We start from the raw sequence: 113,552 nt of genomic DNA, 5'->3' as shown, positions 1-113,552 counted from the left end.
GCACGCGGCATGAACGGCCCGGGCATCCTCGCCGGCCTCATCGGCCGTGGCATCCAGGCTTCGCGCACCCCGGCGCTGCACGAGCATGAAGGCGACGCCCAGGCGCTGCGCTACCTGTACCGGCTGATCGACGCCGACCAGCTGGGCCTGGACGACAGCGCCCTGCCCGCCCTGCTGGATGCCGCCGAACGCACCGGTTTCACCGGGCTCAACATCACCTTCCCGTTCAAGCAGGCGATCCTGCCGCTGCTTGACGAACTGTCGGACGAAGCCCGCGGCATTGGCGCGGTGAACACCGTGGTGCTGCGCGAGGGCCGACGGGTGGGCCACAACACCGACTGCCTGGGCTTCGCCGAAGGCTTGCGACGCGGCCTGCCCGGCGTCGCGCGGCGTCAGGTGGTACAGCTGGGCGCGGGCGGCGCGGGCGCGGCAGTGGCCCATGCGCTGCTGGCCGAAGGTGTCGAGCGCTTGCATTTGTTCGAAGTGGACCAGAGCCGCGCCCGGGCGCTGGTGGACAATCTCACCCAGCGTTTCGGCGCCGGTCGCGCCGTGCTCGGCGAGGACCTGGCCAGCGCGGTGGCCGACGCAGATGGCCTGGTCAACACCACGCCCGTGGGCATGGCCAAGCTGCCCGGTACCCCCTTGCCGCCCACGCTGCTGCACCCACGGCTGTGGGTGGCGGAGATCATCTACTTCCCCCTGGAGACCGAGCTGCTGCGCCATGCCCGGGCCCTGGGCTGCCGCACCCTGGACGGTGGCACCATGGCAGTGTTCCAGGCGGTCAAGGCATTCGAGCTGTTCAGCGGGCGCCCGGCCGATGCCGAGCGCATGCAGGCGCACTTCGCCAGCTTCTAGCAAGCCCGCGCTTGCGCAATCTGGGCTGCTGCGCAGCGAAGCGATGCAGCCCTCAGGTCCCCACCACCGCACCGATGAAGTTGGCCAGTTCCGCCGTGCGCGGCGCGGCGAACACTTCGCGTGGGTTGCCGGTCTCGTGCACCTTGCCCTGGTGCATGAACACCAGCTTGTCGCCCACCTCGCGGGCAAAGCGCATCTCGTGGGTGACCATGACCAGGGTCATGCCCTCCTTCGCCAGCTGGCGCACCACGCCCAGCACCTCGTTGACCAGTTCCGGGTCCAGCGCCGAGGTGATCTCGTCGCACAGCAGCACCTTGGGCGACATGGCCAGCGCCCGGGCGATGGCCACCCGCTGCTGCTGTCCGCCGGAAAGGCGGTCGGGGTAGGCGTCGATCTTGTCGCCCAGCCCTACCCGCTCCAGCATCCGCTCGGCCAGTTGGCGCGCCTCGGCCCTGCCGGCCTTCTTCACCACCTGGGGCGCCAGCATCACGTTCTCGCCCACGGTCAGGTGCGGGAACAGGTTGAACTGCTGGAACACCATGCCGACCTTCTGGCGCAGCGCGCGCAGGTCGGCACGGCCGGCGTCGAGGTACTCGCCATCCACCTCGATCACCCCGTCGCTGATCGACTCCAGGCCATTGAGGGTGCGCAGGAAGGTGCTCTTGCCCGAGCCACTGCGGCCGATGATGGCCACCACCTCGCCCTCCTCGATGCTCAGGTCGACCCCCTTGAGCACGTGGTTGTCGCCGTAGTATTTGTGCAGCGCGGACACTCTAAGCAGGGGCATGCAGCCTCCTTTCCAGGTAACGGGCGCTCAGCGAGAGCGGGTAGCAGAGGATGAAGTAGCCCACGGCCACCAGGCCGTAGATCAGGAATGGCTCGAAGGTGGCATTGGCCAGCATGCCGCCGGTCTTGGTCAGCTCGGTGAAACCGATGATCGAGGTGACCGCGGTGCCCTTGACCACCTGCACCGAGAAACCCACGGTCGGGGCGATGGCAATGCGCAGGGCCTGGGGCAGGATCACATGGCGCAACTGCTCCAGGCGGCTCATGGCCAGGCTGCCGGCGGCCTCCCACTGGCCCCGTGGGATCGCCTCCACGCAGCCACGCCAGATCTCGGCGAGAAAGGCGCTGGTGAACAAGGTCAGGGCGATGGCCGCGGCCATCCACGCCGACACGTCGATGCCGAACAGGGCGATGCCGAAGAACACCATGAACAGCTGCATCAGCAGCGGCGTGCCCTGGAACAGCTCGATGAACGCGCGCGCGGCTCCGCGCAGCAGTGGCCGGTCACTGATCCGCGCCACCAGCAAGATCAGCCCGGCGACGCTGCCGCAGGCGAACGCCACCAGCGACAGCAGCAAGGTCCACTGCAACCCGGTCATGAGGTTGCGCACGATATCCCACAAGGTGAAGTCCATTCAGCGTCTCCCCATCAGCATGCGCTGGCCGATCCAGGCCAGCAGCTGGCGCACGGCGATGGCCATCAACAGGTACAGCAATGTGGTCAACAGGTAGGTCTCGAAGGCGCGGAAATTGCGCGACTGGATGAAGTTGGCAGCAAACGACAGCTCTTCGGTGGCGATCTGCGAACACACTGCCGAACCGAGCATGACGATCACGATCTGGCTCGACAGCGCTGGCCACACCTTGGCCAGGGCCGGTTGCAACACCACGTGGCGAAACGCCTCGAAGCGGCTCAACGCCAGCGCGGCCGAGGCTTCGAGCTGGCCCTTGGGGATCGCCTGGATGCCGGCGCGGATGATCTCGGTCGAGTAGGCACCCAGGTTGATCACCATCGCCAGTACCGCCGCCTGCCATTCACTCAGGCGCACGCCCAGCGCCGGCAGGCCGAAGAAGATGAAGAACAGCTGGACGATGAACGGCGTGTTGCGGATCAGCTCGACGTACAGCCCGAACAGCGCGTCGAACGGCCGCAGGTGCCAGGCCCGGGTCACCGCGCCGAGCACGCCGATGGCGACCCCAAGCACGGTGCCGACCAGGGTCAGCTCCAGGGTGAACAGCATGCCCCGCAGCAACAGGTCGCCCTGCGCCAGCACCGGGGCGAAGTCGAATTGATAGGCCATCGCTCAAGTGCTCAGAGATCGGCCGGCAGCGGCTGCTTGAGCCACTTCTCGGCGTTGCGGTTCAGGCTGCCGTCAGTCCTGGCGGCGTCGAGGGTGGCGTTGACCTTCTGCAAAAGCGCCGGCTCGTTCTTGGCCAGGCCCACGTAGACCGGGGAGTCCTTGAGCTTGATCTTGAGCACCGGCACCTTGGCCGGGTTCTTTGCGGCGATGGCGGCCATCACCACGCTGCCGCTGGCGATCAGTTCGACCTGGCCGGACAGGTAGGCGGCGATGGTCGAGTTGTTGTCCTCGAAACGCTTGATGATCGCGCCCTTGGGCGCCACGGCACTGAGTTCCATGTCCTCGATGGCGCCGCGGGTGACGCTGATGGTCTTGCCGGCCAGGGCTTCGATCGCGTCGACCGGTGCCTCGGCCGGGCCGAACACCGCCAGGTAGAACGGCGCATAGGGGCGCGAGAAGTCGATCACCGCGGCGCGCTCGGGGTTCTTGCCCAGGCTCGAGATCACCAGGTCGACCTTGCCGGTGGTAAGGAACGGGATGCGGTTGGTGCTGTTGACTGGGGTCAGGGCCAGCTTGACGCCAAGCTTGTCGGCCAGCAGTTGCGCGGTGTCGATGTCCAGGCCGCGGGGCTTGAGGTCCGGGCCGACCGAGCCGAACGGCGGGAAGTCCTGGGGCACGGCAACCTTGAGCACGCCGCGGGCGGTGATGTCGGCCAGCGCGTCGGCCTGGGCCAGGGGCATTGCCAGAGGGGTGGCGCAGAACAGGGTGGCCAGGAACAGGGAGCGGAACGTCTTCATCGAAAGGCCTCGCAGGAGTCCGGAAAGGGGCTGCGATGCCAGTGCACGGGCCATGCCAGCCTAGGGCAAAACACCTGTGAGCGGCGTGGCGCAAGGCGCCGATCAGGTCTTACTGGTCTGAACAGTGGTGAGCTCGAAGCATCCTGCGCCCCGCTTTCGCGCAACGGCCGCAGGGCCTGCGCCAGGACGAGGCAAGGCTTGCCACGCCGTGCCGATTGCCCGTAAAAGGGAGGCCATCGCCCTCAGACCGGTCTGAACAGCATGCTCGCCACCGCCACGCGCCCCGTCCCGGAAATCGCCCTGCAGGCCATCCGCCAACTGATCGAGCGGGACGGCTACCAGCCCGGCGACGCCCTGCCTTCGCAGCGCGACCTGGCCGAACGCCTTGGCGTGAGCCGGGCGTCGCTGCGCGAGGCATTGTCGTCGCTCAGCGCCCTGGGACTGGTCAGCGTGCAACCGGGCAAGGGCGTGTTCGTCCAGGCTCCGGCCACCGGCCAGCCATCGCCGGGCGGCTTCGCCTGGCCCTATGCCGAACAGGTCTCGGCCGCCGACACCTTTCAGCTGCGCTACGCCCTGGAAGGCTTCGCCGCCGGCCAGGCGGCCTTGGCGTTGACCGCCGATGACCTAGACGCGTTGCAGGCCAACGTCGAGGCAATGGCCGTGGAGTTGCGCGCCGGGCGCTTCGAGGCCGCCGCACGCCTGGACTTCGCCTTTCACCAGCAACTGCTGCAGGCCAGCGGCAACCGCGCGATGCTGCAGGTGATCACCGCCAGCCAGGATATTTTCCTGGAAAGTCAGAAGCTGCCGTTCATCCGCCCCGAGCGGGCCATGGAAACCTGGCAGGAGCACCGCAAGATCCTCCGCGCCCTCGCCCGCCGCTCCCAGGCCGGCGCGCAACGGGCGATGCAGGAACACATCCGCAACGCTGCGGCGCGCACCGGGGTGGTGTTCGCCGGTTGAGCGGGGTCAGGCCTTGATGTAGCGCATCACCGCCTCGCAGATCACCTGCTTTTGACGCTGCTTGACCTGCTCGTCGGCCAGGTCGATCTGGAAGATGTCGCCGAAGGTGTGGCGGTTCGACACCCGGTAGAAGCAGAACGAGCTCATCAGCATGTGCAGGTCGATCACCTCGATCCCCGGGCGGAACACGCCCTGCTCCAAGCCACGGGCGAGGATCTTGCCCAGCGCGTCGAGCACCATGCTGCTCATCTCGCGAATCACCGGCGACTGCTTGACGTATTCGCCGTAGTGGATGTTCTCGGTACAGACGATGCGCACGAAGTCGACGTTGTCGGCGTGGTGGTCGAAGGTGAACTCCACCAGGCGCTGGATCGCTTGCTCGGGCGACAGCGAGTCGAGGTCCAGGCTGTGCTCGGTCTTGCGGATGTCGCCGTAGAGCTTGACCAGGCATTCGACGTAAAGCTGCTCCTTGCTGCCGAAGTAGTAGTAGATCATGCGCTTGGAGGTGGCGGTGCGCTCGGCGATGGCATCGACCCGGGCGCCGGCCAGGCCCTGCTGGACAAACTCGGTGATGGCGGCCTGGAGAATGTTCTCGCGGGTCTTTTCCGGGTTGTTCTTGCGCGATCTGCGCAGCCCTTCGACTTCAGGCTTGGCTACCGAATCACTCATACCGACTCACAGGCTCGTTATAGGAATCCGGGCGATTATCCGTGAGCCGGGCGGTGCAGGGAAGCGTGGTGTTGTGAGCGGCTGCCGCCCCCATCGCGGGGCAAGCCCGCTCCCACGCTTCGTGCGTGATTGTCCAGCCCTAGAGGCTGCGCAGTAGTGCAAAGAACAGAACAGCAAGCATCACCAGCGTGGGAGCGGGCTTGCCCCGCGATGGGCCACTGATTCACAACACCGCCGTGCGCCCCGCCCCGCTGCGCGCCTTGGCCATCGCCGCCAGGCGCACCGCCACGTTGGCCGCGCCATACCCGGCGTAACCGCCCTTGCGCTGCAGGATCTCGAAGAAGAAGCGCCCCTCGAACGGCTCGGTGTACACATGGAACAGCTCGCCGCCCTGGGCATCGCGGTCGTACAGCACGTTGTAGTACGCCAGCTCGCTGAGGTACTCGTCATCGAACTCGAAGCGCGCCGCCAGGTCGTCGTAGTAGTTCAGCGGGATCTCCAGCAACGGCACGCCGGCCTCCTTGGCCCGGGCCACCTCGCGGAAGATATCGTCGCAGTCGAAGGCGACATGGTGCACGCCCGAGCCGCGATAACTGTCCAGGGCATGGGCGATGGCGGTGTTGCGGTTCTCCGAGATGTTCAACGGCAGGCGCAGGCTGCCGCACTGACTGCGCAGGGCACGGCTCTTGACCAGGCCATAGGGGTCGGGCAGCACCACCTCGTCGTCGGCGGTGAAATCGAACAGGCTCTTGTAGAACAGCACCCAGCTGTCCAGCGCCTCGGCCGGCAGCGCCAAGGCCATGTGGTCGATGCGCTTGAGACCGCCGCTGGCCCGGGCGTTCGGGTCCAGGTGGAAATCGGTGTCGTAGAGGGTCGGACCGTCGGCGTCCGGCTCCACCAGGTACAGCAGACTGCCATCGGGGGCGCGCACCGCCGGGATCTCGCGTTCGTTGGGGCCGACCAGGCCACGGAACGGCTGGCCGCGGTAGGCGGTGGCGCGCCGCAACGCGGCCTGGCCATCGTTCACCCGCAGCGCCGTCGCGCACAACGACGGGCCATGGGCCTCGAAGAAGTTGTGGGCAAACGAGTAAGGCTCGGCATTGAGCACGATGTTGATATCGCCCTGGCGCAACAGCCGCACCGCCTTGCTGCGGTGTTCGCCGGCCTCGGCGAAGCCCAGGCGCTTGAGCCATACGCCCAGGCGCGCACCGACCGACTCGTCGACGGCGAACTCGAGGAACTCCACGCCGTCGTAGCGGCTTGCGGCAGGTGGTGCGAGCAGCACGCCAGGCTCGACGGCCCGCGCCTCGCACTCCAGCTGAAGGCGGGTCTTCTCCTCCAGGTACAGCAGTGAACGCAAGCCGTCGGCAGCGTTTTGCCGGGGCGGTGCCGCACGGAAGCCGTCGTTGAAGATCTCCAGCGACAGCGGACCGCGATAGCCGGTGGCGAGAATCGGCGCGAGGAAGCCCGCCAGGTCCATCTCGCCCTGTCCCGGGAAGCAGCGGAAATGTCGGCTCCACTCCAGCACGTCCATGGCCAGGATCGGGGCGTCGGCCATCTGCACGAAGAAGATCTTCTCGCCGGGAATATCGCGGATACCGTTGGGGTCGCCCTTGATCGACAAGGTGTGGAAGCTGTCGAGGATCACCCCCAGCGCCGGATGATCGGCCTGGCGCACCAGGTTCCACACCTGCTGCCAGGTATTGACGTGGCGGCCCCAGGCCAAGGCCTCGTAGCCAATGCGCAGGCCCCGGTCGCCGGCATGTTCGGCGAGCAGGCGCAGGTCGTCCACCAGCAGTTGCTCCTCCCCCAGGGCATCGGGCTGGACGTTGCTGCACAGCAGCACCAGGTCGGTGCCCAGCTCCTGCATCAAGTCGAACTTGCGTTCGGCGCGGTCGAGGTTCTTGTGCAGGCGGTCGCGGCGACAACCCTCGAAATCGCGAAACGGCTGAAACAGGGTGATCGCCAGCCCCAGGTCCGCGCACATTTGGCGGATCTCGCGAGGGCTGCCGGCGTAGTACAGCAGGTCGTTCTCGAAGATCTCGACGCCGTCGAAACCCGCGGCGGCGATGGCTTCGAGTTTTTCCGGCAGGGTGCCGCTCAAGGAAACGGTGGCGATCGAACGGTGCATGGCAGGTGTTCCTTGTTATTGAGGGAGGTCTGGGCAGGTCCGGCCCTATCGCGGGGCAAGCCCGCTCCCACAGGTGTTGCGTTGTCCCTTGTAGGAGCGGGCTTGCCCCGCGAAAGGGCCAGTCCCGACAGCATCTGTCTGGCACGATCGATTATTCGCAGGTAAAGTCGCCCCGGCAACGCACTTTGTACGAAACAGTTAGTTTTTGTTCGATTACCGAACAAAACCCGTTCCGGCGAATTGATTCACCCACCCCCGTGAACAACCATGAACGCCAGTCGCAGGCCCCGCCGGCCCTTCTCGCTGCCACGCCGGTCGTTCGGCGGGCCCTGCGCTGTAACGCCCAACGTCACCACATAATAAGTTCAAGAAAACGGGTACCGACCTATGCACACCTTGCTCGCCCTGCGATCCGCACCGCCGCGTTCGTCTTCTCTCCATAGCCCCGTTGCCGTGCCCTGCGCGCGCTGACCATCCGGCCCCTGACAAGAACAACGGAGACAACATGGCCCGCTCAAGCTCCCAAGCCAAGAAAGCCACCGCCAGCGGATGGATCGGCTCTGCCCTCGAGTACTACGACTTCTTCATCTACGCCCAGGCCGCAGCGCTGATCTTCCCGCAGATCTTCTTCCCCTCCAGCGACCCGAAGATGGCCATCATCGCCTCGCTGGCCACCTACGGCGTGGGCTACCTGGCGCGCCCGATCGGCGCCTGCGTGCTCGGCCACTGGGGCGACACCCGCGGGCGCAAGAACGTGCTGCTGCTGTGCATGTTCCTGATGGGCCTGTCGACCATGGCCGTGGGCCTGCTGCCCACCTACCACGACATCGGCCTGCTGGCCCCGGCACTGCTGGTGGTGCTGCGCCTGGTCCAGGGCTTCGCCGTGGCCGGCGAGATCTCCGGGGCCAGTTCGATGATCATGGAGCACGCGCCGTTCGGGCGTCGCGGCTACTACGCCAGCTACACCCTGCAAGGCGTGCAGGCCGGCCAGGTGATGGCGGCGGCGGTGTTCCTGCCGCTGGCCTACTTCATGCCCAGCGAGGCCTTCAACGAGTGGGGCTGGCGCATTCCGTTCCTGATGAGCGCGGTGGTGCTGATCGCCGGCTTCATCATCCGCAAGGAAGTGCACGAGACCCCGGCCTTCGTCCAGGAGGAGAAGCAGGACAAGGTCGCCAAGTCGCCGATCGGCGAAGCCTTCCGCCACAGCTGGAAGCACATGGTGCTGGTGATGTTCATGGCGTTGATGAACGTGATCCCGGTGGTCGCCACCATATTCGGCGCGGCCTACGCGGTGCAGCCGGCCTATGGCATCGGCTTCGACAAGAGCGTGTACCTGTGGATCCCGGTGGTGGGCAACATCGTCGCGGTGCTGGTGATCCCCTTCGTCGGCAACCTGTCCGACCGGATCGGCCGTCGCCCGACCATGATCGCCGGCTGCCTGGGCTCGGGCCTGCTGGCCTTCGCCTACCTGTACGCGATCAGCATCCAGAACGTGCCGCTGGCCTTCGCCGCCTCGATCCTCATGTGGGGCATGGTCTACCAGGGCTACAACGCGGTGTTCCCAAGCTTCTACCCCGAGCTGTTCCACACCCGCTACCGCGTGTCGGCCATGGCCATCGCGCAGAACATCGGCACCATGATCACCGCCATGCTGCCGGCGCTGTTCGCCGCCGTGGCGCCACCGGGTTCGGAGCATATCTGGCTGGTGGTCGGCGGGCTGGCGTTCCTGGTTACCTGCGTGTGCGCCTTCGCCGCGTATCTGGCGCCGGAGACCCATCGACTGGCCATGGAAGACCTGGGCACCCCGCAAGCGCGACCGATGGATCGCGACGCCTATGAAAAAGCTCGCACGGGCACCGCGAAAGTAATGAGCCACTGAGGCCCGACCAGTCACCTGACATTATTGCCAGGTGACTGGTATTTCACAAACTGCTCTGCTGTGGGCGAGGGTTAAACCACAGGAGCAATCCGATGAAAGTGCGCAACTGGAAAACAGCGTGGGCGGGGGTATTACTGGTGATGGTCACGGTAATGTCCGCGCAGGCGGCCACGCCACTGTTCACTGTAGAAGCCGGGCAGGATACCGCCCAGTTGAAAAAGATCGCGACAGGTTACCTGGCGAGATTGTTGGCTGAACCTGCCAACGTCGAGATCAATCTGGTCAAGGTGGATGCGCAGTTGGTCAATCCACAGACCCAGGCTATCGCTGTCACGACACCCGATGGCAAAACTGCCGCGTTCCATTTACGACCCTCCAAACCCCTGAAATCCGGATTCGACAGCTGGGTGGGCTACAAGGCCTCTGAGTGGAAGAAAAAATACGCCAGCAAATCGAAGAACGAAATCGATTACGACCCGCACTACTATCTTTCCCTTGTGCGCCATCAAGACAAAGTTGTCGGTAGGCTGGTGGTCGATGGGCAGGCCTATCGGCTCGACTATATAAGCCCTGGCCAGCACGCGCTGATCAAGGTGGATGAGTCGAAGTTACCTGCAGAAGCCAAGCCGTTACTGGCACCCGGCGCCAATGAAAAGACCACCCCCTCCGACAAGATCAAACGGCCTGACTACTATCAGGTAAGTGTTCTATTGGTATCGACCAAGCCAGTTCGCGAGAGCAAGCCAAATTACAGGGAGGAACTGATTGGTGCCTTGCAGGATGCCAACCAGTATTTCGCCAATAGCAAGATCAATGTCATCTATTACCTTGCCGACATCTACGACTCCAACTACGAAGGCGACGGTAGTGACCTGGAGGCGCTGAAAAGCAAGGACACCGAGCTGGGCAGGATGGTCTGGAAATACCGCAACGCGCTGAGCGCAGACCTGGTCTCGCTGCATGGCACCTTCACCGAGTCCTGTGGCGTCGCGTACAGCTGGTCGAACAAGGAGACGGCGTACAGCGCCATCAGTTGCCCTTCGTCACTGGCCCATGTACTTGGCCAGAACTATGGCGGTACCGTTGGCTGGGACCCCGCGCCTACCAATCCACTCAACCATGGCTACAAGCACGAGACCGCCCCTGAGTTCCATACCCAGATGGTCACCGCCCACGGCGCCCTGCCCAACTTCTCCAACCCCCGGGTGGAATATCAGGGCGAGCCCATGGGTGACGCGCTGCATGACATGGCGCAGTTCATTGAGGACAACAGGGCCGAGTATGTGAGCAGCTTCTACGGCCCGCTCAGTGCCATCACCCTGACACTATTTGAACAACCGGACTCCCAGGGAAAGGAATGCTATCTTTATATTCGTTCTGGGCAACCACTGAATGTTTCCAGCGCGTGCGATGAGCAACCTGTGCGGTCCTTGTGGCTGATCAATATTGGCATCGCACAGCGACTCTGCCTCTATGACGGACCAGGAGAACGCCACGTGTGCTACACGAGAACCGCCGAAGGTGCAGATAAGGTCAGGGTCAAGAATATTGACGATTCAAAAGATGTGCCCGCTGGCTACACGCGTAGCCAGAAAGGCGGAGCACTGAATGGCGCCGTTGTAGATGTCCTGCATGGCGATAATGCTGTCCTGCTGTTTGCAGAAAAGAATTTTAAAAGCCCTATGTGTGGCTTTAGCACTTCCTATGCCGAATACCTGATAACTGAAGAAGTTGGCTGCCCTCTCGACGCGGGCGGCAAGGCACTTTCAGCGCGGATCTTCTCCCATTCACCAGACGGTAGCACACCCACTCACTACTGGACATTCTATAACGAAGACCGTAGCCGGAAATTAAACTTCAAAGGCCCGCTCAAGGGTAAATTCGGGATAGCCGACTTCGATTCCCCCGATGGTATTCCAGCCACTATCGAGAGGACTCAGACAGGCGGTGCCATGAACGGTAACGTGTACCGCTTCAAGTTCGACAATCTCCCGCCCAATTAAACGGAGCTCGAACGCGCCAAGTCATCGAAGGCGGTGGGGTCGCTACGCGGCCCGCTGCCTTCAATCAGGCAACCGATACCGCTCGGCAAAGTACTGCCGAAAAAACTCCACCGCCACCCGCACCTTGGCCGAGCCGGCCAAGGGCGCGGTATACACCGCCCAGATGTCCGCCGCCTGCTGGTAATCCGGCAGCACCTGCACCAGCCGCCCCTCGGCGATGCTGTCGTGCACGTCCCACCACGAGCGCAGCAGGATGCCGCGCCCGTCCAGGCACCACTGGTGCGCCACCTCGCCATGGTTGCTCGACAGCCCACCGGTCACCCGCACGCTTTCCTCGCCCTGCGGCCCCTCCAGGTGCCATAGCCCGAACGGGTGGTCGCGCTCCTTGATCACCAGGCAGTCATGGCTGGCCAGGTCCGCCAGCACCCGCGGCGTGCCGTGCTCGGCCAGGTACGCAGGCGCCGCGCACAGCACCCGGCGGTTGCGCGCCAGGGGCTTGGCGATCAGGTGCGGGGCGATCACGTTGCCCACGCGGATGTCCAGGTCGACGCCTTCGGCGATCAGGTCCACCAGGCAATCGTGCACATCCAGGCGAATGTCCAGGCGCGGGTAGCGCGCCGCCAGTTCCGACAGCGCCGGCGCCACGAAGCGCCGGCCCAGGCCCAGGCTGCTGGCGATGCGCAACTGCCCGACCGGCTCGCGCTGGCCGGCGTTGAGGTCGTCGTCCATGCGTTGCAGGGTCTCGAAGATCTGCTGCGCCCACTGGTACACCCGCTCACCCTCCTCGCTCACCGTCACCCGCCGGGTGGTGCGGTGCAGCAGGCGCACGCCAAGGCTGTCCTCCAGCAGGCGGATGCGCTTGCTGACGAACGCCGCCGACATGCCGCGTTCGTCGGCCACCGCGGCAAAGCTGGCGCGGCGGGCCACCTGCAGGAAGATGTCGAGGTCGTCCAGGTTCGGCAGATTATTCACGATTCGTGCACCAAGAATTAATGGATTGCCGGATTATCTCCGAATCACAGCCTTATAGCATGGCCGCATCTTCCCTGAACACGAGAGCCGCACCATGACCAAGACCTTCAAGATCGCCGCCATTCCCGGTGACGGCATCGGTAACGAAGTCCTCCCCGAAGGCCTGCGCGTGGTCGAGGCCGCCGCCCGCAAGCACGGCCTGAACCTTGAGTTCGAGTTCTTCGAGTGGGCCAGCTGCGACTACTATCTGGCCCACGGCAAGATGATGCCCGACGACTGGTTCGACCAGCTCAAGGGCTTCGACGCCCTGTACTTCGGCGCCGTCGGCTGGCCGGACAAGGTCCCGGACCATATCTCGCTGTGGGGATCCTTGCTCAAGTTCCGCCGCGATTTCGACCAGTACGTGAACATCCGCCCGGTGCGCCTGTTCCCCGGCGTGCCCTGCCCGCTGGCGAACAAGCAGCCCGGCGACATCGACTTCGTGGTGATCCGCGAGAACACCGAGGGTGAATATTCGTCCTTGGGCGGGCGCATGTTCGAAGGCACCGACAACGAGTTCGTGCTGCAGGAGTCGGTGTTCACCCGCCGTGGCGTGGACCGCATCCTCAAGTACGCCTTCGACGTGGCGCAGACCCGCGAGCGCAAGCACGTCACCTCGGCGACCAAGTCCAACGGCATGGCCGTGAGCATGCCCTACTGGGACGAGCGCACCGCCGCCATGGCCGCCCACTACCCCGAGATCAGCTGGGACAAACAGCACATCGACATCCTCTGCGCCCGTTTCGTGCTGCAGCCGGAGCGCTTCGACGTGGTGGTGGCCTCCAACCTGTTCGGTGACATCCTCTCCGACCTCGGCCCGGCCTGCGCCGGCACCATCGGCATCGCGCCGTCGGCCAACCTCAACCCCGAACGCAAGTTCCCGTCGCTGTTCGAGCCGGTGCACGGTTCGGCGCCGGACATCTACGGCCAGAACATCGCCAACCCGATCGCGATGATCTGGTCCGGCGCGCTGATGCTCGAGTTCCTCGGCCAGGCCGGCAACGACGCCCGCTACCAGGCAGCCCACGACGACATTCTCAAGGCCATCGAGACAGTGATCGCCAACGGTGACACCACCCGCGACATGGGCGGCAGCCGCTCGACCCAGGAAGTGGGCAAGGCCATCGCCGAGCTGCTCGGGGCCTGAGTCGGCGTCAGGTCATCGCGGGGCAAGCCCGCTCCTACAAAGAAGCAATGCGTCTTTCCGTGCGTGGGAGCGGGCTTTCCCGCGATAGCGCCAGCCCGGACAACACCCAACCATCCGGATTGTCCGACGATCCTATTGCCACCCACTTCGATTCAATGCAGAATCTGTAAACCAAAAGATAATTGTTATCCAGCAGTTAACAGAAAGGACAACCTAGCCTCGATACGGACTTCCCCTACGCCTGACGCCTACTACAAAAAAAATGCTCCAGGAGACAATTGATGTCCCCCAATAACAAAAAGATCGACGTGTTCCTGATCGCCGTGAGCCTGTTGGCCGTGCTGCTCACCGTGATCGGCCTTGCTGCCTTCCCCGCCCAGGCCGAAAGCCTGGCCAACCAGCTGTTCGAGGTGGCCACCCGCACCTTCGGCACCAGCGTCCAGGTGCTGGTGTTCGGCAGCTCCCTGGCCGTGCTGTACCTGGCCTTCAGCAAGTACGGCAACATCCGCCTGGGCGCCGGCAAGCCGGAGTACTCCACCACCACCTGGGTGTTCATGTTCATCTGCGCCGGCATGGGTTCCTCGACCCTGTACTGGGGCGTGATGGAATGGGCCTACTACTACCAGACCCCGGGCCTGAACATCGCGCCGATGTCGGCCAAGGCCCTGGAGTACAGCGTCAGCTACTCGTTCTTCCACTGGGGCATCAGCGCCTGGTCGATCTACGCCCTGGCCTCCCTGGCCATGGCCTATCACTTCCACGTGCGCAAGAAGAGCGGCCTGAACCTGGCCTCGATCATCGAGGCGGTCACCGGTTTCAAGGCCACCGGCCCCGTCGGACGCGCCGTCGACCTGATCTTCCTGCTGACCATGATGGGCGCGCTGACCGTGTCGCTGGCGCTCACCGCCTCGACCCTGACCCGTGGTCTTGCCGACCTGGCCGGCACCCCCAACACCTTCACCGTGCAACTGCTGGTGATTGGCGCCGTGGCGCTGCTGTTCTCGCTGAGTTCGTACATCGGCATCGACGGTGGCCTGCAGCGCCTGTCGAAGATGGTCTGCATCGGTGCCCTGGTGTTCGCCGCCATCGTCCTGCTGGTCGGCCCGACCCAGTTCACCCTGAACAACACCGCCAATTCCATCGGCCTGATGCTGCAGCACTACGTGCAGATGAGCCTGTTCACCGACCCGGCCGGCGACGGCGCCTTCACCCGCAACTGGACGGTGTTCTACTGGCTATGGTGGGTGTCCTACGCGCCGGGCGTGGCCATGTTCGTCGCCCGCGTCTCGCGTGGCCGACTGATCAAGGAAGTGGTGTTCGCCCTGCTGCTGGGTGGCAGCTTCGGTTGCTGGTTCTTCTTCGGCGCGCTGGAAAGCTACAGCATGCACCAGTTCATCAACGGCCAGATCGACGTGCCCAAGCTGCTCGGCACCCTCGGTGGCGAAGCGGCGGTGACCGATCTCCTGCTGGCCCTGCCATGGGGCACGCTGTTCCTCGCCGCGTACCTGTTCATCATGGCGGTGTTCTGCGCCTCGCACATGGACGCCGCCGCCTACGCCGTGGCCGCCACCAGCACCCGCAACCTGCGCGAGGGCGAGGACCCGAGCCCGACCCTGCGCCTGTTCTGGTGCGTGGTGCTGACCCTGGTGCCGCTGGCCATGCTGTTCGCCAAGGCCTCGCTGTCGACCATGAAGACCGCCGTGGTGCTCACCGCGATCCCGTTCATGGTGATCCTGCTGGTGAAGATCTACGGCTTCTTCAAGTGGCTGGCGGCCGACTACGGCCAGGTGCCGGCGTACCGCATCGAGGAAGAGGCCACCCGCCTGGCCGGCGAGGAGCCCCAAGAGCAAGCGCCTCGCAGCGCGGCGGCGGTGCACTGAGTCTGGATTTGTCGTGGGAGCGGGCTTGCCCCGCGATATGGGCTGCCATCGCTATCGCGGGGCAAGCCCGCTCCCACGCCAGCAAAACCTGACACAAAATTTTTTGCCCAGCTTGTTAACCAACAGATACGTGTTAACCAATAAGAACCGAGATAGAGCCATGAACGATTTCAAACGCCTGCCCGCCGACTTCTGTGCCAACCCCGAAGAGGCCTTCACCCTCCCGGCAAAGTTCTACACCCAGGCCGCCGTCTTCGAGCACGAGAAGGAAGCGATCTTCGCCCGCAGCTGGATCTGCGTCGGCCACCGCAGCGAAGTCGCCGAAAAAAACGCCTACATCACCCGCCAGGTGATCGGTGAGAGCATCATCGTCGTGCGTGGCCGCGACGACGTGCTGCGCGCCTTCTACAACGTCTGCCCGCACCGCGGCCACCAGCTGCTCGAAGGCAGCGGCAAGGCCAAGAACGTCATCACCTGCCCGTACCACGCCTGGACCTTCAAGCTCGACGGCGAACTGGCCCACGCGCGCAACTGCGAGAACGTGGCCAACTTCGACAAGGACAACTCCACGCTTGTGCAGTTGCGCGTCGAAGAGTACGCCGGCTTCATCTTCATCAACATGGACAACGACGCCGGTTCCGTCGAAGACCAGCTGCCCGGCATGCAAAAACGCATGCGCGAGGCCTGCGCGGTGATCGACGACCTGCACCTGGCCGCGCGCTTCGTCAGCGACACCCCGGCCAACTGGAAGTCGATCGTCGACAACTACCTCGAGTGCTACCACTGCGCCCCGGCCCACCCCGGCTTCTCCGACTCGGTGGACGTCGGCCAGTACAGCCACAGCCTGCACGGCAACTGGACCCTGCAGTACGGCCTGGCCAAGCCGTCGGAGCAGTCGTTCAAGTTCGATGAAACGGTCAAGGATCCGTCCTTCGCCGGCTTCTGGGCCTGGCCGTGCACCATGTTCAACGTACCGCCAGGGGCCAACTTCATGACCGTGATCTACGAGTTCCCGGTCGATGCCGAGACCACCCTGCAGCACTACGACATCTACTTCCTCAACAAGGACCTCAGCGAGGAGCAGCACAAGCTGATCGACTGGTACCGCGAAGTGTTCCGCCCCGAGGACCTGCGCCTGGTCGAGAGCGTGCAGAAGGGCCTGAAGTCCCGCGGCTACCGCGGCCAGGGCCGGATCATGGTCGATTCGCAGCGCAGCGGCGTAAGCGAGCACGGCATCGCCCACTTCCACAACCTGATCGCCGTCGCCCACCTGGACGACTGAACACGCTCCCCGCCCCGCGCCAGGGCCTGGCGCGGGGCTTCGTTGTCGAGGTACGCCATGGCCAAGCAATACGAAATGTTCAAGGTGCGCGTGACCGACGTGGAACAGGCCACGCCGCAGATCAAGCGCTTCACCCTGGCCCGCGCCGACGGCGCCGCCCTGCCCGCCTTCAGCGGCGGCAGCCATGTCATCGTGCAGATGCAGTCGGCCTGCGGCAGCCAGTTCAGCAATGCCTACTCGCTGATGAGCGACCCGCGCCAGTTGCACAGCTACCAGATCGGCGTGCGCCTGGAGGAGCAGTCCAAGGGCGGTTCGGCGTTCATGCACCAGCAGGTCGAGGTGGGCAGCGAGCTGACCATTTCCACCCCCAACAACCTGTTCGCCCTCGACCCAAGCGCCGGGCGCCATGTGCTGATCGCCGGCGGCATCGGCATCACCCCGTTCCTGGCGCAACTGCACGAGCTCGAAGGCGGCAGCACCCCCTACGAGCTGCACTACGCCTTCCGCGCCCCCGAGCACGGCGCCTTCCAGGGCGACCTGGCGCAAGGCCCGCATGCCGGCAACACCCACTTCTATATCGACAGCCTGGAGCGCAAGCTCGACCTCGCCGCGCTGTGCGCGGGGCTGGCCGATGACGCCCATCTCTATGTGTGCGGGCCCAAGCCGCTGATCGACGCGGTGATCGCCAGCGCCGCCGCCGCCGGCATCGCCGAGTCCCGCGTGCATTGGGAACAGTTCGCCGCCGCCGCGCCGGCCACAGGCTCGGCGTTCACCGTGGTACTGGCGCGCTCCGGCACCGAACTGGCCGTCGAGGAAGGCATGACCATTCTCCAGGCCATCGAGAAATCCAAGGCCGCCAAGGTCGAGTGCCTGTGCCGCGAAGGCGTGTGCGGCACCTGCGAGACGGCGATCCTCGAAGGCGAGGCCGAGCATTTCGACCAGTACCTGAGCGACGAGGAGAAAGCCTCGCAACAGACCATGATGCTGTGCGTCTCGCGGGCGCGCTCGGCGCGGTTGGTGCTGGATCTCTGAGGCTCGGCGGCGGATCGCCTGCCCGCGCGGGTTCGCCGGTGAGATGTAACTGAATACTGCCAATAAGCGCTGAAAGGGAAAATCAGAGAAACGTCCTACGCGGATTTGGGAAGCCCTGTCGACCACCCACAATCCGTTCCTCGCTAGTGTTTCAGGTCTGCGTAACGTCGCCCGTGGCTGGCTGCAACAGCCACGGGCTCGGTACTAACACACCTGCATGAACAGCTTCGCTGAGGACATCGGATGTTCGACTTCAACAAATTGCTCGAAATCACTCGGCAGAACTGCGAGGCCCTGGAAGCCCCCTTCGCCAGCGGGCCCGCCGTCCATTGCACGCGCACCTTCACCATCCTGCCCCTGCGCTATGCGGCCGTTGGCGGCACTACCGGCCAGCGCCTGCGCTTGCCAACCCTGCCCGATCACCTGCGCCATCCCTACAGCGTTGCCACGCTCCAGCATGCCGACTATGCCATCCGGCCACTGCGCCAAGGCTTCCTGTACGTCATGGAGAAACGCAAGCGCAGCGGGCAGCACAGCCTGCACCCGCCCTATCGCATTGCGGCGAACGGTTCATTGTCGCTGGTTGCCCCCGGGCAGTCCGAGCCGGACGCCACAGACGCCCACACCCTGCGCGACATGATTCGCAACACGGCCTTGGCGTTCAACGTCCATGACCTCGAAGACCTGGCTGAGCTGCGCCTGTTCTACAGCCCCGACCCGTTGACCGAAGCGGCCCAGCAGCAACTGCTGCGTCGACGCGACAGGCTGCCGGCCGTGGATGTCGCCGCCTTCACCGGCCTTGGCTGCCCGACGCCCAGGCCTTATGTGCTGCGCCATGACCAACTGGACCTGGTCGCCGATTTCGCTGCGGAAACCGACAGCTCATTGCGCAAGCTGCTGGACAACCAGCTGTTCAGTGAAACCAGCGTCCATTCGCTGACGGCGGCCCGGTACATGCTGGGCCCGGTTGCGGGCAAACCCGAGGCCCGTGGTATCGCGGTGGTGGTGGAGGATGCCATCGGCATCACCCAGCAACTCAATGCCTGGCGCAACGCGGGCATGGAACACCTGAAGGATTGGCTGCAAGCCTCGGAGTCGGTCGCGGGAAAACCCGGCCCCAGCAACGAGCGCAAGGTGCTGGTCGCCCAGGCCTTCACCGAACTGCATCAGCAATTCAGTGAGCGCAAGGTCGCCGCGCTGGTCGACCGTCACAAAGAGGCCATGCGCGCCCACCTCGCCGGTGCCGATCAGGGCGCCAACCCGCAGATGGCCGCCTGGTGGGCGCAGGCCAAGGAAGGCATTCTCGACACCGCAGGCGCACTCAGGCGCCAGGACCTTGAGGCCCGGGCGAACAACGGCGAGTTCGCCCGGCAGTTCGAAGCGCGTTACCTGCCACACGTCGACCTCAAGGCCATGCATGACCAGCTTGCCTGGTTCGAATCCCACGGCCTCGAAGCGCAGCGCCTGGCCGACGTGCGGGCCGACGACCATCTCGTCTGGCTGCAATCTGAGCAACTGCTCGCGGCCCTGGCCTACTACGACGAGAACGACCTGCGCAGCGGCCTGTGCTTCGCTCACCAGACCGGGCTCAGCGTGGTCGGCATGGAGGGCGTGTCAGCCGGAGCGCGGCTGCTCGCCCAGTGGTGGCATGCCGACACGCTGACGCCCGACAACCTGGCCCTGCGCTCGTTCGTCTTCAACCAGCGCGCCATTGCCGAGGTACTGGAGCAGACACGCCAGGCACTGCAAGCACTGCCGCCGGAATACGATCACTGGCAGCAGGTGGACACTTCACTCAAGTACGCCAAGGAACTCGCCTCGCAGTTCAGCCGGGTGGACGGCCACCTCGACCAGCTGGCCCAGCACAGCGCCCTCAACACCGCCGGCGCCTTGGCCTGGCTGGGTCAACTGGGGCGCCAGAGCCTGCAGGCCGGTGCCCCCGGCAACATGGATCGCCTGCTGTACCGGCGCCTGGGCACTTACCTGATTGCCTCGCTGGGCGAGCAAGCCATCAACCTGCGCCTGAGTGAACACGCACTCGAGGGTGACACCCCCTCGCGAGGACGGGTGGCCGCCCCCATGGTCCGACGCCTTGATCGCGCCTACGTGGAGACGTTGCAGGGCGCTCACGCTCATTCGTTCTATCGGCTTCGGCTGGCCAGTGGACTGCTCCTGCTGGAGGCGGGGCTGCTCCTGTTGCAGGGGCAGCGGGATGACAAGGACCGGCGTTTCTGGAGCGAGGTGGTGGCCGCAGGATTGGCCAGTGCGGCGGCGGGGTTCGAGTTACTGGCAGTGGGGACGGAACAGACCCTGCTGGGCGTCGGGCGGAGCAGCGCGATTGCACGGGGAGCGGACATCAGCCTGGGGCGCTATCGGCTGTGGGGGGCGGGATTGGCGACGGTGGGCGGCGTTGTCAGTATTGCGTGGGACGTTTCAGATGCGAGAGAAGCCACCGCTCGATCTAAATCATTGCTGGCTACGACTTATTGGCTGCGAGCTGGATCTACGATCGCCCTCCTTTGGGGGCAGGGAGGAATAGCATTTTCGCAGGCAAGTGCGCTTTTCCAGTGGCTATCAATCAGCGCAACCAGTGAAAAAACCAGCAGATTACTTACTACTCTTTCCACACTTTCTGCAAAGCTGGCAGCCAACCGTACTGCCATGATGTTTCTGAGCCGCTTAAGCTGGATAGGCGGCGCTATCGTACTCGGCACCACTATAACCTTACTCATTATCGATGATGATGCATTGGAAAAGTGGTGTAGCAAATGCTGCTTCCGCCTTAAAGCATCAGACAAAGGATACATGAAGGACACTGAAGAGCTAGAAGCCTTATTCAGCGCCATGAGCGAGGTTATATAGTGTATTTTTTTGAATGGCTTTCATGGCTTGCTGCCATTGACCCAAAAGAAGAGCGCGAAGCCTTTGAGAAACAGAACAAGACTATAAAAAAGAGAATAATTTATGAAAGCGAAGAAGAAGAAGAAATTGCAGCCGCAAAAAAATCAGCATGCGACGCCCCAAAAAGTCGGGGGCCAGTCTACGTATTCAACGAGAACGTACTCGAAATGCGCAGCGGTATGTGGGAAGATAAGCGCGGACTAATCAGCATATTATCTCTCACAGTAATAATGATGATAATCAGCGGACTAGAAATTGCTTTCAACTCGATAAAAACCTTAATCGACCTTGCTTCTGATTATCAAGGAGAACCGTATGGTGAAAGGCTATATTTAGCACTTTTCTTTCTTAGCACAACCCTTTGTATCTTGTGGTTTTATCTGAAATATGGTTTGCGTTTCACACGTTTTGAAATGTTCACGTCACGCCACTTGTTGATACGTTTCAACCGCATCACCCAGCAGGTCTACCTCCACCGCCCTGCCTACTGTGGTGGAATCGTCACGCTCCCGTGGAACGGTGTATCGTCCAGCGGCGCGGATAAAAAATCTACCATAGCAAGTGGTGTGGGTCTCCCGTTGGCGCTCACATGGTCGTCCGCCTTCACCGGCACACTACGTACCGAACTGATCTGGGTAGGCAAGTCCGCGAACAATTTCGCGGAGCTTCAAGCCGAATGGGAGTTTATCCGTCGCTTCATGGATGAAGGTCCAGAAGGACTGCCACGCCCCCACATCACCTCGCACTTCCCCTGGCCTTGGCAAGCCTTCACGCCTCAGTTCGAAGGTCTGACCCACTACTTCCGCAGTTCCCCACGCGTCCTCAAATGCGGCCTGCTACTGCTCTCTCCTGCCTTCCTGATCATCGGAACAGGCCACTGGGTGAGTCTCCTACTGTGCTGGAAGCCTCGATGGCCCAGGGTCATCCGTGAAGCCGGCCTGCCGGGAAAACCCGTCCCGGCAGTGACCACCGTTGACGATTACCCACCCCATATCCAGGAGAGGCTGCGGGAAAACGCCTACCTCTGGGCCATACGCCCTGGCAAACGGCCGGAGAGAAAACCCCGTGCCTCTAAACGTCGGCCCAAGAGCCCAAGTCAAACTCCCGATATCGAGAAGGATACGCCCCATGGGGTCGACAGTATCGGTCAGCCCTAGAGCCAGGCTGACCTCGGCCAACATGGAGGGCGTCGCAGCCAGGACACGGCTGCTCACCTGATAGTTGCAGGGTACAGCCCTACCTACCATCAATCACAGAAAAGTAAACACCTCTGCCGCCGGCAACCGCGACTTGCTCAGCCCGGCATTGAAATCCTCCTCGCTGCGATAGCCCAGGCTCAGCAGCACCACGCTGGTGAAGCCCTGCTCGCGCAGGCCCAGTTCGGCGTCCAGGGCCTTGGCGTCGAAGCCTTCGATCGGCGTGGCGTCCAGGCCGTGGGCGGCGGCGCCCAGCAGTGCGGTGCCCAGGGCCAGGTAGACCTGCTTCTCCATCCAGTGCTGCAGGTCCTTGAAGTCATGGCGGTGCAGGTCGACGTAGCCGCGGCGGGTCTGGTCCTGGCCGTCACGGGCCTGTTCGGTGCGGAAGCGCCCGTCGGCGGCCTCCTGCGCCAGCACCGCCTGCAGGTGGGCCTCGGTCATGTTGGTCCGGGCGGCGAACACGATCACATGGGAGGCGTCGCGCAGCTTCGGGCTGTTGTAGGCGAAACGCTCGTCGGTGGCCTTGGCCAGGCGCGCCTTGCCTTCGGCGCTGTCGGCCACGACGAAGTGCCAGGGCTGCGAGTTGACCGAGGACGGGCTGTGGCGCAGCTGCTCGAGCAAGGCATCGATGGTGGCCTGGGGAATCCTGCGGCTGGCGTCGTAGGCTTTGGTGGTGTAACGGCGTTTGGCGAGGGCAACGGTATCCATCTACGGCAATTCCTCAAAGGGATCGTGAATGAGCTGCATCTTATCTTCCCGGCGGCAAAGAAAAACCAGCACAATGCAGCAACACTTTCATCCCTGGAGTGAAAATGCTGCGCATCAACGACCTCGAACTGTTCGCCCGTGCCAGCGCCCTGGGCAGCTTTACCGCGGCGGCCCACGAGGCCGACCTGCTGCCCGGCCAGGTGGCAGCGGCAATCAAGCGCCTGGAACGCGAACTGGATGTGCGCCTGTTCGCCCGCACCACCCGCAGCCTGCGCCTGACCGCCGAGGGCGAGCTGTACCTGCCCACCGCCCAGCGCGTGCTCGATGCCCTGCGCCAGGGCCGCGAGGACCTGCACGGCAGCCACAGCTGCCTGCGCGGTGTGCTGCAAGTAGCGGCACCGTCAGACATGGGGCGCAACCTGCTGCGGCCCTGGCTCAGCGCGTTTCGCCGCGAGCACCCGGGGCTCGGCCTGCGCTTCTTTCTCTCCGACCAGCTGGCCGACCTCTACCGCGACCCGGTGGATGTGGCCATCCGCTACGGCCAGAACGAGGACGCCAACTACATCGCCCTGCCCCTGGCGCCGTGGAACCGTCGGGTGCTGGTGGCCTCGCCCGACTACCTGGCCCGCCATGGCCGGCCGGGCAGCCCCGACGACCTGCAGCAGCACGACTGCCTGCTGTACCTGCAGCAGAGCCGGGTCTACGACAAATGGCGACTGGGCAACCGCACCGTGCAGGTGCGCGGGCCGCTGTTCAGCGACGACGCCGACGTGGTGCGGCGCTGGGCGCTGGAAGGCGAAGGCATCGTCTACAAGTCGTGGCTGGACGTCAGCGCCAATGTCGCCGCCGGCGAGCTGGAGGTCCTGCTGCCCGAACACCCCGGCGAGCTGACCCCGGTGACCCTGGTGTGCCCGCACCGCAAACAGCTCACCCCGGCGGTGGCCCAGCTGCACCTGTGGCTGCGCGAGCGCTTCGCCACGCTGCGCCCGGAGGGCATGTTGCAGCCGCTGTCGCCGGGCGTATAGTGCATCCACCCCCGACTGCAAGGAGCTGTCATTCATGCCGAGCCTGGAGTTTCTCGTTACCGCGCTGATCATCGTGCTGATTCCCGGCAGCGGGGTCATCCTCACCGTCTCCAGCGCCCTGGTGGCCGGGCGCCGCGCCTGCCTGTGGACCGCCACCGGCTGCACCCTGGGTATCGTCCCGCACCTGCTGGCCTCGGTGCTGGGCCTCTCGGCCTTGCTGCACACCAGCGCCCTGGCCTTCCAGGGCCTGAAGTTCGCCGGCGTCGCCTACCTGCTGTACCTGGCCTATGCCACCTGGCGCGACCGCGCGGCCTTCGCCGTGGACACCCAGGCCACCCCGGCCAGCGCCGGCCAGCTGGTGCTCAAGGCCTGCCTGCTGAACATCCTCAACCCCAAGCTGACGCTGTTCTTCCTCGCCTTCCTGCCGCAGTTCATCAGCCCCCAGGCCGGTTCCGCGACCGTGCAGATGCTCGGCCTGAGCGCGGTGTTCATGGCCATGACCTTCGTCGTCTTCGTGATCTACGGCCTGCTTGCCCACCTGTTCCGCCGCGCCGTCATCGACTCGCCCCAGGTGCAGGCCTGGCTACGGCGCAGCTTCGCCGCCTCGTTCGCCGGGCTTGGCATCAACCTGGCGTTCGCCCAGCGCTGACAGGGCTGCACAATCGTTCTAAACGCCCGGGCCGTTTCTGCGTTAAGGTCGTCTACCGACACCCGCACGGCCCACGCCCATGAGCAACTGGATCGACCTCAGACAGGACGCCGACACCGGCATCGAGTCGGTCCGCGCCCATTTCACCGGCCATGCCTACGACCCGCACTGGCACGACAGCTTTCTGGTCGGGGTGACCGAACAGGGCGTACAGCAGTTCAACTGCCGTCGCCAACGCCACAACAGCACCCCCGGCCAGGTGTTCGTGCTCGAGCCGGGCGACCTGCACGACGGCCATGCGCCTACCAGAGAGGGGTTCACCTACTCGACCCTGTACCTGGATGCCAACTGGCTGGAAACCGAGCTGCGCGCCCTGTTCGAACACGCGCCCTCGGGCGCCCTGCCCAGCTTCGGCACCCTGCTGCACCAGGATCCGCGTCTGGCCGTTGCCACCGCCCGGGCCTTCGAGACGGTGCATTACAACGACCTGCGCATCGTCCGCCAGACCGCCCTGGACGACCTGCTGGCCTGCCTCACCGGCCACCTGCACTGGCGCAAGCGCCTGGACCCCGATCCGCGCTTGCCGCTGTGCGCCCAGGTCGCCCGCGATTACCTGCACGCGCACCTGGACCAGGACATCGGCCTGGTCGAGCTGGCGCAGGTGTGCGGCGTCGACCGCTTCCGCCTGACCCGGGCGTTCAAGGCAGCTTTCGGCCTGGCGCCCCATGCCTACCTGATCCAGCTGCGCCTGGCCCGTGCACGGCGGCGGCTGGCCCTGGGTGAAACGCCGGCCAGCGTCGCCACCTCCCTGGGCTTTGCCGACCAGAGCCATCTGGGCCGCTGGTTCCGCCGCGCCTACCGGCTGACCCCGGCGGATTACCGCAAGCGTTGCTCAAACCTTCCAGACTGAACCCGCGCCCGGCGCGACCATGGCGCTTCGATCACTCGGAGCCTTGACCATGTCGCACACGCTGTTGCCCTTCATTCTCTTCGCCCTGGCCGCCAGCATCAGCCCCGGGCCGACCAACCTGCTGATCCTCGCCCACGGTGCTCAACGCGGCCTGCGTGCCAGCCTGGCGCCGATCGTGACGGCGTGCTGCGCGGCGGCAACAGTGGTGCTGCTGGTGGGCCTGGGGCTGGGCGAGTTGTTGCTGCGCTACCCGCTGGCGCAGCAGGTCATGAGTTGGGTGGGCGCCCTGTGGCTCAGCTGGCTGGCCTGGAAGATGCTGCGCAGCGCCGGTGCGCCGCTGCAGGCGGGCAGCGATAGCGGCCTGGGCCCGCTGAGCGCGGCGACCCTGCAGGTGGTCAACCCCAAGGTGTGGGTGACGGCGGTGGCAATGGTCGGCCTGTTCGCCGGCCCGGCACTGCCGATGTGGTGGCTGAGCCTGGTGTTCCTGCTGATCGCCCTGCCGAGCATGACCGCGTGGGCGTTGATGGGTATCGGCAGCGCCCGCTGGTTACGTTCGCCCCAGGCGCTGCGGGTGTTCAATCAGGGCCTGGCCGGACTGCTGCTGGTGTCGGCGTGGTCGGCCTTGCTGGTGTGACCCGGCGCGCATCGGCCTTCAGCGCGCGGTAGCCGCGCGCAGATGCAACCCCAGGCGCGGCCCGAACACATTGATCAGCAGCCCGAGCATCACCAGCAGCGCGCCCCAGCCCTGGGCCTCGCTCAGGCGCTCGCCCAGCAACAGGGCCGAGGAACTCAGGCCCACCACCGGCACCAGCAGCGAGAACGGCGCCACCTTGCCCGCCGGGTGGCGCGACAACAGGGTGCTCCACAGGCTGTAGCCGACCATGGTGGCGACGAAGGCCAGGTAGGCCAGGGCCAGCACCGAGCTCCAACCGATGTTGGCCAAGGCATGGCCGATGCGCTCGGGCCCTTCCAGCCACCAGGACAGCGCCAGGAACGGCAGCGGCGGGATCAGCCCGCCCCAGATCACCAGGGCGACCAGGTCGACCTTGCCGAAGCGCCGGGTGATGATGTTGCCCATGCCCCACATGGCGCCGCCGCACAGGGTCAGCAGCAGTGCGAGCAGCGGCACGTGGCCACTGTCCTCGCTGCCGATCACCGCCAGGCCGCCGGCGGCCACCAGCAATCCCAGCACACTGGCCAGGCGCAGCCGCTCGCCAAGGAACAGCGCGGCGAAGCCCAAGGTGAAGAACGCCTGGGACTGCAGCACCAACGAGGCCAGCCCCGGCGGCATGCCACTGGCCATGGCCTGGAACAGGAAGGCGAACTGGCCCAGGGAAATGGTCGCGCCGTAGGCGATCAACCAGCGCCAGGGCAGGTTCGGGCGCTTGATCAGGAACACCGCCGGAAAGGCCACCAGCAGAAAGCGCAATGCCCCCAGCAGCATCGGCGGCAGGCCGTCGAGGCCGACCTTGATGACCACGAAATTGACGCCCCAGGCGATGATCACCACCAGGGCGATCAGCAGGTCCTTGAGTGGCATGGCACGCATTCCTTCTTCAGGCTTGTTATAGACATATTTGGTTACAGCATAAGGGCATCGCGCAGCCGCGGACCAGCACAGTTGCGCGCCAGCCTTGCGCAACAGTCGGCTGTGATGGCTGCGCAGAACCCATGAAAACCCTGCGCAAGCTTCACTTGACCAGACTTGTATATACATGCTCATATCAGGTTTCGGCCATCCGCCCTGCGTCCCGCCGATAGCCGCCGCCTTTCACAAAAACAACGAAGCGGAGCCCTCCCCGATGTCCAGCAAACCCGTGATCGAGCGCCGCTCGATCGACTACATCCCCGAGTCTGAACGCCATGGACGCGTCTACAGCCAATTCACCCTGTGGCTGGGAGCCAACCTGCAGATCACCGCGATCGTCACCGGCGCCCTGGCCGTGGTGCTGGGCGGCGATGTGTTCTGGTCGTTGATCGGCCTGCTGCTCGGGCAACTGGTCGGCGGCGCGGTGATGGCCCTGCACGCCGCCCAGGGGCCGCGCCTGGGGCTGCCGCAGATGATCTCCAGCCGCGTGCAGTTCGGGGTATACGGCGCGGCCATCCCCATGGCCCTGGTGTGCCTGATGTACCTGGGCTTCACCGCCACCGGCACGGTGCTGTCCGGCCAGGCCATCGGCCAGTTGCTGAGCATCAGTGACAGCGCCGGCATCCTGATCTTCGCCGGGGTGATCGTGCTGGCGACCCTGGCCGGCTACCGGGTGATTCACTGGATCGGTCGCGTGGCCAGCGTGCTGGGGATCATCGCCTTCGTCTACCTGTTCAGCCGTATCCTGATGCTCGCCGACATCGGACAGCTGCTCGACAACCGCCACTTCAGCTGGGCCAGCTTCCTGCTGGCGGTGTCGCTGGCGGCGTCCTGGCAGATCGCCTTCGGCCCGTACGTGGCCGACTACTCGCGCTACCTGCCCAGCCATACCTCGCCGCTCAAGACCTTCCTCGCCGCCGGCCTGGGCTCGGTGATCGGCGCCCAGGCCTCGATGATCCTCGGCGTGTTCGCCGCGGCCATCGCCGGCGGCCAGTTCTCCGGGCGCGAGGTGGCCTACATCGTCGGCCTGGGCGGCGCCGGCACCACGGCGGCGCTGCTGTACTTCTGCATCGCCTTCGGCAAGGTGACCATCTCCACCCTCAACAGCTACGGCAGCTTCATGTGCATCGCCACGATCATCAGTGGTTTCCGTGGCCACCTGCAGATCAGCCGAATCCAGCGCCTGGTGTTCGTGCTCGGCATCGTCGGCGCCGCGACCCTGGTCGCCCTGCTCGGCCAGCATTCGTTCCTCAGCGCGTTCAAGTCGTTCATCCTGTTCCTGCTGACCTTCTTCGTGCCGTGGAGCGCGGTGAACCTGGTGGACTACTACTTCATCACCAAGGAGCGCTACGACATCCCGGCGCTGGCCGACCCTGACGGTCGCTACGGGCGCTGGAACTGGCCGGGTATCGGCGTGTACACCTTCGGCGTGCTGGTGCAGATGCCGTTCATCGACACCAAGCTGTACACCGGGCCCATGGTCGCGCACCTGGGCGGCGTGGACGTGTCGTGGCTGATCGGCCTGGTGGTGCCGAGCGTGCTGTACTACTGCGTGGCCCGCCGCCGGGCGGCCGAGGCGCCGGTCGGGATCATCGTGCCGGAGGGGCGCTGAGCCGGGTGCTGATTGAAATATGAATTCGTGGGAGCGGCGGTGCACCGATGCGACTTGCACCGCGATCACCGGCTATGCCGGTGCCATATATCGCTTCGCGGGGCAAGTCGCATCGGCGCACCGCCGCTCCCACGCAGTCCTGTCTAAATCCAAGCGTTATGTTTAGCCCGCTTCTGCCAGAGCGCTGTCATCTTTCGGTCAAGCAACTGTCGTAATCTGCGGCGCAACTCTATGCCACAGGTCTCCGGCATGCCTCGCCTGCTTCTGCTTCTGCTGTGCCTGCTCCCGGGCCTGGCCTGCGCCGGGCCCGCGCAACTGCGTATCCAGGGCTCCAACACCATCGGCGCGGCCCTTGGCCCGGCCCTGGTGCAGGGGCTGCTGCAGGCCCAGGGTGCAAGCGCCATCGAGCGCCGGCCCGGCGCCACGAGCAACGAGACCGAAGTCCACGCCGTCGGTCCAGACGGCCAGCCCGTGCGCATCGACATCGCCGCCCATGGCACCAGCACCGGCTTTGTCGCGCTGGCCCGGGGCGAGACCGACCTGGCCGCGGCCTCGCGGCCGATCAGCGACAGCGAGGCGCAACAGTTGCAGGCCCTGGGCAACCTGCGCGGCGCAGGCTCGGAACAGGTGATCGGCCTGGATGGCGTGGCGGTGATCGTCCACCCGGACAACCCGCTCACGCAACTGACCACCGAGCAACTGGCCCAGGTGTTCTCCGGCCAGCTGCAGCGCTGGGAACAGCTGGGCGTGCCCGGCGGGGCGATCCACCTGTATGCCCGCGATGATCGCTCCGGCACCTTCGAAACCTTCAAGGCGCTGGTGCTTGCCCCCCAGCAAGCGACACTGGCCCCCCAGGTGCGGCGCTTCGAATCCGCCGACGAGCTGGCCGCCCAGGTCATGGCCGACCGCCAGGCCATCGGCTTCAGCGGCCTTGGCACGGTCCACCGGGCCAAGCCGCTGGCCGTGGCCGAGGGTGACGCCCCGGCGCTTGCGCCCAGCCGCGCCCTGGTGGCCAGCGAGGACTACCCGCTGTCGCGGCGCCTGTTCTTCTACCTCCCCGCCCACCCCACGGCACAAGCCAGGGCCCTCGCCGAGTTCGCCCAGGGCCCCGCCGGCCAGGCCATCGTCGCCGAACAGGGCTTCGTCTCCCAGCAGATCAAGCCGCAGCAGGTCGCGGCCCAGGCCGACATGCCGCCGCGTTACCGGGCGCTGGCCGGCGAGGCGCAGCGCCTGAGCGTGAACTTCCGCTTCCAGGAGGGCAGCGCCGGCCTCGACAACAAGGCCCTGCGCGATGTGCAGCGGGTCGGCGACTACCTACGCCAGGCCGGCAAGCTGCAGGGCAAGGTAGTGCTGGTGGGCTTCGGCGACCCCAAGGAAACCCCGGGCCGCGCCGCGCTGCTGTCGCGCCTGCGGGCCATGGCGGTACGCCGGGAGCTGGCCCGGGCCGGGGTGCAGGTCAGGGATGTAGCGGGCATGGGCGACGAACTGCCGGTGGCCGGCAACGACCTGGAGCAAGGGCGCCTGCGCAACCGCCGGGTCGAGGTGTGGGTGTACTGACCCGCTCAGCCGCCATCGGGCAGTTCGACCCGCGCCACCAGCCCACCGCCCACGCGATTGCGCAAGGTCAGCTCGCCGCCCTGCTCGCGCACGCTGGCCCGGGCGGCCGAGAGGCCGAGGCCGACGCCGCCGGTGTCGCGGTTGCGCGACCCCTCAAGCCGGTAGAATGGCTCAAACACCTGCTGCAGTGCCTCCTCGGGAATCCCCGGACCACTGTCGCGCACTTCGATGACGATCAGGTGAGCCGTGCGGCGCAGGGTAACCTGCGGGTCGCGGGCATACTTCATGGCATTTTCCAGCAGGTTGACGATCACCCGCTTGGTCGCCAGCGGACGACCGTCGTGCACCAGATGCGCCGGCCCCTTGAAAGCGACGTCTATGTGCTGGTCACGATAGTCGTCGACCAGGGTCTGCAACAGCTCCGACAGGTCGTAGGCCGTGCGCTGCTCCAACTGCGTGCCTTCGCGGAAGAACGCCAGGGCCTCGTTGATCATCGTCTGCATTTCGTCGACATCGCGGATCAGCTTGCGCTGGTGGTCCAGGTCCTCCATGAACTCGCTGCGCAGACGCATGCGCGTCAATGGCGCGCGCAAGTCATGGGAGATGGCCGCGAGCATATGGGTGCGCTCGCGAAGAAAGTGCTGGATCTGCGCCTGCATGGTGTTGAAGGCGATGATTGCCTGGCGGATTTCCTCGGGACCTTCGATAGCGATGGGCGGCGCCTGCAGATCGCCGCCGAAGCGCCGCGCCGCGCTGGCAAAGCGTTGCAGCGGCGCGGCCAGCTGGCGGGTGGCGAGCCAGGCCACCAGCAATGTCGCCACCAGCCCCAGGCCGATGACCACCGCCAGGCGCGCCGTCGCGCTCATGCCCCAGCTGCGCTCCGGCGGCACGAACAGCAGCCAGCTGTCATCGGCCAGGGCGAGCAGCGCCACGTAATGCGCCTCGGTGCTGCCCGCAGGCCAGTCGTCCGGGTTGTACACCTCGATCAGTCGCGAGGGCCCCAATAGCTGCGCCATCGCCGGCACCTGCCCGGAGTTGAGCAATGTGCCCGGGCCCGGCAGGCCAAAGTCGTCACGCCGGGTACTCCAGGTCACCCGCAGCGTTGGCGTGCTCGCCGCCTCGGCCAACTGCCTGCGCAGCGTCGCCGGCGCGGTCTCGATCACCCGTGTGGTCACGGCGATCTGTTCGAGCAGGCCGGTGCGCTCGATGGGTGGGCGCGCCCAATTGCCAGCGACCTGGACGAACAGGGCGTTGAACGCCAACGACGCGAGCAGCGCGGTGAAAATGGTCAGGGCGATGCGCTTGCGCAGGGTATCGCGGCCCAGCAGGCGGCGGATCACGAACGGCTCACCTTGGCGCTGAACAGATAGCCGCCATTGCGCACCGTGCGGATCAGGTCCGGGCGCTTGCTGTCGGGCTCGATCTTGCGCCGCAGGCGGCTGACCTGCACATCGATGCTGCGGTCGAAGGCGTCATGCCCGTGCCCACGGGTCAGGTCGATCAATTGCTCGCGGGTGAGGATGCGCTGCGGGTGCTCGAGAAACACCACCAGCAAATCGAACTCGGCGCCGGACAGCGGCACCATCACCCGCTCGGGCGAGCGCAGTTCGCGGCAAGTGATGTCCAGCTGCCAACCGGCGAAGCCGATCACCGGACGCGCCGCCTCTCCGCGCGGCGGCTGTTCACCAACCCGGCGCTGCACGGCGCGCAGGCGGGCCAGCAGTTCGCGAGGGTCAAACGGTTTGGTCAGGTAGTCGTCGGCGCCCAGTTCCAGGCCGATGATACGGTCGCTCAGCTCGGCCATGGCGGTGAGCATGATGACCGGTACCCCGAGCTGCGCACGCAACTTCTGACACAATCCCAGGCCACTTTCGCCGGGCAGCATCAGGTCGAGGATGATCGCATCCGGGCGCTGCCGGGCGATGGCGGCCCACATCGCCTGCCCCTCGGCGGCCAGGTCCACCTCGTAACCGTGCTGGACGAAGAATTGCTTCAGCAAGGCGAGGATTTCGACGTCGTCATCGACGATCAACAGTCTGCTCACGGTGATACCGGTCCGGGAAAAGGGCGTATCTAAAACCATTGCGCCACGCGGGTCATTTATTTCAATCACGCAACATTTCGTCACGCACGACACAAAGTGGACATCACCCGGCAACGATGGCCCTTCACCCTGGCGGCCTTCCACTACCGAGGGCTCCCCATGAAGATAGTCGACAGCCGCAACAGCACCGATGGGCATGAGGGCTCCGCGTCCCTGATCCTCAGCCAGCGCAACACCCAGCGCGGACAATCGGGTTCGCTGATCGTGCAGCAGGAGTGCCTGGAGCTGGCAGACGAACAGGGCTACGTCACCCTGCGCCGGTATTTCGAACACTACGACCCGGCCTTTGGCGAATGGGTCGAGTACAGCCACACCGTTCCCGTCCGTGACCTCGTGCACTGGCTGATGGCACGCGGGCAGCTGCGCATCCAGACATCGCAGGACGTGCCCCACCTGCAAGCGGCCCTTCCGACCCGGCGCGAGGTTCGCCACCCATGAGTCGGCGTCACCTCCTGGCACTGGTGCTGACGTCCACCCTGGGCCTGTCCGCGTGCAGCAGCAACAAGCCGACACCGACCGGTTATCTCAAGGACTACGGATTACTCACCCCGCACCAGGCGCCTTCGGGCGCAACGGTGCTCAGCTGGGCCGACCCGAAATGGCCAAAGGGCCGTTACATCGAGGTCTACCTGGCACCCAGCCGGTTCTACCCGGCTCCCGAGCCGAGCACGCGCATCCCCCAGGCCACCCTTGCCAGCATCACCCACTACTATGACGCGGTACTGCGCAACGAACTGGGCAAGGTGATGACGGTGGTCGACAGGCCCGGCCCGAACACCCTGGTGGTCAGGCCGGCCATCACCCGCATCAGCGCCGACACCCAGGGCCTGCGCTTCTACGAGTGGCTGCCGATCACCCTGGTCGCGGCCGGGGTGAGCAGTGCCGCCGGCATTCGCGACCGGGACAGCGCGATCGCCAGCGAGCTGTCGTTCGAGGCGGGCGCGAGCGGCAAGGTGGTCGGCGAGGCGATGCTCGCGGGTACCGGCGTGCCGTTGGATAACGACCGCCAGGTGATGACCGCCGACAACGTCAAGGCCGTGCTCGACGGCTGGGCCGTGGACCTGCGCCAGGGCTACGCGGCGCCGCTCAGGTAGCGTGACGCTTCACAGGACAAGCCCAGTCCGCTTGGTCAGGCCTTGAGCGTGGCCATGTCGATGACGAAGCGGTACTTCACGTCGCCGGCGATCATCCGCTCATAGGCCTGGTTGATGTTGCGGATGTCGAGCATTTCGATATCGCAGCTGATCCCATGCTCGGCGCAGAAGTCGAGCACCTCCTGGGTTTCGGCGATACCGCCGATCAAGGAACCTGCCAGCACCCGGCGCTGCATCACCAGGTTGGCCGCATGCACCGGCGGGTCGACCGGCTCGATCAACCCGACCAGGATATGCACGCCACCGAACTTCAGGGTTTGCAGGTAGGGGTTGAGGTCGTGCTGCACCGGAATGGTGTCGAGCAGGAAATCGAAGCGGCCCGCCGCACTGCGCATCTGTTCGGCATCGGTGGAGACGATCACATGGTCGGCGCCCTGGCGACGGGCTTCCTCGGCCTTGGCCGCGGAGCGGGTGAACAGGGTCACTTGCGCGCCCAGGGCCTTGGCCAGCTTGATGCCCATATGGCCCAGGCCACCCATGCCCAGCACGCCCACCTTGTGCCCGGGGCCCACGCCGTGGTGCTTGAGGGGCGAATAGGTGGTGATGCCGGCACACAGGATCGGCGCCGCACTGGCCAGGTCCATGCCCTCGGGAATGCGCAGGACGAAATGCTCGCTGACCACGATGCTGCTGGAGTAGCCACCCATCGTGTTGCTGCCGTCGACCCGGTCGGGGGTGGCGTAGGTCATGGTCGGGCCTTCCAGGCAGTACTGCTCGACGTCCTGGCGACAGGCCTCGCAGTGACGGCAGGAATCGACCATGCAGCCGACGCCGACCAGATCGCCGACCTGGTAACGGCTGACCTGCGCGCCCACCGCGCTGACCCGGCCGACGATCTCGTGGCCCGGCATCAGCGGGTACACGGCGATGCCCCATTCGTTGCGGGCCTGGTGGATATCGGAATGGCACACGCCACAGTAGAGGATCTCGATGACCACATCGTCGGGCCGCGGGCTGCGGCGCTGGAAGGTCATGGGGGCCAGGGGGCTGGTGGGCGATTGGGCGGCGTAACCGATGGCGGTGTACATGGAGTACCTCGTGCAAGTGAAACGATTCAGTTTGCGCATTCTGGGCGCCGCTACCCGCCTCGCCCACCGCCGATTCTCCGGCATGCATGCCTGATTCTCCGGACCTTGCCGCCAGCCTCTGGCATGACCCCGTGAATCTGCGAAGATGCCAGTGTCCGATTCTCTGCCCGGGTTCATCATGCACCTGACTCGCCATGTGGATGCCAATGCCACGCTCTGCTCACTGATTCGCGCCCTCGCCACAGGCCCGGGGTTCGTGCCCACCCTCCTGCCCCAGGTTCAGGTCCTGACCTGGGACCACTACGTGGCCAGCAGCCCGCAAATCTACGAACCCAGCCTGATCATCCTCGCCCAGGGCAGCAAGCTGGCGCGCCTGGGCCCACGTACCCTGGAGTACGGTGCCGGGCATTACCTGGTGCAGGCGCTGTCGGTACCGTTCATGTGCGAGACCTTTGCCACGCCCCAGGCGCCGCTGCTGGGTGTGGCGGTGGACATCGACCGCGCCCTGATCGGCGAGTTGGTGCAAAGTATGGATCTGGGGCCGGATGCCGCGGTGCAGGCACAGACGCCACAGTCGATGACCTCGGCAGTGCTGGACACGGCCATGCGCGACAGCGTCGAACGCCTGCTGCAGTGCCTGCAGGACCCACTGGACGCCAAGGTGCTGGGGCCGGCGCGGGTGCGCGAGGTGCTCTACACCGCGTTGCGCGGGCCGAAGGCCGGCGTGCTCCGGGCGCTGGTCGAGCAACAGGGGCATTTCGCCCGGATCGGTGCGGCCCTGACTTACTTGCGCGAGCACTACGCCGAGCCGTTGGGGGTGGATGAGCTGGCCAGCCGGGCGAACATGAGCGTGTCGACCTTCCACGAGCACTTCAAGCGCTGCACCGACCTGGCGCCGATGCAGTACCTCAAGCGCCTGCGCCTGCTCAAGGCGCAGCAGATGCTGATCGGCGAGGGGCTGGGCGTGGCCCAGGTGGCGCACCGGGTGGGTTATCAGAGCACCTCGCAGTTCAGCCGCGAGTACAAGCGCCAGTTCGCCCGCAGCCCGGGGGAAGAACAGCCGTACCAGAGCCTGCCGGCCTGATCGGGGCCGTCGTGGCAGACTGCAAGAGCAGGATGCGTGGGAGCGGGCTTGCCCCGCGATCACCGGCGCAGCCGGTGCCATGCCCCCCATCGCGGGGCAAGCCCGCTCCCACGCAGGTCGCGCGATCCGCTACAAAAATCACTTGCACGATGATCGCCTACTGCCGCAGAACCATCGCCACAATGGTCGCCTGCAACTCGCGCTTGGCCGCTTCAGCCGTCAGCTCTGCGGCCGCCGCCGCCAGGGACAGCGCATCCGCCGCGCCCACCAGCACCCACAGCCCGGCCACGCCGATATCGCCACCCGGCGCGAACGGCAACAGCGCTTCGCGACACTTGTCCATGAACGGCCCGTCATAGCCGCGCTTGAGCGCCTCCAGCTCCGGCGAGCCGGCCAGCGCGGCGCTGACCCCGGGAATCTCCCGGCCCTGGGTGGCCACGCAGTCCACATAGGCCTCGGCAATCACCCAGGCCCGCTCCGCCAGGCCGGCCGGGCAGCCGGCCAGGGCCTTGTCGAGCATGGCGGTCTGGCGGGCGTCGTATTCCTGGTAAAGCGCCAGCAACAAGCCGTTGCGGGTCTCGAAATGGTCGTACACCACCGGCTTGGTCACCCCGGCCTGCTCGGCCAGGTATCCCAGACTCAAGGCATCGGTGCCCTCCTCGCGTACCAGCCGCCAGGCCACATCCAGCAACTGGCGCCGGCGCTCCTCGCGGGACAGGCGTTTGCGCGGCGCGGTCTTTTCCTCGCTTGACATCGCTTACCTACCAAAAGTAACTTACTAAGCGTAACTTACCTCGAGTATATAACGCTCCCGGTGTCCCTGCATCCTGATTCTGGAGATTCCACCATGCATGCCCTGATCGTCATCGGTCACCACGACCCCGACTCCCTCACCCACGCCCTCGCCCAGCAGATCGCCGAGGGCCTGCGCGCCGCCGGCCATACCAGCGAGTTCGCCGACCTGGCCAGCGAAGGCTTCGACCCACGCTTCGGCCTGGCCGACCACGCCGTGCACCGCCGCCTGGGCAAGCCACCGGCCGATGTACTGGCCGAACAGGCGCGCATCGAGCGGGCCGACACCGTGGTCATGGTCTACCCCATCTACTGGTGGTCGCTGCCGGCCCTGCTCAAGGGCTGGGTCGAGCGAGTGTTCAGCAACGGCTGGGCCTTCGACCAGGCCGCCGACGGCAGCACCACCAAGCTGCTGCACGGGATGACCGCGCACCTGGTCGGCGTGGCCGGCGCCGATGCCGGCACCTTCGAGCGCCATGGCTATGGCGAAGCCATGCGCGTGCAGATCGAGCACGGCATCTTCGACTACTGCGGTGCCCGGGTCCTGAGCTCGACGCTGCTGGAGGACAGTGAGGGACAGGATCCCACGCGGCATCTGCGCAGCGCGCGCGCACTGGGGGAACGCCTGTTCGTCAGCGAAAGGCAAGCAGTGCCGGTTGTCTAGCCTTCGCTACAGGAGCGGCCTGGCCTCGCTCCTATTGATCCAGCGCCCACCGCGCCAGCGGCCAATAGCGCTCCTTTCGCGATTCGTAGAGCACAAAATGACGGGGAGCGAGGAAGAACTCCGGTGCCTGGCGCGCTTCGGGCACCTGCGCCCGATAATCGCGGGACAGCGTCAGGTGCGGGCGATACTCCCTTGGTTTCCCCTCCAGCCCCAGCGGCAGGACAGCCTGCTGCAACGCGTACACTAACTGCCGCAGCCCGGCGGGTGGTTGCTCGGGCTCAAGCACCAGCCCCCCCGCGCGCGACCATGCCTGCAAACGGTTCAGCACCAGGCGCAACGGTGCATCGGGCAGTCTGAGCCGATCGACCGCCGCGCAGATTGCCGGCACCTGCTCGGCGTCCACGTCACCGAGAAACAGCAAGGTGACGTGGAAATTCTCCGCAGGCACTGGTTTGCCGCTGCGCAGGTTCAGCCCTCGACGCCACTGCGCCAGGGCACGGCATTGTTGGTCGCTGACCGGCAAGGCGAAGAACAGCCGTTTGAACGGCGCGCCACTGGGGCGCGGATCCTGGACCATGCGAGTCTCCCTGATAACGGTTCGCGCCATCGAGTGTAGCGCCCTGCCCATGCAAAACAGCGACATAAGCTGTTGAATCGTTTGCGCAACCTGTCAGCCATTGCACCTAAGTCGGTCAGACAAGACGTAACAATAAGTACAAACCCGCGCCACGATTGTTTATGCTGGCGGGCTTACGCCATGGCGCATGGCCATTTTTCGACAAGTAAACGTCCATGAAAATTGCACTCGTACTGATCTTCGTCCTCTCGATCGCCTATGTTCACCTGCGCGGTCGGGTTCGTCACAAGCTGACCCGCCAGCTGGGCGATCACTCCAGTTTCCTGGCCCCGGTCAACGCCTTCCTGTACCTGTTCTCCAAGCATCCGGCCAAGCCGTACCTGCCAGTCAGCGCCTTCCCCGAGCTGCAGGTGCTGCAGGACCACTGGCAGGAGATCCGCGAGGAAGGCCAGCAGCTGCTGCAGGCCGGCGAGATCAAGAAGTCCGACAACTACGACGACGTCGGTTTCAACTCGTTCTTCAAGACCGGCTGGAAGCGCTTCTACCTGAAGTGGTACGGCGAGAGCCACCCGTCGGCGATGTCCCTGTGCCCGCGCACCACCGAACTGCTCGCCGGCATTGGCACGGTCAAGGCGGCAATGTTCGCCACCCTGCCGCCGGGCGCCAAGCTGGTGCGCCACCGCGACCCGTACGCCGGCTCCTACCGCTACCACCTGGGCCTGGACACGCCCAACGACGATGGCTGCTACATCGACGTGGACGGCGAGAAGTACTCCTGGCGTGACGGCGAAGGCGTGGTGTTCGACGAGACCTACATCCACTACGCGGCCAACACCACCGAGCACAACCGCATCATCCTGTTCTGCGACGTCGAGCGCCCGCTCAAGTACCGCTGGGCCGAGGCGTTCAACCGCTGGTTCAGCCGCAACGTGATGGCCGCCGCCGCCGCGCCCAACGATGCCAGCGACAAGACCGGCGGCATCAACCGCCTGTTCACCCGCATCTACAAGATCCGCGAACGCGGCAAGGCGATGAAGAAACGCAACCGCACCCGCTACTACCTGGAGAAGTGGGCGGTGGTCGCGGCGCTGGTGCTGGTGTTCATCTACATCTGATCCGCCACCCTCGCAGGCCACACTGGCCGCTCTCATGGAACTGCACATAACGCATTGATTTAACAGGGTCCTGTGGGAGCGGCTTTAGCCGCGAAGAATCCAGCGCGGTGCCTGGCACCGGCTCCGCCGGTGTTCGCGGGTAAACCCGCTCCCACAGGGTGCGCGGACTACCTGCGAACTCAGTTCCCTCCCGCCAAACATCGACTAGCCTGATAGCTCCTGTTGCCAACCTGACAAGGTGAAGATGATGAGCATGATGGACTGGGACGCCTACCGTAAGCAGTTGATGGCCGGCATCGGCGATCTCAAGCAACTCTCTCCCGATACCGTGGCCGGCTACATGACCGCCAGCGGCGCCGGGGCCAAGACCAACCACCTGGATGCCAAGACCCGTGAGCTGATCTCGTTGGCCGTGGCCGTCACCACCCGCTGCGACGGCTGCATCGCCGTGCATTCGCAGCAGGCGGTCAAGCACGGCGCCACCCGCGAAGAGATTGCCGAAGCCCTCGGCGTGGCGGTGGCGATGAACGCCGGCGCCGCGCTGGTCTACTCGGCCAGGGCGCTGGACGCCGTGGGCAAGGCCGGCGCCTGACACTTCATGGCGCCGCCGCCCTTGCGCGACGGCGCCGCGACACCCAGACTTGACGGTTCAGCCCGTGCAGGAACCGCCATGATCCAGATCCGTCCCATGACCCCGGAAGACTTCGAGCGCTTCTGGCCGACCTTCCAGGCCATTGTCCAGGCCCGCCAGACCTACGCCTTCGACCCCGCCCTGGACCTCGACCAGGCACGCCGGCTGTGGCTGGAAACCCCGCTGCGCACACTGGTGGCCGAAGAGGACGGCGTGCTGCTCGGTTCCTACTTCCTCAAGGCCAATGCCGCCGGCCCCGGCGGACATGTCGGCAACTGCGGCTACATGGTCTGCGCGCACGCCCGTGGCCGGGGTGTAGCCAGGCTGATGTGCGAGCACTCGCAGAAGCTGGCGCGTCAGGAGGGCTTCCTGGCCCTGCAGTTCAATTCGGTGGTGGCCAGCAATGAGGTGGCCGTGGCGCTGTGGCACAAGCTCGGCTTCGAGACCGTCGGGCGCCTGCCCAAGGCGTATCGCCATGCCGAGCTGGGCCTGGTGGACTGCCTGGTGATGTACAAGTGGCTGGCCGACGAACCGGTGGTGGAAAAACCGGCGCTGCTGATCGGGCGCAAGAACATCGAGGCGCGGGTTTCGCGCCGACGCGGACGCTAGACAGCGTTGATGTCATCGCGGAACAGCCCGCTCCCACGCCATGCCCGTCCGTTTGGGTGAGTATGGCGTGAAAGAGGGTCTGTCCCGCGACGGATTCAACGCAGGCTCAACCGGTTAGAACGCCAACCCCAGCTTCACCCCAAACTCGTCGCGCTTGAGCTTGGTGTTGTCGGCCACCGGAGTGTCCTCGTCCAGCTTGTACTCGGTGTGGGTGTAGTACGCCCCCACCTGCACCGGCATGCCGCCCTGCTGGTTCATCAACAACGTGACCTCCGCATACGGATTGGTGCGGTCCTTCATGTCGACGCTGTCGCTGCCGAAATCATCGACTTTCAGCCGTGCGCGGCCATCAATGGTGTGGCGCGCCCCCACTTCCACGCGCAGGGTAGACGCGTCGAACTGGTGGTTGTAACCCAACGCGGCCTTGGCAAACGGCGACTTGTAGGTCAGCCGTGTATCGAGATCGTTGATCTCGGGCTCGAAGCGGGTCCAGCTGTAGCCGCCGCCCACCGTCAGGTCGACGAAGTTGCGCGCATCCAGCGCGGCGCGCCAGCCCAGGTCGAGATCGGCCTGGGCTTCCTTGAGCTTGTTGTCGTTCTTCTTGCCGTACTTGGCCTCGGCACCGATCTGGTAGATGAACCCGGATTCGGCGGTCATCTTGTTGCCGAACGTGGCGAACACACCGCCCTGCCCCATGTGTTCCTTGTCCGACTCGCTTCCTCCCTCGAACTTGAACTTGTCGTAGGAACCCAGCAAGCCGAGGCTGAACAGCGGGTCGGTGCTCGGTGCCGCCGTGGCGACCAGAGGGGCACCGAGCAGGGCAAGCAGGCAGGAGTGGCGCAGCAGGTTACGGGTAGACATTCGCAAAAGTCTCCATGACGTGAATGAAAGGCGAACGACCGGTTCGAGACAACGGGCTTGGCAAAAGTTCGAAAAATTTTGCCAAGCCGCTCTAAACCGCCATGTCCGTCACAGTTTCTCCACCCATTCGAACGATTGACTCCCTGCCCGTTCGATGGTCAGATGCGCGCCAGTTTCAGGTGTCCTGCGCCGCCGCGCGCAGGGTGAAACGGGAAGCCGGTGCGTCGTTGTCACGACAAGTCCGGCGCTGCCCCCGCAACGGTAAGCGAGCGAATCCTTCGACAGACCACTGTGCGCACGCATGGGAAGGTGAAGGCTTCACGCCCCTCGCAAGCCCGGAGACCGGCCTGAGGCTCTACTTGGCAACCCGCGGTGGGCGGGCGCAGGCCGGTATCCGCGTGCGCGCCTGCGTGCGCGCTTCACCGTTGCGTGTTTTCCACCGGGATCCATTTCTTCCTGCAGCAGTGGAACGACATGTCCCGATTCAACAAGCTTCACACCCTGGCGGCCTGCCTGGCCGTGTCCCTGCCGGCGCTGGCCGACGATCAGCAAGCGACGCCCGTCACCCTGCCCTCCACGGCCATCACCGATACCCGTGAGCCACAGGCCATCGACCTGGCCACGCCGACGCCGGCCGGTTCGCGCCTGAACCTCAGCGCCCTGGACACCCCGGCCAGCACCAGCAGCCTGACCGAGGCGCAGATCCAGCAGCGCAACAACCTCACCGTGCAGGACGCCGTGACCCGCTCGCCGGGCCTGACCTTCATCGGCACCCCGGGCGACGGCGGCACCGGCCTGTCGGCGCGGGGCTTCACCGGGCAGAACTCGGTGATGACCCTGTTCGACGGCTCGCGCCTGTATGCCGGCGCCGGCACCCTGACCTTTCCGGTCGACCCGTGGATGGTCGAGCGCATCGACGTGGTTCGCGGCCCCGCCTCGGTGCTGTACGGCGAAGGCGCCACCGGCGCGGTGGTCAACGTGGTGCCGAAGAAGCCGTTCGCCGGCGACATCCACAACCACCTGCGCCTGGGCTACGGCTCCTGGGACCGCCAGCAGCTGGGCCTGGACAGCGGCGGCAGCCTGAGCGAGCGCCTGAGCTACCGCGTGACCCTCAACCAGCAGGCCGGCAACGGCTGGGTCGACCGCACCGACTCGCGCAGCCTGGCCCTCAGCGCCGCCCTGCGCTTCGATGCCAGCGACGACCTGAGCTTCACCCTCGCCCACGAACGCGGCGACGCGCAACCGGCCAACTACTACGGCACCCCGCTGATCGACGGGCACCTGCGCAGCAGCGTGCGCCACAAGAACTACAACGTCGGCAACGACGAGCAGCGCTACCACGACGAGTGGACGCGCCTGACCAGCGACTGGACCCTCAGCGACAGCGTCAGCGCCAGCAACCAGCTGTACTACATCAAGAGCCGCCGCCAGTGGCGCAACGCCGAGTCCTACACCTGGGATGCCGCCAACGGGGTGATCCAGCGCGGCAACTTCTTCGAGATCCGCCATAACCAGGAGCAGCTCGGCGATCGCCAGAGCTTCACCTTCGACCATGGCCTGTTCGGCCTGGCCAGCAAGACCGTGGTCGGCGCCGAATACAACCGCATCCGCTTCAACGTCGACAGCAACTCGCCTTACCACGATGGCAGCAGCGACCCGCTCGACCCGTGGCATCCGGCGCCGGGCGGCTTCCACAGCCTCAGCCCGACCCACGCGCAGACGCTGTCCAAGGTCGATACCTTCGCCCTGTTCGCCGAGAACCGCACCCAGCTGACCGAGCGCCTGGCGCTGGTCACCGGTATCCGCCGCGACCAGAACCACATCGGCCGCGACGACCTGGTCAACAACGCCCGCAGCGACCGCAGCCTGCAAGGCGGCAACTGGCGCGCCGGGCTGGTGTTCGCCCTCAGCGACGACCTGTCGCTGTACGGGCAGTACTCCACCAGCGAGGATGGCGTCGGCGACCTGCTCACCCAGCGGCCGAACAAGCGCCTGGAGCTGACCGAAGCGAAACAGACCGAGATCGGCCTCAAGCAACGGTTCTGGGATGCACGTGGCGAGTGGACGCTGGCGGCCTATCACATCGTCAAGAAAAAGCTGCCGGTGTACAACCCGCTCACCCACGACAGCCAGCAGGCCGGCCAGCAGACTTCCGACGGCCTGGAAGCCAGCCTGGAACTGGCGCTGGGCAACCAGTGGCAACTCTCGGCCAACGCCGCGCTGGTGCGGGCCAAGTACGACGACTTCCTCGAGGAAGGCGACAACGGCACGGTCAACGACCGCGCCGGCAACCGCCCGCAGGACGTGCCACGGCGCACCGCCAACCTGTGGCTGGGCAAGGGCTTCGGCCAGACCGTGGATGCCGGCATCGGCCTGCGCTACGTCGACGAACGCTATTCCAGCGCCGCCAACGACCAGCGCGTGCCGGGCTACACGGTGGTCGATGCCAACCTGGGTTGGCAGGTGCTGCCCGACGTGCGCCTGGGCCTGCAGTTGAACAACCTGTTCGATCGCCAGTACGCCCAGTCCAGCTTCAGCGGCGAGCAATGGCTGCTGGGTGCGCCACGCTCGTACTTCGCCACGCTCGACTACAGCTTCTGAGGCCATTGCCGGCAGCGAGCATTTGCCAGCTGCCCGGCAACACCGCTTCAGGCTAGGATGACACCTCGCCCTCCAGGCCCAGCCACCGCCATGCCCAGACCGAGCAAAGTCACCGATCCGTCCTACGAGCTGATGGACGACCACGAAGGCGCCTCGCTGATCTACCGCCAGCACGGCTTCCCCAGCCCGCTGGTGCGCTGGCATTTCCACAAGGAATACGAGCTGCACCTGATCGTCGCCAGCGCCGGCAAGGTGTTCATCGGCGACTACATCGGCAACTTCGCCCCCGACACGCTGTTCCTCACCGGCCCCAACCTGCCGCACAACTGGATCAGCCAGGTCGGCCCCGAGGAGGTAGTGGGCAAGCGCGACATGCTGGTCAACTTCACCGACGAGGTGCTCGAGGACGGCGGCCAGGTGTTCTCCGAGCTCACCCAGCTTGCCCCGCTGCTGGCCCGGGCGCGTTATGGCATCGAGTTCCGCGATCCGGCGCTGATCCAGGAGAGCCGCCACCTGCTGCAGCGCATCGCCGACAGCCGCGGCATGACCCGCCTGGGATACTTTTTTATCCTCATGGAGCAGCTGGCCGCCTGTGACGACTACCAGCTGCTGTCCACCGTCACCTCCTCGCAGCTGGCCGACGAGCACAACGTCGAGCGCATCAACCGGGCGGTGGACTACATCTTCCAGCACTACGCCCAGGACCTGAGCCAGAACGAGGTGGCCGAGCACCTGGGGATGACGCCGACCTACTTCTCGCGGTTCTTCAAGCAGGCCGCCGGGCGTGGCTTCGTCGAGTTCGTCAACCGGCTGCGGGTGAGCAAGTCGTGCGAGCTGCTGGCCAAGGGCGAGCTGCCGGTGACCGAGGTGTGCTTCGAGTCGGGGTTCAGCAACCTGTCGAACTTCAACCGGCGCTTCTTGCAGCTCAAGGGCATGACCCCGTCCGACTACCGCAGCCTGGTGACCCAGCGGCTGACCGAGCAAAACCGGGGCTGAACGTCATACGCAACCTCCTGTAGGAGCGGCCTTGTGCCGCGAAAGGGCTGCGTAGCGGCCCCGGCGATTGATGCGTTAACGCCGAAACCCTGGGGCCGCTGCGCGCCCCTTTCGCGGCACAAGGCCGCTCCTACAGGGGGCGCGCATACAGCAAAAAAGTATCAGTCAAGGTGCAGGCGAGGCTTTGTCGGCGTCGTCACACAACGGTGTAATCGGCAGCGAGCGACACAAAAACAATAACGTCATCCCCGAGGGAGTTCACCGATGAACGACTCGATCAAGGCCTGCCTGGCCGCCGCCTGCCTCAGCCTGCCGCTGCACGTCCAGGCCGCCGAGACCCTGACCATCGCCACGGTCAACAACAACGACATGATCCGCATGCAGCGCCTGGCCAAGGTGTTCGAGCAGCAGCACCCGGACATCCAGCTCAAGTGGGTGGTGCTCGAAGAGAACGTGCTGCGCCAGCGCCTGACCACCGACATCGCCACCCAGGGCGGGCAGTTCGACGTGCTGACCATCGGCATGTACGAAGCCGCGCTGTGGGGCGCCAAGGGCTGGCTGGCACCGATGACCGACCTGCCCGCCGACTACAACCTCGACGACGTGTTCCCCTCGGTGCGCAACGGCCTGTCGGCCAACGGCACGCTGTACGCCCTGCCCTTCTACGCCGAAGCCTCGATCACCTATTACCGCAAGGACCTGTTCGAAAAAGCCGGGCTGAGCATGCCCGAGCAACCGACCTGGACCCAGCTCGGCGAGTTCGCCGCCAAGCTCAACCACCCCGACCAGGGCCAGTACGGCATCTGCCTGCGCGGCAAGGCCGGCTGGGGCGAGAATATGGCGCTGATCGGCACTGTGGCCAACGCCTTCGGCGCGCGCTGGTTCGATGAGCAATGGAAACCCGAATTCAGTGGCAGCGAGTGGAAGAACGCGCTGAATTTCTATGTGACCACCCTCAAGCAATACGGCCCGCCCGGCGCCTCCAGCAACGGCTTCAACGAAAACCTCGCGCTGTTCAACAGCGGCAAGTGCGCGATGTGGGTCGATGCCAGCGTCGCCGGCTCGTTCGTCACCGACAAGAGCCAGAGCAAGGTCGCCGACCAGGTCGGCTTCACCTTCGCCCCCAAGGAGGTCACCGACAAGGGCGCCACCTGGCTGTATTCCTGGGCGCTGGCGATCCCCACCAGCTCCAAGGCCAAGGAGGCCGCCAGGACCTTCGCCACCTGGGCCACCTCCGAGGCCTACGGCAAGCTGGTGGCCGAGCAGGAAGGCGTGGCCAACGTGCCACCGGGCACCCGTGCCTCGACCTACAGCGACGCGTACCTGGCCGCCGCGCCGTTCGCCAAGGTGACGCTGGAATCGCTCAAGCGCGTCGACCCCAACCACCCTACCCTCAAGCCCGTGCCCTACGTCGGCATCCAGCTGGTGACCATCCCCGAGTTCCAGGCCATCGGTACCCAGGTCGGCAAGCTATTTTCCGCTGCGCTCACCGGGCAGATGAAAGTGGACCAGGTCCTGGCCTCGGCCCAGCAGTCCACCGAACGCGAGATGAAGCGCGCCGGTTACCCCAAGTAGCCCATACCGCCGCCTACCGCGCCGAACCCCGGCGCGGTGACCGCCCCTTTCCGATGCACACGGAGTCGCCATGAACACATCGGCCCTCGACACCCCGAGCCTCGCCACCGCGCGCCCCGGCAAACGCCGCGTCGGCCCCGGCTGGTTCCTGGTCAGCCCTTCGGTGGCGCTGCTGCTGTTGTGGATGATCGTGCCCCTGGGCATGACCCTGTATTTCTCGCTGATCCGCTACAACCTGCTGTACCCCGGTGAAAACCAGTTCGTGGGCCTTGAGAACTTCAGCTTCTTCATCACCGACGCCGGCTTCATGCCCGGCGCCCTCAACACCCTGACCCTGGTCGGCAGCGTGCTGGCGATCAGCGTGGTGCTCGGCGTGCTGATCGCCGCGCTGCTGGAGGCCGGCGAATTCTGGGGCCGCGGCGTGGTGCGGGTGCTGCTGATCTCGCCGTTCTTCATCATGCCCACGGTCAGCGCGCTGCTGTGGAAGAACCTGATCTTCCACCCGGTGTCGGGGATTCTCGCCGCCGTGTGGCGCCTGTTCGGCGCGCAGCCGGTGGACTGGCTGGCGCACTACCCGCTGCTGTCGATCATCCTGATCGTGTCGTGGCAGTGGCTGCCGTTCGCCATCCTGATCCTGATGACCGCCATGCAGTCGCTGGACCAGGAGCAGAAGGAAGCCGCGCGCCTGGACGGTGCCGGCCCGCTGGCGATCTTCTGGCACCTGACCCTGCCGCACCTGGCCCGGCCAATCGCCGTGGTGGTGATGATCGAGACGATCTTTTTGCTGTCGGTGTTCGCCGAGATCTTCACCACCACCAGCGGCGGCCCGGGATACGAGTCCACCAACCTCGCCTACCTGATCTACAACCAGGCGCTGCTGCAGTTCGACGTCGGCATGGCCTCGGCCGGTGGCCTGATCGCCGTGCTGATCGCCAATATCGCCGCCATCGTGCTGGTCCGCATGATCGGCAAGAACCTCACCGCGCGCAGCTGAGGAGCCCGCCATGCTGACACTCAAGCAAACCCGCACCCTGAAGAACGCGCTGCTCGGCCTGCTGTGCTGGGCCATCGCCCTGGTGATCTTCTTCCCGATTTTCTGGATGCTGCTGACCAGCTTCAAGACCGAGCTGGACGCCTTCGCCACGCCGCCGCAGTTCATCTTCGCGCCGACGCTGGAGAACTACCTGCACATCAACGAGCGCAGCGACTACTTCGCCTACGCCTGGAACTCGGTGCTGATTTCGTTCTCGGCGACCCTGCTGTGCATGCTGATCGCGGTGCCGGCGGCCTACTCGATGGCCTTCTTCGAGACCCGCCACACCAAGCGCACGCTGTTGTGGATGCTATCGACCAAGATGCTGCCGCCGGTGGGCGTGTTGATGCCGATCTACCTGCTGGCCAAGCAGTTCGGCCTGCTGGATTCGCCCCTGGCGCTGATCATCGTCTACACCCTGATCAACCTGCCGATCGTGGTGTGGATGGTGTACACCTACTTCAAGGACATCCCCGTGGACATCCTCGAAGCCGCGCGGCTGGACGGCGCCGGCACCTGGCAGGAGATCGTCCGCGTGCTGCTGCCGATCGCCCGCGGCGGGCTGGCCTCGACCTTGCTGCTGTCGTTGATTTTGTGCTGGAACGAGGCGTTCTGGTCGCTGAACCTGACCTCGTCCGCCGCCGCGCCGTTGACTGCGTTGGTGGCGTCCTATTCGAGCCCTGAAGGGTTGTTCTGGGCCAAGCTCTCGGCCGTCTCGACCCTGGCCTGCGCGCCGATCCTGATCTTTGGCTGGATCAGCCAGAAGCAGCTGGTGCGCGGGCTTTCGTTTGGGGCCGTCAAATGATGCCGAGGCCCCTGATTTCGCGTTTGGCGTGGGAGCGGGCTTGCCCCGCGATCACCGGCTACGCCGGTGCCATCCACCGCGCCGCCTGCATCGCGGGGCAAGCCCGCTCCCACGCTACCCGCTCCCACGCCAGCCCCTTTCCACGCCCCCTTTCCACGCCTTGACGAGGACACCCCCCATGGCTGACCTGAAAATCCGCAACCTGCACAAAGGCTTCGATGGCCACGCCATCATCAAGGGCATCGACCTGGACGTGCGCGACCGCGAGTTCGTGGTGTTCGTCGGTCCCTCCGGCTGCGGCAAGTCCACCCTGCTGCGCCTGATCGCCGGCCTCGAGGAGGTCAGCAGCGGCAGCATCACCCTCGACGGCGCCGACATCACCGACACCGCCCCGGCCAAGCGCGACCTGGCCATGGTATTCCAGACTTACGCCCTGTACCCGCACATGACCGTGCGCAAGAACCTGTCGTTCGCTCTGGATCTGGCCGGCGTCGGCAAGCAGGAAGTCACCGCCAAGGTCGACAACGCCGCGCGCATCCTCGAGCTGCAACCGCTGCTCGAACGCAAGCCCCGCCAGCTCTCCGGCGGCCAGCGCCAGCGAGTGGCAATCGGCCGGGCGATCGTGCGCAATCCGAAGATCTTCCTGTTCGACGAGCCGCTGTCCAACCTCGACGCCGCCCTGCGCGTGCAGATGCGCCTGGAACTGGCGCGGCTGCACCAGGAGCTGGCCGCGACCATGATCTACGTGACCCATGACCAGGTCGAGGCGATGACCCTGGCTGACAAGGTGGTGGTGCTCAACGGCGGGCGCATCGAGCAGGTTGGCTCGCCGCTGGAGCTGTACCACCATCCGGCCAATCTGTTTGTCGCGGGGTTTCTGGGGACACCGAAGATGGGCTTTTTGCGTGGGCACCTGAGCCGTAACCAGGGCAGCCAGTGCGAGGTGGCGCTTGAGTGCGGCGCCCGTATCGCCCTGCCGTTGTGCGCGGGGGAGCTGCTTACCGGTAGCCAGGTGACGCTGGGGATTCGCCCTGAGCACCTGAACATCGACCGTGCCGGGCAAGGTACCCAAGGCTCGCTGCAGGTGACTGCCGATGTCAGCGAGCGACTGGGCAGCGACAGCTATTGCCATATGCGCGCCGCCTCCGGGGAAATGCTTACCGTGCGAGTGCGCGGGGACTTCGCACCAGCCTTTGGCGAGGCGCTGGAACTGACCTTCGATCCCGCCCACTGCCACCTGTTCGACAGCAACGGCCAGGCGATCGACAAGCGATTGCAGCAGGTGGCCTGAGGTGTTCACCGAGAGGGTTGTGGCGCCTATGAGATCGAGCGCCGCCCGCGCGGCGCATCGCGGCACAAGGCCGCTCCTACATCTGTTTCGGGCCAGTCAATCCTGTGCCATTGCCTGGTCCGCCTTGTTGGCCCGACGCGGTTTCAGCGTGGGCACCACTGCCGCCTCACCTGCCTCAAGACATGCACCAAGGCGGGCAACCATGGCCTGACAGGTTCGGTACGTTGCAACAAATGTAGGAGCGGCCTTGTGCCGCGATGCGCCGCGCGGGCGGCGCTCGATCTCAAGAACGCCACAAGGCTCCCGTCAAGCACCTCGCCGCCATCACGCGATCCAACATGACCTCGATAAGGAATGCCCCCAGCATGAAACTCAGCCACTCCAACCTCAACCACCTCCCCCCCACCGTAGCCCGCCCCAGCTACGACCCAACCCAGCTACGCCAGGGCATCGTCCACATCGGCGTCGGCGGCTTCCACCGCGCCCACCAGGCCGCCTACACCGACGCCTTGATGAACTGCGGCGAAGGCCTCGACTGGGCCATCTGCGGCATCGGCTTGCGCAGCGAAGACCGCGCCATGCGCGACGCCCTGGCCGGCCAGGACCATCTCTACACCCTGTTCGAACTGGGCGACCAGCCCGACACCAAGGTACGCGTGATCGCCGCCATCAACGGCATGCTGCTGGCCGAGGACGGCGCCGAACCGCTGTTGGCCAAACTGACCGAACCCGGCATCCGCATCGTCTCGCTGACCATCACCGAAGGCGGCTACTGCATCGACGACAGCACCGGCGAGTTCCGCGCCGACCTGCCGCAAATCCAGCACGACCTGGCCAACCCGCAATCCCCGCAAAGCGTGTTCGGCTACCTCTGCGAAGCCCTGCGCCGCCGCCGCGAAGTCGGCACCGGCCCGTTCACCGTGATGTCCTGCGACAACCTCCCGCACAACGGCGACGTCGCCCGCAAGGCCCTGCTGGCCTTCGCCCAGCGCCTCGACCCCGACCTGGCCGACTGGATCGCCAGCCACGTCAGCTTCCCCAACGCCATGGTCGACCGCATCACCCCGATGACCAGCTCCGCCCACCGCCAGCAACTGCGCGAGCGCCACGGCGTCGACGATGCCTGGCCGGTGGTGTGCGAGCCGTTCTTGCAATGGGTGGTGGAAGATAATTTCGTCGCCGGTCGCCCGGCCTGGGAAAAGGTCGGCGTGCAGTTCACCAACGACGTCACCCCCTATGAAGAAATGAAGATCAAGCTGCTCAACGGCAGCCACCTGGCCCTCACCTACCTGGGCTATTTGCAAGGCTACCGCTTCGTCCACGAAACCCTCGCCGACCCGCTGCTGCGCCGCTACATGCGCACCTTCATGGACCAGGACGTGACCCCGCAACTGGCCCCGGTGCCCGGCATCGATCTTGAGCGCTACAAGCAAAGCCTCGGCGAACGCTTCGCCAACCGCGCCATCGCCGACCAGCTGGAGCGCGTGTGCTCCGACGGCTCGTCGAAGTTCCCCAAGTTCATCGTGCCCACCGCCAACCGCCTGATCGCCGACGGCAAGCCGCTGGAGCGCGTGGCCCTGGTGGTGGCCGCCTGGGCCCTGTACCTGCGCGGCGAAGACGAGCACGGCAACCGCTACGGCATCCCCGACCCCCGCGCCGCCGATTGCCAGGCCCGGGTGGTGCAGCGCGACGGCCTGGCCGCCCGGGTGCTGGGCGACGAGGCGATCTTCGGCAGCGCCATCCCCGCGTCCAAGGCTTTCGTCAGCGCCTTCGAGCGCCTGTACGACAGCTTGCGTGAAGTCGGCGTGAGTGAAACCCTGCGCCAGGTCCTCGGCGACTAACACGGAGTGTTTCGAAATGGACGGATTGTTCCTCGGCATCGACTGCGGCACCCAGGGCACCAAGGCCCTGGTGCTGGACGCCGGCAGCGGCCAGGTGCTTGGCCTGGGCAGCGCCGCCCACGCGCCGCCCCAGGGCCGTGACGGCCGGCGCGAGCAGGATCCCGCCGACTGGCTGGATGCCTTGCGTGCGGCGGTGGCCGCTGCCTTGCGTGAAGCCGGTGTGGATGGCCACGCGATCCGCGCGCTGGCGGTATCCGGCCAGCAACACGGCCTGGTGATGCTCGACGCCCAGGGCCAGGTGCTGCGCCCGGCCAAGCTCTGGTGCGACACCGAGAGCGCGCCCGAGAACCAGGCACTGCTCGATGCCCTCGGTGGCGCCCAAGGCTCGCTCGAACGCCTCGGGCTGGTGATCGCGCCAGGCTATACCCTGTCCAAGTTGCTATGGACCAAGCGCCAACATCCCGAGCTGTTCGCCCGCCTCGCCCATATCCTGCAGCCCCACGACTACCTGAATTACTGGCTGACCGGTCGCGTCTGTACGGAGCCCGGCGACGCCTCCGGCACCGGTTACTACGATGTGCGCCGACGGACCTGGGCGCCCGATGTCCTTCAGCACATCGAGCCGGGCGAGCGTCTTTTGGCTGCGCTACCTGAGTTGGTCGAATCCGGCGATGGCATCGGCACCCTGCGCGAACAGACCGCCACTGCCCTCGGCCTGAGCCCGCAGACCTGGGTGACCACGGGCGGCGGCGACAACATGCTCGGCGCCATCGGCACCGGCAATATCGCCCCCGGCATGATCACCCTGAGCCTCGGCACCTCCGGCACCCTGGCCGCCCACGCCGACCAACCCCACGTCAGCGCCCAGGGCGAAGTGGCGACCTTCTGCGCTTCCAGCGGCGGCTGGTTGCCCTTGATCTGCACCATGAACCTCACCAGCGCCTGCGCCCTGGTGCGCGACCTGCTGGCGCTCGACCTCGAGCGTTTCACTGCCCTCGCCGCCCAAGCCCCGATCGGCGCCGACGGCCTGCTGATGCTGCCCTTCTTCGACGGCGAGCGCGTGCCCGCGCTGCCCGAAGCCACGGCCAGCCTGCACGGCATGACCAGCGCCAACCTGACCCGCGCCAACCTCTGCCGCGCCGTGCTCGAAGGCACCTGCTTCAGCCTGCGTTACGGCCTCGACCTGCTACGTACCAGCGGCCTCCAAGGCAGCGAAATCCGCCTGGTCGGCGGCGCGGCAAAAAGCCCGCTGTGGCGCCAGACACTGGCCGACCTGCTCGGCCTGCCAGTGGTATGCCCCCAACAGACCGAAGCCGCCGCCCTGGGCGCCGCGATCCAGGCCGCCTGGAGCCTCGGTCGCCAGCTGGGCCAGGGCGACAGCCTCGAAACCCTGTGCAAACGCTGCGTCGCCCTCGACGAAAGCACCCGAACCCTGCCCCGTCCGGCGCAACAGGCCGAGTACGAGGTCGCCTATCAACGCTACCGGGAGCAACTGCCTGCGCGCTGAGTGCGGGTATCCTTCCCTAATCTTTCGTTCTGGAGAACTGCATGTACCTGGTGTGTGGCGAGGCCCTGTTCGATGTCTTCAGCGTGGAAAACAGCAACCGCAGCAGCGAGCTGGGGTTTACCGCGATTGCCGGCGGATCGCCGTTCAACGTGGCCGTCGGCCTGCGCCGGCTGGGCGTGGAATCAGCGTTGTTCGGCGGGTTGTCCAGCGACTACCTCGGTGCCCGGCTGCGCCGGGTGCTGGAAGAGGAACGGGTGGACTGCCGCTATGTGGTAACCAGCGGTGCACCGACCACCTTGGCCATGGTCGGGCTGGATGCCAATGGCTCGGCGCAGTATCAGTTTCGCGGTGAAGGCTGTGCGGATCGGCAGGTGACGCTGGCGCATCTGCCGGAGTTGGATGAGCATGTGCGGGGGATCCATGTGGGCTCGTACACCCTGGTGGTGCAGCCCGTGGCCGATACGCTGATGACACTGGTGGAGCACGAGCGGGACCGGCGGCTGATCAGCCTTGATCCGAATGTGCGGCTTAATCCGCAGCCGGATGTGGCGCTGTGGCGGCGGCGGGTGGAAGCGTTTGCCGGGCATGCGCATGTGATCAAGGCCAGTGAGGAAGATATCGCCCTGCTCTATCCAGGCCGGGAGACGCGTGATGTGGCGCGAGGCTGGCTGAACGATCGCTGCCGACTCGTTTTCATCACCCATGGAGCAGACGGAGCCAGCGTGCATTGCGCACATGGTTCATGGCAGCGCCCGGCGGATACGTCGTTGCCGGTAAGCGACACCGTCGGCGCCGGTGACACCTTCCAAGCCGCCGTGCTCGCCTACCTCGCACGCCTAGGTGCAGACAGCCCGGCCGGTGTGGCGAAGCTCCCTCATGAAACCATCGATGCAATCCTCGCCTACGCAATCCATGCCGCAGCGATCACCTGCTCACGAACAGGCCCGAACCTGCCCTTCGAGCATGAGCTGCCACCTATAGCCTAACCCAACCCAAACGCCGCCCCCTGTAGGAGCGGCCTTGCGCCGCGAAAGGACCGCAAAGCGGTCCCGGCGATTTCAGCCCAAACCACCATCACGACCTCAACTACTCCAACCACTCAAGCACTGCCCCTAGAAGGCATTGCCCCACAATGCAGAAGCACCCCAACCAACGCCGCCCACCCGACAATGATGTTTTCCCTGACAAACTCCGGCTGATACCCAAAAAACAAAAACCGGTCAAACTCCAGGACTCTCATGTAATAGGTAATAAAGAAAAGATTATAAATCAGACAAATACAAAACAACCCATAGCCGAGACGCGGTCCTGAACACTTGGCGCGCAAGACAAATGCCGAGCACACGCCAAGCACCACGCACACGACAAACAGCCAAGCCATTATCTATCCCTCAACTCGACGATAACCTGCTCTCCTGTCAGCATATCGATTCCCACCTCGAAGACTATCGAATGAGCACTCATGGTTTTTATTGCGCGGGCTTTGTCGGCCTCTATGTAACGGAACAACCGCCAGGTGCCCGGCCTCAACACCAAACGGCCCAGACTATACGCCGACAGTCCCAGATCCAGGACGCCGTAGGCCACGTTACCGTGGGCATTCACCCCGCCTGCTGCTACCGCCAGATCCTGATAAACCCTGCGCACAGGCCCAACTGTACCGCCACGTCCGTTTACAATGTTAAGACCGTTTTCATAGATATTGTTCGCGCCGTGCAAGATCAATGGCAAACCTCCAATCATGCAACCAGCGCCCAGTGACAGCTCGCAGACAGCCACGCCTGTACTAATTTGCAAAACACCTGCGGTCACCCCCGCAACCAGCCTTGAGTACTCCCAGACCTGCGCGAGCAGTTCGCGATACGCTTGTTCAAGGGCATCGCGCCCCTCCTCCGCCGAGAGGTTACCCGTACGCACCTCATCGACAACCGCTTGCCCAAGGTAGGCAATTTCCTGGGTGAACTGAGCTCTGAGAACGCCATCGTCCAAATGCCGCGCACCTACTTCGCAGGCATACTGGGTCAGGCGAGCCGCCAGGCTGCTTAGCTCCCAAAGGTCATGGTCCATGCTAGAGCTGCGATCGTCGTCCCTCATCGACTTTCGCCCCACTTTGCATGACCGCTGGTGTTGGCAATCAGATGATGCCACTCGATTGATCCATAGCGAATAGCGAGATATTCCTGAGGTTCCTGTGCATTGAGCAAAACCGAGTGAGGCACTTCCAGGCGCTGATCCACAACAATCGCGTCTGACAGCTCAACCTTGAAATAACACTCTTGCTTACCCGCAGCGTTGATACGGTACAAATTGAGGCGACACTCCATTGTTTCCCGGCTGGCCAATGCCTCCGCCAACAACGGTGTCGCTTTGTCTATGTATTTGGTTATCAGAATTGGGCGATGCGTCGCGCGCTCGGTATTGCCCATATTGGAAAAATTATGGCTAAACGAAAGCACCATGATTTCGTCCACATGAGCGATTTGGCATCGACCGCCAATTGAGTCGGTTGTTGAGCAACCTGCGGAGATCAGGCCTTGACGCCGCCCTTTAATAGACATGTAACCGTGATGAGCCATTTCGCCAACTCCCTGTAGGTGAAGGCTCGAAGGCTATGAATTTAGAACCTACCTGTATGTAGGACCCTTCTGAAACACATGTACCGAATATTTTAAAAATATTTCCAATGTAACGCCTTGATCAAAATAATTCGCCCGCATTGTTATCTCTAACCAGCCAAGATATACGCCGCCCCCCTCTGTAGGAGCGGCCTTGCGCCGCGAAAGGACCGCAAAGCGGTCCCGGCGATTTCAGCCCCAAAAGCGTGCGGCCAAGTCACCGTCCAAACGCCCGCATTGAAGCGATGCCTGGTGCTATCCTCTTTCACCGGATTTTTCGCATTCCGAATCAAGTACTGCACCAGGTAGATACAGAGCCAAGTTGCTGCCAAGGCCGACCTCAGCGCGGGCATCACCAGGCGACTTGACCCAGGGCACCCGTGCCACAATCGCATCAAAGAGATCCAGGATGTCCCTTAGCACCCTCTCCCCCCATTCGCTGCCTGATCATTGCAAGGCTGTTCTCTATGCGCTGGTAACCTCGGTTCCTGGCAAAGGTAAGACCTCGCTGCTCAAACTGCTGCGGGCCATGGAGATCAGTGACGATGACGGCAAGCTGCTTGACGCGCAGACCCTGCCCGCCTTGCTGGAGTGGCTACAAAGCCAGGGCTGGATCGAAGTCGAGCAACGCAACGAAGGGCAATATTTCTGCGTGTCGGCACAGTGTCGTAACAGCGTGCTCCTCAGCCTGCTGGGCACAGCCGAGGGGAACCTGTGCTTGAATCAGATCAACGCCAGGTTGCCTGCACTTGGGCAATGGCAAATGCCTGGCAGACCCCGAGTACTGCAAGAACTCTGGCTACACCTGCTGAGCGGCGACAGTCAGCGACTGCCGGACTCGCTGTACCTGTCGTACAGGGTGCTCCCCGTGAGCGAGTGGCATGCCCAGCACCCTATGCGCCTGCTGCAACGCGATCCGGCCGGGCGGGAAGTGATCGGCAAACTGCACGAGACGGTACGTGGGCTGCTGATCGAGGATCACCTGCGCCTGAACAACGACCTGCTGGGGCCGGCAGACGAGAGCTATGCATTGGCCAAGCAGGAGATGGCACTCAAGCCGTCCCTCGCATTGCGCCTGCAACTGGTTCAACAGGCGCTTTGGCGTGGCGATTGGGGGGCGCTGCAACACTATGGCGAGCAAGAGCTGCCGCTGACAACACAGTGCCTGCAGTCGCTGCTGCGCGGCCAGCCTAACGAAACCCTGCGCTTGCTGCGGGCCTGGCTCACCGATCAGCGCAAACAGACCAAGAAGCGCAAAATCGACCTGCCACCGTTGCTCAATGCACTGTACTGCCTGGCGCTGATCGCTGAAAACGACAGCCAGCACTATGCTGCGCTCAAACAGGCACTGGTTCTGGGCACAAAGGAAAACTACGGCAGTGCTTATCCGGCGCTCTATCAGGTGTTCGAGCGCTTGCAAGGCAACACGCCGGACTTGTCCTACCTGCGTTCAACCACGCTCAACGGCCTGGATGGGCTGATGCTCTCCCTGGCACTGTACTGGCTGGATGCCCCGCTCGCGCGTGGGCCCGATTGGCGCGCAAAGCTGGAAGGTTACCGAGGCGAACTCGATCAACAGGGTTACAACTGGCTGGCGGCAGAATTCGACGCCCTGATCGCCATGCAATTCGGCGTGCCCCGGCAGCTTCACGACCTGCATCACGATGCAGGTCTCAAACCACTGACTGCGCTGCTTCAGCGCCAGGAAGCCTGGCAGCATGCCCTTAGCGCACTGAGTCAGCTGAAACCGGCCAATGCACCGGTCGCCGCGGCTGGCAAGAAGAGCACCCGCCTGGCGTGGTTATTAAGTCTTCATCGCTATGGCAACCAGCTTGAGCCACGCGAGCAGAAACTGGGGGCCAAGGGACAATGGAGCAAGGGCCGCCCCGTGGCACTCAAACGCCTGATGGACGAGGGCGACAGCCTGGACTTTCTCTGCGAGCAAGACCGCCAGGTGATCAGCGCGATTCAAGTCAGCCAGTCCTACTACCACACCGAGTACGAATTGCCGCTTGGCACGGCCCTGCCCAGGTTGGTCGGTCATCCGGCGTTGTTCTGGCAAGATGCCCCTGACACACGCATCGATCTCCAGGCAGGCGAAGCCAGCCTGCACCTTCAGGCCGAGGACGGACAGATCCATCTGCGTCTCGAGCCTCCGGGCGTCGTCACCGCCGAGACCTTCTACATTGATCAGCAGACACCGACCCGCTTGCAGCTCTATCCGGTCAACAGCGATCTGCGCCAGATCGCCAGGATCATCGGCGACGGCCTGCGCGTACCGCAATCGGGCAAGGCGCAACTGATCGAAGCCATCAGTGCCATCGCACCGCTGCTACCCATCCATTCGGACCTGCCCGAGCTCTCGGTGAACCTTGAACAGGAACCTGCCGATACGCGCCTGTACGCGCATTTGCTGCCACTTGCCGAAGGTTTGCGCTTACAACTGCTGGTGCGCCCTTTGGCCGAGAGCAGCTGGTTTCGCCCGGGCCAGGGCGCGCAGAACCTGCTTGGCGAGCGCGACGGCAAACCCTTGCAGGTCTGCCGCGACCTGGCAGGCGAACGCCAGACACTGCAACAGGTACTGCATGCCTGCCCCGGCCTGGCCAACGCCAATAGCGATGGCCAGGAATGGCAGCTGGACCAGCCTCAGGATGCCTTGCAGGTACTCGGCGAACTGCATGCATTGGACGGCAGCTTGCTGCACTGCGTCTGGCCAGAGGGCGAGCGCCTGCGCATAAAGGGCCGCGTGAACCTCGACGCGCTCAAGCTCGGCCTGCGCAAACAGGGTGACTGGTTCATCCTGCAAGGGGAGGTCGCACTCGATGACGGCAAAGTGCTGCAACTGCGCCAGCTTCTGGAACTGCTCAAGGCCAGCCCCGGACGCTTCCTCAAGCTCGACGAGCGTGACTGGCTGGCGCTTGACAAGCGCTTGCGCAAACACCTGGAGGAACTGGCGTATCTGGCTGATCGGGTCACGGACCAGGGCCTTCGCCTCAGCCCGCTGACGACCCCGTTGCTGGCCGGGCTGGCCGCCGAGGTGAGCGAGTTCAAGGCCGATAAAAGCTGGCAGGCGCACCTCGAAAAACTGCAGTCGATGCGCGACCACCAACCTCAGCTCCCTCGCACCCTGCAGGCCGACCTGCGCGCCTATCAGCATGAGGGTTTCACCTGGTTGGCACGCCTGGCTCAATGGGGTGTCGGCGCATGCCTGGCCGACGACATGGGCCTGGGCAAGACGGTACAGCTTCTGGCCGTTCTGCTGCAGCGGGCCGCCGGTGGCCCGCAACTGGTCGTGGCACCGACGTCGGTAACCCTCAACTGGCAGGCTGAGAGCCGGCGTTTCGCGCCACAACTGAAACTGCATCTGTATCAGCAAGCGCGCAGCCTGGCAGATCTCGGCCCCGGCGACCTGGTGATCACCAGCTACGGGTTGCTGCAGCAGGACAGCGCAGCCTTCGCCGCCTGCCACTGGCACAGCGTCGTGCTGGACGAGGCCCAGGCCATCAAGAATGCCCAGACCAAACGCTCTCAAGCGGTAATGGCCTTGCAGGCCGATTTCCGCGTGGTCGCCACTGGCACCCCGCTGGAAAACCACTTGGGCGAGTTGTGGAACCTGTTCCGATTCATCAACCCAGGGCTGCTCGGCAGCCAGGAACACTTCAACAGCCGCTTCGCTACCCCCATCGAGCAGGGCGATGCAGCAGCCCGACGGGCTCTGAAAGCGCTTATCCAGCCCTTTATCCTGCGCCGCCTGAAAAGCCAGGTGCTCGACGAATTACCCGCGCGCACAGAGATCACCTACAAAGTACCGCTGTCCGATGAAGAGGCTCACCTCTATGAGGCCCTTCGCCAGCAAGCGGTGAGCAATGTCTCTGATCTGGCGCCCGGAGCAGGTAGATCATTCCAGATACTGACGGAGATCACCCGCCTGCGCCGGTTCTGCTGCCACCCAGCCCTGGTAACTCCGGGCTCGACCCTGCCTGGCAGCAAGTTCCAGGCTGTCACCGCGATCGTCGAAGAGCTTTTGGACAATGGCCACAAGGCCTTGATCTTCAGCCAGTACGTCGATCACCTGAGTATCGTCCGTGCCTGGTTCGATGAAAAACGCATCGCCTACCAGTACCTCGATGGCAGCGTGCCCGCCAAGGAACGGGAAAGCCGAATCAATGCCTTCCAGGCTGGCGCGGGTGAAGTCTTCCTCATCAGCCTGAAAGCTGGCGGCAGCGGCCTTAACCTTACCGCCGCCGACTATGTGATCCACCTCGACCCCTGGTGGAACCCGGCGGTGGAGGATCAGGCCAGTGACCGTGCCTATCGCATCGGCCAGCAGCGTCCGGTGACGATTTACCGGCTGGTAGCCGAGAACACCATCGAGGAGCAGATCGTCGCCCTGCATGCTCGCAAACGAGACCTGGCCGACAGCCTGCTGGAGGGTGGGGAAGTGAGTGCCAAGCTGGATGCTGATGCACTGTTGGCGGTGCTTGCGGGTTCGCTGCAATGATTGGTTGGGCGTAGGGCTAGCGTGGCCAGTACTCAGGGTTGTTGGGAAGGCAAGGCACGCCGCAGGCCTCACCCGGCAACCCAAAGCGGTATCACCTTTTGCCCAGCAATTCAGACTCGCAAAGCTGCTCGATCATCGCCGCGTTATTCGTCACACGCCCGATAAAGCTTGGCCACGTGCCTGGAACGGACATGGACGTCGAGGATCATGGTCAAGCAACCCCAGACCGTTGTTCCTCAAGGATGTCCTCGACCGTACGTGCGTGACCAGCCTTCACCAGCTTCAGGTCATAGCCTGCGGCTTCCAGGAGACGGACAAGCGCCAAGACACTCATGTCCCCCTTGGCCAGGGTCTCCATCCTCGCCACTGTGGAACGGGAAACACCCGCGCGGCTGGCCAATGCATCTTGGCTTAGCTTTGCTTCACTTCGGACCGTTTTAAGCATTTCAGCGACATCATAGAGAGAGGACATTTGTAGCTCTCGGGCATCAAAAAGAAGGGTTTCTCTGAATTATGTAGCCCTTGGGCCACACAGCGACAACCTCTCACCCAGATAGCTTTGTGTCAGATAGGCTACAAAATTTGTAGAAAACCTCACTTTAGTAGCTCAGGAGCCACAGTATTAGGGAGACGCTCGAGATTAGCTTGCGCCCGGGCCCGAAGATGAGCCGTCCGACTCAGCAACGATGCCGGGATGGGCTGGATACGTTCCGGGTGCTCGGTAATGTCAGCGTGCACAAGCTCGAGAAAGGCATTTTTAGCCTCCTGCGCTTCGTGCTCGGCTAGAAGAGCCACTTTCACCCTTGATTTGGACATGGTTTGCTCCTTAATCCGGCCCCTGCGACAACTGCCGCCTGTGCGGTCTGCCCAAGGGAATGTACAGCAGAATCACTTGAGGGAAATGAGGCACAAGCCCACCGTTACATGTTTCAGAACGAGACTACATACCCATTGCCGATCGATCGGCACAGGCGCTTGCTCTAAACCGCACCTGAACGCCGCCGGCCTTTAGCCATTAGCACAACCGCCCTAATCGACCCTACTCACCCAGCGCTCGTATAGTCCCTTCTGGATTACAAAAACCAGGAAAGGACTCCATGGGTCACAAACTTCCACCCCTCTGCCAATGGCTGGCCATCCTGGCCCTCACCTGCAGCACCCCGGCCCTGGCCGCACCCGCCTCGGGCGACTACTGGATCATCTACGGCAAAGGCGAACGCCTGCACAACGAGGTCTACGTCGCCGATGCCGCCGGCATCCTGCAAAAGCCCGGTGGCGTGCAATCGGCCCAGGTCATGCAGCTGTTCGAAGACCCGGCCTTCCCGACCCTCGCCGCCTACGAGGTGCAGGTCAAATGCAAACAGCGCCAGATCCGCCTGGACAGCGCCCGGGCGATACGTCGCTTCGACGGCGCCGTGCGCGATGTGAAAACCAACGCCAAAGACTGGGCCGCACCAAAGGACTACTGGCTGCAGCGCACCTTCGCCTTCGTCTGCGCCCCCGACAACCGCGCACGCAACCAGATGCTGTCGATCGGCAAGATGCCAGCGGCGCAAATGGTCGCCACCATCCAGGCCATGTTCATCCAGTTGATCGGCGTCCAGGCCAACAGCCAGGCGGTGCAGGAGCTGGACGACATGCTGGCGAACACCCCACGATGAGCACGCGCCCACTGCTGGTCCTCGGCCTGTTGCTCCCTGTGCTGGCCGGTTGCATCCCGACCCTGCCGGAGCTGATGGCGGGCAACCAATGGCAAGGGCGCGACGCCAAGCAAGCCATCGACTTCTTCGGCCCGCCCATGCGCATGGAGCCGTTGCCCAACGGCACTGGGGTGCAGTTGGGCTGGTACCGCGATACCACCTACGTGCAAAAGGAGGTGGTCGGCAGCACCGCCGAGATGCAAGGCAACGTGATGGTCCATACCAATTACTGGGACGACGTGGCCCATCCTGGCGGCTGTACGATCCTGATGTCGGTGAACAAGGCGCGGCAGATCAACGACTTCTCCACCAAGGGGCGCTGTAACGGCGTGAATCTGGCGCCATAACGGCTATCCGAAACGCGGGAGCAGGCCTGTGGGACCGGGTTCGAGGAATCGGGCTCGCAGGCGCGGACTCGTGGGAGCGGGCTTGCCCCGCGATAGCGCCCGCCCAGACAACCAAGCCACCAGCCAGATACCCTCCCCCTACTCAGCCCCCCGCCCAACCATCAACCCATGATTCACATCCTGGGCCAACGCCTTGGCCATGCCACTGAGGTAATGCACCGCCGTCAGCAGCGTAGGCAGATGATCAGTCTCCACCATCGCCAGATCACTGATCTTGTGCACTGCACACATCAACACGGTCGCCTGCTCCACCGCATGGTTCAGCGGATGCCCCGCCACCACGCGGAACAGCGGGTCTTGCACTCCTATCTCCCCGCGCCAAACTTAGTACAGACAGTCCGGCCGGCGTGGCGATGCTCAACCAATAAACCATTGATGCTTACCTACACAATCCATGCGGCAATTATCATCTTTTCGCGGTTAGGCATAGATCTGCCATTCGCGCACGAACGCTGTAATACGCCTCACCCCGCTTTTGTAATATCGGGTGCCACAGGTCAAGGCTATCGAATTGTCGGCTTACGCAGAGCCCCAAAGGTTAGTGAGTGGACTTGAGGATGCAGTTCGTTACAGGTAAGCAGCGTCGAAGGTATTGAGTTATGAAAAAATCAGATTTAGCCCCTTCCTTGTAGTCCATTTCCCAAAGATACTCTCTCCGCTGATTTTCCGTTGCACGCGCCAAAAGTGAGCTCTAGTCTCGGCATGTCGTTGCTATTCAACGACCGGGTTTAGCCGCCCGACATCGTCAGACACCACAGCCGTGCAATGCCGAGTAATCGACATCTGCGCCTTTATGGCGGCTGTACGTGGGGCACCTTCGGGTGCGCCGGGTGCCTGACGTCCCGGTCGGCTAACCCGCGTACAGCTGCCACCTATTCGTTTAGCCGCGTTTGGTGGTTGCTCCATCACGACAGGAGCCACACCATGCTTAAGATCGTCCCCGATCCTCCTCACAATATGCTCACCCTTGAAGACACCCTAATCCAGGCCACTGATTATGCACTGTGTGCGGAAACAATTGTACAACAGGCGTTGTTGTTACAGCCCAAGTCGCCGGTATCGATTCTGATGATGGCCTCGATGCATGAGATAGAGGCGCTGAGGGCTTTGCTTGAATCTGCGCTGATCCAGTTACAGATGCCCACTGAGCCTAGGGATACTTATTAAAATTCAGGCTATATAATACTTAGGCTGGGCCTACTCACAAAAACCTCTGCAGTACTTCGCACATAGCAATCAACTTTTGGGAGTTAACCAGCCTGAGCAGTAAATTTTCAGGGAGATTGAACAATGGCTTCAGACGACACAAAATTTACTGTTGGTAAGACCATATTCTACCAGGGTGAAAAGCAGACCTATCCCTTATTCCGCATCGAAGCTGGCATACCTTGCCAGCACGCACGTGAACAAGCTTCTGAACTAATGGGCTGTGCACGTGACTTGACTATTGACGGTCTGATGGAGGATAAGCCCCAACTAATCTGGGCCTCCCATTACCTCTGCGCTTTGGCTAAGGCATTAATGGATGACGCCGAATTAGGCATGAGGCACTAAAGTAACACTCTACGCTCCCGGAGCGCTTTCGGAGACCAAACTAGTCGCCCAACTCTGAAGGCGCCCACCGGGGAAAATTCAGATAGGGACAGTTACATGTCAAGCTCAATACACAAGACCAAATTTACTTGACAACCTGGCGCATCGACTCAACCGCCGTGAGAACCGTCCGTGTCTCTTCCGGTGCAGGCAAAAAGCGCATAAGAAGCAACGGACCTCGCACTTGGACGAAGCTGGGGTGGGTTGACCACAAAAATTCACATAGTCAGTGACGCTCGTGGTATCCCACTCCACTTCACACTCTCAGTGTGATAACTAGCCCTCACTAGCAACGACCTTTCAACTGCCAACTCAGACCATTACGCTAGTTACAAGCTCCGCCCTGTAGGCTGCGGCACACCTCTGCTCGTATATACGGAGCTTACCTCGGTATAGGTCAGTCACCTTGCAAGACCATGCCTATTCGTCAAATGGCCTGGCATGTAGGTACGCATCCTTTCCGAATGAGAATGCGCCGCGCGGCAGTTAAGATCTTGCGGAAATGGTGAATAGAATGCCCCTGACATCATGGAGATACAGTCAACTGAGGTACGGTGGGGTATAAATCAGCTGGACTAAAACTTTCGCCCATAAATAATCCAGCCACCGCTAAGTGACCGGATTCTTTGGAGTATTTTGGTCGGGACGGAGTGATTCGAACACCCGCCCCCTTGCACCCCATGCCAGTGGTCGACCTCATAACTCACTGATTTTTCTAGCATCACCTAGGGCGCTCGCTGCAACCGATGTCCTACGCCAGCTGACGGCTTTCAACGATTTCCCGCAAAAGTCCCTGACTAGATGCCTACGAGGTCGACTGATAGCAGCTATAAACTGTGGTCGATGAAGTCGCGGACTCAAGACTTACTTGCTGGGTAGACAGCAGGCATTGCGCGGCAAGAGCCTTGTCGTCACCGCCCGGCGACTCAAGGCAAGGCAATTCATCCTCAGGAGCCGAGACCGTTCCGATTTAACGCCCCCTTTCGCCCCCGCGGCACAGCGGCAAGCCGCCCCAGCACAGCCGCAATCTACAAACTGACTACATCGCCGCCCTCAAGCTCTCAAGCTACGCCTGCTCTTCGACTCGCGCGAGAATCTGGCCCGCCACATCCTCTTTAAGCAGAGCCTGACTCTGCTGTCGGGCGATACCCTGGTTGAGGATCTTGTCCAGTTCGACGAGCGAAGTGGCCGTAGCGATGGCCCGCATCTGCGAATTGACTTGATCCATTTCGTTTTCCCCGCGGGCGTTCATCTCTGCCTCACACTCCCTTCCAACACATTGCGACATAGCACAGCCGGAAACTCGGTGATAATCGGCTATTACTACACAATGCCTCAAACCTGCATGGGTTGGGGATGTAGGGACCTCAATTTCGCACGCTCGATACGTCACTTAACCCGCGTCTGATGAGGCACTTGCCTTTCGCTTTGCCGCCCGTCCAGCTCCTTTCCGCCCCCCTGATTCATCAAACGTCACAAGCTCGAGCTTCTGAGCCGCGTCCACCAACATCTTTCGTCCAAGGTCAACATCAAGGTCAAGTCCAAGCTCCAGAGTAAGCCCAACCACGCCAGGAGACTCTCCTATGCTGGCTATAACTGGATAAGTTACACCGCTCAGAATCTTCTCAAGCAACTGACGCTGAATCGCTCCCTTTCTGACTTGCCGAGTACGGTACGTCAATCTAACCACATCATCTGAAGGCACTCGAAATACCGACGGCCCAACATAGACGATCAGCTTCGATGCCTCTCCCCTCACATCGAAAGAAACATTGATGCAACCGTCGCTAGGGTTGATCTCGGTTTCATAGCCTTTCTCTCTGAGCCGACCTAATACCTCCGTTAAAGATCGAGATGCGGGTTTGACGATATCCGCGACGGCGAAGTCAGAGACTACAAGCTGCTCATATTCTTCTGCCAACGGCCCCCATTTACGATGCACGTGAACAGGAACAACTCCACCAACGGCAATGCTCCGCCCCACCACAGTTGCGCCAAGGAATGCCTGCCTGCTTATCGCCTTGGCGCTAGCAGGAATGCCGCCCAGGCCGTAGTAAAGTCCGGACAGCATAAACGCCAATATCGAAACAGACTGTCCGACATCAGGTCTTGCACTAATCCATCGCATCATCTGCTCAGGACCTGATGTCAAGAGAAATATCATTAGTGCCCGCTGTGCAATTCGCCCGCTATCGTCTATCTTCGAGCTAGTCAGTTCGATACGGTTATCCAAGACTTTCCGGATAGTCTCAGCAAATATCTTTATTTCTGGTGAGCTATCAAGCTCCACTACTAGACGCCCTGAGACCTCACTAATAAAATCATCAACGTCAAATCCTTTCCGCGGGTCCAGCTCACCCAGCATAGATGCAGCCGCAACAAATATCCGAAAATCCTCGGAACTGACCTCTTGAGGTCTCAGCACCGAATAAATCTGGCTAGCAAACCTCACCACCCCGTTTTCCGGCCCGACAGGAACATCTAATAGTTGTCTCAGTAGCTCGAGCGAACATCCGATTCGAATTATCTGCCAAGAGAGCAGCGAGACAGCACCAGACAACTTATCCAGAGACGATATCTCTACGTACTGCCCCTCGCCTTCAACTCTGACAGCAAGCTCTTCTCCATCTACAGCCTTAACTTCCTCGGAGAACAAAGAAAGTGCCTTTTCTGCATCAGAGTCTCCTGCGCCATCATTTCCTGGGAATAGGGCAGGATCCACTTTCAATTCCAGAGCATTTGCCACCGTATCATCAAAAGCCTCAAGTCTAGCCTCAAGCTCCACCACTGCATCTCGCGAACGCAACCAACATGCCAAACAATCGCTAAGAAGTATTGGCTGTAATAAATTGGCTCGCCCTCCCTCATGAGCATGACCTTGAACTTCAACTTCAATCAAAACCACCTCTCCCCAGCTCAAACCCTCCCGTGCATTAGTCAGCGCTTGACGACTAACTCTACATTCGGCGACGAATACTTCATGGGATTTATCAGTAGCCAAGAAGCCTCTTGCAAAAGCTTCCATAAGGCGGTCCTGATGGACTGAAACGAACCACCGCCTGATGGTCTTATTCTGTGATTTGCTCATAAAGTTTTTTATCCGGAAGTCGTTCAGCCAAGTTATGAGGCTGATTCATAACCAGTAACTCCAAGTAATCCCTTGCCCGAGACGCCATGACATAGAGTTGCATACTTGTATGTTGATCGCCTGCGCCACCCTGGTCAGAGAATGGGTCTACAAGGAAAACCGTATCAAATTCCAAGCCTTTGGCGCTCTGAAAATTGAGAACCGTAACGCATCCACCCTTGTCAAAGATCAAACGCTCCGCAGGATGCCTATTTTTATCACCATTTGAATAGGTCTGAACAACAATTCCCTTCCCGTTAAGTCGCGATGAGAGGCTATTGAAAACCTGCCTCCTAACTACATCACTCGAACATAAAACCCCGACTTCCAACCCAGGATTATTCGCCACATAGATAGCGATTCTACGACGTATAACCTCAAAGTTAGATGCAACAACAACGCGCGGTTTCGACCTGCCAATCCGCTCAGGGAGGTCTGGAACGCCAGAGGGGAGCCCTACAAAATAGTGCCTTGCAAACCCTGCAATCTGCCTAGAATTACGATAATTCTTACGCAAACAATATAAGCGCTCATCATTAATTGATAATGCACTCTTAATATCATCGACGGTAGAGTTCTTGTCAGTCGAAAGACGTTGATTCTCATCTGCAAAAACAGTAACCGCAGGAGGAACGGCAGAAACCTCTCGCTTTAACAAGTTCGACATCATGCCGAGGGCCGAATACATATCCTTAGGAAAATCCTGCCCCTCGTCAATTATCAAGTGCCCCCAATGCCCTCCTCTGCCCTTCCAACTTTTCTCTTTCGCAACCTGGACTAACATATCTGTCCAATCGTACCTCCAGCGATCCTGAGGTAAGAATGGTGGGTTCCGTCGAAAAATTCCTCGCCACCATTCGTAAACCCAAGCATGCATAGTGGATGTATCAACACCACCGGCGACACTTTCCCTTGCACATGTGTAACTTGAAAGAACCTTGTTATACATGATCACACGAGGAAGCAAACCTTTATCATTTTTTTTATTTGCAAGAATCTGAAGAAACGCAGCACGGTGGAAAGCCATCACTGTCTTTCCCGTCCCAGGCGGACCGACAACCAGAATTGAGTCTGTCGGCGGAGCACCATGATAGATCTCTCTTTGTTCCTTATCGAGATCTGTTAACTTTGGGAATCTCATGAGACTACCCCTCAGTCTCTTCCATAAAATCATCGAGCCTAAAGAATGGTTCAACTCCTCCCAGATCGACCAATGTCCTCCTGTCTAGCAAGCAATTATTAAATGCACAACTTGTTTCCGAAATAAGCATACAAGCATGGCAAGATGCAGCACTCATCCCACCCAGCCCTTGATGTTCGCTTTCTTTGCAAACGGGATCAGCCGAGCACCATGCAATATCCAGAAGCGCAGCTTGCAGGAGAACTCCAAGCCTCTCAGGCTCCCCCATTCGGACTAATCCGCCGAGCGACCCTTCAGAGTCACCATCGGCGGTATACAGCAGAACCCCACAGGCCGTCGAGCCGGGTGGGCCCGCATATATCCGCTCTCGTATCGAAGATGCAGAGTATCCTGCATCAAATGAAAGCCTTCGCAAGACTGCATGGGCAAACGAATGCAACAGCAAGAAACGAGGACTAGCCATTTCCGCTTGCCACCCGAAGCCCGCGGCCTTTTCTGCCAGCACCTTTAAGCGCTGCGAATGGGTCTTGGCAACTCGCTGCTCCCAGGACCTTACCGCGTCTGCATCCAGCTGAATAAAGACCCCCTCCCCCCATGCCTCCACTCCTGGATACCATCCGGCGGCGCGTTGACCAAGATCTACCGGTATCATAGAGCTTTCTTCGTCCGGAGATATTCTCCTAAATCCCAATATCGCACGGACTTCGCGCAGACGCCTGACCAACGATACAGACCGTATTGTCCTCAACAGTTCATTGGGCCACTCTGACGGTATTCTTGTACGCTTAATTATCAAGGAGTCCGTCTCCACATCATGGATTCCCGATAAAGTTTGCCATTCTTCGTCAAGAATTTCGGCCTGTACATCAGCAAGATTTTCATCTTCAACTGCTGCTTCAAGCTCATCAACAGCTAGAGCCGCAACCAAGGCTTCTCGAACTACCGCCAAATCACAACCATACCTTTCAGCAATCGAGGTAACGATAGACTCAGCACTCTGCAGTATCAAGGGAAGTGAAACCCCAGCAGACGACAATGCCTTGAGCCCAGACCAGCTTACGTTTGTTCTCCAGACCTCCTTCAGCGCAAGATCTCTTTCAGTACTATTAGCATGCAGCAAGTCCAAAGCTGATATTGTGCGAGGGAAGTGAAGATTACTTGCTGCACGCCTATTTACCCACAACGGCTGATTGCATTGCGGAGGATTGAATTGCCAGGGCTGTCCCCCTCCACATCGCATACCATGTGGAGCCTCCACCTGAACCAGACCGGTAAAGTCTCTTTTTGCCCCACACCCACATCGCACAGAAACAGCAGACCAGTCTCCTCCGGCCTGCCCAGTTGTTTCAAACCACATGCGCGCACCTTGTCGACTGCATTTCCCATCATCTGCAGATCTAGATGAATGAGCCCACCAATGCCAGTCTACTTCCGACATGTGTCCATGCTTGCACGCTGCCACGAACCCCATCGGTGTTAACTCACCACTACACTTTCGATCTGCGCAAGTAGGGGTTTTGTAGTCATTACCAACATCATCTGCCCCCGTAACAAAACGCATCAAGCGGCATCGAGGGCAAAAATACCAACGAGGGAATCGATGAATAGCAACCGACCTCACGCCGTCTTTTGCGATAGGAGTCTTTATTGGTCTCTTAAGCTTTATTTCTAAATTACTGTCCGCAATCTGGCGCACTCCATCCGGATACCAACGGCTGATATCAGCCATCACAAAAGACTCCGAACCGATGTCGATAATAGCGCCCACCCCAAATGGGCTAATAAGCTGCCCCTGACGAACGACTCGTCTATTTGCCATGGTTACTGCCTCCCGACAGGGGTAAGTTCAACATCTGGATCCACGTTACGAACAGATCTCATAGCTTCGTACATTCCGAACGCAGGTGGCTCACCAAAATCCCGTATAAGGGAAGCAGAGATTGACACGAACTGTGGACCAGGACACGTATAATATACCGACCGTCCAGACTCACCCTGCTCCTTCCACCTTGCAATAATTTCATCAATTTCAAGATCGACCCTACTCGCTTCACTAGGGTCAGCCATTCTCACATGCGCTCGAAAGTTCTCTAGAAGCCTAATTACTTCAACCTCATCAAATCTAACACTTCCCGCCTGATTATTGGCGGCATAGCTTGTTGCATGCCTAATCATTGCGATAACTGCGGCATGTAAGGTTCGCTTTCTTGCCGGAGGCGCATACGGCGTAACACTAGTCGGCTCGACGAACCGATAGAAAGACTCATGATATGAGAGAAAGTCTTCGTAATGCGATCGATCGCGCGGCTTAGCAGGGGAATAGAGAGTAACCACGACGCCCGGCGCCGATCTAGATCGACCTACCCTACTCGAAGCCTGAATATACTCCGAGTTAAGTTTTGGCTGACCGTTTATTAGCATCAACCCAAGTCGATCCACATCGACACCGACTGAGATAATACTTGTGCATGGAACCAAGTCCACAGCCGGCTTCGACTTGTCGCCCCTTCGCTCTAAATTACGAATCGCCTCCCCCATATCGGTGGACATTTGCGAGCTAAGTTCCATGACATTTTCCACCGCACGCACACGGTCCTCTGCGCTAGCGATGGCTTTCATCCGATCAGGTATTTCCTGTGAAGCAGCAGTCATCGTCCTGCCGAGCTCACGCCGACTGTTGACATATGCCAACACCGTCCAATAAGCATCGCGGAGTGCACCTGTAAGTCGGAGTTCCGCACTCGCCTGCAATAGTGCTGCGGTTACCCACACCATTGAGACGACGGGAGTAGTCGCCCCTTGCCCCATAGCCCCGACATATAGGCGACCCGGAACCTTAGATGGATCTTCTAAACGGAAAAAGAACGCATCATCCCAATTCCTGATTGGAGAAGGGAACACAGTGGAATTCCTGCCATAAATACCTTTAATTTGCTCACGCGAGTTTCTTATTGTCGCTGTCGATGCAATAATCTTTGCGCCTCTACCTCTCCCTCGCGCCCGTATAATTGAATCAATTGCCAGCTCATAGGGACCGCATATGGAACCCAGCGGACCTGAGATTAAATGCAACTCATCCTGAATTATAAGCGAAGGAGGAGGTGCATTATCATTTATGCCACCAAAGAAAACTCTCGGCCGCTCATCCCAACTCAACCCCGCAAACTTATCTAGAGTACCGAGCAGAATGGAGGGTGGCTCTCTATACAAAGCCTCATCTACAATCTGCATTGGAATATTTTCGTAAAAATCACACTTCGGGCTCAAACACTTGAACAGAAAGTGTGCCGGCCCACAATCCACCCCAACTTCCTTTGTAGCCATATTTACAATAGGAGTTGCACATGCAGGGCAACGATCCAAAAGAAATGGATTTTTCATTCCTTCGGGAGCCGGACTCCACTCATCAAAAAGCTCCATTGCCTTCTGGAATTTGTTTGGAGTAAGACTTTTCCCCACCCAAAGCCCAACAGAGAATGGGCGGCTAGATAGGAACTCAGGCATATCTCGACGCAATAGTTCCAAAGCACAGACGAGCATTCCGGCTCGCTGGAACTGCTGAGTAGTCAGCATCCTTAGCGTATAGCGACTTAACACAGCCGAAGCCGTATCCAACTCTTTGTATACAATACGGCGACGGATAAGCTCAAAGGCAGCTACAAGCAAGTACGCTTCTGTTTTCCCTCCCCCTGTAGGGAACCAGATAACGTCCACAACCTCACGTTCGTCTTGGTCGCCATCCAGAAGTGACGGAATCACTCCGAGGAAGTAAGCAATCTGGAACGGACGCCATTTGTAGCCCCTCCCTCGCTCCAACTGAGGAACTGAAGCCGCCTCCGATGCACCAGCACCGCCCCGCGCCTGTTCCGCCATCAGCATCTGCCAGTACATTGCCCGATTTGCTAGTGTAAATGCCGCGAAGGTTTCTGGATTAGATAGCGATTCGATTCCTGCCTTAATTCGCTTTTGCCAGAGTCGGCATTTTTCAGCCAGGCCTGAGCCGGCATCCTCTTCGAATTGCCGGCAAAGAATGTCCTCGGACTCTAGCCACTCTTCAAATGCTTCGCTAAGTCCGGTCAGGACATTTTGCACCTCTCGTACATTATCACTGAATGCAAGGAACTCAATGTCCCGAAACCTCTCATCAAGTGAATCGCTCGCCCCAATTTCGAATGTTGCCGCGCGGACCTCTGCCGTTGGCAAGAACTCCACCCAAACATGGGAACACTTGACTTCCGACCGCGCATCCCACATTGCCGAAGCGCCATGTCCACGAGCATATATGGGGGAGTTTCTGTAGAGGTAGCGAACTTCTGATTCCTCTTGGTCACTTACCGCAGCTGAGCGTGGCCTTGGATAAGGCAGGAACTCGCCGTCCACCACGTCGACAGACAAAGCGACCTGAAAGAGAACTTTCTCTGGGTCAAACCCTTGCCCCCCCTTTTCCATCGTGTTGACTAGCGTCACAGTCAATAAATTGGCACCATCAAGCCAAGGCCTGGACTTAATGTGCACCTCGGCCCGTCCGCCCAGCACCGGAAACGGCCTGAAATTTTGTTCCAGATTGATGTCCACTGTCTCCGTACCGGCAGAAGGAACGGGAATCCGTCGCCACTTCATTTCACCACGCCTTCGGGAGCGTGAACCTCGCTCGTTTTCTAGCCGCTCATATGTAGATGCGGAAACATTGCACTTAAGAGCTCCCCCTTGCGCGACGAGAAAACTCAACCCAACAGATGAAGGCATTGCACGATGACTTGCACCAACAGTCTGGTCGGACTCGTCGTCTGTAGAAAGACCAACATCTTCAGTACCATCTGCTGCCAAATCTAACTCCCCCTCACGAGGGAACAGCATTCCCATCATATATCGTAAGAGAGGGGAACCATCGAACTCTTCGTACGTGCCTTCTGCCGGACCAATAAGTCTCGACCGCATATAGTTAACAAGCCCTGCGCGAGCCCCCCTTGTAGTTTCAACGCCCATCAACCACCTCCTTAAAATGCCGGCTTGCATTATCAGCCATACGCAGGCGAACTCTATCCAGAGTCATTGATTCGGCAAAGATCGACAAGCCATAGTTCCCCCGAGTCATACTCAGATATAGTACTCGATCAAGATCATCATCACTTAAATCCAGCCCGAATATACAAATGATAACGAAGCCAGACTCAAGACCTCTAAATGACTCAATGGATGAAACCGCTAACACCCCACTAACGTGGCCTCCAGACGACCAATCAGCCGCTGGAGCACCAGCACTAACCGAAAGAAACTTAATTAACTCACTCTGATTAGAATCATTAGTAAGCAACGTCATACTTTGAAGTGGAATATCTTCTCGCAACCAAGTACGCACTTGCCTTGCGGCAGCAGCTATAATCTCCTCCCGACTAGATACCCCCTGCATCGTCGGGCTTAGACCGCGGCCTTTTACCACCGCATGGCCTAGAGGGATTCCAGCTGCAAGTTCAGTAGCAAGAATGATCTCCGGTGTATTTCTGCAATTCTTCGTAAGTCGTGGACGAACGGAGGCTGCATCTTGGAAAAGCTGAAGCGAAGAGGAAAACTGATTCTCCCCAGTAGCCTGTTGGAAGCTAGGATCACCGAACCAGCCCCACTGGCCATGTGCGATTCCGCCGATAACCAGCTTATCCGTCAGCGCAACTCGTTCGGAGGACAGCATTAGCTGACCTTCATCTATCAGCAGCACTTCTACTTGCGGCCTCATCGAGGCTTCATATTTCTCAAGCTCTTCGATAGAACAGATATAGGAGTCAAGACCCGTCTTTAAACGCAAAGCGGAAGCCAGGGTTTGGCTTCCTACAAGTAATAAAGGCTTTTTTCTATTCGCTACTGCTCGACGAAGCATTTCCACCGCAAGAAGTGTCTTGCCACAACCCGCCGGTGAAGAACAAAAAACCCTCTCGGCTCCGTCCCAAAGATCTATTAGATTGTACTGCTCCTCCGTAAGCGAAAGCAGTTGCTCTTCAATTTCCTGCCGAGCTAGCTGCAATGGACGCACCAGCTCAAACTCTGGCCGGAATAGCCCAATCAGGTTTGATACCTCATCAGCACTAAGTCCACGCCGAGACTTGTTCTTGAGCCGCCAGTAGTCTGCTACTCCTTCGAGAAACCTCTGCAAGCTCGCAGGATTGGCTAGATCATCCCTCGTCCCAATCAAAGCCAAAGGAAATTCAGGCCCTCCAAGGATCGCCCCAAGATCCTTCCGGGCCATTCCCGCAAGAATCACGCAGAACCCAGCAGGCACCTCTAACGCAAAACCGCTCCCCAACCGCCTCTCGACGTAATTCTTCACTAGAGAGAAATAGGCATCCTTGGCTTGAACCAAGGGAGACTTCCCCCGGGTTACCACTCGACCAAGGCGGTCCTCGTACATCCACTTACCTCTAGCACAGGTGACATTCCCACCCTTTACCTCGATGGCAATTAACCCACGCTTACCCACAAGTAGGAAATCGATCTCGCCCCAGCGCTGATAGACATGTTCTGATAGATTTAACGAACTCAATGCTCTTGCCGAACTGTCACCCCATTCGACACGACCTAACAATGAGAGGACCTTGCGCTCGGATCCCGTGGACTCAGGCAAAGGCGTACTTGGAAGGATCAACATTCTCAGAACCGCTCCCTCGGAATCTCAGCTTTACAGCTAGGAGTTGCGGCTCCGATCTTGACGCCGGCCTCCTAACGACTGCTGCAGATATGCCATCAATTCGCCACAAGTACAATCCGACCTTTGGAGCTCGCGCCCCGTCAAGCACTGAGCCGTCAAGAAAGGCGGTCAGCGGGCCCACAGCGCGATTCAGGGTGTTCAGCGCTACAGAAGCCCCCCAAAACCTAGCTGAAACAATAAGAAAAGCTGGTAAAATCATTGGCTTGTACGGAAAACCAAGCTGCCCAACGCGACAGCCCATCAAGTCATTGCCATTGTGCTTGCGGCACTCCATGCTTGATGCCACGAGGCACCAACCCTGTACCATGCCCCTTTGGACTGTTGACTTTTCCAAGGCCATATTGAGTAGGTCTGTATGGATACGGAAGCTCCCCACGATGAGCGCTTCTCTGCAAACAACCAGAATGCACCGTGCCAGAGACTCCTTCCCCTGAGCACAGACGACCCCGGACAGGAGCCCATGAAGAAAATCGAGCACTTCCCACTTCCCCCCGATCTCTCCCAGCCCTTGTGCTTTGCCGACCTGTTTGCGGGATGCGGTGGTCTTTCACTGGGCCTTTCTCTCGCCGGGCTTAACGGGGTATTCGCTGTAGAGCGTGACCAGATGGCCTTCAAGACGTTGTCTACGAACTTGATTGATCGGAAAGATGTCCCCATCACCCCATTTGCCTGGCCCTCGTGGCTCGAGAAGCAAGCCTGGGGTATCGATGACATCATTGACAAGCACGGCACCGAGCTTGCCTCTCTTCGAGGGAAGGTACAGGTGCTTGCGGGCGGCCCCCCCTGCCAAGGGTTTAGCTTCGCGGGGAAACGACAGGAAGCTGATCCGCGCAACAAACTGTTCGAAAAGTACGTGGAGATGGTGAGAGCCATCCAACCGGCGGCGCTCGTTCTGGAAAATGTTCCAGGAATGAAGGTGGCCCATACCACTAAGGGGCGAAAGCTAATAGAGGAAATCTCGAAAGGGCGAGGGCTTCAGCTCAAACCACAGTCCTATTACGACAAGCTGGTCGAAAGTCTGAATCAGATCGGATATGAGGTTCTGGGTAGAATTGTCGACTCATCTCGTTTTGGGGTTCCGCAAAAGCGCCCACGCCTGATCGTGATCGGTCTGCGTAGGGATCTTGCCCATCATCTTCAGGGAGGTATGCCTAGAGCTTTTGACCTCCTCGAGGAAGCTCGTCTCAAACAGTTGCAAGAGCTCGATCTTCCCGATCAAGTCGCTGCCGTGGATGCCATTTCAGATCTAGAAATGAAAGGTCGTGGTACAAGGCCCTGCAGTGACGAGGACTCGCCAAAAGGTTTTGATGAAATCCGCTATACCGGCCCCAAAACTCATTTCCAACACTTGATGCACCAGAACTGTTTCGGCGACGTTGACAGCTTGCGACTGGCAAGACACAGGGCGGAAATCAAGGATAGGTTCCAAGCAATTATCGATGACACCGAATGCGCCAAGGGTGTTCGGATGAATGTTGCTCAAAGGGAAAAGTACGGTCTCAAGAAGCACCGCATCTATCCGATGCAGGCAAGCGCACCGGCGCCCACCATTACCACCCTGCCGGATGACGTTCTCCACTATAGCGAGCCGAGGATCTTGACAGTCCGGGAGTCTGCGCGACTGCAGTCGTTCCCTGATTGGTTCAGGTTCCGTGGCAAGTTCACAACTGGGGGCAGCCAGCGCACAAAGGAGTGCCCACGCTATACGCAGGTGGGCAACGCTGTGCCCCCCTATCTTGCCAGGGCCATTGGCATGGCGATCCAGACAATGCTGCAGGAGACTGTGCTCTTAGCTAAGGCGCACACGGATCTCAAGCAAGAAGAAAAAATGATGGCCATCGCTTGAATTGATAGGAGTCTAGGGAATGGATAGCTCCCAACTGGAAGGGGCGCAATACCCGGCCGCGCTTGTCGACTGGGCCGGCCATCACTCAGGAGGCGTAAAAAGGCTGCTGGATAAGAATAGCGGCCAGCCTAACAAGCAGCTGCTACGGACGAACCTTTTGTCCCGTCTCCAGGCCTGGGCTGACAGGCTTCCCACCGAGACCTCAGCTGCCCCCAGGATTGTCCTGCTTGTGGGTGGTCCCGGAAATGGGAAGACAGAGGCAATCGAGTGCACCATCCGCTGGCTCGACGAGAGCCTCGGGTGCGATGGCCGGTTGGTCGAGGAACTCTCGAAAGCCTTCCATCCCTCAACCGGCTCCGCAGTCCCCCGGCTGGCCAGGGTAGATGCCGGCAGCCTTGCCAAGCTAGATAACAGACTGAGCCTCGACATTGTCCAGGATGCCTCTGCTACCGCCGGACATGAGGGAAGCACCGCCCCCGTCCTTCTTATAGAGGAACTTGCCAGGCTACTGGATGGACCTCCAACCCAAGCCTATCTCTGCTGTGTCAATCGTGGTGTCCTCGATGATGCCCTGATCCACGCAATAGACAACAATCTGGAACAAGCACGAACTCTTCTCGAGGCGGTTACCCGGGCTGTAAGCCTGGCGTACAACGCGCCCTCATGCTGGCCCCTCGATGGTTTCCCATCCATTGCAGTCTGGCCGATGGATGCCGAGTCGCTCTTGGTAAAGCCGGACGACGAGCCCGTAGCCCCTGCCGAGATACTCCTTGGCCAAGCCACTGCTCCCGATATGTGGCCAGCGAAAGGGGAATGCCCAGCAGGCGACAAATGCCCTTTCTGCGCCAGCCAGGCCATCCTCGCGCGGGATGAGAACAGGGCATCCTTGCTGAAGATATTGCGCTGGTATGAGCTCGCCAGTGGCAAGCGCTGGAGTTTCCGGGACCTGTTCTCCCTCACCTCGTACTTGCTAGCAGGCCACCATCCTGTAGTCCACGATCCCTCTGGGACTCCCCACCAGTCCACTCCTTGCCAATGGGCTGCGAACCTTGTCGACCTCGACCAAAAGGCCCTAACGGCGAAAAGGCATGACAAGCAGTCGCTAACTGCCATTTTCCACCTGTCGACTTCGAGCTACCAACATGCGCTTTTCCATCGTTGGGACAAGGACGCAGCTACCTCGCTCCGGCGCGACCTCAAGGATCTTGGTCTCGAGAAGGAACTCGAGATGGAGGAAGGGCGAACCCTAATGGGGCTTGTCTATTTCCTTTCGGAGCGCAAAAGCCACTATCTCCCAGCGACCATCGCCCCTCTGCTGGAGGGTCTGGTCGAAACGCTAGATCCAGCCTTCGCAAGCCCAGACGGCGAAGTTGCAGTCAGCAGTCGAAACACAATAGTCCTCAGCGACTTGGACATGCGTTTCAGTCGGTCCCTGGCCGGAGGTATTGAGTTCGTTCGTAAGTATCAGGTGCTATCGCCAAACGAGCTCGATTTACTCCGGCGCCTATCCGCATCAGACGCCATGCTTTCGTTACCGAGCATACGGCGTAAGAGGCCAGTGGCCGCCAGCCGAATCCAGCACGTCCTCCGTGATTTCGCATGTCGCCTAGTACGTAGAAGCATATGCACCCGGACGGCCATCGTGGCGGACGCTCCCATTCTCGAAGCATTCCAGCAGGTCGTCGAGGACAGCGACAAGCACCATCACCTCTTCAAGGTGGTAAGGCAAGTAAAGGAATTGCTGAACACTGGGAAGGAGTTCGAGGTGTCACTAACCACTACCTTTGGCCAACCACTCCCCCCTCGACAACGCCAGGCAACGCTGGTCGTCCCGCAGAGCCCGGTCCGGATGTCCCCCCAGAACAACAAGGGACGCCCTCACCCACCGATTTGCTATCTCCATGTCGGCCAAGGGCAATCAGTCCAGCCAGTCCCACTGACCTACGACCTTTTCAAAGCTGTGAAGGAACTGGAAAGAGGGCTCTCACCTGCATCCCTTCCACGCACAGTCGTTGCACTGCTGGACACGACTAAGGCCCGGCTTTCCGGCCCGATTGTCCGCGACCATGAACTACTCGATGATGCCCGGATCCGCATCGGCACAGATGGCACGGTGGTCGGCCGCTCGTGGAATGGTTTTGCTGAAAGCCGGGAGGACAACGTATGAGCCTTGCGGATTTCAAGCAGACCCCGTGGAGCAAATCACATCCGAACTACCAGAAGTCGGCCCTGGCAATCAGCCCTGCCCCTGAGTATGCGAGCTCGGAAGTCCTGCTTGCCTCGCTCTACCGAACCATAGGCTTCGCAACAGCCAGCGAGGGCAGCGTGCCGCAGGCCGGGCGAGATCTGGATAAGCGTATCCAGAAACTCCGCGAGAAACGCCAATCCCCACCAACAGGAGCGGTAGTCGGTGTAGAGGCTTGGAATACTGTGCTTCACGGGATTCTGGAGAGCCCGAAGCTTCCCAACCAGTCATCCAAGCGTTTCCTTCAGGTAACTCCCATCGTACCCGGGGCTGCACTCTTTTCCGGGTCTGCCCGTCTGAGCAGCAACTCGTGGCCCGCAGGCAGCTTGATTCGCCGCATGGTCTGCCTGGGATCAATGGATGGGGAGACGGCGCAACGACTTTGGCAACGCCTCTTCGCTGCATTGAGCGTGGACGACGAGGACGATGTCTTCGCACGCTGGCTTGACCAAGAGACATCGGCGTGGAACCCAGGAGCAAGCAACTGGGCACTCTCGCCAATACCCGCGGACGAGATGGTCACGTTGGAGACGGCAGATTTCCTGGGGATCCCCTTCCTCCCCGCCCGGCGATTTACCAAGGACCTACAGGCCATCATGCAGGCCAAGGGTTCAATGACCCGCCGGCAGTGGACTAGCCTTCTCGAGGCATTGCTTCGCCTGGCAGCCGCATCCCACGTGACGTGGCTGTGCGACGTCCACGCCAGGACTTGGAGCTGCCTGTGGGCCGCACTAACGGATGGCATTGCTCCTTCCAGTGAACTGGAAGCAAGACGGGCGCTGTTCCCGGAAGCCCCACAGTACATGACGTACGGGGGAAAAGCCCTCCAAGGCATCAAGGACAAGGTGTCTAGCTACCTAAATGCCCGGCTGGGAATCAATGCCCTCCTCTGGTCTTTGGCGCAGATAGGAGCTCCCTATTCTGGCAACCTCTCCTCGAGCGCCGGAATTGCTGCACTTTGCCAGCATATTCGTCAGCACAAGGCCGAGCTTACTCGCCTAGGCACGCTTGAGACGATTGCCGATGTGCGCGAGCAAGAAGCCCGTGCGCTTCTTTGCAAGAAAGGCATCGGCTCTAACCTGCTGGAGTTTGCGCGGCACGTCCTCGGGCAACGCCAGGCTGCAGTCCCATTGCTGAGGGGGTACGATCAGGGATACATACTGAAGAAGAAAGGCAGCAGCCCGTCCAGCCCATGGATTGTCTCCCTCGGCCCCGTCGCCGTGCTTGCCTTGGTCCACTGCGCCCTTGCAGGAATGGGCGGCCCCCGCTCGGTCCACCGGCTTGGACAGCACCTAGAGGCTTATGGCATGGCCGTGGACAAGCATGACATTGGCAGAAACGACCTGGGCCACCAGTTGCGAATGCTCGGCCTAGTGCTAGATAGCCCCGATGCCGAAAGTGGCATGCTGCTACTCCCCCCGTTCCCCATAAACCAAGCCAGCCAGGGCCCGGAACATGAATAGACTTGCACACTGGCTTGCCGCCACTGTCCACGAGAAAGTTAGGGGCTCGACACAAGGGTTCGGAGGTACCAGCCTAGAATATCGGCTTATCTTCCGCGGCCCTCCCCTCGAGCTACTCGAGCCGGCCTACGACGAGCTGGTCCGCAACGGGGGTATTCAAGTGCCAAGCGGGGCAGACGGAGGATTGGTGACTCTGCCGGTACTGCTCCAGTATCCAGCCGGCCAGCTGCAGGGACCCAGGCCACGCATCGGAGCATCCGGTAAATGTGACAACGACCACTTGCTTGATGTACGCAACGACCCTGCCAACCCTAGCTTTATTGCCCTGGTCCCGCCGGGACTGCACAACAACCTCTCGATCGAGTCAACCACCGACGAATTCGGATTGGGGGCAGCTACCAGCACCGGGCATGCATCCTTCGAACAATGGTGGGAGGATGGCTTTGTCCAGCAAGCAGTCAACGAGGCGTTGCTCGCCGCCGGCATAACGGACGCCCAGAGGGATGATGCCAGGGGCCTGGTCCGCGCAACCGCAGCCTCGGTCGACGAAGTGGATCCAGACAAGGGAGGTCATCGCGCGGCCTGGCGCCTACTCTCGCGCATCTATTCGATAGCAAACGCGAATCAAGGGTTGCCTGCAGGAACAGCGCTATCACTGGCATGTGGTCTTCCCCCAATGAAGGAGGGAGGAATTTCCGCCAAGACTCAGCTTTCGGTCCTGGGAAAAATCGCCGACGAGCTTGCGGACGGTTTCAAGACTGGCATCGAGCGCCTGGCACAAGGCGTCCAACAAGGGGTTGCGCAAGCGCTGCGCGAACTGCTTTCCCATCTCCAATCGAATTGCGACGTACCTACGGCCTTCGAGCGTGCCACAGCGGCTTTCTACTTGCCCAGTGCCGATATTGAACAGGCGCCTCCTCCATCCTGGTGGACCACGCTCACCACCGAGCAGTGGACGGAACTACTTGCCGACGAGCCTGACGAGGTCGTCGGCGAGCTAACGATCCGGTGTACCAATAGTTTGATCCCTATGGGGAAAGGCTTGCCAGCCGTAGTACGGGACAAAGTCGAGCTATTGATTTCCACAAGCGAAGAGAGCCAACCAAAGGAGCTCCTGTTGACAGGCGGATCCCACGGCAAGGTTCCGACGTCATTGCCAGCGAGCCCTAATGGGACTACCAGCCACGTTGACCTATTTCCCTCCTCCCACAAAGCGCCAATTAGCTACAAGGTTTCCGCGGACGGCTGCAAGCCTGCGAGCGTCCGGGTCATCTCCCTCGCGAGCTGGAAGCCCGGAATACTCGTTACCTGCAGGCTTGCGACAAAGCTCTCGCCACCGAGGAAGCCCCGCAAGAACTCAGCTGCGATGGACTGGGAAACATCCCTGTCGCTGCCTGGCTCCGGTCGTTATGAGCTCCAGCTCCACCTTGCTCCGGGGGCGAGCATTGGAAAGGTAGAAGGCTTGCCGGACGATGCCACCGAATTCGAGGAGCGGCGGGAGACAATCGAACCACGGCAAGTTGGGGAAGACGAGTACCTAATAGAGGTCGAGGCCGATGGCAAGTACCAGCTGGACATCGCCTTTACTGAAGCCGGCGAGCAAGTTCCGAAGGCCTGCCGGGTATACCTGACCTGCGAAGAGGCAAAGGAGGAAGGTTGCAGGAGCGAATTCGAGCGGCTCATCAAGCTCAACCGACGGCATCTCGAGAAGTTCGATACCAAGGCTGTTGTCCATCTCGACCGGAATGCACGCTCCTCCAGCCTGCAGTCGTGGGTACTGGAGGATCAGAACGTATCCAACTCCTTCAGGCCACTGGTGATCGCGGACGACTATGCGTCCCGGTGGGCCCCTCCTGACTGGGACGCCCCGCACGGCCCTGTACTCTCAAACGGGCGTTTCCTGCATGACCCCCGCCCCGAGGCCACGAGCTTCCAACCTCCCAAGGGCTTCATCGAGGCCCGGCAGGGGATCGCCCATTACATACGTGGTAGCGACGACCAATCGGGGCTCCTTGAGTCAGCGCCGCTTGGTGCCTGGCTATCCGAAGACCCTGGGTTCCGCTCCCTTGTCGAGGACTATCTTGGAGCGTTCATGTCTTGGCTGGACGCCGACCCAGGTATCGCCTGCTGGATCGACACCATTGCCGTCTGCTCCCTGGAGCCGGATGGTCGTACCCTGGGAAGGATACCAGACGCCATCATCCTTTCCCCCCTGCACCCATTGCGCCTCGCATGGCACTGTTTCGCCCAGAAAATACTCCGTGAGGAGGCCGAGGGCGAAGCCCCGTGCCCGGCAGCAAGCATCCTCGATCCGGACTGCGTCCCCGATCTACTGACCATCTCGCTGCAGGCACCTGAAGGAGTGGATCAGGTCGACTTCCTTTCCGTCGAATGCAGCTCCGACTACTGGTCCGTGCTTTGGAACGGCTCCCGGCTGGGTCAAATACCCGATCGCGCTCGCCGGGCCCCGTTCGACAGTAGCTTCGGGCTCGCAGTTGGAGGGATATCGAGCGGGTTCAGCCCCGCCCAGGTCTCACGAGCACTCGACGACGTCACCGACCTCCTGGCAGCCAAGCCTATCGTCAGCCTGGTAGTGTCTAGCGCAGGTGGCACCACGGATGCATGCAACGAAGGGTTGGCCACCTGGTGCACCAAGCGTTTCGGCAACGGGGACCATGACACCCCGCGGCACGGTGTCGGGCCAAGGATTGTGGAGGTATTCGATACCAGGCAGGCTGGCCGGCCCGACCAGGCGACAATCGCCAACCTCTCCGAGGACACAGGCAACCACGTCCGCTGGTATGACAAGCAACCAGCTGGGTCCAAGCCAGATCTGGGCATCATTGCCCAACTAGATTCGGCCCAACCCGAGTCCAAGGAAGTCGGAATGCTCTCGCCGATGGGAACCGGCGGACTGATCAGGCACCGCGTCAGGCGCCAACTCCAGGCCTCCTTCCTGAGTGAATCCCGGCAGGGCCTGCAGATGCCACCCTCCGGCGAACCGTTCGCCGACAAGGTTTCCGCATGCATGCTCATGCTGGAAAGGCTCCGGGACGGCAAGGTCGGCCTGCAGTTCTCCCCGAATGTCCATGCAGTGTCCAGCATGCTCGAGGAAAACAGCGCTGGGTTCGTCGCTGTCTCGTCGTCGGCGATCGACCCCGCCTGCTTCCTCGGTGGCTGGATACAAGGAACGTATCTATGGGACTACGACCTCCCCTCGTACTCGCATCGCGCAGGCGACACAAGCGGCTACTACCTTTTATCGCAGGTCAAGCAGGCTGACCGCGATGCGCTGCGGCGAGTCTTGAAGCCCTTTCCTGGGTGCGAAGATCTGGACGACGATCAGGTCGAGCAAATCCTCCTCGAGGTTGCGCGCAGGGGGATTCCTACGGTGCGCGGCCTCTCCGGGGACGATACGGGGGCGACGGGCGACCTTGGCCTGTTCCTCGCTGTCCGGCTGCTGCAGGACCAGTTCCGTGTGACAGGCAACAAGGAAAGCCTGTTGCCGGTGCTTGCCGGATCACCGGAGGACTCGACGATAGCAATAATCATCCCCGTCGACCCCTTCCGGGGTTACCTTTCCGATCTTGCCCGCTCCCTTGGCAAGGAGCGCAAGGATACCTCCCTGTCGCGTCCGGATCTGCTGGTAGTGGGCGTGCGAGCATGCAGCGACAATATCCATCTGCACCTTACGCCCATAGAGGTCAAGTGCAGGCAGGGAGTCGTCTTCGGTGCAGGCGAATCAACCGAGGCACTCTCCCAAGCCAAGGCCCTGTCGTCATTGCTTCGTGCCATCGAGGAACGTGCAGGTCGTTCTCTGGCATGGCGCCTTGCCTTCCAGCACCTGCTGCTCTCAATGGTCGGCTTCGGCCTGCGAGTCTACAGCCAGCATCAGGCAGTAGGTGGGCATGCCGGCCGCTGGGCTAGCTACCATGAGCGTATCGCTGCAGCCATACTCAGCCCAACCCCGCCGATCAGCATCGATGAGAAGGGGCGGCTGATCGTGGTGGACGCGTCGCTCCATAGCAGCCCGCATGATCGCGATGGCGACAAGTACACAGAGACCATTGTCATTGCCAGCCGAGATGCCGGTCGTATCATCGTTGGGAATGACGCACAGTCCTTCTATGATGGCGTACGTGCAAAGGTCGGCGACTGGGGGCTGCTACCCTGCCAGGCAAGTGCGGTCGGCACCCCAATCGTGCAGCCCGACATCACTCCCCCGGACGATGCCCAGGCGGGCTACACCATAGTAGTCCCAGCAGAAGATATCCCCGAGGCATCCACCAGTCTGGTCGATCAGACGTCTATCAGCGTAGCGGAACCAGGGGCAAGCCCTACCCCCCCAACTGACGAGCCAGGGACAGGGATCATCCTGTCCGTTGGCAAGACTGTGGATGGTTTCGAGCCTCGATCCCTCTGCCTGAACATATCCGACACCCGGCTCAACCAGTTGAACATTGGTGTCGTTGGCGACCTCGGGACAGGCAAGACCCAGTTCCTCAAATCGTTAATCCTGCAGATATCCAGGGCCCGCGAGGCCAACCGCGGAATCACGCCAAGGTTCCTGATCTTCGACTACAAGCGAGACTACAGCAGCCAGGACTTTGTCGAGGCCACGGGCGCCAAGGTGGTGAAACCCTATCGCCTGCCCCTGAATCTCTTCGACACCACAGGGATGGGGGAGTCCTCCGCACCTTGGCTGGACAGGTTTCGCTTCTTCGCCGACGTACTCGACAAGGTGTATTCCGGCATCGGCCCCGTGCAGCGGGACAAACTTAAGGGTGCGGTCCGCAGCGCCTACGAGGTGGCTGGTGGGCAAGGCCGTCAGCCAACGATCTACGATATCCATGCCGAGTACCGAGAGCTACTCGCAGGGAAGTCGGACTCGCCGATGGCTATCATCGACGACCTAGTGGATATGGAAGTCTTCGCGCGCTCAGGGGAAACGAAGCCGTTCGACGAGTTCTTCGATGGAGTCGTAGTGATATCCCTCGACTCCATGGGGCAGGACGACAGGAGCAAGAACCTGCTCGTCGCCATCATGCTGAACATGTTCTATGAGAACATGCTACGCACGCCGAAGCGCCCCTTCCTTGGCACGTCCCCACAGCTCCGGGCCATCGATTCGTACCTATTGGTGGACGAGGCGGACAACATCATGCGCTATGAGTTTGACGTGCTCCGCAAGTTGCTACTGCAGGGCCGCGAGTTCGGGACGGGCGTCATCCTTGCCTCGCAGTACCTGCGACATTTCAAGGCAGGGGCAACCGACTACCGGGAACCATTACTGACCTGGTTCATCCACAAGGTACCCAACGCAACACCCGCGGAGCTTGGAGTACTCGGCTTCACATCGGACCTGGCAGAGCTATCAGAGCGAGTGAAGACCCTTCCTAACCACCACTGTCTCTACAAGTCATTCGACGTGGCTGGAGAGGTCATACGGGGAATGCCTTTCTTCGAACTCACCGCCCAAGCCTGACCACGGCCCGGCCTGCGAACGCGGGCCGGGCAAGGAGGCTCCTAATGACAGACTTCCTTTCTCCCGCAGAGCGCTCGGACAGAATGTCACGCATCCGGGGCAAGGATACGCAGCCCGAGCTAGCGCTACGTAAGGTCCTCCATCGGCTCGGACTCCGATACCGATTGCATGGCGCAGGGCTACTCGGCAAGCCAGATCTCGTGTTCCCGCGATACAGGACCGTGGTATTCGTGCATGGGTGCTTCTGGCATAGGCACAAGGGATGCAATATCGCCACGACTCCTAAGAGCAACACAGCCTTCTGGCTGGAGAAATTCAAAAAGAATGTCGTACGTGACGCGCGAGTAGCAACAGATTTGCAGGCCTTGGGATGGATGGTACTTGTCGTATGGGAGTGTGAACTGACATCTGCCAAAAAAGCCCAGAAGACTGGCGAACGCCTATATGAGGTTATCCGTAGTCGTGGCCACGGAAAGTATCGGTAATTGACTGAAGCAGCCCTGCGGCCCGGACTTTAGGGCCATCGCGTTTACTTGCTTATTCCATCGGACTATGTCCTTTGCCCTGAAGCGATTCGCTCCTCTAGAAGAGCAACATGCTCTCGAAGAGCGCAACCAAACTCCATCCGGTCAATGGAGTAATGGGCACGGCGATGGCAGTTCGGGCAAAGAGCCGCGACGTTAGCAGGCAGGTCAGGACCATCGTCGGCGAGTCGGGTCATGTGATGGACTTCCAGAAAGGCCCGGCCATCAGGGCGAGAGAACGGAGCATGCAGGCCACAGCCCTCGCATCGGCCATCGGCTCGGAGCGTCGCGTAGAGGTGCACCGCGGCACTACGACGACGATACTCCTGCAAGCTAATACCACCTCCAGATCCGAGGGATTCCACGTATAAGCTTCGTTGCAGCTCCTGCAGGTCGCTATGGCTTTCCGCATTAGTATTTTCGCTCCCCCTCCAGTGGTCGCCACTATCCCCTACCGGAACCAAGCGGAACCGCCATAGCCTGTCCCCTTTTCGATTGCCATCGCTCGGTACGAACGGTTCGAAACCAACGACATTGAAGTCCCCACGAAATGCAAACAGCTTTCCGTATCCACCTCGGGCTGCGACTTCTCGTGCGGTGGGCTCCCGTGTCGTGAAGAACAGCACAGACAGCTTCCCTGATGTGAGCTTTGAATTGGCTGCGTTTGACAGGGACTGGTCTCCAACCAACCCTTGCGCAAAGTACCACCAGCTACCGTCGGCTAACATCTCATCCGAATATCCAGCCCTTTTTCCCCCTCTCCCGCCGGAGGTACAAATCAGACATCCCAACTCTTTGCTTCCCCAAAGGACACCAGACTGCATTTGGCGACTACCAACGAAGTCAAGAAGGCGGGAACGCTCATATTCCAGCCCAACGATAAATGGATGCATCTATTTTCCTTAATTTTGCATATTCTAAAGGCTAGCCTTTCAAAAGCTCATGGGCTACCGCTTAACAAGCTTTTCTCGAGATTGCTATATGAACCCAAGTCATGGATACCGAACTGACGCAGAACTTGCTATTGACCAACAGCTGCGTACATTCCAGAAGAAAGCTGCCAAGATGTGGTATGGCTATGAAAAAGAAGCAGTCATCGCCTTGATCCGTGCCCTTGATACATCAGCAGTAATTCGCCTACAGGCCCTAGAGACCAGAAAGGGCGGTAACCTGCCTCATCGCGTCATGGCCTTGGGCGCAGCGGCAGCATTACGCCCGTTTCTCGCCAAGCTTGGTGAGCAACCCAGTGGGGTGCCCTGGGGCCCCATGAGAGCAGATGTCGCCAATTTCGCATACTCATACCTCAGTTGCTGCGGCCAACTCACCCACTTGTCAAGAATGGCAGCATTGGAGCGTCAGGGGCTCGCTACGACATCATTTGTGAGCACCGGCCATATACTTATTCAAATTCCCAACAGCACTCCTGAGGTAGCCTTGCAACATGCAAGCAGGGCTGCGAGTGAACGTGCGCTGCTAGATAATTCGGACGACACACAAGAAGAACTTGGGTGGATGCGCCTACGCAAACGCATGAAATCCTTCGTCGATGTGCATGGTGGATGGTTCATTCGCTACGACAACGATCAGGAAATCGTATCCACCTATCTAGCACGAGCCAAACGCTATGGAACTGCCTACCTAGAGGCAGAAGCTCTCCCTGGAGATGTCAGGATCGGTGATAGAACCTTCGGCGAATGGATCCACGCCTGCAATCAGGCTTTAGGGCGCATTCTATGCCATATAGATTTCGTGGGCCTTCTGCAGGAAAAAAGGCCTCAGGTCGATGCAAGTAATTTACTGACACTATTCGCAAGAAAAGGCGACATCAACAAGGTTTGGCAGGAAGCAGGGCTGACTGCGGCTCGCGTCCCTGCGACCATGCAAGCACTCACCCTGGGAAGCGAGAATCTGGAAGACTGGGAAAAGGCTTATGAGGTGCCTTGCACACAATACGTCGACTTTGGAAAAGATCACGTACTGCTTCCTTGCTTCGGTACGCTGACCAATCCGTACTTCGCACTGTTTCGCCATCTACGCAGCACCTATAAGAGTGATTGGGACCGTGGTGTAGATCGAAGGGAGGCAGTCTTCCGTTCCGATCTAGCGAAGGCATTCCCAAATCAGGACTTTCTGGTACCTCTACACGGCTTCCAGTTAAGACGCGCCGATGGCTCGAAGATAACGGATGTGGACGCAATAATTCTCGATAAGCGCCATGGCACCTTGGTGCTGGTGCAACTGAAATGGCACGATATTTTCGGATTTTCCCTGTCGGAGCGTGAAAGCCGCAGGCGAAATATAACGAAAGCCAACGAATGGACAGAACGAGTAACTTCTTGGGTCGACGGGCGTACCTCCGCCCAGCTTGTCAGGGCGCTAGGACTGAATGCCAAGGCCTCTGACGGCCCTCCTCTACTCTATGTCGTAGCCCGGTATGCAGCTCGATTTACAGGGGAAACAAACCAAGACACCCGGGCGTCCTGGCTCGGCTGGCCAGAAATACTGCATATAATTCAGGGCAACCTCTGCGGAGACATCCTCTCCCAAATACCTCGACTAGCTCTAGAACATCAAGCTCGTTTCACGCGCCAAGAAGAACGACGTTTCGAGTATCGCTTTCCTGATCTATCAGTAGATCTACACGTTCTTCCAGAATCTTGATCATCTGCTATCATTTTACCTAAACGCTCAAGATATAGCGTTTCGAGTGGCAGATCGACAAAACGGTCTGTTTTGTATCGTTGGTTGGATGACAAATCAGCCAACGCATACGTCCACCTACCCAGAGAGCACTACAATTTTCATCTGGGTGAAGAGGCACACTTTTCGAGTAGAGGCATAAGTAGCGAGTACTTTTCTTATACCCACAATTTTCGACTCCCCATAAAAAAATCCAGTCACCGCTAAGTGACTGGATTCTTTGGAGTATTTTGGTCGGGACGGAGTGATTCGAACACTCGACCCCTTGCACCCCATGCAAGTGCGCTACCGGGCTGCGCTACGCCCCGACATCATTCTCGATACCGCTGAGAACGTTGAAGAATTTAACCTAACCTTTTGAATAATGGAAGCTTTTTTTCAAAAATTTCCACTCGTCGCCAACCAGGTCACTTCTTCAGAACCACCAACACATCCTCCAACTCCGCAATCATCTGCCGAATCAGCTGCTTGTACTGGCTGGACTCATCCTTGACCTCATCACTGGAGAGCCGTAACCGCGCCCCGCCAATGGTAAAGCCCTGGTCATACAGCAAAGCGCGGATCTGGCGGATCATCAGCACGTCCTGGCGCTGATAATACCGCCGGTTGCCACGGCGCTTCACCGGGTTGAGCTGCGGAAATTCCTGCTCCCAGTAGCGCAGCACGTGCGGTTTTACCGCACAGAGCTCGCTGACTTCACCGATGGTGAAGTAGCGTTTGCCCGGGATGGGGGGCAGCTCGTCGTTATGGCTTGGTTCCAGCATAGGCCTCTACCCGGGCTTTCAGCTTCTGCCCTGGACGAAAGGTGACGACGCGGCGCGCGGTGATCGGGATCTCTTCCCCTGTTTTAGGGTTGCGGCCCGGCCGCTGGCGTTTGTCGCGAAGGTCGAAGTTACCGAAACCGGACAACTTGACCTGCTCGTTGTCTTCAAGCGCGTGCCGAATTTCTTCGAAAAACAGCTCGACCAGCTCCTTGGCCTCACGCTTGTTAAGCCCCAGCTCCTCGTACAGCCTTTCGGCCATCTCAGCTTTCGTCAGAGCACCCATGCCGTTATTTCCTTAACGTGGTGTTCAACCTTTGTTCAAGCGAGGTGAGGATGGTTTGCAGGGTTTCATTCACCTCATCGTCGTTAAGAGTGCGCGATGGATGTTGCCAGGTCAAGCCGACGGCCAGGCTTTTTCTATCAGGATCAATGCCTTTACCCTGGTAGACGTCAAACAGCCTGAGGTCTGTGAGCCATTCGCCTGCATTGTCACGAATTACTTCAAGCACCGAGCTAGAAGCCACATCACGACCTGCGATCAAGGCCAGGTCACGGCGGGTTTCCGGGAACTTGGACAGCTCGCTGAACTTCGGCAGGCGCCCTTCCACGACATCCCCAAGCACCAGCTCGAAGACGAACACCGGGCGGTCGAGGCCGAGGGTCTTGGCCAGCTCCGGGTGGATGGCGCCGAGGTAGCCGACTTCCTTGCCGTCGCGCTCGATGCGGGCGGTCTGGCCTGGGTGCAGGGCTGGGTGCTTGCCGGCGACGAAGCTGAAGTCGCTCAGGGCACCGGAGTAGCCCAGCAGGGCTTCCACGTCGGCTTTGACGTCGAAGAAGTCGATGCCGTCGCGACCGTTGGCCCAGCCTTCTGGCTGGCGGCTGCCGGTGACGACGCCGGCGATCATCGGCTGCTGCTTGAGGTCACCGAGCTGGCCGACGAAGCGCAGGCCGCTTTCGAACAGGCGCACGCGGTCTTGCTGGCGGTTGAGGTTGTGCTGCATCGCCTTGACCAGGCCCGGCCACAGCGAGGCGCGCATGGCGGCCATGTCGCTGGAGATGGGGTTGGCCAGCAGCAGCGGCTCGACGCCTGGGGTGAACAGCTCGAACAGTTTCGGGTCGATGAAGCTGTAGGTGATGGCTTCCTGGTAGCCGCGGGCAACCAGCAGGCGGCGCAGGTTCGGCAGCTCGCCGCGGGTTTCCGGGCGGGCTTGCGGGGCCAGGCGGGCCTGCGGGTAGCGGACCGGCAGGTTGTTGTAGCCGTACAGGCGGGCCAGCTCTTCGATCAGGTCGACTTCCAGGCTGACGTCGAAGCGGTGGCTTGGGACGGTGACAGTCCACTCCCCCGCCCCATTGGCACTGGTTTTCAGCTCCAGGGCGTTGAGCAGTTGCTCGACCTGGGCGGCGTCCATCTGCATGCCGAGCATCTGGGTGATGCGTTCGGCGCGCAGGGTGATCGGCGCGATATTCGGCAGGTGCTGCTCGCTCACGGTCTCGACTACGGGGCCTGCTTCGCCGCCAACGATCTCGAGGATCAGGGCGGTGGCGCGCTCCATGGCTTCACGGGCCAGTTGCGAGTCCACGCCGCGCTCGTAGCGGTGCGAGGCGTCGGTGTGCAGGCCGTAGGAACGGGCCTTGCCGGCGACGGAGATCGGCTCGAAGAAGGCACTCTCGAGGAACAGGTCGCGGGTCTTCTCGGTGTTGACGCCGCTGTGCTCGCCACCCATTACGCCGGCAATGGCCAGGGCGCGGGTGTGGTCGGCGATCACCAGGGTGTCGGCGCGCAGGGCGACTTCCTGGCCGTCCAGCAGGACCAGCTTCTCGCCCTCCTCGGCCATGCGTACGCGGATGCCGCCGTTGATTTCGGCGAGATCGAAGGCGTGCATCGGCTGGCCGAGTTCGAGCATCACGTAGTTGGTGATGTCGACGGCGGCGTCGATGCTGCGCACGTCGCTGCGGCGCAGGCGCTCGACCATCCACAGCGGGGTCGGCTTGCTCAGGTCAACGTTGCGGATCACGCGGCCCAGGTAGCGTGGGCAGGCGGCCGGGGCGCTGACTTCGACCGGGCGCACTTCGTCGTGGGCGGCCGGTACGGCTGGCACCACCGGGCGGGTGACCGGCACGTCGTACAGGGCGCTGACGTCACGGGCAAGGCCCGCCAGGGACAGGCAGTCGCCGCGGTTCGGGGTCAGGCCGATCTCGATGCTGGCGTCGTCGAGGTTCAGGTACTTGCGAATGTCTTCGCCAACCGGGGCGTCAGCCGCCAGTTCCAGCAGGCCGTCGTTCTCTTCGCTGATCTGCAGCTCGGAAGCCGAGCAGAGCATGCCGAACGACTCGACGCCGCGCAGCTTGGCTTTCTTGATCTTGAAGTCGCCCGGCAGTTCGGCGCCGATCATGGCGAACGGGATCTTGATGCCTGGGCGGGCATTCGGGGCGCCGCAGACCACCTGGAAGGTCTCTGCGCCGTTGCTCACCTGGCACACGCGCAGCTTGTCGGCGTCCGGGTGTTGTTCGGTGGTGAGGATCTCGCCCACCACGATGCCGCTGAACTGGCCGGCAGCGGGGGTCACGCTGTCGACTTCGAGGCCGGCCATGGACAGGCGGGCAACCAGTTCGTCACGGGAGACTTGCGGGTTTACCCAACCGCGCAGCCACTGTTCACTGAATTTCATGCTGTTCTCCTGAAAGTTGCGTCGATTGGGCCTAGCGGAATTGAGCCAAGAACCGCAGGTCGTTGTCGAAGAACAGACGCAAATCGTTGACGCCATAGCGCAGCATGGCCAGGCGCTCGGCGCCCATGCCGAAGGCGAAGCCCTGGAACTCTTCCGGGTCGATGCCGGACATGCGCAGCACGTTCGGGTGGACCATGCCGCAGCCCATCACTTCCAGCCAGCCGGTCTGCTTGCACACGCGGCAGCCCTTGCCGGAACACATCACGCACTGGATGTCGACTTCGGCGGACGGCTCGGTGAAGGGGAAGAACGACGGGCGGAAGCGCACGGCCAGTTCTTTCTCGAAGAACACCCGCAGGAACTCTTCGATGGTGCCCTTGAGGTCGGCGAAGTTGATGCCGCGGTCGATCAGCAGGCCTTCGACCTGGTGGAACATCGGCGAGTGGGTGATATCCGAGTCGCAACGGTACACACGGCCTGGGCAGACGATGCGGATCGGCGGCTGGGTGCTTTCCATGGTGCGGACCTGTACCGGCGAGGTGTGGGTGCGCAGCAGCATGTTGGCGTTGAAATAGAAGGTGTCATGCATCGCCCGGGCCGGGTGGTGGCCGGGGATGTTGAGCGCTTCGAAGTTGTGGTAGTCGTCTTCGACCTCGGGGCCTTCGGCGATGCCGTAGCCGATGTGGGTGAAGAACTGCTCGATGCGCTCGAGGGTACGGGTGATCGGGTGCAGCCCGCCGGTGGTCTGGCCACGGCCTGGCAGGGTGACGTCGATGCATTCGGCGGCCAGGCGAGCGTTGAGCTCAGCCTCTTCAAAACCGGCCTTGCGTGCGTTGAGCACGTCGGTGACGCGTTCCTTGGCGTCGTTGATCAGCGCGCCAACCTTGGGGCGCTCTTCGGCTGGCAGGTTGCCCAGGGTCTTCATCACCTGGGTCAGCTCGCCTTTCTTGCCGAGGAATTGAACCCGGATCTGTTCCAGGGTAGTGATGTCTTCAGCGCGTTCCACGGCCTCGAGGGCTTGGGCGACCAGCGCGTCCAGGTTTTCCATGTACAGACTCCAGATACGAAAATAGGGGAAGAGCTTTTGAAGGCTCTTCCCCTATCCGATGACGTTTTACACCCGACGGCGCAGGCGCCGCCGGATGATTGTCGTGGGTACTTAAGCCAGTACGGCTTTAGCCTTCTCGACAATCGCAGCAAACGCCGCTTTTTCGTTCACTGCCAGATCGGCCAGAACCTTACGGTCGATTTCGATCGACGCCTTTTTCAGGCCAGCAATCAGACGGCTGTACGACAGACCGTTGGTGCGGGCACCGGCGTTGATACGAGCGATCCACAGTGCGCGGAACTGACGCTTCTTCTGGCGACGGTCGCGGTAGGCGTATTGGCCTGCCTTGATGACCGCTTGCTTGGCTACACGGAATACGCGCGAACGTGCACCGTAGTAACCTTTAGCCAGTTTCAGAATTTTTTTGTGACGCTTACGAGCGATAACGCCGCGCTTAACACGAGCCATGAGTAACTTCCTCTATCTTAACCAGAATTAACGAACGCGCAGCATGCGCTCGACTTTTGCCACGTCAGACGGGTGCAGCAGGCTGGCACCGCGCAGTTGACGCTTACGCTTGGTCGACATTTTGGTCAGGATGTGGCTCTTGAAAGCGTGCTTGTGCTTGAAGCCGGAAGCCGTCTTCAGGAAGCGCTTCGCAGCACCGCTCTTGGTTTTCATCTTTGGCATGTTGGAACTCCGCATTCGAATAAAAATTACACAATAATCATCAGGCCTGCCGTGCCCGGGAGATTACTTCTTCTTTTTGGGGGCGATGACCATCATAAGCTGGCGTCCTTCCATCTTCGGATGCTGCTCAACGGTGCCGTATTCGGCGAGGTCGGTTTCGACCCGCTTCAACAGCTCCATGCCCAGCTCCTGGTGGGCCATCTCACGGCCGCGGAATCTCAGAGAGATCTTGGCCTTGTCCCCATCGCTAAGGAAACGTACCAGGTTGCGTAGTTTTACCTGGTAATCCCCTTCTTCCGTCCCTGGACGAAACTTGATTTCTTTGATCTGGATCTGCTTCTGGTTCTTCTTGGCTTCGTTGGCCTGCTTCTTCTTCTCGAAGAGGTGCTTGCCGTAGTCCATCACCTTGCAGACGGGCGGTACCGCGTCTGCAGAGATTTCCACCAGATCCAGCTTCGCTTCATCAGCGATACGCAGCGCTTCATCAATCGAGACGATGCCAATCTGCTCGCCGTCAGCACCAATTAACCGAACCTCGCGTGCCGAGATATTCTCGTTGATCGGGGCTTTCGGTGCAGTTCGTTTATCGTTTCTCATTTCACGCTTAATAGTCATTACTCCGATTCTTGGCGACCACGCCGGGAAACCGCTTGCGACAGCAGCTCAGCGAACTGCGCGACGGGCATCGAGCCCAGGTCAGCGCCTTCGCGGGTGCGCACAGCGACGGTTTGCGTTTCGACTTCGCGATCCCCTATAACCAAAAGATAAGGGACCCGCAGCAACGTATGCTCGCGGATTTTAAAGCCGATCTTCTCATTTCTCAAGTCCGACTTGGCACGGAATCCGCTACCGTTCAGGGCTTTTTCCACCTCGAGGGCGAAATCGGCCTGCTTGTCGGTGATGTTCATGATCACGGCTTGGGTCGGGGCGAGCCAGGCCGGGAACACGCCGGCGTAGTGCTCGATGAGCATGCCGATGAAGCGCTCGAACGAACCGAGGATGGCGCGGTGCAGCATCACCGGGCGCACGCGGCTGTTGTCTTCGGCGATGTAGCTGGCGTCCAGGCGCTCGGGCAGGTTCGGGTCGTACTGCAGGGTGCCGCACTGCCAGTTACGGCCGAGGCAGTCGCGCAGGGTGAACTCGATCTTCGGACCGTAGAACGCGCCCTCGCCCGGCTGGTATTCCCACTCCAGGCCCGATTCGTTCAGGGCGTCGGCCAGCGCGCCTTCGGCGCGGTCCCACAGCTCTTCGGAGCCCACGCGCTTGGCCGGGCGGGTCGAGAGCTTCATGGCGACGTCGGTGAAACCGAAGTCCTTGTACACATCCAGGGTCAGCTTGATGAAGTCGGCGGCTTCTTTCTTCACCTGGTCTTCGGTGCAGAAGATGTGCGCGTCGTCTTGCACGAAGCCACGCACGCGCATGATGCCGTGCAGGGCACCGGACGGCTCGTTGCGGTGGCAGGCACCGAACTCGGCCAGGCGCAGCGGCAGGTCGCGGTAGGATTTGAGGCCCTGGTTGAACACCTGCACGTGGCACGGGCAGTTCATCGGTTTTACCGCGTAGTCGCGGTTTTCCGACGAAGTGGTGAACATGTTCTCGGCGTAGTTGGACCAGTGGCCGGAACGCTCCCAGAGGATGCGATCGACGACCTGCGGGGTCTTGATTTCCTGGTAGCCGTTTTCACGCTGGACCTGGCGCATGTACTGCTCAAGCACCTGGTACACGGTCCAGCCGTTGGCGTGCCAGAACACCATGCCCGGGGCTTCTTCCTGCAGGTGGAACAGGTCGAGCTGCTTGCCGATCTTGCGGTGGTCGCGTTTTTCGGCTTCTTCGATGCGCTGGATGTAGGCGGCCAGCTGCTTCTTGTCGGCCCAGGCGGTGCCGTACACGCGTTGCAGCTGCTCGTTCTTGGCATCGCCGCGCCAGTAGGCGCCGCTCAGCTTGGTCAGCTTGAACGCTTTCAGGAAGCGGGTGTTCGGCACGTGCGGGCCACGGCACATGTCGACGTATTCTTCGTGGTAGTACAGGCCCATGGCCTGTTCATCCGGCATGTCCTCGACCAGGCGCAGCTTGTAGTCTTCGCCACGCTGGGTGAACACGTCGATGACTTCGGCGCGCGGGGTCATCTTCTTGACGACGTCGTAATCCGTGTCGATCAGCTGCTGCATGCGCTTTTCGATGGCGGCGAGGTCGTCCGGGGTGAAGGGACGCTCGTAGGCGATGTCGTAATAGAAGCCTTCGTCGATCACCGGGCCGATCACCATGCGGGCGGTCGGGTACAGCTGCTTCACCGCGTGGCCGATCAGGTGGGCGCACGAGTGACGGATGATCTCCAGTCCCTCTTCATCTTTAGGGGTGATGATCTGCAGAGTGGCGTCGTGGTCGATCTTGTCGCAGGCATCGACGAGCTTGCCGTCGACCTTGCCGGCCAGGGTGGCCTTGGCCAGGCCCGCACCAATGGATGCGGCGACTTCGGCTACGGATACCGGCTGGTCGAACGTGCGTTGACTGCCATCGGGAAGAGTAATAACGGGCATGGCGCCTCCTCTCCTAGTGGTGACCCCTACCAAAGGTCACGTGGGTTGGGATGAGCCAGTACAAGATCCGCCCTGCCTTTCCCGCGGGAAAGCCTGCCTCACAGTGGCAGAGACCTTTCGGCCTGCCAGGGTCGAACCAGAGTGACTGGAAGGTAAAAGTTGCAGGCTGCCAGTGGCGAGCCGCAAGCCGAGCATGCTAGCACGCGGGTTGCACCGGGTCGCAGAAATATTTGGAAATTACGTTGCCGGGGTGAACTTGTACGGAAAATTTCCTATCAGACCTTCTGAAGCAACCTACTCTTGATGAGACCTTTACCCAAGGAGTGTTCGGTTATGCGACTTCAGTCCCTTCTGGCTGCCTGCGCCGCAAGCGCCCTGCTGCTGCCGCTGGCTGCCAACGCAGGCAATTTCCCCGCCGGTAAGGAAGCGCACTACATGACCCAGTGCCAACAGGTGGCGAGCGGCCAGGGCGTGGACGCGGCGACGGCGAAGAAACACTGCGAGTGTGGCGCCCAAGCCATCAAGAAGAATTTCAACGACAAGGAGATCGAGGACCTCGACAGCCAGGACGGCGTTGACGCCAAACTGATGCAGAAGGCCCAGCAGGTGGTTCAGGCCACCTGCAAGCCGAAATAACCAGGGTTAGCGGGCCATTGCACGCATCTTTTGCGCTGGATCAACATCCTGCGAAGGTAAAAGGCGCTAGATACGCAGAAATGGACTATAGTGTCGTCGGTGCTACTGAAGCCACGGCGACATCGCACCCCGATAAAAAATCATGTTTCTGGAGATTCACCCCATGTCCAATCGCCAAACCGGCACCGTCAAGTGGTTCAACGATGAGAAAGGCTTCGGCTTCATCACTCCTCAAGGCGGCGGCGACGACCTGTTCGTACACTTCAAGGCTATCGAAACCGACGGTTTCAAAAGCCTGAAAGAAGGCCAAACTGTTTCCTTCGTCGCCGAAAAAGGCCAGAAGGGCATGCAGGCTGCGCAGGTTCGTCCGGAGTAATTTTCGGATAGCTGCAAAAAAACCCGCCACTTGTGGCGGGTTTTTTATTGCCTGCCAGGACAACACGGCCCCGCTGCCGGCCTCGCGGCTGAAGCCGCTCCTGCAGACGAGCGCGTACCCCGCCCCTGCTTTCTCTCCTCCCGTGCACCGCCCCGTCGAACCCTGACTATCGTTCAGCACTGCTGTCGATTTTCGCCAACCCCGTTCGACTACCCAGCACACCCACCCGAGGAGATTCATCCCATGCGCAAGCTCATCGTCGCCGCCTTCATCACCCTCGACGGCGTCATGCAGGCCCCCGGCGGTCCGCAGGAGGACACCAGCGGCGGCTTCACCCGTGGCGGCTGGATCCCGCCGTTGGCCGACGAGGCCTTCGGCCAGGCCATGCAGACCTTGTTCAGCCAACCGTTCGAACTGCTGCTGGGGCGGCGCACCTACGACATCTTCGCCGGGTTCTGGCCAGAAGTCGGGCCCGAGGCGCCGGATCGTCCGTTGGCCGACTTGTTCAATGGCGTGGCCAAGCATGTCGCCACCCACCGCCCCGAATCCATCGACTGGCAAAACAGCCACCCGTTGGGCGCCGATGTGACAGGCGCGGTGCGCGCGCTCAAGCAACAGGAGGGCCCGGCGCTGCTGACCCAGGGCAGCGGTGAACTGGTACGCCAGCTGCTGGCGGCCGGGCTGGTGGACGAGCTGCGCCTGCTGATCCATCCCCTGCTGCTGGGGCGCGGCAAGCGCCTGTTCGGTGACGATGCACGGGCCGCAGCCTTCAAGCTGGTGGAATCGAGCAGCACGCCCAACGGGGTGCTGCTGGCCCATTACGTGCGCAGCGGCGAGGTGCAGACAGGATCGTTCTGAGCCCGGTCAGTCGAGCAGGCGGGCGATGGCGTTGGCGAAGCCTTGCGGGTCTTCGAGCATCATCAGGTGCCCCACACGCGGCAGCACGGTAAAACTGGCCGCCTGCTCCTCGGCCCAGCCCGGTACATCCCAGCCAGCCCGCGAATGTTCGCCGGCGACCAGATGCACCGGTTTCGTGGCGAACAACGTGCGCAGCTCCGTCAGGTAGCCTGGTACGCCGGTCACCGCGACCACCGAGCGCGCCATGGCCTGCAGCGTGCCCGCGCCCTGGTGGGCCAGCCACTGGTCCGCCAGGACCAGGCGCCCAGGATCGGCCATGATGCCGGAGCGCGCCAGCCAGGCAGAGGCATCGTCACGATAACCTTGCAGCAATGCCTCGGCCTCGTTTGGGACCATACGCGCCACCGACGCCGACCAGAACGCATCCTTCAAGGTGAAATTGCCCTCGACACTGATCACGCTCGCCACACTGGCCGGATAGCGCCGGGCAAACAGCATCGCCACCACCCCGCCCACGGAGTGGCCGAGCAGGTGCACATAGGGCAGGTTGCGCGCCAGCAGGATCCGCCGCAGGTGTTCGACCTGGGCGTCGATGTCGACCAGCGTCGACGGCGTGTCGTCCAGGCTGCCGTAGCCGAGCAGGTCCGGGGCAAACACCTTCCTGGGTCGCAGGGTGCGCTGAAACGTCGGGTGATCCAGGCAGCCGATCAGGCCATTGACCATTACCACGGGCGTATCCATTGCCATTGCCTGCCTCGACACTGTGCTTGCGGGAAGCCCGCAGCATGCGACCTGCCATGGTGATTTAACAGCACAATCCCCTTGCGTCGCGCCAATCAGTGTTTTCCCGGACGCCCTTGTTACGATTGCCGCCACCGGCATGCTCGACCTGCACAGCGGCGAGCTGGGCGCGCTGTTCGTGCTGCCGTCGTTCATGGGCCGGGGCATCGCCCGCAGGATGGTCGAACACCTCGAAGGCATCGCCCGGGCCGAGGGCCTGGAAACGACCCATCTGGATGCCACCCTCAACGCCGCCGCGTTCTATCGCAACTGCGGCTACGTCGGCGACGCGTTATCGACCTACCAGTCGCCCTTTGGCCTCGAACTGTCCTGCATCCCCATGCGCAAGGCCATGGCCCGGGTATAAGATCAGAGCCCCCTGCCCCGGAGACCCGTCCCATGCTGCCCACCGCCGCCTCCCAGCACAGTGTCCGCCGCGTTCGCTTGCAGGCCCTGCGCGGGCGGGTCGGCCTGGGGCTGGTGGCCGGGCTGTCGGTGCTGGCCGGCATGACCGATGCCATCGGCCTGCTGGCGCTGGGCGACTTCGTCTCGTTCATGAGTGGCAACACCACGCGCCTGGCGGTGGCCATCAGCCAGGCGGACCTAGCGCTGATCCTGCGCCTGGCCCTGGCGATCCTCGGTTTCGTGCTGGGCAACACCCTGGGCGTCCTGCTGGCCCGGCGCCTGAACCGGCGCGCCGCGCCCTTGCTGCTGATCGTCGCCACCCTGCTGGCCTTCGCCGCGGCCTGGCCGGCATCGATCACCTTCCCCGCGCTGATCGCGGCCACCCTGGCCATGGGCATGCTCAACGCCGTGGTCGAGCAGGTGAACGGCCTGCCGATTGGCCTGACCTACGTCACCGGCGCGCTGTCGCGCTTCGGTCGTGGCCTGGGACGCTGGTTGCTGGGTGAGCGGCGCGATGGCTGGCGGGTGCAGTTGGTGCCCTGGAGCGGCATGCTGCTGGGCGCCGCGCTCGGCGCCTGGCTGCAGCAGCGGCTTGGCTTGCAGGCGCTGGCGGCCAGTTGCGGCCTGGCTTGTCTGCTGGCACTGGTGACGGTGTTCATTCCGCGGGCCTGGCAACTGGGCTACATGCCGCGTTGAGCGCATCGCCGAACCGACACTCACGTGGATACCTGCGACAACAGAAAATATTTTTCTGAATATGTCGCCTTTACACTTGCTTTGCATTTGCGAACCATTACCATTCGCGACCTCACAACAACAAATGAGTCGCATTCGATGGCCAAGAAGTCCGTTGCCCCAGTGTCCCTGTCGATGCTGGGCCTGCTGGTCACCCCTGCCCTTCATGCTGAAAACAAAGACCCGCTCGCCCTGCCGGCGACTTCGGTGACCGGCGCCTACGAACAGCAGAGCTACAAGGCCAGCGAGAGCAAGAGCGCGCTGAAGATCGACGCCCCGCTGCGTGACATCCCGCAGACCGTCAACGTGGTGCCCGAGAGCGTGATCAAGGACCAGGGCGCCCAATCCATGGAAGACGTGCTCAAGAACGTGCCCGGGGTCGGCCTGTCCAACGGCGATGGCCAGCGCGACCAGGTGACCATCCGCGGTTTCAGCGCCATTGGCGACATGTACATCGACGGCGTGCGCGACGACGCCCTGTACTTTCGCGACCTCTCCAACATCGAGCGGGTCGAGGTCATCAAGGGGCCGGCCGCCGTGCTCTATGGCCGTGGTTCGTCGGGCGGCCTGATCAACAGCATCAGCAAGAAACCCGGCTTCGCCCCCAAGCAGGAAGTCGGCGTGAGCTTCGACAGCGAGGGCAAGCGCCGCACCCAGTTCGACAGCGGCTGGGCCGACCCGCAAGGCAACCAGGCGTATCGTATCACCGGCGCCTTCGAAGACAGCGACACCTTCCGCGATGACGGCTACATCGATCGCAAGGCCATTGCGCCGTCGGCCTACTTCAAACTGTCCGACGACCTGGAACTGAACCTCGGCGCAACCTACCTGTACGACAAGCGCCTGATCGACTTCGGCATCCCCGCGCTGGGCAACCGTCCGGTAGACGTCAGCCGCGACAAGCGTTTCGGTTCGGGCAACGCGTCCCAGGACTATGCGCGCAGCGAAGTGTTCTCGTTTACCGCCAGCCTGGACTACCGCATCAACGACGCGCTCACCCTGACCAACACCAGCCGCTACTACCGCTACGACCTGGACCGCAACAACACCCTGGCCGACAGCAGCCCGACACGCTTCGTCACCGCGCCCGACGGTGAACTGCTGGTCAAGCTCAATCGCGGCAACGTGGCCCGCGACGAGTCCGGCGTGTTCAACCAGACCGAGCTCAAGCAGCAGGCGCAACTGGCCGGCATGCAGCACAACCTGCTGTATGGCGTGGAGGTGGGTTTCCAGGACAAATACCAGCGTGTCTACAGCCAGAACAACGTCGCCCGCGTGCCGGTGTACCGCGACGCCCTGGTGGCAGTGCCGGAACACGCCGCCAACCTGTCCTCCGAAGGTACCAACTACCAGCAGACCAGCGGCTTCTACGTGCAGGACCTGATCGAACTGACCTCGCAGTGGAAGGCGCTGCTGGGCGTGCGCTACGACATCTTCGGCCAGGAGTACAACGACGCCCGGGTGCAGAACGTCGACCTCGACCGCACCGACAAGACCTGGAGCCCACGCGCCGGCCTGGTCTACCAGCCTGACCAGGTGCAGTCCTACTACGTGTCGGTCAGCCGCAGCTACCAGCCTTCAGGCGAGGTGTTCGCGGTATCGCCGACCAATGCAGGCCTGGAACCCGAGGAGACCACCAACTACGAGGTGGGCGCCAAGTGGGACCTGCTCGACAGTCGCCTGTCGCTGACCGCCGCGGTGTTCCGCCTCGAACGCACCAACATGAAGACCGCCGACCCGAGCAATCCCAACCTCACCATCCTGGCCGGTGAACAACGCACCGACGGCTTCGAGGCCACCCTCAGCGGCCAGTTGAGCGACAAGTGGCAGATCTATGCCGGCTACGCCTATCTGGATGCCGAGATCACCAAGTCCAACAGCAAGACCAACGGCGTCGCCAACGAAGGCCAGGTGCCCACCCTGACACCACGCAACAGCGCCAACGTCTGGCTGGTGCGCACCCTCACCCCCGAATGGCGCGTGGCCGCCGGCGCCAACTACGTCGACGAGCGCTACACCGCGCTGGACAACAACGTGGTGATGCCCGGCTACACCACCTTCGATGCCGCGTTGTTGTACAGCGTGCAGCACTGGGATGCGGCCTTGCGCCTGAAGAACGCCTTCGACCGCGACTACTACGCCTCGGCCCATGGTTCGGTGGACCTGATCACCCCGGGTGCGCCACGAACCCTTGAGGCCAGTGTCAATTACCGGTTCTGACCTGCCGACTGTAGGAACGGGTTTGTTCTGCGAACACCAGCCTTTACTGGGTTGGCCTCATCGCGGGTCAAGCCCGCTCTCATGGAACAAAACATAATTCTTTGATTTGACTGGGGCAGCGTGGGAGCGGGCTTGCCCCGCGATGCGGCGTTTGGCACCGGCTTCGCCGGTGATCGCGGGGCAAGCCCGCTCCCACGCTGGAACCCTGTTCCCTGCACGACAGCGCGGCCCGGAGGCTGTGTGATCTCCTACAGGGTATGCGTGTGCTTCGATAGTCACTATCGAGCGCAGCAATTTCCAAAGCATCGACGTGGCCAATAACCTGAGCTCATCGATTCGACACCCTCGAATCCCAGGCTCACGGAACCGCCCCGATGAACACTACCGCCCGCCTCCTCCTCGCCGCCCTGGCCATCGCCGTGCTGAGCGGCTGTGCCAATCATCCCGAGCTGCGCCCCTATACCGCCGAGGAAACCCGCCAGCTGCAACTCGAGGCGTTGCAGCGTCAGGGCCTGAGCCTGGAGGAGTACGAGCAGCGCAAATTGGCTGTATCGCGCGCCGGCCGCCCGCAGGTGGTGACCGACGCCGCCAGGGCCAGGACCGCGATCAGCGGTTGATCTCGACCTCCTCCAGGAACGCCAGCAGGTGCTCGTTGAACGATACCGGCGCTTCCTCCATGACGAAGTGCCCACAACCCGGCAGGATCACGCCGCGCACCGAGTCGGCGTGGCCCTGCATCGTCAGCAGCGGCGCATCACCCGTGGCATGCTCGGCACCGATCGCCAGCACCGGCATGGACAGCGGCGTCCTGGCGCGTTCGAGGTTCTGCCGGATGGTCTCGGGGATCGCCCGGTAATAGGCGAAGCCCGCCCGCATTCCGCCCGGCGAGGCGTAGGCGCGGATATAGACATCCGCCGCCACCGCGTGCCGACGCACCGCCCAGCGATCGAACATGAAGTTGAGGTAGCCCTCCTCGCGTCCGGCGATCAGGAATTCCGGCAAGTCGCGCACCTGGTTGAACAGGAAATGCCAGAGGAAGCTGTTCTCCTGCGGCGCCACGAAGATCGGCGGTGCCTCGGCCAGGCCGGGAATCACCGCCTCGGCCACCGTCAACGAACGGACCGCCTGCGGCAGGTCGCTGGCCATGGCATAGGCCACCCACATCCCCACGTCGTGACCGACCAGGTGGTAGCGCTCATGCCCCAGCCGGGTCATGGCGGCATGCAGCACACGGGCGACGTTGCCGGTGTCGTAGCCCTGCTCGGGACGGTCCGAATCCCCCAGCCCAGGCGGATCGATGGCGATGGCGCGAAAGCCCCGCGCAGCCAGGATCGGCAGGACATGGCGCCAGGCATACCAGGTCTGCGGCCAGCCCGGTACCAATAGCACCGGCTCGCCCGCACCGGCCACGACACAGTGCAGACGCTGGCCCTCTACCTGCACATAGACATGCTCGAAGGCATCGCCCAAGGTCTCGACGGACAAGCTCATACCCGTACCTCCTTGTCGATACCCAGCATGCGCTGGATCTGCCGGGCGTCGATCGGCGCGCCGGCGAAGTCGTCGAACACCTGGTCGGTGACCTGGATGATATGGCGGTTGATGAACTCGACGCCTTCACGGGCGCCGTCCTCCTGGTTCTTCAGGCAGCACTCCCACTCCAGGGTCGCCCAGCCGGCGAAGTCGTATTGCGCGAGCTTGGAGAAAATCGCCTTGAAGTCCACCTGGCCATCGCCCAGCGAGCGGAAGCGCCCGGCACGCTCGGTCCAGTCGCTGTAGCCACCGTACAGGCCCTGCCGGCCGCTCGGATTGAACTCGGCGTCCTTGACGTGAAACATGCGGATCAACGGATGGTAGAGGTCCAGGTAGGCCAGGTAGTCGAGTTGCTGCAGGACGAAATGGCTGGGGTCGAAGAGGATGCGGCAGCGCGGGTGTTCACCCACCAGGGCATGGAAACGCTCGAAGCTGGTGCCGTCGTGCAGGTCCTCGGCCGGGTGGATCTCGAAACACAGGTTGACGCCCTGCTCGTCGCAGCAGTCGAGGATCGGCCGCCAGCGCCGCGCCAGCTCCTCGAAAGCGGCCTCTACCAGGCCCTGGGGGCGCTGCGGGAACGGGAACAGGTAGGGCCAGGCCAGCGCGCCGGAGAACGTACCCATGTCGTCCAGGCCCAGGTTGCGGCTGGCCCGCGCCGCCAGTTTCATCTGCTCGATCGCCCAGGCGGTGCGCTCCGCTGGGTGCCCGGCCAACGCGGCCGGGGCAAAGGCGTCGCACATCGGGTCATAGGCCGGGTGCACGGCGACCAGCTGGCCGATCAGATGGGTGGTCAGCTCGCTGACCTGCAAGCCGCGCTCGGCCAGACGGCCCTTGATCTCATCGCAGTAACCCTTGCTCTGCGCGGCCAGTTCCAGATCGAACAGCCGGGCATCCCAGGCCGGCACCTGCAAGCCCTTGAAGCCAAGCCCCGCGGCCCAATCGGCAATGCTGTCCAGGCTGTCGAACGGCGGTTTGTCACTGCTGAACTGCGCGAGGTGCAGGCTCGGTCCCTTGAGTGTTCGCATGATGTCATCCTATTATTTGTTGATCGACAAACAATAGGATCGAACGACGCTGTCCGTCAATCGCAAATTGGCTAGAATGCGCGTTTTGCGTATTCAGGCAGACGAGCGATGGCAGGGCGACCTCGGGAATTCGACAAGCAACAGGCGCTGCGCAAGGCGATGCGGCTGTTCTGGGAACACGGCTACGAAGGCACCTCGATGTCGGCCCTAGTGTCCGCGCTGGGCATCGCCTCCGCGCGTATCTACGCGGCCTTCGGCAGCAAGCAGAAGCTGTTCGAGGAGGCCGTGGCCTTGTACGAGTCAGCCGAGGGTGGCTTCGCTGACCGCGCCCTGGCCCTGCCGGATATCCATCAGGCCCTGGCGCGGATGCTCGAGGACGCCATCAGCACCTATACCCGCGTCGACGAGCCCAGGGGCTGCCTGGTGGTCAGCGCCGCCAGCGGCGTGGCGCCGGACAACCTGGCCGTCCAGCAGTGGTTGTCCGGGCACCGCCGGCAGCGCACCGAGTCGATCGTCGAGCGCCTGCGCCAGGCCCGCGAACAAGGGCAGTTGCCGGCCGACACGCAGGTCGAGGCTCTCGGCCACTTCTATGCCACCTTCCTCCACGGCATTTCCGTGCAGGCCCGCGACGGCGTACCTGCGCACGATCTACGCGAGGCAAGCCGCCAGGCCTTGACCCTGCTGCCGAACACCCAGGGCTGACGCATTCACCTGTAGGAGCGGCCTCGTGCCGCGAAAGGGCCGCACAGCGGCCCCGGCAATTTCGACTGCGAAGCTGAAATCCTGGGGCCGCTACGCAGCCCTTTCGCGGCACAAGGCCGCTCCTACAGGGATCGCGTGAGGCCGTTTACCTCGGGCACGGCAAAGCTGTTAGCCTTGCCCTGTTCAGGTCACCACGGACAGCCCATGGCCAACCACAAGATCGAGATCCGCCGGCGCAACGTCGAGAAGATCCTGCAAGCCGCCGAACAGGTGTTCGCCGACAAGGGCTACGGCGCCACCTCCATGGGTGATATCGCCGAGCGGGCGCAACTGCCGCGCTCCAACCTGCACTACTACTTCAGCACCAAGGACGAACTGTACCGCGCCGTGCTGCAGGACCTGCTGGATGTATGGAAGCAGGACGCCCTGTGCTTTGAGCACTTCGACGACCCGCGGGTGGTGCTGACCAGCTACATCCGCGCCAAGATGGGCCACTCGCGCTCAAGGCCGCTGGGCTCGAAGATCTGGGCCGAGGAGATGCTCCATGGCGCCCCGCTGCTCGGCGCCAGCCTGGACAAAATCCTGGTGCCCTGGGCGCAGCTCAAGCAAGCGAAGATCCGCAGCTGGGTCGAGGACCGGCGCATCCTGCCGGTGGAGCCCTCGGCGCTGCTGTACATGATCTGGGCCGCGACCCAGCACTACGCCGACTTCGGTTATCAGGTCAACCTGCTCAATGGCGGCGAGCCGCTGTCCGACCTGGCGTTCGAGCAGGCGGTGCAGACCGTCACCGGCGTCATCCTGCGCGGTATCGGCCTGGAGCCTTAGCGGCCCAGGTGCTCGCACAGGAAGTCGATGAACACCCGGGTCTTGTGCGGCACATGGTTGCCGTTGGGGTAGACCACGCTGATCGGCTGCGCCGGCAGGCTGTAGTCCGGCAGCACCCGCCGCAACCTGCCGGCATCCAGATCCTCCTCGACCAGCCAGGCGGGCAGCACCGCCACGCCCAGCGCGGCGCAGGCCATCGCGCGGATGGCGTGGGACGCATTGGACTGGTAGGCCGCCCTGCCCACCACGCTCACGCTGCCCGTCCGCGCGCCGTGCAAGGTCCAGCTGGTCGGGCTGTGCAGGTTGCTGTTGGCGATCCAGGGCACATCCGCAAGGTCCGCGGGCTCGGAGATGGCATGACGAGCGAGAAACGCCGGTGAGGCCACCAGCAGGATGTCGTAGTCGGCCAGCTTGCGGCTGCGCAGGTTCGAGTCCGTTAGGGCGCCGAGGCGCACCACCAGGTCGAGCCGTTCGGCAATCAGGTCGCTCAGCGACGAGTCGGTCTCGTAGCTGATCGACAGCGCCGGGTAGCGCTCGGCGAACAGCGGGATCAGCGGCAGGATGAAGCGCTCGCCGTACTCCCCGGTGGTACTGATGCGCAGCCTGCCCGATACGCCGTTGTGCCGACGCAGCACACTGTCGAAGGCGCCTTCGACATCGCTGATGATCACCTTGAAATCGTCGTAGAAGCCCTGGCCGGTTTCGGTCGGGGCGACGGCGCGGGTACTGCGCGCCAGCAGCGTCACGCCCAGGGCCTGCTCCAGTGCCTTGACGTGCTGGCTGGCCATGGCTTTGCTGATGCCGAGAAAGTCCGCCGCCTTGGTGAAGGAGCCGAAATCGACCACCGCCAGAAACGTCTGCACCCGGTTAAGCTGGGTGTGGAGGGCCGTGCGCGGCATTGTTCACTTCCATCAAACAGAGTTTCAAGGGTAGCGACATCGACACGGACAGTCCACGGCACCTACGCTGCGCGCCGAAAAGGAGTGGCAATGACGTACCGGTATCGCGTGGCAACGATCTTCCTGATGGGCTTTTTCATCGACTGCATCAACCTGTTCATGCCGACCGTGGCGTTGCCGCGGATCGCGGCCGAGTTCGCCATTGGCAACGCCAGCAGCGCCTGGGTCGGCAATGCCTACATGCTCGGGCTGACCCTGGCCGTGCCGGTGAGCACCTGGCTGGCGAGCCGCTGGGGCGCGCGGCGCCTGCTGTGCGCCGCCATGCTGGGGTTCAGCGTGGCCGTGTGGGGCTGCGGCGAAGCCGCAAGCTTCGCCGCGCTGATCACCTGGCGCCTGCTCCAGGGCATGGCCGGTGGCTTGCTTATCCTGGTGGGGCAAGCGCTGACCTTCTAGCGGTTCCAGGGCCTGGAGCGCGCCCGCGTGTCCACCCTGGTGATACCTGACCTTCACCCTGGCCGCGCTGCTGGGGCTGACGCCACTGCTGTCACTGAACACACTGCCCAAGGAGAACCATGCCCATGCCTGAACACGCGATTGCCCGCGCCGAACGCAGCATTCACCACGTCCACGAACTGATCCAGATGGTCTTCACCCGCCCGGCGGCCGAGACCCACTCGGTGCTCGGTGGGCTGATGGCGGTGTTCGCCGATGATTTCAGCATGGTCGGCACGACAGGCACGCTGGTGAGCCGCCCGCAGGTCGAGCAATTGTTCAAGGGGGCCGCCGGGACCAGGCCAGGATTGCAGATCACGATCAGCGATGTGCAACGGGTGTGGCAGGTCGGGTTGAATGTGGCGATGCGCTACAAGGAAACCCACCGTTCGCAGGGCATGACGCAGGCGCGCTGGTCGCTGGCTTTGCTCGAATGCAGCGACCGCGGGGTGGTGTGGCGCTGCCTGCATGAAACCGCGATTGCCTAGGCGATTGCGCGTCTGCAGCCCCGGCCAATCAATCAGACATGGCTTGTTCCACAGCGCCATGGGTGCGCTCGAACTGCAGCGGCGTCACTGTCACGTGACCTCGTGCCAGCTCCGCCATTTCGCTGCCGGGCTCATCCTCGGTGCGGTGATTGTTCAGCTGCAACCAGTGGTACTCGAAGTGTCGCGGGTCGACCTCGGTACGCACCGAGACGCTGTTCAACGGCCCGACACCCTGGCGCGTCACCTTCAACGGCCGGACGGCCTCCAGGGCACAATCAGGGAAGTTGACGTTGAGGCAGGCATCGACCGGCCACGGCATATCCAGCACGCCGAGAATCACCTCGGGCGCCAGGTTCAGGCCGATGTCCCAGGGCACCGCGTCGCGGTCGCTGTAGGCCTGGCTGAGGGCGATCGAGCGTACCCCCAGCAGCAGCCCGGTCATCGCCGCGCCGACCGTTCCGGAGAATACGGTTTCAGTGCCCAGGTTCGCCCCACGGTTGATACCGGATAACACCAGGTCAGGCCTGGCGTCCTTGAGCAGATGCCCCAGCGCCAGCGCCACGCAGTCACCCGGCGTGCCGGTGACGGCGAAGCGCCGCTCGCCATGGCTGCTGACCCGCAGCGGGGCATGCAGGCTCAGCGAATGGGAGGTGCCGCTCTGGTCGCGGTGCGGCGCCACTACCCACACCTCCCTGGCCAGCCTGGCCGCCACCTGTTCCAGCACGGCCAGGCCGGGCGCGTCGATGCCATCGTCGTTGGTCAACAGAATGCGTTCGAATCGGTAGGTCATGGTTCATCCTGTGAAGTTGCCGGTCAAAGGTGCCCCGGCAACGATAGCTCAGACATGCTCCTCCACGCGCCCGACCGCGCGCACGCCCTGCTTCCAGTCGAGCCCATCGGCGCAGCTGGCGGCGTGGCGACCATTTATGTCCAACGCGGAGGTGAAGAAGAACTGGCCAACCGTCAGCTCGCCCACCGCATGGATCTGCCGGGTGCTGCCGGTCCGCCCCTGCACGCGATAGCTCGTCGGGTCGATGCAGATCCCCCCCTGCGGGTGGCGGGTCACCGTGCCGTTTTCCAGCAGCGTGGCGAGCAACGGCGAGTCGAGCAGGTCGGCGTCGCGCGGAGAGCCGATGGCATGGATCAGCCGGTCGTAGACATGGCGCCAGCCGCTGCCCTGCACGACCAACCCGTCGCCGCCCTGGTGCGGCGCGGCGAATGACCCGGCGACGAACTCCAGTTGGCCACTGCGCAGGTAGCTGAGGATCTTGCGCGCATTCTGCGCCGGGATGGAGACCCGATAGGCCATGAAGAAACTGAAGTACTCGCGCAGGAAGCGCGCCTGCGCGGCATCGTCCAGTGCCTGCCAGATGTCTTCGACGAAACCGTTGGTGGCATAGAGGATCGCCTGCCAGGTCCGTGGTGAGCGGGCATGCTCGAGTTCAGCCTCGATGAAACCGGCGATGTCGGCCGGCGGCGCGGGCATGGGGATCACCGCGCTGGCCTTGCCCGGCTCCTGGAAAGCCAGTTCCTTGCGGAACAGGCCGACCAGGTCGCTGATCTGCAAGCGGCCGTTCTGCGCCACCAGCGCATGGATCCCTTCACGGGTCAGGTAGCGCAGCGTGACCGGCTCCTGGGTCCCCCGCACCACGGGAAAGTAACCACTGCGCGAATGCATGCGGATGGGGCCTCGATGCCCCCGTTCGATCAGGGCTATGACGGTATCGATGGCGCTCAGCCGTGCGCCGACCACCGCCACCCGCTCGTGGGGCGCCACCACGCGCAGCAGGCGGGAAACCGGATACGGCGTATCCAGCACCCGCGGGTCGCCGGACGGCTCCGGCTTCTTGCCCAGCGGGCCACAGCACAGCACGACCTTGCCGGTCGGCAGGCTGAGGCCACAGCGGGTACGCAGGGTTTCCACGCCATCGATCAGGTCGATCGCGCAGACCTCCGCCTGCAATTGCACCAGCTGGCAACCCAGGGTCGCGCCGCGCAGCACGATCTGCTTGAGCTGGTGCTGCAGGTAGATACCGAACAGGGCCCGAGGCGCGAATCCGTCCGCCTCGGGACGAAAATCGGGGTACGCGCGGCGCCAAGCCTGCGGGCTCTGCTGCAACCACTGCAGGAAATGCCCGGGCAGATGCGGGTATGGCGTGATAAGGCCGGTCCTGGTGTTGAGCAGGTTGCTCTCCAGGTCGGCCTCGTAGGCCGCGCCGCGTCCGAAATCATCCCGCTTCTCGAACAGGTGGATGACGCCTGCCGGCGCGCTGCCGGCGGCCACGCGGTCCAGATGGCGTTGCAGGAAGGCGATGGCCGTCGCGCCGCAGCCGACGATTGCAAAGGTGTTTTTCATCAACGTGCGTCCCTCTCCAGTAATGCTTCCCTGTCCACGGATTGCGTTCCAGCCTCAGGCGAGCTCGCCCAGGAAGGCCTTGATGCGCTCGGCACCGGCCAGGACCTTGCCGGCTTCGCCGGAGTACGACAGCCGGGCATGCCCCGCCGCGCCGAAGAAACTGCCGGGGATCAGGGCAACGCCGAAGTCCCTGAGCAGTACGTCGCAGAACGACTCGTCATCACCGATCACCTGCCCGCGGAACGACCGGCCCAGCGCCTGGCCGATATCGAGGAACAGGTAGAACGCTCCGGCAGGCTCGCAGAAGCGCAGCAACGGCGCACCGCGCAGCACCTCGAGCAAGGCCTGGCGCTGCCCGGCAAGACGCTGCCGGGCAGCGATGGAGAACGCCTGGTCACCCTCCAGCGCCGCCGTCGCCGCCGCCGCCGCGGGGGCCGGCAGGTTGGAGATCGAGTTGGAGTTGAGCGTGGTGACCGCGTCGGCGATCCGCCGGTCCGCCGCCAGCAGGCCGACCCGCCACCCCGGCATGCCATAGAGCTTGGAGACGCTGTCGATCTTGATGATGCGCCCGGCCAGATCCGGCGCCACCGTCAGCAGGTCGGGACAGCTGTCCATGTCGTAGACGAAGCGCTGGTAGACGTCATCGCAAATGATCCAGACGTCATGATTGCGCAGCACTTGCGCCAGCCCCTGGAGTTCCTCGACCGAGTACACGGCACCCGTAGGATTGCCGGGGGAGTTGAGCAGCACCACCCGCACCTGTTCGTCGAGCGCCTGTTCCAGGGCCTGGGGGGACATCTTGTAGCCGCTGTGCGCGGTGCAGCGCACATCGACGACGCCCGCCCCGACCAGATCGGCGATATCGAAGTAGGTCGGCCAGCACGGGGTCGACACCAGCAGCTTGTCACCCGGGCGGATAATCGCCCGCAGCACGCTGAACAGCAGGTGCTTGGCGCCGAGGCCGGCGACCAGGTTGCGTTCGTCGAAATGCGCGTGGCCAAGGCGCCGCAGGTAGCCCAGGTAGGCCTTGAGCAATGCCGGGTCGCCACGGCTGGCGCCATAGCCGCCGGTGTCCTCGTGGGCCGCCCGCACTGCCGCCTCGAGGATATGGGGTGCCGGCAGGAACCCGGGCACGCCGACACCCAGGTCGATGACCGGCTGCGGCGCCTCCCTGACCTTCTGCGCCACCCCGAGGATCGGACAGAATCGCGCGAATTCCAGGTCTGCTGAAAGCGTAGGCATGCAGGATTCTCCAGAGGTCCGTTTCAGGCGGCGCGCACGGCCATGCGGCCACGCGCCATGAGCGCGGCCATGTGGGTGGCCGTCGCGGTGATGATGTCGAGATTGCCGGCACTTGGATCGAGGTAGTCCCCCGCTCCCTCGACCCGCACCATGGTGAACAGGCGACCTTCGCTGTAGTGCAGGTCGACGATCACCTCGTAGCCCGGCACGGCCTCGCGCACCAGCGCCACGGCCCGCTCCACCTCGCGACGGGTAGCGGCCAGGTCGGCCTGGGCGATCAGTGCCGAGACCGCCGTCTGCATGTAGACATTGGGCTTGGCCGGGTTGATGTTGAGGATCGCCTTGACCTGAGCGCAGCCGGTGAAGCGCCGCAGCGCCTGTTCGGTGGTGGTGATGTAGTTGCTCAGGTTGCGGCGGGTGGCGGGGCCTGCGCTTTCGGCGCTGATCGACGACACCACCTCGATGTAGCGCACCGCCGGGTTGGCCCGGGCGATGGCGGCGGCCAGCGGAATCGAGGCCTGCCCCCCACAGGTGATCATGTTGACGTTGCTCGCCCCGGTCAGATCCAGGCCGTTGAGCGAAGGCACGCACAGTTGGCCCAGGGCCGCCGGGGTGAGGTTGATGATCAGCTTGCCGGCCTCGATCAGGCGTGGTGCGTGGCGCTCATGGTCGGCGGCCGAGGTGGCGTCGAACACCAGGTCGAACTCGCCGATCCGGGCGAACAAGCCTTCGATGCCATCGGCGGTGGTGGCGACCCCGCGCTCCCGGGCGAAGGCCAGGCCCGCGGAGTGCGGGGAACGTCCGGCGACCAGCGTGCAGTCCAGGTCAGGGTGGGCCAGGACCTTGCACAGGATGTCGCAACCGATGTTGCCGCTGCCGATAATGGCGGTTTTCAGGGACATGAACGCACTCCAGGGTCAGGCAACAGAAGGTTGGGAAAGGCGGCTGGCCACCGAGATGATCAGATCTTCCTGGCCGGCCACCGCATTGCACTGGGCCAGGGCTTCGTAGATTCGCCGTGGTTCGACGCCGAACTCGCTGGCGGCGCGCGCGACATGTTTCTCGAAACCGCTGCACACGCCATACAGACCGCTGATCAGGTTGGCGGTCTTGACGACCGTGGGCGTGCTGACCGGGGCGATGCTCTCCAGCTGCTCGATGGCGCGGCACAGGGCGAAGATGTCCACGCCGGTGGCGAAGCGGTAGCGCTCCAGCACGGCGCACAGGGTCTCCAGCTGGGTGTTGCCGGCGCCGGCGCCGAAGCCGCGCATGCAGCCGTCGACGATGGTCGCCCCGGCCTGGACCGCGGCCAGTGAGTTGGCGATGGCCAGGCCCAGGTTGTTGTGGCCATGGAAGCCCAGCGGAATCGACAGTTCGCTGCTGAGCAAGGCAATGCGCTCACGGGTGCTGTCCGGATCGAGGTGGCCCGCCGAGTCCATCAGCACGATGGCGTTGGCGCCATAGCCCTGCTGTTTGGTCGCCTCCTCGAGCAACCGCTCGGGGCTGGCCATGTGGCACATCATCAGCACGCCATGCACATAGGCGCCGTTGGCGCGGGCATGCTCGATATAGCTTTCGGTCACGCTCGCCTCGGTGCAATGGGAGGCGATGCGCAACACCTCGACACCGATCCGCAACGCGGTATCGATATCATCGAGCCTGGCGAAGCCTGGAATCATATGGATGCCCAGGCGCGTGCGACTGAGGTTGGCGCGCGCGGTCTCGAGCATCTCGGTGTCGGCGTGGCGGGCCAGGCCCAGTTGCAGGGACGATGCCCCCAGGCCGTTGCCGTGGCCCACCTCGACCACGCTCAGGCCGCAGCCGTCGACTGCACGGCAATAGGCGGCGATATCTTCCAGGCTCAACGAATGGGAGACGGCATGGTTGCCGTCGCGCAGGGTCGGATCATGAATGGCGATTGCAGCGGTCATCGAGATCGAGTCCTTGTGATCGAAGGTTCAGTTGCGCGGTGAGTCGGCAGCCGGCTCGGGCTGGAGTAGCCGCTTGGGCAGGAACGCCGGCGAGATATGAATAATCGACATGCGCACCACGTGGTTGAGCATGACGAAGGCAGGGTCGAG

100 protein-coding genes, 1 tRNA gene, 1 pseudogene and 1 riboswitch (2 of these 103 only partly in view) are annotated in these 113,552 nt (G+C 62.2%); of the genes and pseudogenes, 56 read left to right on the top strand and 46 right to left on the bottom strand.

Annotated features, from left to right (window positions below):
- Together aroQ and K2O50_RS10625 are read left to right on the top strand one after the other, a co-directional pair.
- Positions 1–13, top strand: partial view of a type II 3-dehydroquinate dehydratase gene (gene aroQ, locus K2O50_RS10630; RefSeq protein ID WP_050706134.1) — the 3' end only. The gene continues 437 nt to the left of window position 1, outside the view; only the last 13 of its 450 coding nucleotides appear in the window; its start codon lies beyond the left edge, outside the window; its stop codon occupies positions 11–13.
- Positions 10–855, top strand: a complete 846-nt coding sequence (locus tag K2O50_RS10625; RefSeq protein WP_050706135.1) for a shikimate dehydrogenase — start codon at positions 10–12, stop codon at positions 853–855. The genes aroQ and K2O50_RS10625 overlap by 4 nt, the downstream gene beginning before the upstream one ends.
- Positions 856–907: 52 nt before the next feature.
- On the opposite strand, the gene K2O50_RS10620 is transcribed toward K2O50_RS10625, so the two are convergent.
- From K2O50_RS10620 to K2O50_RS10605, 4 genes are read right to left on the bottom strand one after another with little or no spacing between them, the layout of a single operon-like run.
- Positions 908–1,642 (bottom strand): amino acid ABC transporter ATP-binding protein, encoded by a 735-nt coding sequence (locus tag K2O50_RS10620; protein ID WP_050706136.1) that lies wholly within the window; start codon positions 1,640–1,642, stop codon positions 908–910.
- Positions 1,629–2,276, bottom strand: coding sequence for an amino acid ABC transporter permease (locus K2O50_RS10615; RefSeq protein WP_050706137.1), 648 nt, complete (start codon positions 2,274–2,276; stop codon positions 1,629–1,631). The genes K2O50_RS10620 and K2O50_RS10615 overlap by 14 nt, the downstream gene beginning before the upstream one ends.
- The gene (locus K2O50_RS10610) at positions 2,277–2,942 is read right to left on the bottom strand and encodes an amino acid ABC transporter permease (RefSeq protein WP_050706138.1); all 666 of its coding nucleotides are present in this window, start codon (positions 2,940–2,942) and stop codon (positions 2,277–2,279) included.
- A gap of 11 nt (positions 2,943–2,953) precedes the next feature.
- Positions 2,954–3,739, bottom strand: a complete 786-nt coding sequence (locus K2O50_RS10605; RefSeq protein ID WP_050706139.1) for a transporter substrate-binding domain-containing protein — start codon at positions 3,737–3,739, stop codon at positions 2,954–2,956.
- 261 nt (positions 3,740–4,000) lie between these two features.
- On the opposite strand from K2O50_RS10605, the gene K2O50_RS10600 reads away from it, so the two are divergent.
- Positions 4,001–4,699, top strand: a complete 699-nt coding sequence (locus K2O50_RS10600; protein WP_050706140.1) for a FadR/GntR family transcriptional regulator — start codon at positions 4,001–4,003, stop codon at positions 4,697–4,699.
- Between the two features lie 6 nt (positions 4,700–4,705).
- On the opposite strand, the gene K2O50_RS10595 is transcribed toward K2O50_RS10600, so the two are convergent.
- Positions 4,706–5,368 carry a TetR/AcrR family transcriptional regulator gene (locus K2O50_RS10595; RefSeq protein WP_050706141.1) on the bottom strand — a complete coding sequence of 221 codons (663 nt, stop codon included), beginning with the start codon at positions 5,366–5,368 and terminating at the stop codon, positions 4,706–4,708.
- A gap of 223 nt (positions 5,369–5,591) precedes the next feature.
- A complete protein-coding gene (gene quiC, locus K2O50_RS10590) occupies positions 5,592–7,499 on the bottom strand; it encodes a 3-dehydroshikimate dehydratase QuiC (RefSeq protein WP_050706142.1) in 1,908 nt (635 codons plus the stop codon).
- 505 nt (positions 7,500–8,004) lie between these two features.
- On the opposite strand from quiC, the gene K2O50_RS10585 reads away from it, so the two are divergent.
- Both K2O50_RS10585 and K2O50_RS10580 read left to right on the top strand, forming a co-directional pair.
- Positions 8,005–9,378 (top strand): MFS transporter, encoded by a 1,374-nt coding sequence (locus K2O50_RS10585; protein ID WP_050706143.1) that lies wholly within the window; start codon positions 8,005–8,007, stop codon positions 9,376–9,378.
- A gap of 92 nt (positions 9,379–9,470) precedes the next feature.
- Positions 9,471–11,381, top strand: coding sequence for a hypothetical protein (locus K2O50_RS10580; protein ID WP_050706144.1), 1,911 nt, complete (start codon positions 9,471–9,473; stop codon positions 11,379–11,381).
- A gap of 60 nt (positions 11,382–11,441) precedes the next feature.
- Here the strand turns inward: K2O50_RS10580 and K2O50_RS10575 are convergent, their stop codons facing one another.
- Positions 11,442–12,353: a LysR substrate-binding domain-containing protein gene (locus K2O50_RS10575; RefSeq protein WP_050706145.1), complete on the bottom strand. Its 912-nt coding sequence runs from the start codon at positions 12,351–12,353 to the stop codon at positions 11,442–11,444.
- Positions 12,354–12,447: 94 nt separating this feature from the next.
- Here K2O50_RS10575 and K2O50_RS10570 point away from each other — a divergent pair, with 94 nt between their 5' ends.
- The 6 genes from K2O50_RS10570 to K2O50_RS10545 all read left to right on the top strand — a co-directional run bounded on the left by K2O50_RS10570 (position 12,448) and on the right by K2O50_RS10545 (position 21,791).
- Complete coding sequence (locus K2O50_RS10570) at positions 12,448–13,539, top strand: tartrate dehydrogenase (protein WP_050706146.1); 1,092 nt, start codon at positions 12,448–12,450, stop codon at positions 13,537–13,539.
- A 281-nt stretch (positions 13,540–13,820) separates the two neighbouring features.
- On the top strand, positions 13,821–15,419 hold the full coding sequence (locus K2O50_RS10565; protein ID WP_050706147.1) for a BCCT family transporter: 1,599 nt from the start codon (positions 13,821–13,823) through the stop codon (positions 15,417–15,419).
- Between the two features lie 160 nt (positions 15,420–15,579).
- Complete coding sequence (locus K2O50_RS10560; RefSeq protein WP_050706148.1) at positions 15,580–16,701, top strand: aromatic ring-hydroxylating dioxygenase subunit alpha; 1,122 nt, start codon at positions 15,580–15,582, stop codon at positions 16,699–16,701.
- A gap of 57 nt (positions 16,702–16,758) precedes the next feature.
- A complete protein-coding gene (locus K2O50_RS10555; protein WP_050706149.1) occupies positions 16,759–17,733 on the top strand; it encodes a PDR/VanB family oxidoreductase in 975 nt (324 codons plus the stop codon).
- 243 nt (positions 17,734–17,976) lie between these two features.
- Complete coding sequence (locus K2O50_RS10550; RefSeq protein WP_050706150.1) at positions 17,977–20,595, top strand: T6SS effector BTH_I2691 family protein; 2,619 nt, start codon at positions 17,977–17,979, stop codon at positions 20,593–20,595.
- Positions 20,595–21,791: a DUF6708 domain-containing protein gene (locus K2O50_RS10545; protein WP_082337772.1), complete on the top strand. Its 1,197-nt coding sequence runs from the start codon at positions 20,595–20,597 to the stop codon at positions 21,789–21,791. Before K2O50_RS10550 ends, K2O50_RS10545 begins: the two co-directional genes overlap by 1 nt.
- A gap of 93 nt (positions 21,792–21,884) precedes the next feature.
- Here the strand turns inward: K2O50_RS10545 and K2O50_RS10540 are convergent, their stop codons facing one another.
- Positions 21,885–22,538, bottom strand: a complete 654-nt coding sequence (locus K2O50_RS10540) for an oxygen-insensitive NAD(P)H-dependent nitroreductase NfsB (protein ID WP_050706152.1) — start codon at positions 22,536–22,538, stop codon at positions 21,885–21,887.
- 104 nt (positions 22,539–22,642) lie between these two features.
- Between K2O50_RS10540 and K2O50_RS10535 the strand changes: the two genes are divergently transcribed.
- The 4 genes from K2O50_RS10535 (at position 22,643) to K2O50_RS10520 (ending at position 25,756) form a co-directional block, all read left to right on the top strand.
- Positions 22,643–23,563 (top strand): LysR family transcriptional regulator, encoded by a 921-nt coding sequence (locus K2O50_RS10535; RefSeq protein ID WP_050706153.1) that lies wholly within the window; start codon positions 22,643–22,645, stop codon positions 23,561–23,563.
- Between the two features lie 34 nt (positions 23,564–23,597).
- Entirely contained in the window at positions 23,598–24,212 is a 615-nt protein-coding gene (locus K2O50_RS10530; RefSeq protein ID WP_050706154.1) for a LysE family translocator, read from the top strand.
- Between the two features lie 79 nt (positions 24,213–24,291).
- Positions 24,292–25,122, top strand: coding sequence for an AraC family transcriptional regulator (locus K2O50_RS10525; RefSeq protein WP_050706155.1), 831 nt, complete (start codon positions 24,292–24,294; stop codon positions 25,120–25,122).
- A gap of 49 nt (positions 25,123–25,171) precedes the next feature.
- A complete protein-coding gene (locus K2O50_RS10520) occupies positions 25,172–25,756 on the top strand; it encodes a LysE family translocator (RefSeq protein ID WP_050706156.1) in 585 nt (194 codons plus the stop codon).
- An 18-nt stretch (positions 25,757–25,774) separates the two neighbouring features.
- On the opposite strand, the gene K2O50_RS10515 is transcribed toward K2O50_RS10520, so the two are convergent.
- Positions 25,775–26,662 carry an EamA family transporter gene (locus K2O50_RS10515; RefSeq protein ID WP_050706157.1) on the bottom strand — a complete coding sequence of 296 codons (888 nt, stop codon included), beginning with the start codon at positions 26,660–26,662 and terminating at the stop codon, positions 25,775–25,777.
- A gap of 262 nt (positions 26,663–26,924) precedes the next feature.
- Here K2O50_RS10515 and K2O50_RS10510 point away from each other — a divergent pair, with 262 nt between their 5' ends.
- Entirely contained in the window at positions 26,925–28,322 is a 1,398-nt protein-coding gene (locus K2O50_RS10510) for a cytosine permease (RefSeq protein WP_050706158.1), read from the top strand.
- Between the two features lie 249 nt (positions 28,323–28,571).
- The gene (locus tag K2O50_RS10505; protein WP_050706159.1) at positions 28,572–29,879 is read left to right on the top strand and encodes a phosphate ABC transporter substrate-binding/OmpA family protein; all 1,308 of its coding nucleotides are present in this window, start codon (positions 28,572–28,574) and stop codon (positions 29,877–29,879) included.
- A 5-nt stretch (positions 29,880–29,884) separates the two neighbouring features.
- On the opposite strand, the gene K2O50_RS10500 is transcribed toward K2O50_RS10505, so the two are convergent.
- Both K2O50_RS10500 and K2O50_RS10495 read right to left on the bottom strand, forming a co-directional pair.
- Positions 29,885–31,219, bottom strand: a complete 1,335-nt coding sequence (locus K2O50_RS10500) for an ATP-binding protein (RefSeq protein WP_050706160.1) — start codon at positions 31,217–31,219, stop codon at positions 29,885–29,887.
- Positions 31,216–31,962 (bottom strand): response regulator, encoded by a 747-nt coding sequence (locus K2O50_RS10495; RefSeq protein ID WP_050706161.1) that lies wholly within the window; start codon positions 31,960–31,962, stop codon positions 31,216–31,218. The genes K2O50_RS10500 and K2O50_RS10495 overlap by 4 nt, the downstream gene beginning before the upstream one ends.
- Positions 31,963–32,082: 120 nt before the next feature.
- Here K2O50_RS10495 and K2O50_RS10490 point away from each other — a divergent pair, with 120 nt between their 5' ends.
- Positions 32,083–32,421 (top strand): hypothetical protein, encoded by a 339-nt coding sequence (locus K2O50_RS10490; protein ID WP_050706162.1) that lies wholly within the window; start codon positions 32,083–32,085, stop codon positions 32,419–32,421.
- Positions 32,418–33,077: a DUF3313 domain-containing protein gene (locus K2O50_RS10485; RefSeq protein ID WP_050706163.1), complete on the top strand. Its 660-nt coding sequence runs from the start codon at positions 32,418–32,420 to the stop codon at positions 33,075–33,077. The genes K2O50_RS10490 and K2O50_RS10485 overlap by 4 nt, the downstream gene beginning before the upstream one ends.
- Before the next feature lie 35 nt (positions 33,078–33,112).
- Here K2O50_RS10485 and K2O50_RS10480 read toward each other — a convergent pair whose 3' ends face one another.
- On the bottom strand, positions 33,113–34,165 hold the full coding sequence (locus K2O50_RS10480) for an NAD(P)-dependent alcohol dehydrogenase (RefSeq protein WP_050706164.1): 1,053 nt from the start codon (positions 34,163–34,165) through the stop codon (positions 33,113–33,115).
- Positions 34,166–34,343: 178 nt separating this feature from the next.
- Between K2O50_RS10480 and K2O50_RS10475 the strand changes: the two genes are divergently transcribed.
- Positions 34,344–35,249: an AraC family transcriptional regulator gene (locus K2O50_RS10475; RefSeq protein ID WP_050706165.1), complete on the top strand. Its 906-nt coding sequence runs from the start codon at positions 34,344–34,346 to the stop codon at positions 35,247–35,249.
- A gap of 157 nt (positions 35,250–35,406) precedes the next feature.
- Here K2O50_RS10475 and K2O50_RS10470 read toward each other — a convergent pair whose 3' ends face one another.
- Positions 35,407–36,003, bottom strand: a complete 597-nt coding sequence (locus K2O50_RS10470; protein WP_050706166.1) for a TetR/AcrR family transcriptional regulator — start codon at positions 36,001–36,003, stop codon at positions 35,407–35,409.
- Between the two features lie 93 nt (positions 36,004–36,096).
- Here K2O50_RS10470 and K2O50_RS10465 point away from each other — a divergent pair, with 93 nt between their 5' ends.
- Positions 36,097–36,705 (top strand): NAD(P)H-dependent oxidoreductase, encoded by a 609-nt coding sequence (locus tag K2O50_RS10465; protein WP_050706167.1) that lies wholly within the window; start codon positions 36,097–36,099, stop codon positions 36,703–36,705.
- A gap of 31 nt (positions 36,706–36,736) precedes the next feature.
- Here K2O50_RS10465 and thpR read toward each other — a convergent pair whose 3' ends face one another.
- A complete protein-coding gene (gene thpR, locus K2O50_RS10460) occupies positions 36,737–37,282 on the bottom strand; it encodes an RNA 2',3'-cyclic phosphodiesterase (protein ID WP_050706194.1) in 546 nt (181 codons plus the stop codon).
- Between the two features lie 215 nt (positions 37,283–37,497).
- Here thpR and lpxO point away from each other — a divergent pair, with 215 nt between their 5' ends.
- The 3 genes from lpxO (at position 37,498) to K2O50_RS10445 (ending at position 39,637) form a co-directional block, all read left to right on the top strand.
- On the top strand, positions 37,498–38,397 hold the full coding sequence (gene lpxO / locus K2O50_RS10455) for a lipid A hydroxylase LpxO (RefSeq protein WP_050706168.1): 900 nt from the start codon (positions 37,498–37,500) through the stop codon (positions 38,395–38,397).
- Positions 38,398–38,644: 247 nt separating this feature from the next.
- A complete protein-coding gene (locus K2O50_RS10450; protein ID WP_046856072.1) occupies positions 38,645–38,989 on the top strand; it encodes a carboxymuconolactone decarboxylase family protein in 345 nt (114 codons plus the stop codon).
- A gap of 78 nt (positions 38,990–39,067) precedes the next feature.
- Positions 39,068–39,637, top strand: coding sequence for a GNAT family N-acetyltransferase (locus K2O50_RS10445; protein WP_050706169.1), 570 nt, complete (start codon positions 39,068–39,070; stop codon positions 39,635–39,637).
- 114 nt (positions 39,638–39,751) lie between these two features.
- On the opposite strand, the gene K2O50_RS10440 is transcribed toward K2O50_RS10445, so the two are convergent.
- On the bottom strand, positions 39,752–40,498 hold the full coding sequence (locus K2O50_RS10440; protein WP_050706170.1) for an outer membrane beta-barrel protein: 747 nt from the start codon (positions 40,496–40,498) through the stop codon (positions 39,752–39,754).
- A 160-nt stretch (positions 40,499–40,658) separates the two neighbouring features.
- A riboswitch (cobalamin riboswitch) is annotated at positions 40,659–40,864 on the top strand.
- Between the two features lie 108 nt (positions 40,865–40,972).
- Between K2O50_RS10440 and K2O50_RS10435 the strand changes: the two genes are divergently transcribed.
- From K2O50_RS10435 to K2O50_RS10395, 9 genes are all read left to right on the top strand, one after another.
- On the top strand, positions 40,973–43,099 hold the full coding sequence (locus K2O50_RS10435) for a TonB-dependent siderophore receptor (protein ID WP_050706171.1): 2,127 nt from the start codon (positions 40,973–40,975) through the stop codon (positions 43,097–43,099).
- Positions 43,100–43,189: 90 nt separating this feature from the next.
- A complete protein-coding gene (locus K2O50_RS10430) occupies positions 43,190–44,095 on the top strand; it encodes an AraC family transcriptional regulator (RefSeq protein ID WP_050706172.1) in 906 nt (301 codons plus the stop codon).
- A gap of 264 nt (positions 44,096–44,359) precedes the next feature.
- Positions 44,360–45,670, top strand: coding sequence for a sugar ABC transporter substrate-binding protein (locus K2O50_RS10425; RefSeq protein WP_050706173.1), 1,311 nt, complete (start codon positions 44,360–44,362; stop codon positions 45,668–45,670).
- A 70-nt stretch (positions 45,671–45,740) separates the two neighbouring features.
- Positions 45,741–46,664, top strand: a complete 924-nt coding sequence (locus K2O50_RS10420) for a carbohydrate ABC transporter permease (protein ID WP_050706174.1) — start codon at positions 45,741–45,743, stop codon at positions 46,662–46,664.
- Positions 46,665–46,674: 10 nt separating this feature from the next.
- Complete coding sequence (locus K2O50_RS10415) at positions 46,675–47,508, top strand: carbohydrate ABC transporter permease (protein WP_050706175.1); 834 nt, start codon at positions 46,675–46,677, stop codon at positions 47,506–47,508.
- A gap of 178 nt (positions 47,509–47,686) precedes the next feature.
- The gene (locus K2O50_RS10410) at positions 47,687–48,799 is read left to right on the top strand and encodes an ABC transporter ATP-binding protein (RefSeq protein ID WP_050706176.1); all 1,113 of its coding nucleotides are present in this window, start codon (positions 47,687–47,689) and stop codon (positions 48,797–48,799) included.
- A 365-nt stretch (positions 48,800–49,164) separates the two neighbouring features.
- Complete coding sequence (locus K2O50_RS10405; RefSeq protein ID WP_050706177.1) at positions 49,165–50,640, top strand: mannitol dehydrogenase family protein; 1,476 nt, start codon at positions 49,165–49,167, stop codon at positions 50,638–50,640.
- A 16-nt stretch (positions 50,641–50,656) separates the two neighbouring features.
- Positions 50,657–52,147 carry a xylulokinase gene (gene xylB, locus K2O50_RS10400; protein WP_052895965.1) on the top strand — a complete coding sequence of 497 codons (1,491 nt, stop codon included), beginning with the start codon at positions 50,657–50,659 and terminating at the stop codon, positions 52,145–52,147.
- A 41-nt stretch (positions 52,148–52,188) separates the two neighbouring features.
- Positions 52,189–53,133, top strand: coding sequence for a carbohydrate kinase (locus tag K2O50_RS10395; protein WP_050706178.1), 945 nt, complete (start codon positions 52,189–52,191; stop codon positions 53,131–53,133).
- A 113-nt stretch (positions 53,134–53,246) separates the two neighbouring features.
- On the opposite strand, the gene K2O50_RS10390 is transcribed toward K2O50_RS10395, so the two are convergent.
- The 3 genes from K2O50_RS10390 to K2O50_RS10380 are packed head-to-tail and all read right to left on the bottom strand — an operon-like array spanning position 53,247 to position 54,723.
- On the bottom strand, positions 53,247–53,528 hold the full coding sequence (locus K2O50_RS10390) for a hypothetical protein (protein WP_050706179.1): 282 nt from the start codon (positions 53,526–53,528) through the stop codon (positions 53,247–53,249).
- The gene (locus K2O50_RS10385; RefSeq protein WP_162232970.1) at positions 53,528–54,214 is read right to left on the bottom strand and encodes a DUF4225 domain-containing protein; all 687 of its coding nucleotides are present in this window, start codon (positions 54,212–54,214) and stop codon (positions 53,528–53,530) included. The genes K2O50_RS10390 and K2O50_RS10385 overlap by 1 nt, the downstream gene beginning before the upstream one ends.
- 23 nt (positions 54,215–54,237) lie before the next feature.
- A complete protein-coding gene (locus tag K2O50_RS10380) occupies positions 54,238–54,723 on the bottom strand; it encodes an Hcp family type VI secretion system effector (protein ID WP_050706181.1) in 486 nt (161 codons plus the stop codon).
- 403 nt (positions 54,724–55,126) lie between these two features.
- On the opposite strand from K2O50_RS10380, the gene K2O50_RS10375 reads away from it, so the two are divergent.
- A complete protein-coding gene (locus K2O50_RS10375) occupies positions 55,127–59,263 on the top strand; it encodes a DEAD/DEAH box helicase (protein WP_259470171.1) in 4,137 nt (1,378 codons plus the stop codon).
- Positions 59,264–59,474: 211 nt separating this feature from the next.
- On the opposite strand, the gene K2O50_RS10370 is transcribed toward K2O50_RS10375, so the two are convergent.
- On the bottom strand, positions 59,475–59,735 hold the full coding sequence (locus K2O50_RS10370) for a helix-turn-helix transcriptional regulator (protein ID WP_050706183.1): 261 nt from the start codon (positions 59,733–59,735) through the stop codon (positions 59,475–59,477).
- 625 nt (positions 59,736–60,360) lie between these two features.
- Here K2O50_RS10370 and K2O50_RS10365 point away from each other — a divergent pair.
- Entirely contained in the window at positions 60,361–60,924 is a 564-nt protein-coding gene (locus tag K2O50_RS10365; protein ID WP_050706185.1) for a hypothetical protein, read from the top strand.
- Entirely contained in the window at positions 60,921–61,310 is a 390-nt protein-coding gene (locus K2O50_RS10360) for a hypothetical protein (RefSeq protein ID WP_036986459.1), read from the top strand. Before K2O50_RS10365 ends, K2O50_RS10360 begins: the two co-directional genes overlap by 4 nt.
- Positions 61,311–61,448: 138 nt before the next feature.
- Here the strand turns inward: K2O50_RS10360 and K2O50_RS10355 are convergent, their stop codons facing one another.
- Entirely contained in the window at positions 61,449–61,673 is a 225-nt protein-coding gene (locus tag K2O50_RS10355) for a DUF3077 domain-containing protein (RefSeq protein WP_050706427.1), read from the bottom strand.
- A 621-nt stretch (positions 61,674–62,294) separates the two neighbouring features.
- On the opposite strand from K2O50_RS10355, the gene K2O50_RS10350 reads away from it, so the two are divergent.
- The 3 genes and pseudogenes from K2O50_RS10350 to K2O50_RS26620 all read left to right on the top strand — a co-directional run.
- The gene (locus tag K2O50_RS10350; protein ID WP_050706426.1) at positions 62,295–62,537 is read left to right on the top strand and encodes a hypothetical protein; all 243 of its coding nucleotides are present in this window, start codon (positions 62,295–62,297) and stop codon (positions 62,535–62,537) included.
- 123 nt (positions 62,538–62,660) lie between these two features.
- Complete coding sequence (locus K2O50_RS10345; RefSeq protein ID WP_050706425.1) at positions 62,661–62,924, top strand: DUF3077 domain-containing protein; 264 nt, start codon at positions 62,661–62,663, stop codon at positions 62,922–62,924.
- Positions 62,925–63,013: 89 nt separating this feature from the next.
- Positions 63,014–63,230 (top strand): annotated as a pseudogene (locus K2O50_RS26620) (IS5/IS1182 family transposase); the annotation flags it as partial.
- 799 nt (positions 63,231–64,029) lie between these two features.
- On the opposite strand, the gene K2O50_RS10340 reads toward K2O50_RS26620, so the two are convergent.
- The 6 genes from K2O50_RS10340 to K2O50_RS10315 all read right to left on the bottom strand — a co-directional run bounded on the left by K2O50_RS10340 (position 64,030) and on the right by K2O50_RS10315 (position 73,868).
- The gene (locus K2O50_RS10340) at positions 64,030–64,191 is read right to left on the bottom strand and encodes a hypothetical protein (RefSeq protein ID WP_156329656.1); all 162 of its coding nucleotides are present in this window, start codon (positions 64,189–64,191) and stop codon (positions 64,030–64,032) included.
- Positions 64,192–64,356: 165 nt separating this feature from the next.
- The gene (locus K2O50_RS10335) at positions 64,357–65,988 is read right to left on the bottom strand and encodes a hypothetical protein (protein WP_156329655.1); all 1,632 of its coding nucleotides are present in this window, start codon (positions 65,986–65,988) and stop codon (positions 64,357–64,359) included.
- A gap of 43 nt (positions 65,989–66,031) precedes the next feature.
- Positions 66,032–67,117, bottom strand: coding sequence for an ATP-binding domain-containing protein (locus tag K2O50_RS10330; RefSeq protein ID WP_371263154.1), 1,086 nt, complete (start codon positions 67,115–67,117; stop codon positions 66,032–66,034).
- 118 nt (positions 67,118–67,235) lie between these two features.
- The gene (gene drmB, locus K2O50_RS10325) at positions 67,236–69,050 is read right to left on the bottom strand and encodes a DUF1998 domain-containing protein (protein ID WP_156329653.1); all 1,815 of its coding nucleotides are present in this window, start codon (positions 69,048–69,050) and stop codon (positions 67,236–67,238) included.
- Between the two features lie 2 nt (positions 69,051–69,052).
- Entirely contained in the window at positions 69,053–72,217 is a 3,165-nt protein-coding gene (locus tag K2O50_RS10320; protein ID WP_156329652.1) for a hypothetical protein, read from the bottom strand.
- Complete coding sequence (locus K2O50_RS10315) at positions 72,207–73,868, bottom strand: nuclease-related domain-containing DEAD/DEAH box helicase (protein ID WP_082337795.1); 1,662 nt, start codon at positions 73,866–73,868, stop codon at positions 72,207–72,209. The genes K2O50_RS10320 and K2O50_RS10315 overlap by 11 nt, the downstream gene beginning before the upstream one ends.
- Before the next feature lie 520 nt (positions 73,869–74,388).
- On the opposite strand from K2O50_RS10315, the gene K2O50_RS10310 reads away from it, so the two are divergent.
- Genes K2O50_RS10310 through K2O50_RS10290 form a run of 5 tightly spaced genes read left to right on the top strand, consistent with a single transcriptional unit; the run spans position 74,389 to position 85,452 of the window.
- Positions 74,389–75,774, top strand: a complete 1,386-nt coding sequence (locus K2O50_RS10310) for a DNA cytosine methyltransferase (RefSeq protein ID WP_050706429.1) — start codon at positions 74,389–74,391, stop codon at positions 75,772–75,774.
- 19 nt (positions 75,775–75,793) lie between these two features.
- Complete coding sequence (locus K2O50_RS10305) at positions 75,794–77,941, top strand: ATP-binding protein (protein WP_050706423.1); 2,148 nt, start codon at positions 75,794–75,796, stop codon at positions 77,939–77,941.
- Positions 77,938–79,482, top strand: a complete 1,545-nt coding sequence (locus tag K2O50_RS10300; protein ID WP_050706422.1) for a hypothetical protein — start codon at positions 77,938–77,940, stop codon at positions 79,480–79,482. The genes K2O50_RS10305 and K2O50_RS10300 overlap by 4 nt, the downstream gene beginning before the upstream one ends.
- Positions 79,475–84,967, top strand: a complete 5,493-nt coding sequence (locus tag K2O50_RS10295; protein WP_050706421.1) for a hypothetical protein — start codon at positions 79,475–79,477, stop codon at positions 84,965–84,967. The genes K2O50_RS10300 and K2O50_RS10295 overlap by 8 nt, the downstream gene beginning before the upstream one ends.
- 44 nt (positions 84,968–85,011) lie before the next feature.
- Positions 85,012–85,452 carry a very short patch repair endonuclease gene (locus tag K2O50_RS10290; RefSeq protein WP_082337793.1) on the top strand — a complete coding sequence of 147 codons (441 nt, stop codon included), beginning with the start codon at positions 85,012–85,014 and terminating at the stop codon, positions 85,450–85,452.
- Positions 85,453–85,517: 65 nt separating this feature from the next.
- On the opposite strand, the gene K2O50_RS10285 is transcribed toward K2O50_RS10290, so the two are convergent.
- Complete coding sequence (locus K2O50_RS10285; RefSeq protein ID WP_256206014.1) at positions 85,518–86,219, bottom strand: HNH endonuclease; 702 nt, start codon at positions 86,217–86,219, stop codon at positions 85,518–85,520.
- 253 nt (positions 86,220–86,472) lie between these two features.
- On the opposite strand from K2O50_RS10285, the gene K2O50_RS10280 reads away from it, so the two are divergent.
- On the top strand, positions 86,473–88,152 hold the full coding sequence (locus K2O50_RS10280; protein ID WP_156329651.1) for a hypothetical protein: 1,680 nt from the start codon (positions 86,473–86,475) through the stop codon (positions 88,150–88,152).
- A gap of 270 nt (positions 88,153–88,422) precedes the next feature.
- On the opposite strand, the gene K2O50_RS10275 is transcribed toward K2O50_RS10280, so the two are convergent.
- The 9 genes from K2O50_RS10275 to thrS form a co-directional block, all read right to left on the bottom strand.
- Positions 88,423–88,499, bottom strand: a tRNA-Pro gene (locus tag K2O50_RS10275).
- A 99-nt stretch (positions 88,500–88,598) separates the two neighbouring features.
- Positions 88,599–88,955 carry a MerR family transcriptional regulator gene (locus K2O50_RS10270; protein WP_011533210.1) on the bottom strand — a complete coding sequence of 119 codons (357 nt, stop codon included), beginning with the start codon at positions 88,953–88,955 and terminating at the stop codon, positions 88,599–88,601.
- On the bottom strand, positions 88,936–89,238 hold the full coding sequence (gene ihfA, locus K2O50_RS10265) for an integration host factor subunit alpha (RefSeq protein WP_009394049.1): 303 nt from the start codon (positions 89,236–89,238) through the stop codon (positions 88,936–88,938). The genes K2O50_RS10270 and ihfA overlap by 20 nt, the downstream gene beginning before the upstream one ends.
- A gap of 4 nt (positions 89,239–89,242) precedes the next feature.
- Positions 89,243–91,624, bottom strand: coding sequence for a phenylalanine--tRNA ligase subunit beta (gene pheT, locus K2O50_RS10260; protein WP_050706419.1), 2,382 nt, complete (start codon positions 91,622–91,624; stop codon positions 89,243–89,245).
- A 31-nt stretch (positions 91,625–91,655) separates the two neighbouring features.
- Entirely contained in the window at positions 91,656–92,672 is a 1,017-nt protein-coding gene (gene pheS / locus K2O50_RS10255) for a phenylalanine--tRNA ligase subunit alpha (RefSeq protein WP_028691467.1), read from the bottom strand.
- A gap of 111 nt (positions 92,673–92,783) precedes the next feature.
- Positions 92,784–93,140: a 50S ribosomal protein L20 gene (gene rplT / locus K2O50_RS10250; protein ID WP_003250671.1), complete on the bottom strand. Its 357-nt coding sequence runs from the start codon at positions 93,138–93,140 to the stop codon at positions 92,784–92,786.
- Positions 93,141–93,167: 27 nt separating this feature from the next.
- Positions 93,168–93,362 (bottom strand): 50S ribosomal protein L35, encoded by a 195-nt coding sequence (gene rpmI, locus K2O50_RS10245; protein ID WP_003250667.1) that lies wholly within the window; start codon positions 93,360–93,362, stop codon positions 93,168–93,170.
- 63 nt (positions 93,363–93,425) lie between these two features.
- The gene (gene infC, locus K2O50_RS10240) at positions 93,426–93,977 is read right to left on the bottom strand and encodes a translation initiation factor IF-3 (protein WP_172402370.1); all 552 of its coding nucleotides are present in this window, start codon (positions 93,975–93,977) and stop codon (positions 93,426–93,428) included.
- Positions 93,977–95,899, bottom strand: coding sequence for a threonine--tRNA ligase (gene thrS / locus K2O50_RS10235; RefSeq protein ID WP_028691465.1), 1,923 nt, complete (start codon positions 95,897–95,899; stop codon positions 93,977–93,979). The genes infC and thrS overlap by 1 nt, the downstream gene beginning before the upstream one ends.
- A 333-nt stretch (positions 95,900–96,232) precedes the next feature.
- On the opposite strand from thrS, the gene K2O50_RS10230 reads away from it, so the two are divergent.
- The 3 genes from K2O50_RS10230 to K2O50_RS10220 all read left to right on the top strand — a co-directional run bounded on the left by K2O50_RS10230 (position 96,233) and on the right by K2O50_RS10220 (position 97,769).
- Entirely contained in the window at positions 96,233–96,535 is a 303-nt protein-coding gene (locus K2O50_RS10230) for a hypothetical protein (RefSeq protein ID WP_050706418.1), read from the top strand.
- A gap of 163 nt (positions 96,536–96,698) precedes the next feature.
- Positions 96,699–96,911: a cold-shock protein gene (locus tag K2O50_RS10225; RefSeq protein ID WP_007956027.1), complete on the top strand. Its 213-nt coding sequence runs from the start codon at positions 96,699–96,701 to the stop codon at positions 96,909–96,911.
- Between the two features lie 243 nt (positions 96,912–97,154).
- Positions 97,155–97,769: a dihydrofolate reductase family protein gene (locus K2O50_RS10220; protein WP_050706414.1), complete on the top strand. Its 615-nt coding sequence runs from the start codon at positions 97,155–97,157 to the stop codon at positions 97,767–97,769.
- Positions 97,770–97,775: 6 nt separating this feature from the next.
- On the opposite strand, the gene K2O50_RS10215 is transcribed toward K2O50_RS10220, so the two are convergent.
- The gene (locus tag K2O50_RS10215; RefSeq protein ID WP_220690009.1) at positions 97,776–98,510 is read right to left on the bottom strand and encodes an alpha/beta fold hydrolase; all 735 of its coding nucleotides are present in this window, start codon (positions 98,508–98,510) and stop codon (positions 97,776–97,778) included.
- A 139-nt stretch (positions 98,511–98,649) separates the two neighbouring features.
- Here K2O50_RS10215 and K2O50_RS10210 point away from each other — a divergent pair, with 139 nt between their 5' ends.
- The 4 genes from K2O50_RS10210 to K2O50_RS10195 all read left to right on the top strand — a co-directional run bounded on the left by K2O50_RS10210 (position 98,650) and on the right by K2O50_RS10195 (position 102,526).
- Positions 98,650–98,916 (top strand): GNAT family N-acetyltransferase, encoded by a 267-nt coding sequence (locus K2O50_RS10210; RefSeq protein ID WP_050706413.1) that lies wholly within the window; start codon positions 98,650–98,652, stop codon positions 98,914–98,916.
- Between the two features lie 32 nt (positions 98,917–98,948).
- Positions 98,949–99,650 (top strand): YoaK family protein, encoded by a 702-nt coding sequence (locus K2O50_RS10205; RefSeq protein ID WP_050706412.1) that lies wholly within the window; start codon positions 98,949–98,951, stop codon positions 99,648–99,650.
- Positions 99,651–99,788: 138 nt separating this feature from the next.
- Positions 99,789–101,909, top strand: coding sequence for a TonB-dependent siderophore receptor (locus K2O50_RS10200; protein ID WP_052896024.1), 2,121 nt, complete (start codon positions 99,789–99,791; stop codon positions 101,907–101,909).
- A gap of 374 nt (positions 101,910–102,283) precedes the next feature.
- Positions 102,284–102,526: a hypothetical protein gene (locus tag K2O50_RS10195; RefSeq protein WP_050706411.1), complete on the top strand. Its 243-nt coding sequence runs from the start codon at positions 102,284–102,286 to the stop codon at positions 102,524–102,526.
- Here K2O50_RS10195 and K2O50_RS10190 read toward each other — a convergent pair.
- Together K2O50_RS10190 and K2O50_RS10185 are read right to left on the bottom strand one after the other, a co-directional pair.
- Positions 102,516–103,400, bottom strand: coding sequence for an alpha/beta fold hydrolase (locus tag K2O50_RS10190; protein ID WP_050706410.1), 885 nt, complete (start codon positions 103,398–103,400; stop codon positions 102,516–102,518). The two genes, K2O50_RS10195 and K2O50_RS10190, sit on opposite strands and share 11 nt — an antisense overlap.
- Positions 103,397–104,467 carry a sugar phosphate isomerase/epimerase gene (locus K2O50_RS10185; protein WP_050706409.1) on the bottom strand — a complete coding sequence of 357 codons (1,071 nt, stop codon included), beginning with the start codon at positions 104,465–104,467 and terminating at the stop codon, positions 103,397–103,399. Before K2O50_RS10185 ends, K2O50_RS10190 begins: the two co-directional genes overlap by 4 nt.
- Before the next feature lie 108 nt (positions 104,468–104,575).
- Between K2O50_RS10185 and K2O50_RS10180 the strand changes: the two genes are divergently transcribed.
- Both K2O50_RS10180 and K2O50_RS10175 read left to right on the top strand, forming a co-directional pair.
- Positions 104,576–105,169 (top strand): TetR/AcrR family transcriptional regulator, encoded by a 594-nt coding sequence (locus tag K2O50_RS10180; protein ID WP_050706408.1) that lies wholly within the window; start codon positions 104,576–104,578, stop codon positions 105,167–105,169.
- 204 nt (positions 105,170–105,373) lie between these two features.
- Entirely contained in the window at positions 105,374–105,994 is a 621-nt protein-coding gene (locus tag K2O50_RS10175; protein WP_050706407.1) for a TetR/AcrR family transcriptional regulator, read from the top strand.
- Here K2O50_RS10175 and K2O50_RS10170 read toward each other — a convergent pair.
- Positions 105,991–106,893 (bottom strand): LysR family transcriptional regulator, encoded by a 903-nt coding sequence (locus K2O50_RS10170; protein WP_050706406.1) that lies wholly within the window; start codon positions 106,891–106,893, stop codon positions 105,991–105,993. The genes K2O50_RS10175 and K2O50_RS10170 overlap by 4 nt on opposite strands.
- Before the next feature lie 90 nt (positions 106,894–106,983).
- Here K2O50_RS10170 and K2O50_RS10165 point away from each other — a divergent pair, with 90 nt between their 5' ends.
- Positions 106,984–107,346, top strand: coding sequence for an MFS transporter (locus K2O50_RS10165; RefSeq protein WP_050706405.1), 363 nt, complete (start codon positions 106,984–106,986; stop codon positions 107,344–107,346).
- A gap of 125 nt (positions 107,347–107,471) precedes the next feature.
- Complete coding sequence (locus tag K2O50_RS10160) at positions 107,472–107,873, top strand: hypothetical protein (RefSeq protein WP_052896022.1); 402 nt, start codon at positions 107,472–107,474, stop codon at positions 107,871–107,873.
- Between the two features lie 28 nt (positions 107,874–107,901).
- Here K2O50_RS10160 and surE read toward each other — a convergent pair whose 3' ends face one another.
- The 6 genes in view from surE to K2O50_RS10130 are tightly spaced (at most 54 nt apart) and all read right to left on the bottom strand, a layout consistent with a single transcriptional unit that may run on beyond the window.
- Positions 107,902–108,663 carry a 5'/3'-nucleotidase SurE gene (surE, locus tag K2O50_RS10155; RefSeq protein ID WP_050706403.1) on the bottom strand — a complete coding sequence of 254 codons (762 nt, stop codon included), beginning with the start codon at positions 108,661–108,663 and terminating at the stop codon, positions 107,902–107,904.
- A gap of 48 nt (positions 108,664–108,711) precedes the next feature.
- The gene (locus K2O50_RS10150) at positions 108,712–110,229 is read right to left on the bottom strand and encodes an FAD/NAD(P)-binding protein (RefSeq protein WP_050706402.1); all 1,518 of its coding nucleotides are present in this window, start codon (positions 110,227–110,229) and stop codon (positions 108,712–108,714) included.
- Positions 110,230–110,283: 54 nt separating this feature from the next.
- Complete coding sequence (locus tag K2O50_RS10145; RefSeq protein ID WP_052896019.1) at positions 110,284–111,471, bottom strand: pyridoxal phosphate-dependent aminotransferase; 1,188 nt, start codon at positions 111,469–111,471, stop codon at positions 110,284–110,286.
- Positions 111,472–111,494: 23 nt separating this feature from the next.
- Positions 111,495–112,373 carry an acetaldehyde dehydrogenase (acetylating) gene (locus K2O50_RS10140; protein ID WP_050706400.1) on the bottom strand — a complete coding sequence of 293 codons (879 nt, stop codon included), beginning with the start codon at positions 112,371–112,373 and terminating at the stop codon, positions 111,495–111,497.
- Positions 112,374–112,388: 15 nt separating this feature from the next.
- Positions 112,389–113,402, bottom strand: a complete 1,014-nt coding sequence (gene dmpG, locus K2O50_RS10135) for a 4-hydroxy-2-oxovalerate aldolase (protein WP_050706399.1) — start codon at positions 113,400–113,402, stop codon at positions 112,389–112,391.
- Between the two features lie 27 nt (positions 113,403–113,429).
- A protein-coding gene (locus K2O50_RS10130; RefSeq protein WP_050706398.1) for an AbrB family transcriptional regulator crosses the window boundary here: on the bottom strand, positions 113,430–113,552 show its 3' portion. Its footprint extends 921 nt past the window's final position; only the last 123 of its 1,044 coding nucleotides appear in the window; the start codon falls outside the window, past its right edge; the stop codon is at positions 113,430–113,432.

Origin of the sequence: Pseudomonas sp. 2hn (assembly GCF_019646095.1) — a bacterium.
In the GTDB taxonomy this organism is placed as follows: domain Bacteria; phylum Pseudomonadota; class Gammaproteobacteria; order Pseudomonadales; family Pseudomonadaceae; genus Aquipseudomonas; species Aquipseudomonas peradeniyensis.
This window is presented reverse-complemented; position numbering and strand designations above follow the sequence as displayed.

Excerpts from the sequence above, each read along its gene's own strand:
- K2O50_RS10625 (WP_050706135.1), top strand. The coding sequence starts at position 10 with ATGAACGGCCCGGGCATCCTCGCCGGCCTCATCGGCCGTGGCATCCAG.
- K2O50_RS10620 (WP_050706136.1), bottom strand. The coding sequence starts at position 1,642 with ATGCCCCTGCTTAGAGTGTCCGCGCTGCACAAATACTACGGCGACAAC.
- K2O50_RS10615 (WP_050706137.1), bottom strand. The coding sequence starts at position 2,276 with ATGGACTTCACCTTGTGGGATATCGTGCGCAACCTCATGACCGGGTTG.
- K2O50_RS10610 (WP_050706138.1), bottom strand. The coding sequence starts at position 2,942 with ATGGCCTATCAATTCGACTTCGCCCCGGTGCTGGCGCAGGGCGACCTG.
- K2O50_RS10605 (WP_050706139.1), bottom strand. The coding sequence starts at position 3,739 with ATGAAGACGTTCCGCTCCCTGTTCCTGGCCACCCTGTTCTGCGCCACC.
- K2O50_RS10600 (WP_050706140.1), top strand. The coding sequence starts at position 4,001 with ATGCTCGCCACCGCCACGCGCCCCGTCCCGGAAATCGCCCTGCAGGCC.
- K2O50_RS10595 (WP_050706141.1), bottom strand. The coding sequence starts at position 5,368 with ATGAGTGATTCGGTAGCCAAGCCTGAAGTCGAAGGGCTGCGCAGATCG.
- quiC (WP_050706142.1), bottom strand. The coding sequence starts at position 7,499 with ATGCACCGTTCGATCGCCACCGTTTCCTTGAGCGGCACCCTGCCGGAA.
- K2O50_RS10585 (WP_050706143.1), top strand. The coding sequence starts at position 8,005 with ATGGCCCGCTCAAGCTCCCAAGCCAAGAAAGCCACCGCCAGCGGATGG.
- K2O50_RS10580 (WP_050706144.1), top strand. The coding sequence starts at position 9,471 with ATGAAAGTGCGCAACTGGAAAACAGCGTGGGCGGGGGTATTACTGGTG.
- K2O50_RS10570 (WP_050706146.1), top strand. The coding sequence starts at position 12,448 with ATGACCAAGACCTTCAAGATCGCCGCCATTCCCGGTGACGGCATCGGT.
- K2O50_RS10565 (WP_050706147.1), top strand. The coding sequence starts at position 13,821 with ATGTCCCCCAATAACAAAAAGATCGACGTGTTCCTGATCGCCGTGAGC.
- K2O50_RS10560 (WP_050706148.1), top strand. The coding sequence starts at position 15,580 with ATGAACGATTTCAAACGCCTGCCCGCCGACTTCTGTGCCAACCCCGAA.
- K2O50_RS10555 (WP_050706149.1), top strand. The coding sequence starts at position 16,759 with ATGGCCAAGCAATACGAAATGTTCAAGGTGCGCGTGACCGACGTGGAA.
- K2O50_RS10550 (WP_050706150.1), top strand. The coding sequence starts at position 17,977 with ATGTTCGACTTCAACAAATTGCTCGAAATCACTCGGCAGAACTGCGAG.
- K2O50_RS10540 (WP_050706152.1), bottom strand. The coding sequence starts at position 22,538 with ATGGATACCGTTGCCCTCGCCAAACGCCGTTACACCACCAAAGCCTAC.
- K2O50_RS10535 (WP_050706153.1), top strand. The coding sequence starts at position 22,643 with ATGCTGCGCATCAACGACCTCGAACTGTTCGCCCGTGCCAGCGCCCTG.
- K2O50_RS10530 (WP_050706154.1), top strand. The coding sequence starts at position 23,598 with ATGCCGAGCCTGGAGTTTCTCGTTACCGCGCTGATCATCGTGCTGATT.
- K2O50_RS10525 (WP_050706155.1), top strand. The coding sequence starts at position 24,292 with ATGAGCAACTGGATCGACCTCAGACAGGACGCCGACACCGGCATCGAG.
- K2O50_RS10520 (WP_050706156.1), top strand. The coding sequence starts at position 25,172 with ATGTCGCACACGCTGTTGCCCTTCATTCTCTTCGCCCTGGCCGCCAGC.
- K2O50_RS10515 (WP_050706157.1), bottom strand. The coding sequence starts at position 26,662 with ATGCCACTCAAGGACCTGCTGATCGCCCTGGTGGTGATCATCGCCTGG.
- K2O50_RS10510 (WP_050706158.1), top strand. The coding sequence starts at position 26,925 with ATGTCCAGCAAACCCGTGATCGAGCGCCGCTCGATCGACTACATCCCC.
- K2O50_RS10505 (WP_050706159.1), top strand. The coding sequence starts at position 28,572 with ATGCCTCGCCTGCTTCTGCTTCTGCTGTGCCTGCTCCCGGGCCTGGCC.
- K2O50_RS10495 (WP_050706161.1), bottom strand. The coding sequence starts at position 31,962 with ATGGTTTTAGATACGCCCTTTTCCCGGACCGGTATCACCGTGAGCAGA.
- K2O50_RS10490 (WP_050706162.1), top strand. The coding sequence starts at position 32,083 with ATGAAGATAGTCGACAGCCGCAACAGCACCGATGGGCATGAGGGCTCC.
- K2O50_RS10485 (WP_050706163.1), top strand. The coding sequence starts at position 32,418 with ATGAGTCGGCGTCACCTCCTGGCACTGGTGCTGACGTCCACCCTGGGC.
- K2O50_RS10480 (WP_050706164.1), bottom strand. The coding sequence starts at position 34,165 with ATGTACACCGCCATCGGTTACGCCGCCCAATCGCCCACCAGCCCCCTG.
- K2O50_RS10475 (WP_050706165.1), top strand. The coding sequence starts at position 34,344 with ATGCACCTGACTCGCCATGTGGATGCCAATGCCACGCTCTGCTCACTG.
- K2O50_RS10470 (WP_050706166.1), bottom strand. The coding sequence starts at position 36,003 with ATGTCAAGCGAGGAAAAGACCGCGCCGCGCAAACGCCTGTCCCGCGAG.
- K2O50_RS10465 (WP_050706167.1), top strand. The coding sequence starts at position 36,097 with ATGCATGCCCTGATCGTCATCGGTCACCACGACCCCGACTCCCTCACC.
- thpR (WP_050706194.1), bottom strand. The coding sequence starts at position 37,282 with ATGGTCCAGGATCCGCGCCCCAGTGGCGCGCCGTTCAAACGGCTGTTC.
- lpxO (WP_050706168.1), top strand. The coding sequence starts at position 37,498 with ATGAAAATTGCACTCGTACTGATCTTCGTCCTCTCGATCGCCTATGTT.
- K2O50_RS10450 (WP_046856072.1), top strand. The coding sequence starts at position 38,645 with ATGAGCATGATGGACTGGGACGCCTACCGTAAGCAGTTGATGGCCGGC.
- K2O50_RS10445 (WP_050706169.1), top strand. The coding sequence starts at position 39,068 with ATGATCCAGATCCGTCCCATGACCCCGGAAGACTTCGAGCGCTTCTGG.
- K2O50_RS10440 (WP_050706170.1), bottom strand. The coding sequence starts at position 40,498 with ATGTCTACCCGTAACCTGCTGCGCCACTCCTGCCTGCTTGCCCTGCTC.
- K2O50_RS10435 (WP_050706171.1), top strand. The coding sequence starts at position 40,973 with ATGTCCCGATTCAACAAGCTTCACACCCTGGCGGCCTGCCTGGCCGTG.
- K2O50_RS10430 (WP_050706172.1), top strand. The coding sequence starts at position 43,190 with ATGCCCAGACCGAGCAAAGTCACCGATCCGTCCTACGAGCTGATGGAC.
- K2O50_RS10425 (WP_050706173.1), top strand. The coding sequence starts at position 44,360 with ATGAACGACTCGATCAAGGCCTGCCTGGCCGCCGCCTGCCTCAGCCTG.
- K2O50_RS10420 (WP_050706174.1), top strand. The coding sequence starts at position 45,741 with ATGAACACATCGGCCCTCGACACCCCGAGCCTCGCCACCGCGCGCCCC.
- K2O50_RS10415 (WP_050706175.1), top strand. The coding sequence starts at position 46,675 with ATGCTGACACTCAAGCAAACCCGCACCCTGAAGAACGCGCTGCTCGGC.
- K2O50_RS10410 (WP_050706176.1), top strand. The coding sequence starts at position 47,687 with ATGGCTGACCTGAAAATCCGCAACCTGCACAAAGGCTTCGATGGCCAC.
- K2O50_RS10405 (WP_050706177.1), top strand. The coding sequence starts at position 49,165 with ATGAAACTCAGCCACTCCAACCTCAACCACCTCCCCCCCACCGTAGCC.
- xylB (WP_052895965.1), top strand. The coding sequence starts at position 50,657 with ATGGACGGATTGTTCCTCGGCATCGACTGCGGCACCCAGGGCACCAAG.
- K2O50_RS10395 (WP_050706178.1), top strand. The coding sequence starts at position 52,189 with ATGTACCTGGTGTGTGGCGAGGCCCTGTTCGATGTCTTCAGCGTGGAA.
- K2O50_RS10390 (WP_050706179.1), bottom strand. The coding sequence starts at position 53,528 with ATGGCTTGGCTGTTTGTCGTGTGCGTGGTGCTTGGCGTGTGCTCGGCA.
- K2O50_RS10385 (WP_162232970.1), bottom strand. The coding sequence starts at position 54,214 with ATGGACCATGACCTTTGGGAGCTAAGCAGCCTGGCGGCTCGCCTGACC.
- K2O50_RS10380 (WP_050706181.1), bottom strand. The coding sequence starts at position 54,723 with ATGGCTCATCACGGTTACATGTCTATTAAAGGGCGGCGTCAAGGCCTG.
- K2O50_RS10370 (WP_050706183.1), bottom strand. The coding sequence starts at position 59,735 with ATGTCCTCTCTCTATGATGTCGCTGAAATGCTTAAAACGGTCCGAAGT.
- K2O50_RS10365 (WP_050706185.1), top strand. The coding sequence starts at position 60,361 with ATGGGTCACAAACTTCCACCCCTCTGCCAATGGCTGGCCATCCTGGCC.
- K2O50_RS10360 (WP_036986459.1), top strand. The coding sequence starts at position 60,921 with ATGAGCACGCGCCCACTGCTGGTCCTCGGCCTGTTGCTCCCTGTGCTG.
- K2O50_RS10350 (WP_050706426.1), top strand. The coding sequence starts at position 62,295 with ATGCTTAAGATCGTCCCCGATCCTCCTCACAATATGCTCACCCTTGAA.
- K2O50_RS10345 (WP_050706425.1), top strand. The coding sequence starts at position 62,661 with ATGGCTTCAGACGACACAAAATTTACTGTTGGTAAGACCATATTCTAC.
- K2O50_RS10340 (WP_156329656.1), bottom strand. The coding sequence starts at position 64,191 with ATGGATCAAGTCAATTCGCAGATGCGGGCCATCGCTACGGCCACTTCG.
- K2O50_RS10335 (WP_156329655.1), bottom strand. The coding sequence starts at position 65,988 with ATGGAAGCTTTTGCAAGAGGCTTCTTGGCTACTGATAAATCCCATGAA.
- K2O50_RS10330 (WP_371263154.1), bottom strand. The coding sequence starts at position 67,117 with ATGGCTTTCCACCGTGCTGCGTTTCTTCAGATTCTTGCAAATAAAAAA.
- drmB (WP_156329653.1), bottom strand. The coding sequence starts at position 69,050 with ATGGCAAATAGACGAGTCGTTCGTCAGGGGCAGCTTATTAGCCCATTT.
- K2O50_RS10320 (WP_156329652.1), bottom strand. The coding sequence starts at position 72,217 with ATGGGCGTTGAAACTACAAGGGGGGCTCGCGCAGGGCTTGTTAACTAT.
- K2O50_RS10315 (WP_082337795.1), bottom strand. The coding sequence starts at position 73,868 with ATGTTGATCCTTCCAAGTACGCCTTTGCCTGAGTCCACGGGATCCGAG.
- K2O50_RS10310 (WP_050706429.1), top strand. The coding sequence starts at position 74,389 with ATGAAGAAAATCGAGCACTTCCCACTTCCCCCCGATCTCTCCCAGCCC.
- K2O50_RS10305 (WP_050706423.1), top strand. The coding sequence starts at position 75,794 with ATGGATAGCTCCCAACTGGAAGGGGCGCAATACCCGGCCGCGCTTGTC.
- K2O50_RS10300 (WP_050706422.1), top strand. The coding sequence starts at position 77,938 with ATGAGCCTTGCGGATTTCAAGCAGACCCCGTGGAGCAAATCACATCCG.
- K2O50_RS10295 (WP_050706421.1), top strand. The coding sequence starts at position 79,475 with ATGAATAGACTTGCACACTGGCTTGCCGCCACTGTCCACGAGAAAGTT.
- K2O50_RS10290 (WP_082337793.1), top strand. The coding sequence starts at position 85,012 with ATGACAGACTTCCTTTCTCCCGCAGAGCGCTCGGACAGAATGTCACGC.
- K2O50_RS10285 (WP_256206014.1), bottom strand. The coding sequence starts at position 86,219 with ATGTTAGCCGACGGTAGCTGGTGGTACTTTGCGCAAGGGTTGGTTGGA.
- K2O50_RS10280 (WP_156329651.1), top strand. The coding sequence starts at position 86,473 with ATGAACCCAAGTCATGGATACCGAACTGACGCAGAACTTGCTATTGAC.
- K2O50_RS10270 (WP_011533210.1), bottom strand. The coding sequence starts at position 88,955 with ATGCTGGAACCAAGCCATAACGACGAGCTGCCCCCCATCCCGGGCAAA.
- ihfA (WP_009394049.1), bottom strand. The coding sequence starts at position 89,238 with ATGGGTGCTCTGACGAAAGCTGAGATGGCCGAAAGGCTGTACGAGGAG.
- pheT (WP_050706419.1), bottom strand. The coding sequence starts at position 91,624 with ATGAAATTCAGTGAACAGTGGCTGCGCGGTTGGGTAAACCCGCAAGTC.
- pheS (WP_028691467.1), bottom strand. The coding sequence starts at position 92,672 with ATGGAAAACCTGGACGCGCTGGTCGCCCAAGCCCTCGAGGCCGTGGAA.
- rplT (WP_003250671.1), bottom strand. The coding sequence starts at position 93,140 with ATGGCTCGTGTTAAGCGCGGCGTTATCGCTCGTAAGCGTCACAAAAAA.
- rpmI (WP_003250667.1), bottom strand. The coding sequence starts at position 93,362 with ATGCCAAAGATGAAAACCAAGAGCGGTGCTGCGAAGCGCTTCCTGAAG.
- infC (WP_172402370.1), bottom strand. The coding sequence starts at position 93,977 with ATGACTATTAAGCGTGAAATGAGAAACGATAAACGAACTGCACCGAAA.
- thrS (WP_028691465.1), bottom strand. The coding sequence starts at position 95,899 with ATGCCCGTTATTACTCTTCCCGATGGCAGTCAACGCACGTTCGACCAG.
- K2O50_RS10230 (WP_050706418.1), top strand. The coding sequence starts at position 96,233 with ATGCGACTTCAGTCCCTTCTGGCTGCCTGCGCCGCAAGCGCCCTGCTG.
- K2O50_RS10225 (WP_007956027.1), top strand. The coding sequence starts at position 96,699 with ATGTCCAATCGCCAAACCGGCACCGTCAAGTGGTTCAACGATGAGAAA.
- K2O50_RS10220 (WP_050706414.1), top strand. The coding sequence starts at position 97,155 with ATGCGCAAGCTCATCGTCGCCGCCTTCATCACCCTCGACGGCGTCATG.
- K2O50_RS10215 (WP_220690009.1), bottom strand. The coding sequence starts at position 98,510 with ATGGATACGCCCGTGGTAATGGTCAATGGCCTGATCGGCTGCCTGGAT.
- K2O50_RS10210 (WP_050706413.1), top strand. The coding sequence starts at position 98,650 with ATGCTCGACCTGCACAGCGGCGAGCTGGGCGCGCTGTTCGTGCTGCCG.
- K2O50_RS10205 (WP_050706412.1), top strand. The coding sequence starts at position 98,949 with ATGCTGCCCACCGCCGCCTCCCAGCACAGTGTCCGCCGCGTTCGCTTG.
- K2O50_RS10200 (WP_052896024.1), top strand. The coding sequence starts at position 99,789 with ATGGCCAAGAAGTCCGTTGCCCCAGTGTCCCTGTCGATGCTGGGCCTG.
- K2O50_RS10195 (WP_050706411.1), top strand. The coding sequence starts at position 102,284 with ATGAACACTACCGCCCGCCTCCTCCTCGCCGCCCTGGCCATCGCCGTG.
- K2O50_RS10190 (WP_050706410.1), bottom strand. The coding sequence starts at position 103,400 with ATGAGCTTGTCCGTCGAGACCTTGGGCGATGCCTTCGAGCATGTCTAT.
- K2O50_RS10185 (WP_050706409.1), bottom strand. The coding sequence starts at position 104,467 with ATGCGAACACTCAAGGGACCGAGCCTGCACCTCGCGCAGTTCAGCAGT.
- K2O50_RS10180 (WP_050706408.1), top strand. The coding sequence starts at position 104,576 with ATGGCAGGGCGACCTCGGGAATTCGACAAGCAACAGGCGCTGCGCAAG.
- K2O50_RS10175 (WP_050706407.1), top strand. The coding sequence starts at position 105,374 with ATGGCCAACCACAAGATCGAGATCCGCCGGCGCAACGTCGAGAAGATC.
- K2O50_RS10170 (WP_050706406.1), bottom strand. The coding sequence starts at position 106,893 with ATGCCGCGCACGGCCCTCCACACCCAGCTTAACCGGGTGCAGACGTTT.
- K2O50_RS10165 (WP_050706405.1), top strand. The coding sequence starts at position 106,984 with ATGACGTACCGGTATCGCGTGGCAACGATCTTCCTGATGGGCTTTTTC.
- K2O50_RS10160 (WP_052896022.1), top strand. The coding sequence starts at position 107,472 with ATGCCTGAACACGCGATTGCCCGCGCCGAACGCAGCATTCACCACGTC.
- surE (WP_050706403.1), bottom strand. The coding sequence starts at position 108,663 with ATGACCTACCGATTCGAACGCATTCTGTTGACCAACGACGATGGCATC.
- K2O50_RS10150 (WP_050706402.1), bottom strand. The coding sequence starts at position 110,229 with ATGAAAAACACCTTTGCAATCGTCGGCTGCGGCGCGACGGCCATCGCC.
- K2O50_RS10145 (WP_052896019.1), bottom strand. The coding sequence starts at position 111,471 with ATGCCTACGCTTTCAGCAGACCTGGAATTCGCGCGATTCTGTCCGATC.
- K2O50_RS10140 (WP_050706400.1), bottom strand. The coding sequence starts at position 112,373 with ATGTCCCTGAAAACCGCCATTATCGGCAGCGGCAACATCGGTTGCGAC.
- dmpG (WP_050706399.1), bottom strand. The coding sequence starts at position 113,402 with ATGACCGCTGCAATCGCCATTCATGATCCGACCCTGCGCGACGGCAAC.